General features: G+C 49.9%; 97 protein-coding genes and 1 pseudogene (1 of these 98 running past the window's edge). 20 read left to right on the forward strand and 78 right to left on the reverse strand.

Translation table 11 applies throughout. The annotated features are described in order from the left end of the window. Positions 1-572: 572 nt before the first annotated feature. The 5 genes from J7E85_RS23735 to J7E85_RS23755 all read right to left on the reverse strand — a co-directional run bounded on the left by J7E85_RS23735 (position 573) and on the right by J7E85_RS23755 (position 6,940). A complete protein-coding gene (locus J7E85_RS23735) occupies positions 573-2,183 on the reverse strand; it encodes a response regulator transcription factor (RefSeq protein ID WP_215162144.1) in 1,611 nt (536 codons plus the stop codon). 37 nt (positions 2,184-2,220) lie between these two features. Then, complete coding sequence (locus tag J7E85_RS23740) at positions 2,221-4,011, reverse strand: sensor histidine kinase (protein ID WP_215162146.1); 1,791 nt, start codon at positions 4,009-4,011, stop codon at positions 2,221-2,223. A 29-nt stretch (positions 4,012-4,040) separates the two neighbouring features. After that, complete coding sequence (locus J7E85_RS23745) at positions 4,041-5,600, reverse strand: extracellular solute-binding protein (RefSeq protein ID WP_215162148.1); 1,560 nt, start codon at positions 5,598-5,600, stop codon at positions 4,041-4,043. 233 nt (positions 5,601-5,833) lie between these two features. Further along, entirely contained in the window at positions 5,834-6,265 is a 432-nt protein-coding gene (locus tag J7E85_RS23750) for a zinc ribbon domain-containing protein (RefSeq protein ID WP_215162150.1), read from the reverse strand. 51 nt (positions 6,266-6,316) lie between these two features. Then, positions 6,317-6,940: a stalk domain-containing protein gene (locus J7E85_RS23755; protein WP_215162152.1), complete on the reverse strand. Its 624-nt coding sequence runs from the start codon at positions 6,938-6,940 to the stop codon at positions 6,317-6,319. Between the two features lie 213 nt (positions 6,941-7,153). Between J7E85_RS23755 and J7E85_RS23760 the strand changes: the two genes are divergently transcribed. The 5 genes from J7E85_RS23760 to J7E85_RS23780 all read left to right on the forward strand — a co-directional run bounded on the left by J7E85_RS23760 (position 7,154) and on the right by J7E85_RS23780 (position 10,692). Then, positions 7,154-7,345: a hypothetical protein gene (locus tag J7E85_RS23760; RefSeq protein ID WP_076320507.1), complete on the forward strand. Its 192-nt coding sequence runs from the start codon at positions 7,154-7,156 to the stop codon at positions 7,343-7,345. 141 nt (positions 7,346-7,486) lie between these two features. After that, positions 7,487-7,831, forward strand: a complete 345-nt coding sequence (locus J7E85_RS23765; RefSeq protein WP_215162154.1) for a hypothetical protein — start codon at positions 7,487-7,489, stop codon at positions 7,829-7,831. 234 nt (positions 7,832-8,065) lie between these two features. Then, positions 8,066-8,557: a cation:proton antiporter regulatory subunit gene (locus tag J7E85_RS23770; protein ID WP_076320505.1), complete on the forward strand. Its 492-nt coding sequence runs from the start codon at positions 8,066-8,068 to the stop codon at positions 8,555-8,557. A 3-nt stretch (positions 8,558-8,560) separates the two neighbouring features. After that, complete coding sequence (locus J7E85_RS23775) at positions 8,561-9,805, forward strand: cation:proton antiporter (protein ID WP_215162156.1); 1,245 nt, start codon at positions 8,561-8,563, stop codon at positions 9,803-9,805. A gap of 17 nt (positions 9,806-9,822) precedes the next feature. Continuing rightward, positions 9,823-10,692 (forward strand): YitT family protein, encoded by an 870-nt coding sequence (locus J7E85_RS23780; RefSeq protein ID WP_215162158.1) that lies wholly within the window; start codon positions 9,823-9,825, stop codon positions 10,690-10,692. Between the two features lie 183 nt (positions 10,693-10,875). Here the strand turns inward: J7E85_RS23780 and J7E85_RS23785 are convergent, their stop codons facing one another. The 5 genes from J7E85_RS23785 to arfA form a co-directional block, all read right to left on the reverse strand. Beyond that, complete coding sequence (locus J7E85_RS23785; protein WP_215162160.1) at positions 10,876-11,091, reverse strand: DUF2905 domain-containing protein; 216 nt, start codon at positions 11,089-11,091, stop codon at positions 10,876-10,878. A 111-nt stretch (positions 11,092-11,202) separates the two neighbouring features. Next, on the reverse strand, positions 11,203-12,036 hold the full coding sequence (locus tag J7E85_RS23790; protein ID WP_215162162.1) for a carbohydrate ABC transporter permease: 834 nt from the start codon (positions 12,034-12,036) through the stop codon (positions 11,203-11,205). 2 nt (positions 12,037-12,038) lie between these two features. Continuing rightward, complete coding sequence (locus tag J7E85_RS23795) at positions 12,039-12,932, reverse strand: carbohydrate ABC transporter permease (RefSeq protein ID WP_215162164.1); 894 nt, start codon at positions 12,930-12,932, stop codon at positions 12,039-12,041. A gap of 78 nt (positions 12,933-13,010) precedes the next feature. Beyond that, positions 13,011-14,339 carry an ABC transporter substrate-binding protein gene (locus J7E85_RS23800; protein WP_215162166.1) on the reverse strand — a complete coding sequence of 443 codons (1,329 nt, stop codon included), beginning with the start codon at positions 14,337-14,339 and terminating at the stop codon, positions 13,011-13,013. A gap of 162 nt (positions 14,340-14,501) precedes the next feature. Then, positions 14,502-15,989, reverse strand: a complete 1,488-nt coding sequence (gene arfA, locus J7E85_RS23805) for an arabinosylfuranosidase ArfA (protein WP_215162335.1) — start codon at positions 15,987-15,989, stop codon at positions 14,502-14,504. A 433-nt stretch (positions 15,990-16,422) separates the two neighbouring features. Between arfA and J7E85_RS23810 the strand changes: the two genes are divergently transcribed. Next, a complete protein-coding gene (locus tag J7E85_RS23810) occupies positions 16,423-17,340 on the forward strand; it encodes an ArsR/SmtB family transcription factor (RefSeq protein WP_215162168.1) in 918 nt (305 codons plus the stop codon). A 328-nt stretch (positions 17,341-17,668) separates the two neighbouring features. On the opposite strand, the gene J7E85_RS23815 is transcribed toward J7E85_RS23810, so the two are convergent. From J7E85_RS23815 to J7E85_RS23880, 14 genes are all read right to left on the reverse strand, one after another. Next, the gene (locus J7E85_RS23815) at positions 17,669-18,529 is read right to left on the reverse strand and encodes a MurR/RpiR family transcriptional regulator (protein ID WP_215162170.1); all 861 of its coding nucleotides are present in this window, start codon (positions 18,527-18,529) and stop codon (positions 17,669-17,671) included. A gap of 94 nt (positions 18,530-18,623) precedes the next feature. After that, positions 18,624-19,319 carry a hypothetical protein gene (locus J7E85_RS23820; RefSeq protein WP_215162173.1) on the reverse strand — a complete coding sequence of 232 codons (696 nt, stop codon included), beginning with the start codon at positions 19,317-19,319 and terminating at the stop codon, positions 18,624-18,626. Between the two features lie 12 nt (positions 19,320-19,331). Further along, positions 19,332-21,479: a hydantoinase/oxoprolinase family protein gene (locus J7E85_RS23825; protein ID WP_215162175.1), complete on the reverse strand. Its 2,148-nt coding sequence runs from the start codon at positions 21,477-21,479 to the stop codon at positions 19,332-19,334. A 61-nt stretch (positions 21,480-21,540) separates the two neighbouring features. Continuing rightward, on the reverse strand, positions 21,541-22,833 hold the full coding sequence (locus J7E85_RS23830; protein ID WP_353049552.1) for a citrate transporter: 1,293 nt from the start codon (positions 22,831-22,833) through the stop codon (positions 21,541-21,543). 46 nt (positions 22,834-22,879) lie between these two features. Then, on the reverse strand, positions 22,880-24,238 hold the full coding sequence (locus tag J7E85_RS23835; protein ID WP_215162177.1) for an FAD-dependent oxidoreductase: 1,359 nt from the start codon (positions 24,236-24,238) through the stop codon (positions 22,880-22,882). A 389-nt stretch (positions 24,239-24,627) separates the two neighbouring features. Then, the gene (locus J7E85_RS23840) at positions 24,628-25,818 is read right to left on the reverse strand and encodes a sn-glycerol-1-phosphate dehydrogenase (protein ID WP_215162179.1); all 1,191 of its coding nucleotides are present in this window, start codon (positions 25,816-25,818) and stop codon (positions 24,628-24,630) included. A 128-nt stretch (positions 25,819-25,946) separates the two neighbouring features. Then, positions 25,947-27,617, reverse strand: coding sequence for a ribulokinase (locus J7E85_RS23845; RefSeq protein ID WP_215162181.1), 1,671 nt, complete (start codon positions 27,615-27,617; stop codon positions 25,947-25,949). Positions 27,618-27,662: 45 nt separating this feature from the next. Continuing rightward, positions 27,663-28,352, reverse strand: coding sequence for an L-ribulose-5-phosphate 4-epimerase (araD, locus tag J7E85_RS23850; protein WP_215162183.1), 690 nt, complete (start codon positions 28,350-28,352; stop codon positions 27,663-27,665). Positions 28,353-28,447: 95 nt separating this feature from the next. Further along, positions 28,448-29,536, reverse strand: a complete 1,089-nt coding sequence (locus tag J7E85_RS23855; protein WP_215162339.1) for a GntR family transcriptional regulator — start codon at positions 29,534-29,536, stop codon at positions 28,448-28,450. Positions 29,537-29,637: 101 nt separating this feature from the next. Continuing rightward, complete coding sequence (gene araA / locus J7E85_RS23860) at positions 29,638-31,125, reverse strand: L-arabinose isomerase (RefSeq protein ID WP_215162185.1); 1,488 nt, start codon at positions 31,123-31,125, stop codon at positions 29,638-29,640. Between the two features lie 275 nt (positions 31,126-31,400). After that, a complete protein-coding gene (locus tag J7E85_RS23865) occupies positions 31,401-33,263 on the reverse strand; it encodes a M56 family metallopeptidase (protein WP_215162186.1) in 1,863 nt (620 codons plus the stop codon). After that, positions 33,263-33,673 carry a BlaI/MecI/CopY family transcriptional regulator gene (locus J7E85_RS23870; protein ID WP_215162188.1) on the reverse strand — a complete coding sequence of 137 codons (411 nt, stop codon included), beginning with the start codon at positions 33,671-33,673 and terminating at the stop codon, positions 33,263-33,265. The genes J7E85_RS23865 and J7E85_RS23870 overlap by 1 nt, the downstream gene beginning before the upstream one ends. A gap of 226 nt (positions 33,674-33,899) precedes the next feature. Beyond that, positions 33,900-34,640 carry a hypothetical protein gene (locus J7E85_RS23875; RefSeq protein WP_215162190.1) on the reverse strand — a complete coding sequence of 247 codons (741 nt, stop codon included), beginning with the start codon at positions 34,638-34,640 and terminating at the stop codon, positions 33,900-33,902. A gap of 189 nt (positions 34,641-34,829) precedes the next feature. After that, positions 34,830-35,714, reverse strand: coding sequence for a glycerophosphodiester phosphodiesterase (locus tag J7E85_RS23880; RefSeq protein WP_215162192.1), 885 nt, complete (start codon positions 35,712-35,714; stop codon positions 34,830-34,832). A gap of 276 nt (positions 35,715-35,990) precedes the next feature. Here J7E85_RS23880 and kduI point away from each other — a divergent pair, with 276 nt between their 5' ends. The 4 genes from kduI (at position 35,991) to J7E85_RS23900 (ending at position 39,584) form a co-directional block, all read left to right on the forward strand. Beyond that, entirely contained in the window at positions 35,991-36,824 is an 834-nt protein-coding gene (gene kduI / locus J7E85_RS23885; RefSeq protein ID WP_215162194.1) for a 5-dehydro-4-deoxy-D-glucuronate isomerase, read from the forward strand. 40 nt (positions 36,825-36,864) lie between these two features. Continuing rightward, the gene (locus J7E85_RS23890; protein ID WP_215162196.1) at positions 36,865-37,614 is read left to right on the forward strand and encodes a DeoR/GlpR family DNA-binding transcription regulator; all 750 of its coding nucleotides are present in this window, start codon (positions 36,865-36,867) and stop codon (positions 37,612-37,614) included. 66 nt (positions 37,615-37,680) lie between these two features. Beyond that, the gene (kduD, locus tag J7E85_RS23895; RefSeq protein ID WP_127594720.1) at positions 37,681-38,433 is read left to right on the forward strand and encodes a 2-dehydro-3-deoxy-D-gluconate 5-dehydrogenase KduD; all 753 of its coding nucleotides are present in this window, start codon (positions 37,681-37,683) and stop codon (positions 38,431-38,433) included. Between the two features lie 266 nt (positions 38,434-38,699). After that, positions 38,700-39,584, forward strand: coding sequence for a transporter substrate-binding domain-containing protein (locus tag J7E85_RS23900; protein WP_215162198.1), 885 nt, complete (start codon positions 38,700-38,702; stop codon positions 39,582-39,584). Positions 39,585-39,668: 84 nt separating this feature from the next. On the opposite strand, the gene J7E85_RS23905 is transcribed toward J7E85_RS23900, so the two are convergent. The 12 genes from J7E85_RS23905 to J7E85_RS23960 form a co-directional block, all read right to left on the reverse strand. After that, the gene (locus tag J7E85_RS23905) at positions 39,669-40,298 is read right to left on the reverse strand and encodes a 50S ribosomal protein L25 (RefSeq protein WP_215162200.1); all 630 of its coding nucleotides are present in this window, start codon (positions 40,296-40,298) and stop codon (positions 39,669-39,671) included. A gap of 200 nt (positions 40,299-40,498) precedes the next feature. Beyond that, positions 40,499-42,868 carry a type I pullulanase gene (pulA, locus tag J7E85_RS23910; protein ID WP_251036002.1) on the reverse strand — a complete coding sequence of 790 codons (2,370 nt, stop codon included), beginning with the start codon at positions 42,866-42,868 and terminating at the stop codon, positions 40,499-40,501. 320 nt (positions 42,869-43,188) lie between these two features. Further along, positions 43,189-44,910 (reverse strand): phosphoenolpyruvate--protein phosphotransferase, encoded by a 1,722-nt coding sequence (gene ptsP / locus J7E85_RS23915; protein ID WP_215162202.1) that lies wholly within the window; start codon positions 44,908-44,910, stop codon positions 43,189-43,191. Then, entirely contained in the window at positions 44,903-45,178 is a 276-nt protein-coding gene (locus J7E85_RS23920) for an HPr family phosphocarrier protein (RefSeq protein WP_009591829.1), read from the reverse strand. The genes ptsP and J7E85_RS23920 overlap by 8 nt, the downstream gene beginning before the upstream one ends. Positions 45,179-45,237: 59 nt before the next feature. Further along, positions 45,238-47,319, reverse strand: coding sequence for a glucose-specific PTS transporter subunit IIBC (gene ptsG / locus J7E85_RS23925; RefSeq protein ID WP_215162204.1), 2,082 nt, complete (start codon positions 47,317-47,319; stop codon positions 45,238-45,240). A gap of 281 nt (positions 47,320-47,600) precedes the next feature. Next, positions 47,601-48,458 (reverse strand): glucose PTS transporter transcription antiterminator GlcT, encoded by an 858-nt coding sequence (gene glcT / locus J7E85_RS23930; protein ID WP_215162211.1) that lies wholly within the window; start codon positions 48,456-48,458, stop codon positions 47,601-47,603. 147 nt (positions 48,459-48,605) lie between these two features. Further along, a complete protein-coding gene (locus tag J7E85_RS23935; protein ID WP_215162213.1) occupies positions 48,606-50,138 on the reverse strand; it encodes a flotillin lipid rafts scaffold protein FloT in 1,533 nt (510 codons plus the stop codon). A gap of 4 nt (positions 50,139-50,142) precedes the next feature. Beyond that, on the reverse strand, positions 50,143-50,676 hold the full coding sequence (locus tag J7E85_RS23940) for an NfeD family membrane protein (protein WP_215162215.1): 534 nt from the start codon (positions 50,674-50,676) through the stop codon (positions 50,143-50,145). 202 nt (positions 50,677-50,878) lie between these two features. Beyond that, positions 50,879-52,042, reverse strand: a complete 1,164-nt coding sequence (locus J7E85_RS23945; protein WP_215162217.1) for an iron-containing alcohol dehydrogenase — start codon at positions 52,040-52,042, stop codon at positions 50,879-50,881. Between the two features lie 169 nt (positions 52,043-52,211). After that, positions 52,212-53,801, reverse strand: a complete 1,590-nt coding sequence (locus J7E85_RS23950; RefSeq protein ID WP_215162219.1) for a UDP-glucose--hexose-1-phosphate uridylyltransferase — start codon at positions 53,799-53,801, stop codon at positions 52,212-52,214. 19 nt (positions 53,802-53,820) lie between these two features. After that, on the reverse strand, positions 53,821-54,810 hold the full coding sequence (gene galE, locus J7E85_RS23955; RefSeq protein ID WP_215162221.1) for a UDP-glucose 4-epimerase GalE: 990 nt from the start codon (positions 54,808-54,810) through the stop codon (positions 53,821-53,823). A gap of 1 nt (position 54,811) precedes the next feature. Continuing rightward, positions 54,812-55,990 carry a galactokinase gene (locus J7E85_RS23960; RefSeq protein ID WP_215162350.1) on the reverse strand — a complete coding sequence of 393 codons (1,179 nt, stop codon included), beginning with the start codon at positions 55,988-55,990 and terminating at the stop codon, positions 54,812-54,814. Positions 55,991-56,179: 189 nt separating this feature from the next. Between J7E85_RS23960 and J7E85_RS23965 the strand changes: the two genes are divergently transcribed. Beyond that, a complete protein-coding gene (locus tag J7E85_RS23965; RefSeq protein WP_215162223.1) occupies positions 56,180-57,043 on the forward strand; it encodes an AraC family transcriptional regulator in 864 nt (287 codons plus the stop codon). 130 nt (positions 57,044-57,173) lie between these two features. Here J7E85_RS23965 and mgrA read toward each other — a convergent pair whose 3' ends face one another. The 3 genes from mgrA to J7E85_RS23980 all read right to left on the reverse strand — a co-directional run bounded on the left by mgrA (position 57,174) and on the right by J7E85_RS23980 (position 59,871). Further along, positions 57,174-58,190 carry an L-glyceraldehyde 3-phosphate reductase gene (gene mgrA, locus J7E85_RS23970; RefSeq protein ID WP_215162225.1) on the reverse strand — a complete coding sequence of 339 codons (1,017 nt, stop codon included), beginning with the start codon at positions 58,188-58,190 and terminating at the stop codon, positions 57,174-57,176. Between the two features lie 123 nt (positions 58,191-58,313). Then, a complete protein-coding gene (locus tag J7E85_RS23975) occupies positions 58,314-59,066 on the reverse strand; it encodes an NAD-dependent protein deacylase (RefSeq protein ID WP_076320470.1) in 753 nt (250 codons plus the stop codon). Between the two features lie 37 nt (positions 59,067-59,103). Further along, positions 59,104-59,871 carry an HAD family hydrolase gene (locus J7E85_RS23980; protein ID WP_215162227.1) on the reverse strand — a complete coding sequence of 256 codons (768 nt, stop codon included), beginning with the start codon at positions 59,869-59,871 and terminating at the stop codon, positions 59,104-59,106. A gap of 210 nt (positions 59,872-60,081) precedes the next feature. On the opposite strand from J7E85_RS23980, the pseudogene J7E85_RS23985 reads away from it, so the two are divergent. Then, a pseudogene (locus J7E85_RS23985) lies at positions 60,082-60,321 on the forward strand (KGG domain-containing protein); the annotation flags it as partial. Between the two features lie 238 nt (positions 60,322-60,559). Then, the gene (ilvD, locus tag J7E85_RS23990; protein ID WP_215162230.1) at positions 60,560-62,248 is read left to right on the forward strand and encodes a dihydroxy-acid dehydratase; all 1,689 of its coding nucleotides are present in this window, start codon (positions 60,560-60,562) and stop codon (positions 62,246-62,248) included. Positions 62,249-62,378: 130 nt separating this feature from the next. Here the strand turns inward: ilvD and J7E85_RS23995 are convergent, their stop codons facing one another. After that, positions 62,379-63,761 (reverse strand): polysaccharide deacetylase family protein, encoded by a 1,383-nt coding sequence (locus J7E85_RS23995; RefSeq protein ID WP_215162232.1) that lies wholly within the window; start codon positions 63,759-63,761, stop codon positions 62,379-62,381. A gap of 142 nt (positions 63,762-63,903) precedes the next feature. Between J7E85_RS23995 and J7E85_RS24000 the strand changes: the two genes are divergently transcribed. After that, on the forward strand, positions 63,904-65,019 hold the full coding sequence (locus tag J7E85_RS24000) for an AI-2E family transporter (protein ID WP_215162234.1): 1,116 nt from the start codon (positions 63,904-63,906) through the stop codon (positions 65,017-65,019). On the opposite strand, the gene J7E85_RS24005 is transcribed toward J7E85_RS24000, so the two are convergent. From J7E85_RS24005 to cymR, 15 genes are all read right to left on the reverse strand, one after another. Further along, positions 65,016-66,806, reverse strand: coding sequence for a peptidoglycan D,D-transpeptidase FtsI family protein (locus J7E85_RS24005; RefSeq protein ID WP_215162236.1), 1,791 nt, complete (start codon positions 66,804-66,806; stop codon positions 65,016-65,018). The genes J7E85_RS24000 and J7E85_RS24005 overlap by 4 nt on opposite strands. A gap of 644 nt (positions 66,807-67,450) precedes the next feature. Further along, positions 67,451-69,625 (reverse strand): methyl-accepting chemotaxis protein, encoded by a 2,175-nt coding sequence (locus tag J7E85_RS24010; protein ID WP_215162238.1) that lies wholly within the window; start codon positions 69,623-69,625, stop codon positions 67,451-67,453. Positions 69,626-69,841: 216 nt separating this feature from the next. Then, positions 69,842-71,185 (reverse strand): peptidase U32 family protein, encoded by a 1,344-nt coding sequence (locus J7E85_RS24015; RefSeq protein ID WP_215162240.1) that lies wholly within the window; start codon positions 71,183-71,185, stop codon positions 69,842-69,844. A 12-nt stretch (positions 71,186-71,197) separates the two neighbouring features. After that, positions 71,198-72,130: a peptidase U32 family protein gene (locus tag J7E85_RS24020; protein WP_215162242.1), complete on the reverse strand. Its 933-nt coding sequence runs from the start codon at positions 72,128-72,130 to the stop codon at positions 71,198-71,200. Between the two features lie 112 nt (positions 72,131-72,242). Then, complete coding sequence (gene mltG, locus J7E85_RS24025) at positions 72,243-73,286, reverse strand: endolytic transglycosylase MltG (RefSeq protein WP_215162352.1); 1,044 nt, start codon at positions 73,284-73,286, stop codon at positions 72,243-72,245. Positions 73,287-73,380: 94 nt separating this feature from the next. Next, positions 73,381-73,692, reverse strand: a complete 312-nt coding sequence (locus tag J7E85_RS24030) for a DUF1292 domain-containing protein (protein WP_215162244.1) — start codon at positions 73,690-73,692, stop codon at positions 73,381-73,383. Next, a complete protein-coding gene (locus J7E85_RS24035; RefSeq protein WP_076320459.1) occupies positions 73,692-73,994 on the reverse strand; it encodes a DUF1292 domain-containing protein in 303 nt (100 codons plus the stop codon). The genes J7E85_RS24030 and J7E85_RS24035 overlap by 1 nt, the downstream gene beginning before the upstream one ends. Positions 73,995-74,011: 17 nt before the next feature. Further along, entirely contained in the window at positions 74,012-74,425 is a 414-nt protein-coding gene (gene ruvX, locus J7E85_RS24040) for a Holliday junction resolvase RuvX (protein WP_215162246.1), read from the reverse strand. Between the two features lie 12 nt (positions 74,426-74,437). Further along, on the reverse strand, positions 74,438-74,698 hold the full coding sequence (locus J7E85_RS24045) for an IreB family regulatory phosphoprotein (protein WP_006208869.1): 261 nt from the start codon (positions 74,696-74,698) through the stop codon (positions 74,438-74,440). Between the two features lie 217 nt (positions 74,699-74,915). Next, a complete protein-coding gene (gene alaS, locus J7E85_RS24050) occupies positions 74,916-77,543 on the reverse strand; it encodes an alanine--tRNA ligase (protein ID WP_215162248.1) in 2,628 nt (875 codons plus the stop codon). A 419-nt stretch (positions 77,544-77,962) separates the two neighbouring features. After that, a complete protein-coding gene (locus J7E85_RS24055) occupies positions 77,963-79,030 on the reverse strand; it encodes an AI-2E family transporter (RefSeq protein ID WP_215162250.1) in 1,068 nt (355 codons plus the stop codon). Between the two features lie 156 nt (positions 79,031-79,186). Next, positions 79,187-79,396 carry a hypothetical protein gene (locus J7E85_RS24060; protein WP_071222775.1) on the reverse strand — a complete coding sequence of 70 codons (210 nt, stop codon included), beginning with the start codon at positions 79,394-79,396 and terminating at the stop codon, positions 79,187-79,189. Between the two features lie 11 nt (positions 79,397-79,407). Beyond that, positions 79,408-79,929 (reverse strand): PRC-barrel domain-containing protein, encoded by a 522-nt coding sequence (locus tag J7E85_RS24065; RefSeq protein WP_215162252.1) that lies wholly within the window; start codon positions 79,927-79,929, stop codon positions 79,408-79,410. 141 nt (positions 79,930-80,070) lie between these two features. After that, a complete protein-coding gene (locus J7E85_RS24070) occupies positions 80,071-81,216 on the reverse strand; it encodes a cysteine desulfurase family protein (protein WP_215162254.1) in 1,146 nt (381 codons plus the stop codon). A gap of 13 nt (positions 81,217-81,229) precedes the next feature. Continuing rightward, positions 81,230-81,649, reverse strand: coding sequence for a cysteine metabolism transcriptional regulator CymR (gene cymR / locus J7E85_RS24075; RefSeq protein WP_009592789.1), 420 nt, complete (start codon positions 81,647-81,649; stop codon positions 81,230-81,232). Between the two features lie 299 nt (positions 81,650-81,948). On the opposite strand from cymR, the gene mnmA reads away from it, so the two are divergent. Beyond that, positions 81,949-83,058, forward strand: coding sequence for a tRNA 2-thiouridine(34) synthase MnmA (mnmA, locus tag J7E85_RS24080; protein WP_215162354.1), 1,110 nt, complete (start codon positions 81,949-81,951; stop codon positions 83,056-83,058). 74 nt (positions 83,059-83,132) lie between these two features. Here the strand turns inward: mnmA and nrdG are convergent, their stop codons facing one another. The 4 genes from nrdG to J7E85_RS24100 form a co-directional block, all read right to left on the reverse strand. Further along, entirely contained in the window at positions 83,133-83,636 is a 504-nt protein-coding gene (gene nrdG, locus J7E85_RS24085; RefSeq protein WP_215162256.1) for an anaerobic ribonucleoside-triphosphate reductase activating protein, read from the reverse strand. Then, positions 83,633-85,861 carry an anaerobic ribonucleoside triphosphate reductase gene (locus J7E85_RS24090; protein WP_215162258.1) on the reverse strand — a complete coding sequence of 743 codons (2,229 nt, stop codon included), beginning with the start codon at positions 85,859-85,861 and terminating at the stop codon, positions 83,633-83,635. The genes nrdG and J7E85_RS24090 overlap by 4 nt, the downstream gene beginning before the upstream one ends. A gap of 232 nt (positions 85,862-86,093) precedes the next feature. After that, complete coding sequence (locus J7E85_RS24095) at positions 86,094-86,633, reverse strand: PCYCGC domain-containing protein (protein ID WP_215162260.1); 540 nt, start codon at positions 86,631-86,633, stop codon at positions 86,094-86,096. A gap of 56 nt (positions 86,634-86,689) precedes the next feature. Beyond that, positions 86,690-87,997 carry a replication-associated recombination protein A gene (locus tag J7E85_RS24100; RefSeq protein WP_215162262.1) on the reverse strand — a complete coding sequence of 436 codons (1,308 nt, stop codon included), beginning with the start codon at positions 87,995-87,997 and terminating at the stop codon, positions 86,690-86,692. Between the two features lie 247 nt (positions 87,998-88,244). On the opposite strand from J7E85_RS24100, the gene J7E85_RS24105 reads away from it, so the two are divergent. Together J7E85_RS24105 and J7E85_RS34655 are read left to right on the forward strand one after the other, a co-directional pair. Further along, complete coding sequence (locus J7E85_RS24105) at positions 88,245-88,553, forward strand: hypothetical protein (protein ID WP_215162269.1); 309 nt, start codon at positions 88,245-88,247, stop codon at positions 88,551-88,553. After that, positions 88,550-88,678, forward strand: a complete 129-nt coding sequence (locus J7E85_RS34655) for a hypothetical protein (RefSeq protein WP_285228847.1) — start codon at positions 88,550-88,552, stop codon at positions 88,676-88,678. The genes J7E85_RS24105 and J7E85_RS34655 overlap by 4 nt, the downstream gene beginning before the upstream one ends. Before the next feature lie 108 nt (positions 88,679-88,786). On the opposite strand, the gene J7E85_RS24110 is transcribed toward J7E85_RS34655, so the two are convergent. The 8 genes from J7E85_RS24110 to J7E85_RS24145 form a co-directional block, all read right to left on the reverse strand. Then, entirely contained in the window at positions 88,787-90,964 is a 2,178-nt protein-coding gene (locus J7E85_RS24110) for a HelD family protein (RefSeq protein WP_215162277.1), read from the reverse strand. A gap of 300 nt (positions 90,965-91,264) precedes the next feature. Continuing rightward, on the reverse strand, positions 91,265-92,020 hold the full coding sequence (locus J7E85_RS24115) for a tRNA threonylcarbamoyladenosine dehydratase (RefSeq protein ID WP_098742591.1): 756 nt from the start codon (positions 92,018-92,020) through the stop codon (positions 91,265-91,267). 35 nt (positions 92,021-92,055) lie between these two features. Then, a complete protein-coding gene (gene aspS / locus J7E85_RS24120; RefSeq protein WP_076320448.1) occupies positions 92,056-93,831 on the reverse strand; it encodes an aspartate--tRNA ligase in 1,776 nt (591 codons plus the stop codon). Positions 93,832-93,877: 46 nt separating this feature from the next. Then, positions 93,878-95,131, reverse strand: coding sequence for a histidine--tRNA ligase (gene hisS / locus J7E85_RS24125; protein ID WP_215162283.1), 1,254 nt, complete (start codon positions 95,129-95,131; stop codon positions 93,878-93,880). Between the two features lie 719 nt (positions 95,132-95,850). After that, positions 95,851-96,306, reverse strand: a complete 456-nt coding sequence (locus J7E85_RS24130; protein WP_076320446.1) for a hypothetical protein — start codon at positions 96,304-96,306, stop codon at positions 95,851-95,853. Positions 96,307-96,388: 82 nt separating this feature from the next. Then, positions 96,389-96,895 (reverse strand): type 1 glutamine amidotransferase domain-containing protein, encoded by a 507-nt coding sequence (locus J7E85_RS24135; RefSeq protein WP_215162285.1) that lies wholly within the window; start codon positions 96,893-96,895, stop codon positions 96,389-96,391. Between the two features lie 500 nt (positions 96,896-97,395). After that, the gene (gene dtd, locus J7E85_RS24140; RefSeq protein WP_076320444.1) at positions 97,396-97,839 is read right to left on the reverse strand and encodes a D-aminoacyl-tRNA deacylase; all 444 of its coding nucleotides are present in this window, start codon (positions 97,837-97,839) and stop codon (positions 97,396-97,398) included. Positions 97,840-98,187: 348 nt separating this feature from the next. After that, on the reverse strand, positions 98,188-100,365 hold the full coding sequence (locus J7E85_RS24145; RefSeq protein ID WP_215162287.1) for a RelA/SpoT family protein: 2,178 nt from the start codon (positions 100,363-100,365) through the stop codon (positions 98,188-98,190). A 301-nt stretch (positions 100,366-100,666) separates the two neighbouring features. On the opposite strand from J7E85_RS24145, the gene uraA reads away from it, so the two are divergent. Further along, a complete protein-coding gene (gene uraA, locus J7E85_RS24150) occupies positions 100,667-101,965 on the forward strand; it encodes a uracil permease (protein ID WP_215162289.1) in 1,299 nt (432 codons plus the stop codon). 93 nt (positions 101,966-102,058) lie between these two features. Here the strand turns inward: uraA and J7E85_RS24155 are convergent, their stop codons facing one another. The 6 genes from J7E85_RS24155 to J7E85_RS24180 all read right to left on the reverse strand — a co-directional run bounded on the left by J7E85_RS24155 (position 102,059) and on the right by J7E85_RS24180 (position 108,713). Then, the gene (locus J7E85_RS24155; protein WP_076320441.1) at positions 102,059-102,574 is read right to left on the reverse strand and encodes an adenine phosphoribosyltransferase; all 516 of its coding nucleotides are present in this window, start codon (positions 102,572-102,574) and stop codon (positions 102,059-102,061) included. A gap of 26 nt (positions 102,575-102,600) precedes the next feature. Beyond that, positions 102,601-105,000: a single-stranded-DNA-specific exonuclease RecJ gene (gene recJ / locus J7E85_RS24160; protein ID WP_215162291.1), complete on the reverse strand. Its 2,400-nt coding sequence runs from the start codon at positions 104,998-105,000 to the stop codon at positions 102,601-102,603. Between the two features lie 61 nt (positions 105,001-105,061). After that, a complete protein-coding gene (locus tag J7E85_RS24165) occupies positions 105,062-106,027 on the reverse strand; it encodes a cation diffusion facilitator family transporter (RefSeq protein ID WP_215162297.1) in 966 nt (321 codons plus the stop codon). A gap of 139 nt (positions 106,028-106,166) precedes the next feature. Then, positions 106,167-107,084, reverse strand: coding sequence for a protein translocase subunit SecF (gene secF, locus J7E85_RS24170; protein ID WP_215162299.1), 918 nt, complete (start codon positions 107,082-107,084; stop codon positions 106,167-106,169). Then, a complete protein-coding gene (secD, locus tag J7E85_RS24175; RefSeq protein ID WP_076320437.1) occupies positions 107,074-108,324 on the reverse strand; it encodes a protein translocase subunit SecD in 1,251 nt (416 codons plus the stop codon). Before secD ends, secF begins: the two co-directional genes overlap by 11 nt. A 131-nt stretch (positions 108,325-108,455) precedes the next feature. Beyond that, positions 108,456-108,713 (reverse strand): post-transcriptional regulator, encoded by a 258-nt coding sequence (locus tag J7E85_RS24180; RefSeq protein WP_215162301.1) that lies wholly within the window; start codon positions 108,711-108,713, stop codon positions 108,456-108,458. A 188-nt stretch (positions 108,714-108,901) separates the two neighbouring features. On the opposite strand from J7E85_RS24180, the gene spoVB reads away from it, so the two are divergent. Beyond that, the gene (gene spoVB, locus J7E85_RS24185) at positions 108,902-110,509 is read left to right on the forward strand and encodes a stage V sporulation protein B (RefSeq protein WP_215162304.1); all 1,608 of its coding nucleotides are present in this window, start codon (positions 108,902-108,904) and stop codon (positions 110,507-110,509) included. Here the strand turns inward: spoVB and J7E85_RS24190 are convergent. Beyond that, the gene (locus tag J7E85_RS24190; RefSeq protein ID WP_215162306.1) at positions 110,506-111,279 is read right to left on the reverse strand and encodes a YetF domain-containing protein; all 774 of its coding nucleotides are present in this window, start codon (positions 111,277-111,279) and stop codon (positions 110,506-110,508) included. The two genes, spoVB and J7E85_RS24190, sit on opposite strands and share 4 nt — an antisense overlap. Before the next feature lie 192 nt (positions 111,280-111,471). On the opposite strand from J7E85_RS24190, the gene J7E85_RS24195 reads away from it, so the two are divergent. Further along, the gene (locus tag J7E85_RS24195) at positions 111,472-111,861 is read left to right on the forward strand and encodes a TIGR04086 family membrane protein (RefSeq protein ID WP_215162314.1); all 390 of its coding nucleotides are present in this window, start codon (positions 111,472-111,474) and stop codon (positions 111,859-111,861) included. A gap of 119 nt (positions 111,862-111,980) precedes the next feature. On the opposite strand, the gene yajC is transcribed toward J7E85_RS24195, so the two are convergent. The 4 genes in view from yajC to J7E85_RS24215 are tightly spaced (at most 47 nt apart) and all read right to left on the reverse strand, a layout consistent with a single transcriptional unit that may run on beyond the window. Beyond that, positions 111,981-112,295, reverse strand: a complete 315-nt coding sequence (gene yajC / locus J7E85_RS24200) for a preprotein translocase subunit YajC (protein ID WP_215162322.1) — start codon at positions 112,293-112,295, stop codon at positions 111,981-111,983. Between the two features lie 47 nt (positions 112,296-112,342). After that, a complete protein-coding gene (gene tgt, locus J7E85_RS24205) occupies positions 112,343-113,482 on the reverse strand; it encodes a tRNA guanosine(34) transglycosylase Tgt (protein WP_127594680.1) in 1,140 nt (379 codons plus the stop codon). 20 nt (positions 113,483-113,502) lie between these two features. Beyond that, on the reverse strand, positions 113,503-114,534 hold the full coding sequence (gene queA, locus J7E85_RS24210; protein ID WP_215162324.1) for a tRNA preQ1(34) S-adenosylmethionine ribosyltransferase-isomerase QueA: 1,032 nt from the start codon (positions 114,532-114,534) through the stop codon (positions 113,503-113,505). Between the two features lie 5 nt (positions 114,535-114,539). Next, positions 114,540-115,343, reverse strand: the final stretch of a protein-coding gene (locus J7E85_RS24215) for a SpoIID/LytB domain-containing protein (RefSeq protein WP_215162326.1). 1,287 nt of this gene lie beyond the right edge of the window; only the last 804 of its 2,091 coding nucleotides appear in the window; its start codon lies beyond the right edge, outside the window; it ends in the stop codon at positions 114,540-114,542.

Below are 115,343 nucleotides of genomic sequence, written 5' to 3' on the forward strand. Positions count from 1 at the left end.
TTCTAGTTCAGTTTTTACACCTCTCTTGTATAAAGGGGGATTGGGAAAAACAAGGGAGTTACAAACTGCTATTTGACAGGTCTCGTTCATATCAGCGATTGGAGGAACGATACGACCGTGAAGTGGCTTTCTCCATCTCTCCCTCCCCCACCTCATGGGGGGAGGCTTTTTGGGTGGTTTGGACCCAAGCGGATCAGCGGAGAGGGCGTATCGATTCCGGAAAAACGATAGTGGTCGCCTTTGGAGCCGAAATTCTTCCGCTGTAACCATAATTCCAGGAATTTCGGCGACGACAGCGATTGAAGGAACGATACGACCGCGGAGCAGCTTTCACATCTCTCCCTCCCCCACCCTCATGGGGGGAGGCTTTTGGGTTGGTTTGGACCCACGCGGACCAGCGGAGAGGACGTATCGATTCCGGAAAAACGATAGTGGTCGCGTTTGGAGCCGAAATTCTTCCGCTGTAACCATCATTCCAGGATTTTCGGCGACGACAGCGATTGGAGGAACGATACGACCGCGGAGCGGCTTACAGGAGTGTGCAGCAGTACCTTGCAGCCTCTCCCGCTTCCTCATCCCTTAAACTCCCCCGGATTCACCCCCCAATACTTCCGAAACACCTTGGTAAAATAACTGACATCGCGGTACCCAACCAGTCGGGCGGCATCGTACACCTTAAGTCCCTCCTGCAGCAGCGACTTGGCCCGCTCCATTTTGCGTTCCAGTACATAGGTCGAGAAGACAACCCCCATTTCCTGCTTGAACAACCGGCTGAGGTAGGAAGAATTGACATAGAGCCGGTCCGCTACCGTATGCAGCGTAATTTCCTGATCCATCTCCTCCTCAAGCAGGTTCAGAATATCCTTCACCACCTGATGGCTTGTCGTTTTCCGCTGCTCGCTCATAAAGGAAACGATATGCTTCACCGTGCGCTCCAAGAGCGACCAGGTTTGCATTTTGGTGCTTAGCAGCTTGACGTTTTGGAAGAAATCGATATCCTCGCCAACGACTTTTTTTACCGTCCAGCCCTGCTTCTGGATCATTCGGGTAAAGAAGCTGTTCATGTATAGAACCGCCTCATGGAATTCATCCGAGGATTCGGATCTGGAGAAGGCTTCTTCCCATAATCCCTTCAGCGCCTCCAGGGCTTTCGTCTCGTCCGCGGTTTCAAGCGCGATCTCCAGCGTCTTCTCCAGATTCTGCTGCACGATCACGCCCTGGATATCCCGCCTCAGCTGCTCCCGGTAAGGAATCGCGAGGTCGTGTCCGTACACGACGCGGTCCTGAAGTGCCCGGCAGGCTTGCGTATACAGCAGGCTCATATCTTCAATCGCCCCGATCGAAGCACAGATGCCGGCACTTGCCGATATTTTCAGCACTTCCTTCGTCTGGGAGAGCAGCTTGGATACAGCGGCATTCAGCCGCAGCATGGCCTCCTTGGCGTCTTGGTTTTCTTTCACGATCAACACCATCAGCAGCATACTTCCGGAATCCGACGTGATCCAGAGAGAAGGATGGGACAACAGCTCCTTGGCCAGGCACTGCATCGTGAACTGCAGCAGTTCAACATCCCCCCGCTGAAAACGGGTCTCATGCTCAGGCAGCGGGTCCAGGTCCACCACGGCTACCGCGATGCGGTCTTCCTCCTTCAACGGAATATATAATTCCTTGCTCTTGCCAAGAACATCCTGCTTTGTATATTTGCCACTCACCCATTGGATAAAAAATAGATTTTGCAGGTGCGGGAGATTGTCTTTCCATTTCTGTTCCAACGCAGCCTTGCGCTGCCACTGCTCCAGATCCTCCCGCAGCTGCTGCCTCGCTTCAAGCACCGCTTCGAGAATATCCTCCTCGCCGGCAGGTTTCAGTAAATATTTGGACACCCCGTATTCCAGCGCCAGCTGCGCGAATTCGAAGTTATCATGTCCGCTCAAAATGATCATTTTTGTCAATCGGCTGATGTCCTGCCGGCTTCGCAGCTCGCCGAGGAGCGTCAGTCCATCCATTTCAGGCATCTGCACATCGATCAGCATAATATCCGGTTTCTTCCGACTCACAAGCTCAAGCGCCTCGACGCCATTGGAAGCCATACCGACCACTTCAATTCCATGTATGTCCCACGGGATATTGTAAGCCAGTGCATTACGCAGCCGGGGTTCGTCTTCCACAATCATGAGATTCATTTATGTCTTCCCCTTTCGAGCATCTATATATGAGTACCTACTTCAGGTTAACTTCCTTGCAGCGATCCAGCGGAATGGAAATCGTGACGGTTGTGCCATCCCCTGAGACACTGTAAAGCGTGAGCTGGGCCTCCCTGCCATAATACAGCTTCATTCGGCTCAGCACGTTCCGAAGGCCGAACAGATCCTTCACATGCTCCTCATCCTGGGAAGACGCCGGCACGCTGCGCGAGCCCATCATCTCCAGCTCATGCTGAATATAACGGAGCCGTTCTTCCCTAATCCCCGGCCCGTTATCTTGTACGCTGATGACCACGGTCTGCCCCTTTTCAATTCTACTGGATATGACCAGGCTCCCTCCTGAGGATTTACCCTCCATGCCATGAATGATGGCATTCTCCACCAATGGCTGAAGAAGCAGCTTGAGGAGCGGGACATGCCTGCTCTCTTCCGAAATGTGATAATCCACGGTGAAATTGTCCATGAAACGAAGCTGCTGAATTCGTAGATAGTAGTGCAAATGGGTGATGCTCTCCTCAATCGTGAACACCTGCCTGCCCTTGTCCAGGCTCAACCGGAAAAACTTCGACAGATTCATTACCATCTCGCTGATCTCATCCGCATCGTAGTTTTTGGCCGTCCAGTAGATCGAATCGAGTGTATTGTATAGAAAATGCGGATTGATCTGGGATTGCAGAAACTTCAGCTCCGTCGTCGTTAATCGCAGCTGCTGCTCGTAATGATCCTCGATCAGATGCTTCTGCACGACGGCCATCTTATTAAACGACTGAATGAGAAAGCCGAACTCGTCCTTCCGCTTGGTATCGACATGTATATTCAGCTCCCCGCTGCTGAGCCGCTTCATCCCGCGCGACAACTTCAACACAGGTGATGCAATCCCGCTGTACACCACCCATGAAATAATGATGGCCAGCAGGATGCTTAACCCGATGATCGCAACCGTGAACAGGCGCAGCTGATCAGTCTCTTTGTACAGCTCGCTTTTCGGCTGTACCAACGCGAGGCGCCATGCGGAGTAATCCGAGTCAATGGTTACGGTCATATCCTTGTCAGAAATGTTATCCTCATGCACTCTGCCGGTCTCCACCACCACTTCTCCCTTTTCGTTCAACAGGGCGATACGGCTGTTCTCGGAGGGAAGCAGCGTCTTAATGATGTTTAACAGCTTGCTCTTGTTAAAAGACACCACCAGCAGATTCGACTGCCGTTCGCTGTTGTAGAGGTCCATGGCCCGAATCAAGGAGACGCTGTCCGTATTCATCATCTGTCCAAACGTGATGTCCTTGGCTACAGGGTCTTCCGACATGACGTAGGAAATCCCCGTTCCGTTCCGCCGCGCGGCTTCGACAAGCCATTCTTGCTGCGTCTCGCCCGTCAGCTTTTTGCCGCCGTAATGGGTAGAGATAAACCAATTGGACGCCTGATGATACACCGAAATATGGGATACAAACCGGTTCACCGATACGGAATTCGATAACTGTTCCAAAATATTCCTGAAATCCACGATCGATTGAGAAGAAAAGTTGGTACTGTTTTTGTTCAGCAGCTCATTCATTCCAGGGTCGCTTGCAATCAAGGTGGATATTTCCTCCACATTTTGCAGCGCGAGATCAAAATGGTTCATCGCCGACGAAAGCGCCATCTCTGTCCGCTCGACCGCCTGTTCGTAGAGAATATCCCGAGAACGTTCCACCGCAAACAAGCTGATGATGACCAGCGGGAGCAGGATCAGCAGAAAATAACCGGTCAAGCGGGTTTGAATATTTTGCGAAAACCGATCCCGGACCCAGCGAGTCAACGCCATCATTCGACTCCCCCCTCTCTTGGCAGCCGACATCATTGTTTGGAGTACCATTCATTCACTTCCTTCGTGATTTCATCTCCTCCTTCTTCCTTCCACCTCTTCACATAGTCATCAAAGGCATCCAGCGGTTCCAGCCCCATAATGATCTTCATAAACACATCCTCCAGATTTTTAAGCTTATTGCTGTACTTCGTCATGGCAGGTGTGGGAACGCCATAGAATGCATTTGGAATAATATGCGAGTTAATCATTTGCAAGTTGTTGTATAGATTGAAATCGCCTAGTGAGTCAAGCCGTTCCTTAAACAGCAATTGGTCCGGCACATCAACAAGTGACTGGTAAATGCCACGGTACAAATGCTTGTCGTGAAGCGCAAAATCCGTAACAATCGCCCCATCCTCCCAACGCCAGATTTCGTTCTCGAAGCCGAGCTTCAGCGTCTTATAGTCGCTGGCGATAAAGTCCAGAAACTTAATCACTTCGGCTGCTTTCTCCGATTCGGCGGGAATGACGTTGTAGCCGCGGATAATATCCTTGCCTTCCACGCCTTGAAGTCCGTCCGGTCCCGTGGGATACGGAAGCGGAATCCATTTTGCCTCCGGATCCTTGCTCATGTTAGCCGCAATCGGTCCCCGCGTGTCATACCATGCTGCAGAGAACAGGCCCACCGTGCCATTTTCTATTTTTTCAAACATATTATTTTGCAGGTTAAGAGGAAACTCCCGATCGAGCAGATTCTCCTGATACAGCTTGGCGAAAAACGCGAGGGTCTCCTTTGTTTCAGGCAGAATGCTTCCGTTCACCAGCTGCCCTTCCCGTTCAAACCATGTATTCCGCTGCGTGCCGAAGGCGCCGAAGAACGGGGAAGACCTGCCCAGATTCGATGTCAGGGTAAGGCCGATCGTATCCTGTACGCCGTTGCCGTCTGGGTCATCAAGCGTAAAGGCACGGATGACTTCGTAATATTCCTCCAGTGTTTCGGGCGGCTCCAGGCCAAGCCGATCAAGCCAATCCTCTCGGACATACATCAGCTCTGCCCCAGTCACCTCATTCAAGCTCGGAACCGCATAGATTTTCCCGCCATATCGAACCCGATCCCAAACCTCCGGCGGAATTTTCTCCTTCAGATGGGGACCATACTTGTCGATTAACTCATCCAGCGGCATAAATGCCTTTTGCTTGACATAATTGTCGAACCACACCGGTTCATACGTATGGAGCATATCCGGCAAGTTGCCCGAGGACATAATGACATCCAACTTCTCGTTGTAAACTTCAGGTGGCGGAAGATTAACACCGATCTCAAGCCCCGTGCGCTCTTCAATGTAATTCAAATACGGATTGTCATTCTCGTCCATCCCGGCAGGGAATGTCATCCCGAGACTGGAAATAACGATGCTGATGGATGCGCTCTTCGGTTGACTCTCCGGCGAATGGTCCTCCTCCGAAGGATCCATAATGTTACATCCAGCAGCAAGGAGCATCAGAAATACACAGACGGGAAGCCATAGAACGTTACCTTTTAGCAGCCTTGACACCCTTCGATTCCCATGTTGAAAAAACTCATCATTACAGGCCTTGTTCATCGGCATATGTCCTCACTCCCTCCAGCTAAGTAAGCTAATATTACTATATAACGATTTTATGGTGAGTAAGATCACCTTAATAATCATTCTGTAATGATTTGCGGCTTCCTTCACACCGGACAAAAAGAAAAGAGCCGCCCCCGGTCATTCCCAAACCAGGGTGCGGCTCTATCTTTAGCAAAAACATTCATCCTGACATCAAGGACCATGTCGTCCTTTTCACTGCTCGTGTTATTACACTATTTCGGCTCCTCTTGATCACTGCCGTCTTCCAGAAGCGGAATTTCTTTACGCTGCTCTTCCGATTCCACCTGAATCACTTCGAACGTACGACCACAGTGGGCACAGAACTTAGCGTTCATAGCTGAGCTGTTCCCACAGCCTCTGCATACCTTCTCATCCGTAAGATTGGCGATATGAAGCAGATTTTGTTCGATTTCAAAATTCAATTGATGAATCTTGGCCACGTAGCTCTGAATACTCTCCTGATCAGGCGGCCACTTCTCAGCTTCGGTTGCAGCAAATACAACCTTGCCGATTTCCAGAAGCTGTTCATCGATGTCACTTTTTTTACCGTTGTTCTGCAGCTTTAACCGATTGATCTCCACTAGCGTTTTGGCTTTGTTTCCAGCGTCGGACACACCGGCCTTAAATTTATCAAAAAAACTCAAGTATGCTCTCCCCTCTCTGTTCACTCGTTTGAAGCTGTATTTATTTTATTCCTATAAGGAGATTCTCAGAATTTTATCATGATCGGTATAGTTCACGCCAGCACCCAGGCCCCTTGCAAACACCTGAATCGGAACGTACGTCACGCCGTCGATCACTTTAGGAGCGACCGCAACGGTTTCCGATTTGCCGTTGTAAAAGACGGTTTTGCTGCCAATCGTGAGTGTTATCTTGTGATTGCCTCTTTGTACACCAATACTGGCCGCTTCACGATTCCAGCTAACCTCAGCTCCCATTCCTTCAGCGATTTCCCGCAGTGGCACCAGATTGATGTTGTTATACACCAACGGCTCACTGTCAAACTTCACCACGCTGCCGTTCACGTAAACTTTAAGACCGGACTTGGCATAGGCCGGGGCTGCCGGCTTCGGCGCAGTGGATTTTGTCGTGCTATTCTTCGATGATTTGGCTTTAGGCTTGGATGAGGACGATTTGCTGCTTGAAGAGCTTCCTCCGCCGTTATGATAATGATACTCGCCATAAGACAGACCCCAGCGTTCGCAATTGGTACGGCAGGTATGCCCTCCATTGGCATCCGTTCTTCCTGGATGAGCAGAAACGATCGAGCCTGATACAAGCAATAAAGCGATGGTGCAGCACAGCATTTTTTTCTTCATAACTCAAATTACCCCCTGGTATAATATTCCTCCAATACATTCTAGCATATTTCTTATATAGCAGATGAATATATAGAGATACATTACATAGAAGGATGATTATTGTCATGCTGATGATCGCTTGCATGGTTTCATTTTCACCCCTCGCGTTTATTCGTTACATATAACGGAACCTTTTGTGCCAAAATATTTCCAGAAAGGAATGAGACCCTAATGAGCAAAAAGAAACCTGAATATGACGGACAGTTCCCCGGCGTAGACCCTATTCCCGAGCCCGATCGTCCGGATCAAGCCGCAACCGACAAGCTCGATGATCTGGTTCTTGGCATTTTGGAAGATAAAGATACATCGAAAGTTGATATCGATCCCGATACGGAAAATTACGATAAACTTCGCAAAAAGTAAGACAAGTCTCGCTTCAATATAATGTAAAAAATATAATCAATCTGTAAAAGTGTTCAAAAATAATTTATCGTTCTCATTTTGAGAACGATTATTTTTATGTTATGATTAACATAGAAGCTTGGGACGAAGGGGGGAGTCACCGTGAACCGTTTCTTAAAAACAGCAAAAATTCTTTGGATGCTGGTACTTGTTCTGGTTACGGCATTTGCCCTTTACATTCCCGTCCAGGAGTATTACAGCAGCGAAACCCACGATGAGCGGTATGTTTATAAGCACGACCTTCATCTGAAAGTAGCTGTTCTGAAACACTCTCAGATTCTCTCCAAACTTAAGGCAGCCGGCAATAGCTTGCCTCTGTTCTTATTGATGTCGGCCGTTCTCATGCTGCAGGCTCCTAAAACACGTCTGCCCTATCGGCCGATCATTCCGCTTCGGCTCCGGCTTTTATTATTATTCCCCATTAAATACACATCGAAGTTCGTTTAGATTCCTCCCCTTTTCGCATTCAAACTGACTGCGGTTTCTTAAATTCGCCAATTTTTCATCTCTCAGGCAACCATACAATCAACCTGTGCTAATTGACGTATGCACGTAGGTTTATTAAAGACTGTACAATTTCATCCTGAATGGATTGTTTTATTTGGCTGCGTATATTTTTGAGATCCGTGTGACCGGTCTGCAAAAAAAACTAAAAGTGTATTTTTAGGAGGAGTTTAACCTATGCATGTTCGTGAAACAGATTTGCCCGGAATCGGCAAGAAATTCGTAATTGATACCCGCGGTGGCGATAAACTGGTCATTATCATTCATGACGACGGCCGCCGTGAAATGTACCATTATGAACATGACGATCCGGACGAAAGCATCTCCATGATTTCCTTGGACGATGATGAGGCTCGCCAAATTGCTGCCATCGTTGGCGGTCTCACTTATAAACCTAAAGCGCTGGAAACAATCGACATGGCGCTGGACGAATTGATTATCGAGTGGTATCGCATCGAGTCCCACTATTACGGGGCAGGTAAATCGATTGGTGATTTGGACGTGCGCCAAGCCTCAGGTGCAACCATCATTGCGACAGTTGATAAAAACAGTAAACAAATCAATCCCGGACCTGACGTTATCATTACACCGGACTCGACACTCGTTGTCGTTGGTGAACGTCAACAACAGCGGCTATTTAAACAAATCTTGATGAACGGACGTGGTTGATGAATGGATCATTTGGTTTTAGAAGTTGGACTGGCGATTTTCCTGATCGCCCTGGCGGGGTTGCTATCAGCTAAACTCCGGTTTTCCGTCGTCCCTTTCTACATTCTGATAGGGATGGCGGTAGGGCCTCATGCTTTTCATTTTGGATCATTCGATTTTCGTTTTATAGAAAGTGCTCCGTTCATCGACTTTATGGGTCGCATCGGCGTACTGTTCCTTCTGTTCTATCTTGGCCTCGAATTCTCGGTCGGCCGGTTAATTAAATCAGGGAAGTCCATCGTAGTTGGTGGCAGCATCTATATTGCCATTAACTTTACGCTTGGACTGATGATCGGGATCTTTTCCGGATTCCCGGTCGCGGAAACACTCATTGTTGCGGGAATTACCACTATCTCCTCAAGCGCTATCGTAGCCAAGGTGCTGGTTGACTTGAAAAGAACGGCGAATCCCGAAACTGAAATGATTCTCGGTATTATCATGTTCGAGGATGTGTTCCTGGCTGTATATATCTCTATTCTCTCCGGCCTCGTATTAAGCGGATCATCATCGCTGGGCGGAGTACTGATATCTGCGGTAATCGCCCTTGGATTTATGCTGCTTGTCCTTATTATTGGCCGTAAAGCCGTACCGCTTCTGAATAAGGTATTAAATATACGGTCGAACGAACTGTTTGCCTTGGTTGTTTTTGGCGCATTGTTCCTCCTCGCAGGATTCGCCGAAACGATTCATGTTGCCGAGGCGATCGGCGCTCTGCTCGTCGGGCTTGTCCTGGCTGAGACGGAGCATCGTGAACGCATTGAGCATTTGATATTACCATTCCGTGATTTCTTTGGAGCCATATTCTTCTTTAGCTTCGGTTTAACGATTGTACCTTCCGAGCTTGGCGGAGCTGTGTGGTTATCGCTGATCGCCGTTATCATCACGCTCCTTGGTAACTTTATTGCAGGTATGCTTGCAGGACGCAGTGCAGGGTTGTCCTCCAAAGCATCCTCCAATATCGGTCTGACCATCGTATCCCGCGGGGAATTCTCCATTATTCTCGCTAATATGGGTAAAGCGGGCGGACTTGCAACCTTTATCCAGCCGTTCGCAGCCTTGTATGTGCTGATACTGGCTATACTCGGACCGCTGCTTACCAAGGAGTCCAAGCATGTGTATAACTTCTTGAACAAAATATTTAAATTTAAAGATCATAAGGAGAAGAAACCGGTTAAACCGAAGCTAAAGGATGAAAGTGCTAGCGGATAAAGGAGGGTACATTGCCTATGGTTCAAGCCCCGGTTCGGGTAACGAACGGTCCGCAAGAGACCGTAAGCAAGGCAAGTACACGAAGAAGAATGAGCATGGCTGCCATCGGAGGCCTGATAGCGGCATTCGGTTTGGATTTATTTCTTGTTCCCGGCGGCATCATCGCGGGCGGCGTAACGGGAATTTCCGCGCTCGCCTCGCATCTGACGGGACTTCATACAGGCATGTTTCTGTTTGCATTAAATCTGCCTTTGCTCCTGCTGGTCTACCGTCGGGCCAACCGGGAAAAAGCCGTCATTGCCACCGTCGGGCTGCTTACTTTTTCCGTATGCTCGATCCTGTTCTTTCCGGTTCCCGCTCTCATCGACAGCAAGATCGGGAGCGCAGGCATCGGCGGCATTTTCCTTGGTCTGGGCATCGGCCTCGGCCTTCGTTACGGCGTCGTCCTGGACACACTCCAAATGCCCAAGATTCCGCAGCAGATATCACATCTGTTAACCCGCTTGAAGCTGCCGTACATCCATATTATGGTCAATACATGCGTACTGACATTGGCAGGGCTGCTTCTCGGCTGGGAACGAGCGATGTACTCTGCGATCGCATGTCTCATGGCACTGGAGACCGATCGTATTACAACTTCGAGCCTTCCGCTTAAACGAGAGGTCCGGATTCGCAGCGTTAGCGAAGTGGAAATCCAGCATACCATGAAAGCTATCATGGGGTATGAATCCCAAACTGCTGACGCTAAAGATGACTCTATGTATGAAGGTGACACCATCGGTTCGACGCAGCTGATCTATCGGGTTCACATTCTGGAGATGCCCAGATTCAAATCCATCGTGAGAAGCCTGGATCCGAATGCCGAGATTACTATCATTCAGAAGTAAGCTTCTCTCTTCCATGTAAACAGGCCGGCTAAGGGTTTGCCCTAGCCAGCCTGTTTTTTTAAGATATCAGAAAGTATAAACTCCGAAGCTTAGTCCTTCCTGATGTCGCAAGAAAAACATCCCTAACCGCGGTCTGTCTTCTGAGAAAGTACGTCGATAGACGTTTTTCTTATGATATCTCTGCTATTTACGAAACTGCTGGATCAGAAACAGAATCAACGAGCCCACCACGCTGATGACGAGGCAGGTTACGATCGGAAAATAAACTTTAACATGGGGTTTATCCACCACGATGTCACCTGGCAGCCGGCCGACAAATCGTCCAATGACAGGCCAGAGCAGCCCGATCACGATCAGAGCGCCGCCAATCCATAATAGAGCCCGAGTTACAGGATGCACGATACGGTCACCTCATTCATCAAATAAAACATGAAACACGCAGGTTTCCTTGTATCATAAAGGATTTGAGATGCCTCATGCAAGGTCAGGCCCTTCCTATCGATCGAGCGATCATCCTTTCACTGCCCCCGCCGTCATCCCGTCGATAAAATACTTCTGGAAAGCCATGAACAAAATAAAGATCGGAATGATCGAGAAGAAGGAGCCGACAATCAATAAGTCATAATTGTTCCCGTAAGGGGTCAAGAGCGTCTTTAATCCGATCGGAAGGGTATACTTGCTATCGTCGCTGAGTACCATAAACGGCCACAGAAAGTTGTTCCAGCTGTTCATGCCGTTCAGGATCGCCATGGCAGCGAAGGATGGCTTCATCACAGGCAAGATCAGCCGCACATAGATTCCGTATTCCGTCGCGCCGTCCACCCGCCCTGCCGCAATCATTTCTTTTGGAACCCCTCTTAAATACTGCCTGAAGAAAAAGATCGTAGCAGCGCTTGCGATCCCCGGCAGCACAATCGCCGAGTACGAATTCATAAGGCCAAGGTTGTACGTCAGGGAGTATAACGGAAGAAGAAGAATTTCAAAAGGAACCATCATAATCAGAAGCACGCAGATGAACAGGAAATTTTTGCCGATGAAATCATAGGCTGCAAACCCATAGGAAACCGTTGCGCTGACCAGCAGGGTTAACGTAACCTGCACCACCGTAAGGAGCAAGGAGTTAAAAAACCACATAAAATAAGAATGATCGCCTGTAAACAGGTAGTTGAAATTGTCTAGACTCATCACCGACAGGTCAAATTTCAAATTCAGCCCATACCGGATCAAATCCTCGCCCGGTTTAAAGGAAGCGATGGTGACGGCATAAAAAGGGACCAGGATCAGAAAGCACAGTATGGAGAACAAAATGAAGAGGATTATTTTGATCAGCGTTTCTCTTCTCATCCTCAATCCTCCTTCTTGAACATGCCGGAGAGCTTCAGCTGCGTCAGATTAATGATCATGGTGATCGCCAGCAGCACGATCCCTACAGCGGCCGCATAACCCAGATTGTTCTTCTCAATGCCTTGACGGTACAGATAACCGACAATCGTGAGGCCGATGTTTTTCGGAGAGTTGTTGCCGTTCCAGAGCATCATGCTCTCAATAAACATGGCAAGCCCCGCATAAATGCTGATCGTTAACACATATATCGTGGTTGGCTTTAACAAAGGCATCGTGATTTTGGTAAACTTCTGAAAGGCCGAGGCCCCGTCGATGGATGCCGCCTCATAATATTCACCCGGGATATTTTTGAGCCCGGATAAAAAATAGAGCATATTAACGCCCGTCCACCGCCATGTGGCAAGTGCCACCAGAGCAATAAACCCGGTAACCTGTCCCTTCAGAAACTTCACCGGGTCGATCCCGAACCACCCCAGTATACTGTTAATGAGCGACCCTTCCATCTCGCCGAACATCAGCCGAAAAATGGTGCCTGCGACAACAACCGACGTCAGTGCCGGGAAGAAAAAGGACGATTTAAAAAATTCTCTTCCCCACATGAACTTATTGTTAATCAATACCGCGAACAGCATCGGAAACGGAATCAGGATAAGGAGCGTCAGGATCATGTAAATCGCGCTGTTCGTGACCGCCTTCAGAAAGACGCCGTCCCCCATCAGCTTTCCGTAATTAGCCAAACCGATCCAATCTGCTTCCTGCCCCAGCTGCGTCTTCTGAAAGCTCATGCCGAATGAGCTGCCCAGCGGGAATACCCAGAATACGAGGAATACCAGAATAAACGGCAGGACAAACACGTAAGGAGCAACCTTTTGCGAGTACAGAAATTTTTTAATCATGATTCTACTCCTTTAATGAGAGCCGCCCATTAACGATTCCATGAGCAGCTCTATGTTTTGGTACCCTATGAGCGAGTGTCATTTCAATTCCTGTTCGATTTGTTTCTGGGCGTCGTTCAAAGCTTCAGTAATGTCTTTGCCATCCTCGAAAATCTCATTGAAGGTTGTTGTACACAGGACGTTGTTGATGGTAGGCGATGCGGAGGTCGATTGGATTAACCGGATTTCATCCCGGATCTCATTCAAGACATCAAACGGGTTATTGACAAAATACTTGACGAACTGATTCTCGGCATTGTGCGTAACATCCTTCATATCCCAAACGTCCATATTGACCGGATCGAATCCAAGCGTGTTCCAAATCTCTTTATTGGCATCCAGGGACAGTTTGGCAAATGCCAGAAAGTCTTTTGCCAACTGAACGTCTTTTGCGGTCTTGGTAACAACCGTGCCGGTGCCGCCGCCGCCAACCGATCTTGGCATTCCTTCTTCAATGACCGGAATAGGCGCGATGGCTATTTTACCTGACAAGTCGGACATGTAGTTGGTGTATCTGGACATTTGCCACAGCGGCATAAAGGCCGTAGCGTAATTTCCTGCATTAAACTCTCCATATGCTTCTTCGGTATCAGGCTGGCCGCCAGCAATAGTTGCTATGACATTGTTATCCTGCAGGTCCTTGAGCAGCGTCATGGCTTTCACCATCGCTTCCGAGTTCACGATCGGATTGCCGGAATCGTCCGTCAGATCCGCGCCTTGCTGGGCCAATAGCATGGAGGCTTGCCAAGCTGCGCTTGTATCGGCTGTTCCCATGTATTTGCCTGTTTTTTCATACACCTGGATACCTGCCTGCTTAAAATCCTCCCAAGTCGCGATATCCTGATAGTTAACGCCAGCCTCCTCCAAAATCTCGGTATTATAGAAGGCAACGGATGCACCTACATGGGTCGGGATGCCGTAATTCACATCTTCCTTGCTGTAAAGGTCAATTCGGGATTTAACGATGGTGTCCCGGTATGGATCAATCACATCATTGAGCGGTTCCAGCTGCGGCGTGCCGGACAGAAAATCCGGAAACTTCCCAAGCTCGATATCCGCAATGTCGGGTGCCCCTGTCCCCGATTGAACCGCAATGGATAATTTGTTATGCATGTCGTCATACGGCATGACCGTCACGTTCAGCTTAATCTGGCGTTCGGGATTCTCGACATTCCACTTGCCCAGCATTTTCTCAAAATGCTGTCCGTGCAGCTCAACAAACGTCCAATAAGACAGCTCCGTGGCGCTTTCCCCTGCCCCTCCATCCAGAACCGAGGTTTCACCGCCGGCATTGTTCGATTTACCGCATCCCCACAAGAACAATGTCATACATAATACCGTGAATACAATCATCCATTTTTTCATCATCTTACTGGACCTCCCTTAATTTTCGCTCATACAAACCTACACTTCAAAAATCGGTACTTCTGCTACCCCTCCAGAAATGAAGCGCTTTCATAATGTGTGTAATTTGATATGACTGTTTGGGAGATGGGGCAGCTCCTGGTGAAAACTGCCCGCTGTTTTTCCTTAAGCTTTTTTCAAGCGAATAACGTTCCATGATGCCTTGGTAAGCCTTGCGGTAACCATACCGTTATCGAGTTTAGCTCCGCCCTGATGATGTGGTTTGACTCTTTCCTCGGATGCGGTATTCACCGCTTTCAGATCCTCATGCTCCATCACGATATGCTCCAGCAGCCGGTAGCCTTCAAAGCTGCGCACATCACATTCCAGCTCTAAGGCTTCCTCCAGATGACGGTTCACGGCAAAAATCGTAATTTCTTCATCCTCTTCATTATGAACGACCGCACTATCTAGATACGGAACATCGGTAAAATCCTTGGAATCATACTTCGGTGACTCGACGATAGGCAGCAGCGATACGCCCCGGCCAAATTTCGAAGCGTGAAGATACGGATAAAAGATGGTCTGCTTCCAAGAACGGCCGCCGTTCTCGGTCATAATCGGTGCGATTACGTTGACGAGTTGTGCCAGGCAAGCCATCTTCACCCGGTCTGCGTGGCGCAGAAAGGTGATCAGCATGCTGCCGACAAGAATCGCATCCTCGAAATTATACACATCCTCCAGTTGAGGCGGAGCGATGCTCCATGGATCAATCTGCCTGTCGGCGTCATTAGAATGGTACCAGACATTCCACTCGTCGAAGCTGAGATACATCGTCTTTTTGCTGCGTTTCTTGGCCTTGATGTAATCGCAGGTGGATTTGACCGTATGAATAAAGTGATCCATATCCAGGGAAAGAGCCAGATAGTTGGCGGTATCGTTATCACGGTTACCGTAATATTGATGCAGCGATATGTAATCAACCGCCTCGTACGTATGATCCAGCGTCACGGCTTCCCATTCAGGGAATGTCGGCATCCCCGTGCTCGAGCTTCCGCATGAAACCAGTTCAATGGTCGGGTCGACGAGCCGCATGGCTTTTGCCGTTTCCAGTGCAAGTCGGCCGTATTCTGTCGAGGTCTTGTGTCCAATCTGCCAAGGTCCATCCATCTCATTGCCAAGGCACCAGGTTTTGATCTTATGCGGCTGTTCATAACCATGACTGCGTCTTAGATCGCTCCAGTATGTGCCTCCGGGATGATTGGTGTACTCCAGCAGATTTGTGGCGGCGTCGATCCCCCGAGTACCCAGGTTCACGGCCATCATAACATCTGAGCCCACTTCCTTGGCCCAGGAAATAAACTCATTCGTGCCGACATCGTTTGGCTCCAGCGTCCTCCAGGCCAGCTCCAACCGTTTCGGTCGTTCGGCTACAGGACCTACGCCATCTTCCCAGTTATAACCTGACACAAAATTTCCGCCGGGATATCTTATAATCGGGACATCCAGTTCCTTGATCAAATCCTTCACGTCGTTACGAAAACCACCTGCATCCGCAGTTTCATGGCCGGGTTCGTAAATGCCGCCATATACAGCGCGGCCAAGATGTTCAATGAACGAACCATATATGCGGTTATCAACTTGCGCGATCCGAAACGACTTATCCACGATCATACGTGCTTTCAATTTCTCAGCTGCCAAGTCCTTCACCTTCCGTTGATATAATTATGAAACAATTCAAATAATATTGAATGAATTCGTTTTCGAATATAAAATATCATATGAGAGGTTCGCTGTAAATACACAAACATAAAATGATTTATATATATTAGAAATGAATTAATTAATTATCTAAAAATCAGCTAAATGGCGGCGTGAAACACTGATTCCTTTTGTGTTTTGAATTATTATTTTTATAATAACTTGAAATAAAATGTTTTTCAGTATTGGAACTCTTGGTTTTCTAATGAAATTTTTGAAGAATTAGATCACATCTTTATTTAACGCACATATTGATTTATAATTGTTTAAAATAAACCTCTTTACCCCTCTGTACCTATTACCATCGTTATATAAATCCTTTAATCGGAAGAAGGTTTGAGATAAGATGATCTACATTAAAGATTTAATGAGCGGGCTTGATATCTTTAAAGCGCTCAGCTCGGAAATTCGCATTCAAATTCTGGAGCTTCTAGCCAAGAACCAAAGTCTAAACTTAAACGATCTTGCGAACAGGCTGAACCTCAGCAATGGCGCTATTACCATGCATATCAAGAAATTGGAAGATAGTGGCCTGATCGAAATTAATACCACGGGTGGTAAACACGGCATTCAGAAGATCTGTTACCTGAATAAAGACACCCTGATGGTTGATCTTCGCAGCAAGGATATGGATAACTTATACGAGGTGGAAATTCAGGTTGGCCATTACAGCGATTACCAGGCAACCCCGACCTGCGGGCTTGCCACCAAGGACAGCATCATCGGAGATTTTGACGATCCGCGCTATTTCGCCGATCCGGAGCGGATCAACTCGGAGATCATCTGGCTTACCGAAGGGTTCCTGGAATACCGGATCCCGAATTATTTGAAGTCCAATCAATCGTTCCGCGAGATTCAATTCTCGTTAGAGCTTGGCTCCGAGGCGCCGGGATATTGCGACAATTATCCATCGGACATTTTCTTTTACGTAAACGGGATCGAGATTGGCAGCTGGACAAGTCCGGGGGATTTCGGGGACAAACGCGGTACTTTCAACCCCGAATGGTGGCCGCCTCATTTGAACCAATACGGCATGCTGAAGCTAATCCGAATTAATAAGGAAGGCAGCTTTATCGATGGATGCCGCATCTCGGATGTTGGTCTGGACCAGATTCAGCTTGATTACAAAAGCGAGCTCACCTTCAGGATCGCCGTTAACGAACAATCTGTTAATAAACGCGGCTTAACCATTTACGGCAAGCATTTCGGCAACTATAGCCAGGACCTGTTGGCTCGCGTACTGTATGATGTGAAGGAAGGCTAGAGAGTCGAATGAAGGGTGAATTAGAATCACTATAGTAGGTTAACATCTGCATTGGTTTGATACGTTTATCCACTAAAGTATGGAAAACAGCAGGAGCAGGGACACCCTGCTCCTGCTGTTTGTGCGGACATGCTGAATATTTAACGGACCGCTCGTCTCGGCTTCATGATATAGTGATTGTCGATGACTTCCAGCACCTGAACTTAGACGTAGTTGCTGCCCGCGAATTGACCGAAATTGTTGGAAGCGGAAAACAATCAAGTCATAAGCAGCATTAAAAAACGCCCCCGCCGCGCATTTGCGCGACAAGAGCGTTTTGTTTCTACAATCACAGAAAATAATTCGTTATCGATTGATCGCTTGCCAATATTCCTTCGCTGTCCAGCTTTTTCTTCAAATACTGCTTATCCGATGAAATGAAAACGCTCATAATGAGATCGACGACAAACAGAAACGTGATATGGTTGGACATAAAAGCGCTGTTATTGACTGAGATTTTATCCGGCGCAATAATATCGACCACCGCATTTTCTGTAATCGCTGATGAGTCGTAACAGGTGACCGCCACGGTCTTGGCCTGATTGACCTGCGCGATGTTGACGGCATCGATAATCTCCCGGGTCGAACCTGAACGCGAGAAGGCAATTACGACATCCTCAGGACCGCATTGGGAGGCCGCGATTTTCATCTCCCTGCTGTCATTGATTGCATCAGCATGAACGCCGATAATCGCGAGCCGGTTCTTCAATGCCATGGCCGCGAGGAACGAATCGAACAAGCCGATGAGGAGGATTCGGCGCGCGCTCTTCAGCAGCTTGACCACTTGATGAAGCTGATCTTCCGTAATGAGCGCCGAAGTGTTAACGATCAGTTCGTTATAGTCGAGAGCCAGCGCATCAATGACGTTAATCTCGCGTCTCTCTTTCTTCTTGGCCTGCATATCCCGGTAAAACGCATCCTGGGCGAACGCGATTTTAAAATCGTTGAATCCTTTGAAGCCCACCTTTTTGCAAAAACGGTTGATGCTTGTCTCGGACACACCGATTTCATTCGCGATAGCCGTAATGGTGTTACGGGTGATGAATTCCGGATTGTGTATAACAAAATTGGCGATCTGATTTTCACCGTATGTTAGTTTTTGAGTTTGCGATACAATTTTTGCGATAACCGCCGGAACCTGTGAAGACATGGTACCTCCTCCTGACTGCCAATGGGAAAAATGCGAATCCGGTAACTTCGCCAGTACACCCCATTATATCATATCAAGGAAAGTAATGATAAAATCAGGCCAACATCATCTTCCAATATTCCACCCGCCGGCTAAGCTCACCTGCATCCATCGCCCTCGTCTCTACAAGAAACGCGTAATCGAGCACATTCGGCAAGCAGGGCAGGCCCAGTATCGTTTTGCAGAATGCATGCGCCGCGATTTCACTGCATTTCACAATGCTTGACCTCTTCGTATACCAGCTTCCCAGCTTGAACATATCAATCGGCTCCAGCGTCTCATTCGTGAACTGCCCCGCCCGGTATTCCGTATAATGAAAAAACTCATGTGCTAAATGAAGGTCGATCAGCCGCTCCAGCTCCTGTTCCCGCTCCTCGCATCCATTCACCATCACCATCCGGTACGCCTGCCGCATATCGCGGAGCGACGAGGCATAGATGATAATCGCCGGCGGGCTCTTCGCGAAATCAATCTGCGCGCGGAAGCTGACGTTGTGGAAAGTGCCGGACCGATTCGTCACTTGATACTGTAAGCCTTCCATCTGACACAGCTCCCGGATGGACTTGCCTTTGTTCTTATAGCCAGCCGCCGTCTCTCTGCCCCGTTTAAGTGACATGCTTACATAGTACGCTATTCGATCCTTCGGTATTTTGTGGAAAAGAGGGTCCTGCTCCAGCTCCGCGCACGCCAGCAACTCATCAGCCCCTTCCTCTTCCATCAATCGGCGAATAACCTCGTCCGGCTCCGGCATACCTTCCCCTCCTTACTGATAAACAACGGCGATCAATTCTTCTTCCTGTGTCAGCATCTCCGTCTCGATCTCGAGAATCGACATCAACTGCTCCTTCGTCTGCATTCCGGTCAAATCGAGCATCTTCTCCCGATAAAAGACAAATACCTTCGGGATCGTCGCGTTTGCATCGGAGTAGATCGTATTGTCATCCAAAAAATCTTGTAATCGGTCCCCGAACTGAGCCTTGGTCAGCTTCGCGAAGTGGACGTTCCCCTTCTTGAACCGAACGACGCCTTCCCGATCGAGCACGCTCACATAGGTCGTTTTCTTCTTGATCAGTCCGAAAAATGATTTCTTCGTCTCCTCGCAGGCGAATAGGCTCCATCGGCCGCACTGGGACGCCAGCATCATGCTGGCCGCCGGTTGATCGACTGAGCTAGCGGCTATGGCGGCCATCTCCTCGACAGACAGCGCTTGCTGACCCAGATCTTTGGAGCGAAGCTCTGTCGAGCCGGTAGCGACTGCCCGCAAAATATTTTTCTGGCTATCAATCTCGATCGTTACCTCGACCGTATCCTCACTGGCGCCGGATTTGACGATGCGCTCGACGATCTCGGACCGAATGCGCTTGATATCCTCTTCCGTCGGATTCACGACGGTTCTCTCCAACTGCTCCTTCACCATCGCAAGGGCGACGCCTATGGTCGATACATAAGGCGCATTATTCGCGATCTGGAAGCGGAACTGCTCCCGTTCCGCCATCGCCGGAACGAGCACGGCCCCGCTGCCTCCGCCGCCGACCAACGTCACAAACGAGCGATCCAGCTCATAGTCTTCGATCATCTCATTGACGGTCTTCATCGTCTTATCAATCGCGATATTCATAACCTGTCTGGCGGCCTCCTCGATGCTCAGGCCTACATGGTCAGCAAGGGCTTCCCATGCCCGCACGGCCGCTTCCTTGTTCCCTCGCGCGTAATCGCCCTCCGGAATATAGCCGAGAATGTTGGCCGCGCCGGCCAGTGTGTAGGAGAATTCCTTGCCGGTCTCACTCTCCAAAATAATATATTCGGCCGGATCCCCTTCCCGCGGGCTGACGAACTTGACCTTCGGATTGACGATCTGCTCCGCCCCGGCGAACGCCTCGTATTCCTGGCCCGCAATATGGGCGCTTCGCGGGCCGACATCGATGATGTTCCCGTTCGCCACCTTAATCATGCTTCCGCCGGCAATGCCAAGCGTCCGGACATCCAAGGACTGCAAATAAGTCCGGTGGCCGCCGACTTGGGCATTCTTGATCATGACCTTCCCGTTTTTGATGACGGAAATATCGACGCTTGTGCCGCCGACCTCGAAAAAGATGCCGTCCGACACCTTTTCATACATCAGCACACCGGCAACACCGGCGGCAAGTCCCGACAGCATCGTCAATATCGGACGTTTTCGCACCTCGTCGATACTCATAACGCCGCCGTCGCAGCGCATAATCATGAGCTGGGATTGAATATTCGCATGTTTGACGGATTTCTCCGTCATGTTCGCCGTTTCCATCATTTTCGGAATGAGAGATGCATTCACGACCGCTGTTCTTGTCCGTGTCTTGAGTCCATACAACTGGGAAATTTCATGCCCGCCGGTAGCATACATGCCTTTGCGGCTCGCTATCTCGACGACACGAAGCTCATTGGCCGGATCATCAACGCTGTACGCCTCGGAAGCGACGATCACTTCCGCCCCCTGTCGCGCAAGCTCGTCAATCGCCGCTTCGATAACCTCATCCCGCAAATTTTTGGAATCGAGGTACGTATGGTACGTCTTCAAATATTTGCCCGGCGCCAGCTCAATGTCCCCGGGATTCGACTCCGAGCGCGCGCTCATGCCGTCAAGTCCGGAACCCATGCCGATAATGCCGACACGGGCCACATCCCCCTCCAGCAAGGCGTTCGTCGCTTGCGTTGTCCCGTGGGCGATAAAGGTCACATCATCCGGAGCAATGCCCTCGCTCTCCAAAATCCGCTTCAATATTTGTACAATCCCTTTTGCCACGCCATCCTCGTCATGATGTGTCGTCGGAATTTTCATCTTCCCGATAACCTCGTACGTCTCATTGTCAATGACGGCCGCATCTGTGAAGGTGCCTCCGACATCAATCCCGACCCTTACTTTTCTTCTCTCCATCGTTCTCCTCCTGCGACAACGGGCAGACACTCGTAAGTCTCCGCCCGGATTCTATCTGCTTCTAAAAGACCATGAATGAACCCAACACCATCGAAATCAGCACCGCAACCATCATCCAAGGAAGCGTCTTTTTCAAAATATCGTTAATGTCGCTCTTCGTAAAATCCGCGACCCACACATTATGCGAGTTGGTCGGGTCGGATACGGCCTGCACGTTGCTGACGACGCGCAGCGCCAGCATCGCCGCGACCGGGGTCATACCCGCCGACACGAACAGAGCGGCAATACCGCTGCCAAGGCCCCATACGTTCAGCGGCCCGCGGTAGATGGCGAGCGGAGATAGCAACGTAAAGAACAGAATGTACATCAACGGGTTGGTCGGTAGCACAGCTTCAATCAACGGGCTGATCAGTGCCGACACCTGTGGCGCCATAACGGAATTCAACAAAATGCCGATGCCGATCATGAGCGCCATCGCGCCGGCAACGTCCTGAATCCCTTCCACCAGCGCACTGGACAGGACATGAATCGGCCGCTTCGGCCAGGTCAGCAGTATCGTAACCAACGCGCCGATGACCACCGCCGGGACAATGTCGAGCTTGAATGCAAAGACGAGAATGACCGGCACAAGCGGGCTGATGAGGGCAAAAGCAGGCACTTTTTTGCCTTCTCCTCCGGATGCCGTCGGCATCGCCCATGCTTTGCGGCCTTTGCCGTCCCGCCGGATGTAGAATATAATCATCCCGAGCGACACAACAATGAGCGGCAGAGCGGCGACCAGCGTATAATCCGCAATCGTCTGAACCGGGAGGCCCAGCACATCGACATAAACGGCCCAGTTGGAGACGTTGAACAGCGCGCCGACGCCGACGGCGGAAATAACGACGATGGATGCGACAAACTGGGAGATGCCCGCCGTCAGCATAATTGGAATGACGATCGTACCAACTAGGATGACCATACCCAGTCCGCCGGCCGCCGAGAAGATAATGGATGCGGTTGCGAAAAACAGGACCGCAATCAGCATCGGCTTGTCACCTGCAAGCTCGGCCGCTTTTCGAATAATCGACTTGGTAATGCCGACTTTATTCAAAATTTGTCCGAACCAGGCCCCGAACACCAAGCCCGCGATGGCGCCCGATAACCTCATCGAGCCGGATGAGAGAATCGTCTTGGCAATCGTGGTCGTCTCGGGATCGTTCGACATCCACGGCACGCCGGCAATGACGGCAAACAGAATCGCCATCAAGGGCAGGGCCAGAATGGTCGGAAGCTTCCGGGTCATCATTAACCCGACAAACACAAGAAAAACAAGTAAGATGCCGATGGCTTGAACCCACATGAAAGATGTCACGTTGTATTCTCCTCTCGAATCAAGTTCTCAATAGGCTAATCTTCATCTATATTTCTAAATAAGCGCCCTGTGCTTTCAGCACGGACTGCACTTCCTTGATGTCCACATCCCGGACGCGAATGCCTTTCTTCGCGGCCAACGCGGATGCTACCCCGCCGGCATGGCCGATCGCCCCCGTCGTCGGTGTCGTCCGCATCGCTGCCTGCGCTTCGAAGGTGGCCGAAATGCATCGGCCGATGACGATCAGGTTCTGCACAGAATCCGTGACCATACAGGAGTAAGGAATGCTGTACATACCGCCCCATTCCAGCTTCTGATGCTTCGTACCTTCTCCGTCCGGACTATGGATATCGATCGGGTAGCCAGAATGCGCGATCGTATCTTCGAACAGCCGCTGTTCCAGCAAATCATCGGCCGTCAGCGTGTACACGCCCTTAATCTGGCGGGATCCCCGAATGCCAATATTCGGGCCGGTCGATTCCACGACCGCATGCTCAAAGCCCGGAATATACTTGCGCATGAACAGCTCTAGCTCGCGGCACTGCTTCCGCCCTTCCATCTCCGCCTTGCTCAGACTGAACGCATCCGTCGGATCATGACCGAGGATCCGGGTCGTATTCAGGATGACCTCGCCCGGGTTGTTGGTCTCGAAGAATAGCACATTCTCTCGCGGAATCGAGATCTCGCCCCTCTCCTTCGCCAGCTTGAACAGACTGTCGAACCCGCCTACCGACAAGCGAGGCGCCTTCTCAATGATGGACGTGTCGCCCTGATACAGTGGAAAGTCTTCCGGGTGGGCGTGAATATATTGTTTTACCTTCGGAATATCGACGTTGTACATCTTCATCTTCAATGTCATCGGCTGCATGGCCCCGTCGGACTCCCTGCCCTTAGTGAACTCGGCTCCCGCCCCGACGGACAAATCGCCGTCTCCCGTCCCGTCGATGAACACGGAGGCCTCGATGTCGCTCAAACCTGATTTATTGCATACTGTGATGCTGACAATTCGTCCGCCCTCGGTCTTCACGCCAGCCAGCATCGTATGATACAGAATCTCCCCTCCGCTCTCGGTGACCATCAGCTCCAGCTCATGCTTCATCGCTTCGGCATCGAACGGGGTAACCGAATACGTAAAGCCAACCGTATCGAAAATATGCCCCGGCGACTTGCCCTGCTTCTTCAGCCGTTCAATCAGCTGATCTGTAAACCCTTGAATGGCAAGCTTCTCTCCCGCATGGAATGTCATCATCGGCCCTACCCCATTCGCAGTAAGTGTCCCGCCCAGAAACCCATGGGACTCTACGATCAGCGTTTTCACCCCTAAACTCGATGCCGCAACGGCTGCCATTGCTCCCGATATGCCGCCGCCCATGACCACCACATCATACTTCAGCCTGTTTCCCATATCATCCTCGCTCCTTCTGATTTAGTGATGTATGATTTGCTGCTTTATCCATAGCCTATCAAACAAAAAGTTAAATGTAAATGCTTACAAGAAAATAATTTTCTATATATCCGTAAATTATGTTTATTATTTTCTAAGTGTTCTTATTCTATCTGTTTCGGCATATACAATAAAAAATCACCGAAATTTTCTCCGGCGATCTGCTCCGCGCGTCCAAAATAATATACTGAATTTCAAAACACAAAAAAGGGACTTTCAATGATCAGTGAAAGTCCCTTTCTTCTTTGACAAAACATAATCTCTACTATAAAGACGCGAATAGCAAAACCAGAATCGATCACTGTGCAATCTTTAGTTCGCATCTTGCAATCCGCTATAAATAACTCTCCTTATGACCTTACCTCAACCTTTTCCTCGTTCAGCGCCCTCAAAATGGTATGCCGGTCGCGCAGATTGTGCGCCTCCCGCAGGCTCTCCCGGAACAGCCCGTCATCGATGCCCAGCTCCTGCAGGGTGGAAGGACCTCCGGCTTGCCGCAGCAGATCGGCAATTTTCTCCTTCGAAGGGACCTTGCGCAGCCACTCCCGAACCTGCTCTCCATATGTCTCCCAATGCGTAGGCTTGGCATTAGGATACACTCTCTTATCGGCCGCGTCGTGATATAGGCTCGATATTTCGCTGCAGGCCACCCCCACTTTGGCACCATGCAGCAGGGCCCGGTTGCCGCGGCGCAAGTACTCCATCTCCCAGTAATGCGAGAGATGATGTTCCGCCCCGGAGGCAGGGTGGGACTGACCGAACAGCAGCATCGCGATCCCCGACTCGATCAAAGCCGTCATCAGAATGCGGATGCCTTCGTCCGTGCGCTGGCCGATCGCTTCCACATGCTGAATGCAAGCTTGAAGCGCCCTCTCCGTAATGGCTGCCACTTGATCATCATAGGGCTCACCGGCCGTGGTCGAAGAGAATTTCCAATCCAGCAGCGATGTGTATTTGCCGAGCATATCGCCAAAACCTGCCGCTACCAGCGGCTGCGGTGCCTTCACTAGAATGTCCGGATCGGCGAATATCGCGATCGGAGCCGTGGCCGCAAAGGTTTGCTTGACTCCCCGGACCACGATCGGCGCGCCCGCCGAAGTAAAGCCGTCAACCGAAGGTGCCGTAGGTACCGAGATGAACGGCTTGCCGCTCCGATGACTCACAAAGCGCGTAATGTCATGAATGGTCCCGGATCCCACAGCGACCAGGCATCCTGTCTCTTCAGGCTCCACTTCGATAAACAGCTGCATCAAGGAGCGTTCATCCGCCACAACGTCGCCTTGCTCATCCGGCTCAATCAGACACAGCCGAGTCTTTTGGCCAGCGGCTTCCAAGCTCTCCACCAGCTTTTTCCCCGCTGCTTCATACGTATTCGCATCTGCGACAACGATCGGTGAACCAAGGTCCTGCCGTTTAAGATACGAAGGCACGTCATGCATAGCGCCGGGCTCAAGGGCCATGGTTTCTAGTCCGCGGAACGCGGGCTGCAGCTCCCTAATCCGGTTCATTAAACCTTTTGCATCGTTCAAGTAATCCGTCATGCAGCTCCTCCCTTCGCCCCATCCCATGTTGTTTATTCAAACTCTGGTCTATATTTGTCTCAAAGGACGTCCCGCCCTCCATATGAGGGCGGTTCGGTCCTCATATGGTTTTGCTCTCGCCGGCCAGCCTATTCAGCCGTTTGCTTAATCCGCTTCAGCCGCTTCATCACGTTGTTTTCGCCCCGGCCGAAATAGTCATGCAGCTTGCTGTACTCCTGATACAGCTGTTCATACACTTCCACATGCTCCGGAATCGGTTTGAAGGTCTCTTCCTTCACCCGTGCCATCTTCTCGGCGGCATCGATAATCGAATCATACCCGCCTTGCGCCTGACCCGCTGCGACTGCGGCGAACATCGCGGCGCCAAGCGCCGGCGTCTGTTTGGAATCAGCCACCATGATTTCGCGATTGGTGACATCCGCATAAATCTGCATCAAGAGACGGTTCTTTTGCGGCAGTCCGCCGCATGCATACAGGACATCCACGGCGACACCGTTCTCATGAAAAGCGTCCACGACTTTGCGCGTGCCGAATGCGGTCGCCTCAAGCAAGGTGCGGTAGATTTCCTGCGGCTTTGTCAACAGCGTCATCCCTAACATCAGCCCGGTCAGATCCGTATCCACCAGCACGGAACGATTGCCGTTCCACCAATCCAGTGCGAGCAGACCGGTTTGACCCGGCTTGTATGCAGCCGCTTCCCGCTCAAGCCATTGGTGCACGCCAATCCCTTCCTCGGACGCAGCTTCTTTTACATACGCAGGAAGCGCTTCCTCGACGTACCATTCAAAAATATCGCCTACTGCCGATTGCCCGGCTTCATAACCGTATAATCCGGGAATGATGCCATCCTCGACGACACCGCACATGCCTTCAACCTGCTTCTCTTCGGTACCGAGCAGCATGTGGCAGATCGATGTACCCATCGCCATCACCAGCTTGCCCGGTGTGACAACACCGACCGCAGGCACCGCGGCATGAGCATCAACGTTACCGACGGCCACAGCAATCCCTGGAGTTAAGCCCATCATCACCGCCATCTTCTCAGTCAGACCGCCTGCGCTGCTCCCAAGGGAGCGGACCTCTCCGCGCAGCTTCGTATCGGCCAGATCCTCCAACCGGGGATCCAGTGCCTTAAAATATTCCTTGCTTGGATATCCGTCTTGCTTATGCCATATCGCCTTGTAGCCAGCCGTACAGCTGTTGCGGACAATCTGGCCTGTCATTTGGGAAACGACCCAATCGGTAGCTTCCAAGAATCTATCCGTACGTTCATAGATCGCCGGTGCCTCGTCAAGAATTTGCCAGACCTTTGCAATCATCCATTCGGAAGAAATCTTACCGCCATAACGGGGCAAAAAGGCTTCTCCGCGCTCGGCGGCAATCGCGTTGATCTTGTCCGCTTCCGGCTGGGCGGCATGATGCTTCCACAGCTTAACCCAGCTGTGCGGCTGGTCGGCCAGCTCCGGTTGGAAGCAGAGCGGCTCCCCAAGCTCGTCAACGGGCAGCATGGTGCAAGCCGTAAAATCAATGCCGATGCCAATCACATCCGCCGGATCAATCCCGGATTGCTGGATGACGGCAGGCACGGATACCTTTAGAACCTCCAGATAATCGCCCGGATGCTGAAGCGCCCAGTCGTGCTCCAGCTTCTTCCCTGAAACCGGTAAAAACTCATCGATGACATGATGCCGGTAAGGCGTAACATGATTCGCTACTTCCTGCCCGTCAGCCAGATTAACCAACACCGCACGCCCGGACTGCGTTCCGTAATCGACACCAATGGTGTATTTATTCCCCATCTCATTTCCTCCTACAGATGAAATCATGAATGATGAATACAAGCGTTACTTTTGACCGTAATAGGCATTAACTCCATGCTTCCGTAAAAAATGGCGATCCAGCAGCGTCTGATCCATCGGTTCGGTTTCCGGATTAATCTGCTGCATCCGGGCTGCAATCTTGGCGCACTCCTCCAACACTACCGCATTATGAACCGCGTTATGCGCATCCTTGCCCCACACGAATGGCGCATGTGAATGGACAAGCACGCCAGGCACCATGTTCGGATCCAGGTCTGCGAATAGCTCAACAATGACGTTGCCCGTCTCCAACTCGTAGGCCCCCTCGATTTCTTCGCGGGTCATGGGCCGCGTAACCGGAATTTCCCCATAAAAATAGTCGGCGTGCGTTGTTCCGTAAGCAGGAAGCGCGCGTCCGGCTTGAGCCCAACTCGTTCCCCATGGAGAGTGGGTATGCACAATTCCGCCGATCTCTTTAAAGTTCTGATAGAGGACCAGATGTGTCGGGGTATCGGAGGAGGGCCGCAAATCGCCTTCAACGACATTTCCCTTCAAATCCAGCACGACCATGTCGTCCGCTTTTAAATCCTCGTAAGGCACGCCGCTTGGCTTAATGACAAACAGTCCCTGTTCACGGTCGATACCGCTTACATTTCCCCATGTAAAGGTAACGAGTCCGTGCATCGGAAGCTCCAGATTCGCCTCCAGCACCTGCTGCTTTAAATCCTCCAACATGAACAACCGCTCCTCTCTATATTTCAAAAATGTAGTTGTACGTACAAGTTGGCAAACAAGGGTCCGAAACTTCGGACCTTTCACTCCCTTATCCTCTACCGTTTCTTCACCGATTCTCTCTCCACCAGCTCCGGTTGAAATACCGTATCCTCTATAACGCTATGATACTCAATCATGCTAATTAATTGTCTGGCCGCCATAATCCCCATCTCTGTCTTCGGGTGGGTCATCGTTGTCAGCTTCACGCCGGAAGCTTCGGCTAGCGTTGAATCATCGAACCCGACCAGGGACACATCCTGCGGGATTTGCAGCCTGCATTGTCCGGCAGCCTCTGCTAAAGACACAGCCAGCTCGTCGTTATAACATACAAACCCCGTCGGTCGCAGCTCATCCGGCTGCTTCAGCAACTGGACGGCCTGATCATACGGAAAACTTCCCTTCTGTTCCGTTGTATACGTAACCACCCGCTCCGGCGAAACGGGAATTCCCGCCTCGCGATGCGCACGTAAGAAGCCTTTCAGCCGGTTCACACCCTGAAGATCGTCCCGTTTGAAGAATCCGGCGATCGCCTGGTGTCCGTTCTCGATCAAATGACGTGTAGCCTTGTAACCGCCAAGCTCATCATCAAGCTTCAGACAAGGACATTCCAACTCCCGATACTTCTCATTGATCATCAAAAACGGGATTCCCTTCTCCTGCAGGGATAGGAAATACGTCAAATTCGGGTTGCCCTCCGCACTCTTGGTCGGCTCGATAATCAGCCCGCTAAGCGGCTGACTGGTCATGAGCTGAAGACTCTCCATCTCTTTCTCCTTGTTGTTATCGGTACTGGAGAGCAGCAGGCGGTATCCCTTGCTGCGCAGCTCCGCCTCCGCTCCCCGAACGATATGCGGGAAAATATAATCCGAGATATAGGTTGTTATGATACCAATCGTCTTAACCTGCTTGCTCTCCCGCCGCTCGGGATTTCTAGCGAACGTCCCTTTGCCCTGAATCCGTTCCAGCCAGCCTTCCTTCTCCAGCTCGCCGAAGGTTTGGCGGACCGTCTGGCGGCTTACGCCGAACTGGTCGGCGATTTCATGCTCCGAAGGAACTTGTTTGCCCGCTTGAAGCCGGCCGGATTCAAACCAGGAGAGCAGTTCGTTTTTTAATACAATATATTTGGGTATCCGTCTATTATTCATCATTCACCTCTAGCCTCACGCACTCATTATGTTAGGATCACCTGCAATCCTAAGTTATCTCGCTATTGTAACACAGGCCAGGGGAATGCTGACAGAACCAGTTACCGCAGGCGGTATGCGGCTTCACTCCAGCGGAGCTCGTTCTTGAAGCGCGGTATCGTTGTATCCTTATCAATAATGACCGCTTCAATGCCGACCATCTCCGCCCAATCGCTCAAATGCTCAGCCGTCATGGCATAAGAGAGAACGGTGTGATGCGCTCCACCGGCCAATATCCACGCTTCCGCAGATTCGCGGAGCGATGGCTGCGGTTTCCACAGCACACGGGCTACCGGCAGCTTCGGCATCGGCTGCTCCACCTTGACGCCATCCACGACATTCACCAGCAGTCTGAAGCGGTGACCCAGATCGATCAGGGAAGCATTAACCGCCGGGCCGTCTTGGCCGTTAAACACGAGTCGCGCGGGATCTCCCTTGCCTCCGATCCCGAGCGGATGGACTTCCAGCGTCGGTTTATCCAGTGCAATGGTCGGACATACCTCCAGCATGTGCGATCCAAGAATCATATGATTCCCTTGCTCGAAGTGATAGGTGTAGTCCTCCATGAAAGAAGTGCTTTTATTGCCCGCAAGCACCTTCAATACACGCGTCAGGGCAGCTGTTTTCCAATCCCCTTCCCCGCCGAAGCCGTAACCCGACTCCATCAGACGCTGTACGGCGAGTCCCGGAAGCTGCTTCATTCCATGCAGATCCTCAAAGGTCGTCGTGAATGCGCCAAAGCCGCCCTCTTCCAGGAAACGACGAAGCGCAATCTCGATCCGGGCTTGATACGCAATCGAATCGCGCACGGGATCGTCGCTAAGCCCTTCCTTGGTTATGGAATACAACTCCGCATATTCGTTCAGGAGCGCCTTAACCTCTTCATCGCCGACTTCATTCATGGACTGCACAAGATCGCCGATGCCATAACCGTTCACGGACCAGCCAAGCTTGATTTGGGCTTCTACTTTATCCCCTTCGGTTACCGCCACTTGGCGCATATTATCGCCGAAGCGGGCCACTTTCAGCCTGCGGCTTTCGGCATAGGCCGCAGCGGTCCTCATCCAGCCGGCAATGCTGCCTCGAACCTCCCCGTCTTCCCAATGGCCCACAACCACCTTGCGAGCAATGCCGAGACGGGCACCAATATGACCATACTCGCGATCACCGTGCGCGGATTGGTTCAAATTCATAAAATCCATATCAATCGTTTCCCAAGGGATATCCCGGTTGAATTGGGTATGGAAATGAAGAAGCGGCTTCTGCAATTGGGATAGACCCGCGATCCACATTTTGGCCGGGGAAAAGGTGTGCATCCAGGTCATAATACCTGCGCAGGACTCATCATTGTTGGCCTCAAGAATCAGGTTGTATATTTCATCGGGTGTCGTTACGATCGGCTTGAACACAATGGGATAGGAAAATACAGGATCTTTATCAAACTCCGTTGCCACGATGCGGGAATGCTCAGCTACCTGCTCCAGCGTTTCGGGACCATACAAGTGCTGGCTTCCGGTGACGAACCAAAAAGAATGCGGTTTCAAATTCATAATTATAACGCCTCCTGTATGAATGCTTGCTCGCCAGCTTGTACATACCTATAAACAAATATATAGATCAAATTATAAATGTACGTACAAGTTGAATCACTCACATTCTACCCCCGCATCTCAAAAATAGCAAGATCAAAATAAAAAAAGCCTGGAAAACCAGGCTTTTTTTATTTAATCGTATATTGGGCCTTCGAATCAGGATCTTGGATCAGTTTTTTTTCGCCACCGGATTTCCCGGATTGGTTGTGATGCTTAATGACTTGCTCAAAATATTATTTCTGCACCGCTGCTTTCAGCATTTCGATCTTCTGTTCTTTGGACATATCCCATGTGGCTGAAATGCTGTATTCGAAGCCGCCTTCATGCCAAAACACGTATTTTGGATAGATATGCGCCGGGAAGTCATCCTCAAAGAAGCCTTTCTTCTTACTTCCCTCTGAGTCCAACGTATACTTTGAAATGGCCAGTGTGTCTTTCCCGTTCGTATACTCAAGACGGATGGTTGCCGCCTCTTCCCAATCTATCTTTTTCGCATAGATGGGTTTTCCGCTCTTCTTGCCTTCGGCCCTTACTTCCTCAAGGAACTTGCCTTCAGTTGGACCTTCAATTCTCGCTTTGGAAAACTTATATCCCTCCGGCAAGTTGGCGGGCTGCTTCAGGATGGAACCTTCCAGCGTGGAAGCTCTTTTCAAGTAGTCCTCGTAAGCGGTAAATGTTTCTATCCCTCCCCAATAACTTAGGTCGAGTCCGCTGTTAAGATCCTTATATTTATGATACAGAACGTACATATCGCCTGTCTCATTACTTAGCTTCTTCACTCTATTGGTCTCAGCTTCGATATACTTCTTTTCCTCTGGAGTTAGAGCCTTGGCTGCAACTTCTGCTTTTTTCTGCGCCTTTTCCAGTTCTTTCTTGTAGAGCTCGCGGTCTATATCTCCCTCGGGATAGATCATATCAGTAGCTTTTAAATCCTGTTCCGATTGCACGGAAGCCTTTGGTGTTACGCTCCCTGCATCGCTTTCCTTAGCATTAACCAATGTCACGCTGCCAAGCGCGATAATCATCCCCATCGCCAGAATGGATAGACGGTATGATTTTTTGTGAAAATGTTTAATCATCGTAAGTCTCCTTTTCATTTGTTTATGTGTGGCGGACAGGCCGGCAAGCCCCGGCTGGCGTTGGTTTCCTGAAAAATGCTCCAACACGTGGATGATCGTTTGTCCGTATGCATTGTTTTGCTGCGGGCTCATCCGATTCAAGGCGCATGCATCGCAAGCCATCTCCTGATCCTGTCTTGCTTTACGTACGGCTAGCCATAATAACGGATTAAACCAATGGATGATCAGGATGGTATGCATCAACCAGTTCACGGCGACATCCCGCCGCTGAATATGTGCGAACTCATGCGCCAGAATATATTGAAGTTGATCTTTTTTCAGCGTGATGAGCAGACTGGGCGAAATGGCGATCGCCGGCTTGCTAAAACCGACCACGGCAGGTCCAGGAATTCGCTCGCTGGACAGAAATTGCACTTTTTGCTTCACGCCTAATTGCTGTTTCGTCTCGTGAAACACTGCCGATAGAAAAGGCGTATCTATCTTTCGGCCCGCGCGCAGGGCTTGTTTCAATCGAAGCTGGTCGTATACCGTTTTCGCGGCAAGAAGCAGCACGCCCGCAAACCAAACCGCAATCAGCGTATTGGTGAAGCCTATTTGGTTGAACCCATTCCACCAAAAGCCGCTCTCCTGCACGAGTCCCGATTCAAGGGATGGAGCAGGTACTTCCGAGGTTCCGCTTGCTCCCGGGTTTATAGAGCGCTCAACATGAACCGTCGCCTCGCTTATTCTCCCCGCTTCCTTCCCACCCGATGAAACTTGAGTTTGTTGATGAATACCGGGTGCTATGGCCTCCAAAGACAAAACATTGTACAGGCTAAGCGAGGATTCCGGAGCCCAAGGGAGCAGCAAACGTATGGCTACAGGTAGCCAAAGCCAATATTTCCATCTGGCCTCAATTTTGTTTCTTAATAGAAACTGTAGAATCAGCACAAGTACGATCAGGATGGAGGCCATGAACGATCCGCGAATCACCCAGCCAAAAAAAGACAATAAATGTTCATGCAATGTAGGACTCATCAGGGCTCTCTCTTTTCTGTTTCCCCGTCGCTGCGGTTATCGTCAAACAATGCCTTTAGATCCTCGATTTCTTGCGCATTCAGTTTTTTATCCTGCAGAAAGTTGGCCAGCATCGGCTTTAAAGATCCCCCATAAAGCTTTTTCATGAAGGATTTGGTTTCGGACTGCAGATACTCCTGCTCGCTGATGATCGGATAAAATAGTTGGGTGCGCTTTGAACCCTTTTCCAGTTTCGCACCCGCTGCTTCCTTCTGCACCAGACGACTTAGGAGCGTCCGGGTCGTATTGGGGCTCCACCCCATTCGATCCGTCATTTGTTTTACGACCTCGCTGGAAGGGCAGTCCGGATTTGTCCACAATACGCGCATAATTTCCAGCTCTGCATCCGTAATCGGTGGTATTTGATTCATGCATGAAACCTCCAAAGTCAATTTACTCAGACTACATATGTAGTTATAATACACATGCTACATTTGTAGTTTAGTAATGTCAACTTGTTTGGCAGAGCGTAATTTCTCGTTTTTGTTACACGAAAAAATGATTCGCACCGCCTGTGGGCATGATGATCTGCAAAAGAACCCATGTCATCGTATTTTGGAGCGCCTGTCCGAGAAAAAATATAGCTGGCGCAAAATGTTATTTTTTCACGGCTGCTTTTAGCATTTCGATCTTCTGTTTCCTGGACATATCCAAAGAGGAGGTTGAAATGCTGTATTCGAATTTGCCGCCATCATTCCAAAAAACGTATTTTGGAAAGACTTGCTTCGGCAGCTTATCGTCAAAGAAACCTTTTTTCTTGCTTCCCTTCGAATCTACCGTATCCTTGGAAAAGCCCAGCGTGTCTTTTCCGCTCGCATATTTAAGACGGATGGTTGCCGCCTCTTTCCAATCGATCTTTTTCACATAGATGGGCTTTCCGCTCTTCTTACCTTCGGCCCTTACTTCATCAACGAACTTTCCTTCGATCGGACCTTCAATGACCGCTGATAAAAACTTATATCCCTTTGGCAGGTTGGCAGGCTGCTGCAGAATGGATCCCTTCAGGGTTGAAGCTTTTTTCAAGTAGTCCTCGTATGTTGTGAATTCATGAATCCCTCCCCAATAGCTAATATCAAATCCGCTATTTAATTTCGGGTACTTATGATACAGGACATACATATCACCCGATTCTTGGGCCAACTCCTTCACTCTCTGGATCTCAGATTCGATAAACTTTTTTTCCTCTGCAGATATAGGCTTGGCTGCTTCGTCTGTTTTTTTAACATTGGCTTCTTGGGCTTTCTCGTTGGACTGCACCTTCGCCGCGAGACTTACGGAAGAACCCATTAATAAAATGCTGCTTAGTGTCGCGATTGCTACTTTCGTTGCTGCCTTCATTTGGTAATGCTCCTCTCCTATGATTTTTTATTTTTATAAACTACAACTGTAGTTACAAATCAATACTACAACTGTAGTTCAATAATGTCAACACGGTTTGTGCAGATTTTTTTTTCGTTGAATACAAAAAAAAGAAGAGCTGTCCCTGCAGGTGAAAAAACGAACCCAAGTGACAACCCTTAATTATGATCATTTCGTATAGGATATCGGTACCCGATCCGGGTAATCCGTAATAATCCCATCCACGTTAATTTGAAGCACATAAGGAATTTGCAGCATATCCCGAATGGTCCAGACCATCGTTTTCATCCCGGATTGATGTATCTTTTGGACCAGCCCTTTGGATACCAGCCTCATCGATACATTCACATACTCCGCATAAGCCTTCATATCTTCCAACCGCTGCTTGGATAAGTCACCCGCACTGGTGATAACAACGCCCAGCGGGATATCGGGCATCAGCTTGCGGAACCGAAGCAGCGAGTCCGTATCTGCTGACTGCACGATGATCAGATCCTTGTACCGCTCACCACCGTCAGCGCCGATGATATACCTTTTCAAATCGTCTGCAACCTTTTGTTCGATACCCGGATACCGGGAGGGAGATTTCAATTCGATCAACAGCCCGATACGCCCCGCGAAATGCTCAAGCACCTCTGCCAAAGCGGGAATGACTTCTCCTTTAAACGCCGAATCATACCATGAACCTGCATCCAGCCTACGCAGTTCCTCGAAGGTTAAATCGCCTACTTCTCCTTCCCCATTGGTGGTTCGCTCAACCGTAGAATCATGAATCACGACGACCTGTCCATCCTTGCTCAATTGGACATCCAGTTCCAGCATATCCGCTCCCATATCTAAGGCTTTAACAAAAGAAGCCATCGTATTTTCCGGGGCATAACCCGATGCCCCCCGATGGGCGATATTGACCCAGGACTGATCGCGTTCATTCTCCGACCTCATCCAGACTTCCTGTTCCCTGGTTTGATGAAAAGGATAGTGCGGGACATCAGCCACATGTTGAGAACCGGTCACTGCAAGCATAGCTGTTACGATAACAATCATTCTTTTCATCAGATTATCAATCTCCTAGTCGTACCTTGTTCACTTTATAGCTGCCTCGCTGGAGAATCATTTCAGGGCAGCCTGCGCATTCCTCATCTGATGCTAATTCTTCCCTTTCTGCTCCAAGTTCAGTCAGATATGAATGGACTCAGCTCAATGTTCACCAGGTATAATTTTTGTTCATTTTATATTTAGCTCTTGTAATATGAACGTAAATGGAGTAATTTGTACATATATGAACATTATAAAATTCATTAAAATACAATCTTGAGGAGATGAATGAACATGGAAAGACGTTATGCCTCACACCCGAACGAAGTGAAACAATTTGACACAGAAAGACTCCGCAAGGAATTCCATATCCCAGTTCTGTTTACGCCTGACAAGCTGGAGCTTGTCCTGACGCACGAAGATCGTATGATTATCGGTGGCGCAGCTCCCGTTCGAGAGCAGGTCAAACTGGAAACGGAACTTAAAGAATTGGGTGTTTCCTCTTTCCTGGAACGCCGTGAGCTTGGCATTATCAACATTGGCGGACATGGTACCGTGCTGGTTGACGGTGCAGAGCATGAATTGAACAACAAAGAATGCTTGTACGTTGGCATGGGTACGAAAGAGGTTATTTTTAAAAGCACGGATCCATCCAACCCAGCCAAATTCTATTTGAACTCTGCGCCGGCGCACCAAACATTCCCGACAGCTAAAGCCACTTTGGAGGAAGCTGATTCCAGCGCTTTGGGCGATATCAAAAATTCCAATGATCGTGTGATCTATCGTTTCATCCATCAAAAAGGCATTGAGAGCGCTCAGCTTGTTATGGGTATGACCCTCCTGAAAGAAGGAAACATGTGGAACACGATGCCTGCCCATACCCATCCAAGACGCATGGAGGCTTATCTCTATTTTGATTTACCGGAAGAAGCGGTGGTCATCCATCTGATGGGCGAACCTAATGAAACGCGGCACATCGTTATGCGCAATGAACAGGCCGTGATTTCGCCAAGCTGGTCGATCCACAGCGGCGTAGGCACAAGCAACTACACCTTCATCTGGGGTATGGCCGGAGATAATAAACGTTATGATGATATGGACCCGGTGTCCATAAAAGATTTAAAATAGAGGGGATTATCCATTAACCCACGGAAGAGTTGAGATTCAGATGAACCCGTTACGACGATATGAAAAAATAATGGAGTACCTTCTAACCCATAAAGAAGTGACTGTCGCCGACCTAAGCCAGCAGCTTCAGGTAACCGGAAAAACGATTCGCGAGGATCTGACCAAGCTGGAGGAACAGGGTCTAATCGTTCGTGTGCATGGCGGGGCTGTGCTTGCGCACAGCGATCAATTCGGCATCCTGCCGTCCAAAGAACCACTTGCCAAGCACCCGAATGAAAAAACCGAAATCGCGTTGAAAGCACTGAAGCATATCAATACCGACGACATCATTGCCCTGGACGGAGGCAGCACCACGCTGGAGATCGCCCGCAGGCTGGAGGACGTGCCTTTAACGGTCATTACGAACGATGTCTATATCATCAGCGAACTGGCGACGAAGAATCATATCCGTTTGGTCGTACCGGGGGGCTACCGGGTCCGGAATATGCTGGCCGGCCCGGAAGGCGTATCGTATGTAACCCAGCTGAACATTCAAAAGGCCTTCATATCCGCGACGGGCGTCCATCTTGATCATGGATTGTCCATATATACCGGGGATTTGATCCCGTTCAAACGGGCCTTAATCGAAACCTCGCTGGAGGTTTATGCCGTTGTTGACCATCATAAATTCGGGCAAACGGCATTAAGGACTTTTTCATCCCTGCAGGAGATCAGCGGCATCATTACGGATGCGGAACTGTCTCCCGAGACGATCAAACAATATGATGGTGCCGGCGTTACCATGCTGTAACCGCTGCATGAAACATAACGACCGGCCTAATCTAATAGAGAGCATGTGAGAGGGGATTTACGGAGCATGAACAGGTTTGATTTATCAGGCAAAACTGCAATCGTCACCGGTTCCGCCAGAGGATTGGGACAAGGCATCGCGATAGCTCTAGCCGAAGCCGGCGCGGATATCGTTGCTGTGTCCATGAATACAAGCGCCGAAACGATAAATGCCATCACTTCACTCGGCAGAAAAGCTTCAGAAATTCAGGTCGATCTAAGCGACCAGAGCAAACTCCAGCAGACTTTTGACCAAGCGCTGGAGCTAACGGGGCATGTAGACATTCTCGTGAATAATGCCGGTATTATCCGCCGGACACCGGCCAAGGATCATGCTACACAGGATTGGCTTGACGTGATTGACTTGAATCTGAATACTGTATTCTTACTGTCCCAACTGGCCGGAAGACATATGATTGAACGCGGCAGCGGCAAAATCATTAATATCTGCTCGATGCTGTCCTACCAAGGCGGAATCAACGTGCCCGGATATACGGCAAGCAAGCATGGTGTTGCCGGTCTTACGAAAGCATTGGCTAATGAATGGGCAGCCAGCGGCATCCAGGTGAACGGAATTGCTCCCGGTTATATCGAAACCGATAATACGGCAGCCATCCGCCAGGATGAGGAACGACGTACTTCCATTACGGACCGTATTCCTGCCGGACGCTGGGGTAAACCCGAGGATATTGGCGGACCTGCCGTATTCCTCGCTTCCGCCGCTTCGGATTATATGAACGGACATGTACTTTGCGTTGATGGCGGGTGGATGGCCCGTTAAGGGTCATAAAGCGCTGTATCAAAAGCATTGTCAACCTAAGTTTCATCCCAATCTAGCGATAAGAGGCTGTGCTTTTCCGCTGCTGCTGCAGGCGGAGGAAGCACAGCCTCTTTTTCGTCCATTTTCCTCTTTCATCTGATTAGAGACCCTAAGTTCTTGCCGGGTACCGAGATTTCACGAATATACGAACCATCCTTTGGGACATCCTAACTTTACGAAATGGGCCTCGAAGGACCGTGAATAAAGAAAGGATGGTTTCTGGAGTCATGCGCGGAACAAAATCGATACGTTGGATCAGTCTTGCCTGTTTATTCACATTGATCGGTTCAATAGTCCTTACCGGCTGCACCCCTAACAGCAATGACCGGGTGCCAACCCCCAATATGGGCGTAAACCCTTACCGGGTGAACACCGGCTTCCTGCTTCGGAATGCCGTGGAACGCGGAACCCTGCGAATTGCAACGGAACGGGATTATCCCCCCTTCAGTTACCATGGAACGGGCGGAAGACTTACGGGTTTCGATGTGGAAATCGCTGAAGAGGTTGCCCGTCATATGGAGCTAAGAGCAGAATTCGTTGAAACCGAGTGGGAGAATTTGCTGCCAGGGCTGACAGAAGGCAAATACGACACGGTCTTCAACCAGATTGAAGACCGGCCAGACCGGCGGGCCCTTTATGATTTTTCCGTCGCTTATCTATCCTCTACTCCGGTTCTGCTTGTGCGTTCCTCGGGCGAAGATCAGATCCGTACCTTCTCGGATATCAAGAGTAAGCGTGTCGGCCTGAACCCCACCGGAATCTATAAGGATATGGCCAAGAAGCATGGAGCGGACATCGTCCCGATCAAATATATATCAGACGCAGCCCACAAGCTCGCCAATGGAGAGCTGGATGCCGTCATTTCGGACCAGTTATCCGTGACCAACCTGAAGCAGCAGTTCCCTGATCTGCCGGTTGCTACCGCTGAATCCGCCAATCAGGTGTTCGAGATTTCCGCAGCCTTTGTAAAAGGGAATCCGGATCTCGTGGCTGCCGTTGATAACGCACTGGCCACCATGCAGCAGGACGGAACGTATTTGACCATTTGGAACAAATACTTTGGAGACGCTCCGGTGAGTTATAAAGGCATCCATGATCGAAAGGTTAAATAGAATTTTCAACATTCAAAATTCCTGACAAAAAGGCGCTTGCTTTGCTGAATACCAGCAAAGCAAACGCCTTTTTACATGTGCATATTATGATTCTTCGGCTGTCTCTCCCGCATTCGCTTCCTTAGCGTCCGCTTCATCCTCTGTCTCTGCAGCCTCAACGGCACGAGGCACGATAACGGTTGCGAGAACCTCCTCATCCGAAGCATGTAATGTAATACCCTCCGGTACTTTAATATCTGCAACCGTAAGCTTGTCGCCTATCTCCAGAGCAGATACGTCTGCTTCAAGGGTAGAAGGCAGTTCGCCTGGCAAGCCCTCTACTTCGATTTCGGTCACCTGGGTTTGCAGAATACCGCCAGATTTGGTTCCGACAGCAGTACCATGATAATCCACCGGAATGCTGACACGAACCGGCTTATTCATGGAGATCCGCAGAAAGTCCACATGGGATACAGTGCCGCGTCTCTTTTGAATGTCCTTAATCAAAACCGGAATTTTACCGGAGCCTGGAATATCAAGCTGGAATACCTCCGAACGTCCGGTGTGAAACAGCTTGGCCGTATCCTTGAAATTAACTGCAACCGGGATGCTTTCCTCGCCCCCGCCGTATACGACGCCGGGGATTCCGCCATTCTCGCGAAGCACTCGGCGAGAGGCCCGTGTAAATTCGTTACGAACATCTGCTTGGAGTTGAACTGTGTTTCCTTTTGACATGAGTGACATCCTCCTTTATCGAAAACAAAGTCTATCTCATTATTACCCTATTTCCCTGCTAACTAATCATGAGATGCAGATGTTTTAAATTTCAATCCAGCGGGTAATGAATGGTACCCCTTTTGAAATATAAATAATGGGAGCCCCCCTTTCAGTACAAAAGGAGGGCTCCTTATTTTTTTACGATACAGATACAATCCTTAACTCGCCATATCCTGCTGCTCTTGGCCCCCAGAGCCTTCGTCTTTGTGACTTCGCAGCGAAATCCGTACCTTTGCTTCATCCGGCGGAATATCGATAAACCAGTCGTTCTCGCCTTCCCGATCCTCCCAATCATTCAACCTGACGATACAGCCGACCCGCTCGGTTCCGGAAGCCGCGTAGAAAACCGCTCGGGCTTTGCCGCTGTCCGCCCTCGAGAATGGCACGCTCCCATCCTGCACACCCGTTCCCCATACCCATACATTCCAGCCATCATAAACTTGATCACGTCTCTCATACTCGATCTCAACGGTAGTCAGCCCCTGCTTCTTCTGAGCCTGATCCTCGTGCAACACCATCAGCGACAGCCCTGGGACAGCTATAGCTCCTTGGTCCAACGTCTCGATCGTATCCGTACCTGCCTGGCGATCATTCACCACGATGTTCCAGCGGTAAGGCGTAGGCGGCAGATCAACCGTCATTTCATGCTCATTCCCGTTCACGATCACAACGATCTGCCCCCAGCTATCTTGTGCGGCATGATGCGTTAACCGGTAGGCAATAATCCGATCGCTGCTGCGCAGCACTTCCATATGTTCCTCGATCTCTTCTCTTGCTGCCATCCGAAATGCTGGATGGGCTTTGCGCAGGGCAATAAGGCCTTTGTAAAAGTCAAATACGGGTTTAAATCGTTTCTTGTTCGACCAGCGGATGGCATTAACAGCATCCCCGCTGCGGTAGCTGTTATGATCGCCAAATTTCGTGCGAAGCAGCTCATCGCCGGCATGCAGCAGCGGAATCCCCTGAGAGAGCAGTACAATGCCGTTAGCCAGCAAGCTGCGGCGCACAGGCGCTGCCGACATCACATCTTCATCAGGAATATCAACATAAGGCTTCGATGCAGCGGTTGCCTGCCATACATCGCCGCCGTTAACCAGCTTCCCGTCCATCAGATGGAGCAGCCCTGCCTGCTCTTCCATCCCGTGCGCCACCAAAATTTTGTCCCACAGATTCAAATTATCGTGCACGGTGACGTAATTGACCGTCTCATCAGGATGCAGCGCAAAATCATGGATCGAGCCCATCATCCCTTCAACGACCGCACCCTCGTACCACGGTTCGCCCGTAGCAAACCCAGGGCCGCGCCCGTCATTGTCACCCTTGATGGCATGCCGGAAATGATCATTAAATACAGCAAAGCCTTGACCCTTCTGGCTTCCTTTGACGGTCTGCTCCGTTAACGGGCTTAAGCCTCCTGTCCAGGGCTCACCGTAAAACAGAAGAGAGTGATCCACCTCACGACGCAGCTCGCTTACAATCTCTTTCATCGTTGTTGAATCGATCAGAGCCATCAGATCAAACCGAAATCCGTCGATATGATACTCCTCGGCCCAGAACCTTAGGGAATCCTTGATGTATTTGCGTACCATCGGCTTCTCCGTAGCCAGCTCATTGCCTACGCCTGAACCGTTCGATAAATTTCCATATCCATCCTTGCGATAGAAATACCCCGGCGCTAATCGTTCAAACGGACCGTCATCCACCGTATACGTATGGTTGTAAACCACGTCCATGATGACACGGATTCCCCTCGCATGCAGAGCCAGAATCATCTCCTTCAGCTCCCGGATGCGCACAATTGGATCCATAGGGTCTGTCGCATATGAACCTTCAGGAACGTTGTAATTTTGCGGATCATACCCCCAGTTATACTCGCGGTTCAAGCAGCCGGTTTCATAACCGTCCAGCTCATTGACCGTTCGAAAATCAAATACCGGCAGCAGATGCACATGGGTTACACCCAATTCTTCAAGATGATCCAGGCCAATGGTATTCCCTTCGGAATCCCGCAGGCCACCCTCCGTGAATGCCTTATATTTTCCTCTATATTTCATTCCCGAATCGGTATGAATCGAGAAGTCGCGTACATGAAGCTCATAGAGCACCGCATCCGTAGGCTTCAGCAGCTCGGGTCTAACATCCTGCTCCCACCCCGGCGGATTGCTCTTCGCCAGATCAACAACCGCCCCGCGGCAGCCGTTGGCGGACACCGCTGTTGCATAGGGGTCAACGGCATAACACACGTCACCGTCCACTGACTCGATTTGGTACATATAATACATTCCATGAAGATCCCTGTTTACGACAGCCGACCATACGCCGTCTCCACTATGTTCCATCGAATATAAAGTACCGCCCTCGTGATCTGTTACGAAACCTTGCTCGTTATACTCTCCCGGACCTTCATACAAAGCGAGTTTCACATGAACCGCATCCGGAGCCCACACCTGAAAGGCCGTTCCCTCTCTTCGGTAGGTTGCCCCCAGCTTAATACTTGTGCAGCTCTTGATCATGTCCATAGTCATCATCACCGTCACTTATAAGTAGATTTACTTCCTAGTATGGGCGCTTGAATCATAAGACAGACCTCTAGCACATGAATGTAGAACGCTTTCATATATCATGATATGCCAAAAGCCCTGATTTGGTTTGGGTTTGATGCCAATTAACTATATATTTAGGCTATTATACTAGCAAATATGCCGGGTGTCTTTCTTTTGACAAAAAAACATCTGCCCAAATGGACAGATGTTGTCAATGTATGGATATCGTGGAAAAAGATTAGTAGAGTCCCCAAAACAAACGAAGTGCTTCATCAATTCCTAAGACCGTTCGGGGATTCTTCCCCTTACTCGCCTGCAACTTCTATGGATTCCACCAGAGCCACTACTTCCTCTGCGGTACCCATTTCAATTGCTTTGGCAGCGAGTGCCTGCATATCACTGCGAGACAGCTTCCCGATCTGGCTGCGCGCCGGAAGAATGGATGTAGCGCTCATGCTAAACTCATCCAGCCCCAACCCGAGGAGAATCGGAATCGCCGTGGCGTCACCAGCCATTTCACCGCACATACCAACCCAGCGGCCTTCGCGATGAGCAGCATCGATAACCATTTTAACCAGTCGCAAAATCGCCGGATTATAGGGTTGATACAAATAAGAAACCCGTTCATTCATGCGGTCAGCGGCCATCGTATACTGGATAAGATCATTCGTTCCGATACTGAAGAAATCAACCTCTTTAGCAAACTGATCCGCAAGCACCGCGGTGGATGGAATCTCCACCATGATCCCGAGTTGGATCTCCTCGGATACCGGAATGCCTTCACTTACAAGCTTAGATTTCTCTTCCTCCAAAAGCGCTTTGGCTTCGCGGAATTCACCGAGTGTCGCGATCATGGGGAACATGATTCGCAGATTGCCATGAACGCTTGCGCGGAGCAGTGCCCGAAGCTGTGTTCTAAAAATATCCTGACGGTCCAGGCACAGCCTAATGGCCCGGAATCCCAGGAACGGATTCATTTCCTTAGGAAGATCCAGATAAGGCAGCTCCTTGTCCCCGCCGATATCAAGCGTGCGGACAACAACTGGCTTGCCTTCCATTTTCTCCAGCACCGATTTATAAGCGACATACTGGATCTCTTCGGAAGGAAGTTTATCTCTGCCCATGTACAGGAATTCCGTACGATACAATCCTACCGCTTCCCCGCCATTCTCCAACACGCCGGTTACATCGTTTGGTGTCCCGATATTGGCGGCCAGCTCCACATGGATCCCGTCCTTGGATACCGTCGGTTCGGAGCGGAGTTTCTTCCATTCCTCGACCTGTTTGGCGTAGGCATCCTGCTTCGCACGGTATTGGGCCACAATAGCTTCAGTAGGATTAATGATGACATCCCCTTCCAGTCCGTCAACGATGATCAAATCCCCGTTTTGGACCGAAGAGAGCACGTTTTTCGTTCCGACGACAGCCGGAATTTCAAGCGAACGGGCCATGATGGCAGAATGCGAGGTACGCCCGCCAATATTCGTCGTAAATCCTTTAACGTAGTTGCGGTTCAACTGCGCTGTATCCGACGGGGTCAAATCCTCTGCAACCACGATCACTTCTTCGCTGATTTCGGATGGACTGACATAATTCAGGCCGAGCAGATGCTTAAGAATACGTTTGGTTACGTCACGCATATCCGCTGCCCGCTCCTGCAAGTAGGCACTCTTCATGTTCTCGAACATTTGAATGAATTGGGTTGCCGTTTCATTTAAGGCGTATTCCGCGTTAACCGAATCGGAAGCGATTTTCGCTTTGACCGGTTCAATCAATTCCGGATCATTCAGGATGAGAAGGTGAGATTCGAAAATCTCAGCCTTCTTCTCCCCGAGTTCCTGAAGCGTGCGGGCTTTGATCGCTTCCAGCTCAGCCTGGGACTGAGCCAGCGCCGCATCCAGCTTCGAAAGCTCGGCATCCGTGTCTGCCACTTTCTTTTCCGTAACAGAGTAATCGGGATGATCCAGCGTAAAAGCACGTGCAATCGCGATGCCTGCGGAAGCAGCGATTCCTTTCAAATTATTCATGAAGCTCGCCTAACCCTTCGTTCACCATCACTTCTTGCAGTGCAGTCAGCGCTTCGCTCTCATTGCCGCCTTCCGTGATCAGTGTCAATGTATCACCTTGCTCCAATCCGAGGGACAGAACGCCCAGGATCGATTTCAACGTTACTTTTTTGCCGTTAGCTTCGGCAAATGAATTGGTATCCTGGAATTTGTTCGCCGTATTTACCAAAGCTGTTGCCGGACGTGCGTGAATACCATCTTCGTCAATAATTCTGAATGTTTGTTGCATGTTCATCATCCTACTTTCGTATATTTTAATTTTTTAGAATCCTTGAGATCATCGTGAAGTTAAGGTTTCAATATGGTGATGATCCCTTGTTCACCGCTTTTTACTTCACCGGTCTTGTTCAGCTTCACAGAAGCTCCTTCCGGCAAATTCGAGAAGATCACAGGAGAGATAATCGATTTGGCATTCGCCTTCACATAATCCAGATCCACTTGCATGATCGGTTGGCCCGTAGATACCAGATCCCCCTCCTGAACAAGCACTTCAAACCCTTGCCCCTTCAGCTTAACGGTATTGACGCCGATATGGACAAGCACTTCCTTGCCGCCATCGGACATAATGCCGACCGCATGCTTGCTGGGGAATACGTTAAACACGGTTCCGTTAACAGGAGAAGCGATCGTTCCGTTATGAGGTAATACCGCAAATCCATCCCCCGTCATTCGTTCTGCAAACACAGGATCAGGCACGTGCGAAATATCCATAAGCTCTCCATCGACTGGAGATACAATCTCCTCCATGACAAGCGTTTCTCCGTCCTGACCAGCCTGCAACTCCTCTTTAGCAGTCGGCATCGTCTCCACATCCGCTGCTGTAGGTGCGGTAGTCGGTGTTATACCCGACATAATGTCCTGAATTTGCGATTTAATCGTATCGGAACGTGTTCCGAATATCGCCTGGATATTATTCCCCACCTCCAGCACACCTGAAGCACCCAACTGTTTCAGCCTTGTCTTATCGACATGATCCTTATCTTTCACCTCTACCCGCAGACGGGTAATGCAGGCATCCAGATGCGTAATGTTAGGTTGGCCGCCAAGCGCAGTCAGAATGTTAAGCGGCAGATCATTTTTGCTGTCACTACCTGCTCTCTGGGAGCCTGATTCCGACTCCGATGCTGAAGCTTCCTCCCGGCCCGGCGTCTTCAGATTGAATTTCCGAATGACAAACCGGAAACCGAAATAATAGATTACTGCCATGATAGCACCAACAATGATTACATTCCACCATGGCGTCCGATTTGGAATGACACCGAATATCATGTAATCGATCAGACCGCCCGAGAAGGTCATGCCGATCTTGGTACCCAGAATATGCATGGCCATGAAGGATAGACCTGCGAACAGCGCATGTACGACGAACAAGATCGGTGCGACGAACAGGAAGGAGAACTCAAGCGGTTCCGTGATCCCGGTCAAGAAGGAGGTCAGCGCTGCCGACCCCATAATACCGGCAACGAACTTTTTGTTCTCCGGTTTCGCTTCATGATAGATAGCAAGCGCAGCAGCAGGAAGACCAAACATCATAAACGGATACTTACCCGTCATGAAGGTGCCTGCCGTAAACTCGACGCCATCCCGAAGCTGAGCCATGAATATATTTTGATCACCGCGCACCATTTGACCTGCCTGATTCAAATATTCCCCGAACTCAAACCAGAATGGAGAATAGAAAATGTGGTGCAGACCGAACGGAATCAATCCGCGTTCCACAACGCCGAACACAAAAGCGGACAGCGTCAGGTTTTGCTCCAGCATAAAATGGGATGCAGTGTTAAGCGCAGACTGGATCGGAGGCCATATAAAGACCATTAACAGACCAAGCAAAACGGACGTTGCAGCCGTCATAATCGGAACAAACCGTTTTCCTGCAAAAAAGCCCAGATAGGACGGAAGCTCTATTTTGAAAAATCTTCGGTACATGCTTGCCGCTAATATACCTACAATAATTCCGCCGAATACCCCGGTTGCCAGGGTCGGAATGCCAAGCACGCTGGCATATTCGTAATTCGTGCCAATCATCGATGGCGTCACGCCGATCACGCTGCCCATGGTAACGTTCATGACAAGGTAACCGATGATAGCTGCAAGCCCGGCCACACCTTCGCCTCCGGCCAAGCCGACGGCAACCCCCACTGCAAACAGCAAGGATAAATTCGTAAACACGATTTGTCCCGCATTCATCATGACAGTGGCAGCTGCTTGAACCCAAGCCGCATTGAGCCACGGTACATACTGCAGGAAATCAGGGTTGACCAGCATATTTCCAAGGCCGAGTAATAGTCCGGCTGCCGGCAATATGGCCACGGGCAGCATCAGGGCTTTTCCGACCCTTTGCAGGACGCCAAAAAGCCGCTTAAACATGAAAATTCTCACCCTCTATCTAGTTGTGATCACAAGCTGAATGTAGAACATCATAAAACAACCAAATCAAAAAAAGGCATGAGTAACCACGGGAAAATGGATGGCTAATCTCATGGATTAGATTACCCAAAAATGGGTAATAACAACCAAATTCCTGCAATACTCATGCCTGATCGAATCAGTTACACGTTTGATTTGAAGTTTTATGCTTTATAACTGTTCGTATTGTAACATCGTTCATTTTTCGTTGCAACCACATGGTGAGGGACTTAATAAAATCTTCACATTTGCTCGCCCTGCTCTTTACGCTGGACCAGCCGCTCCAGATGAACGGTCAAATAACCGGCTTCAGCGGGATATACGGGTTTCTTCAGTCGCTGCTCCATCATCTTAGTCAGTTTCCATGCCAAGGAATACGTCTCGGGATATTCACGCTTCAGCAGACCATCCAATGAACTCGTCTCATTTACCGCTTCTCCCCGCCGAATCCGCTCCAACGCAAACCGGAGATGGGTTAGTAAACGGGAATAATCCAATGTATCCCTCGGGATGGCATAATCCAGCTGCTGTTCAACGGTATGTACTAGATCCGCGATCAGCTCCGAATGTTTGCGAACCTCCGAAATGTGCTGGTTTGTGAGCGCGCCGTGAAAATGAAGGGCAATGAATCCGACTTCCTCTTGGCCCAAGTCGACCCCAAGCTTCCCCCGGATAGTACGGACGGCGTATTCCGCCATCTCATACTCTTCTGGATACATCTCTCGGGTTTCGTATAAAAAGGGATTATGAATATAGAGACCTTGGGCATGGCGTTTAATGGCAAATGCAATATGGTCAGTCAACGCAATGTGGATATGCTCGTTCAGAGGAGCGTCGCTGGATTTGGCAGCATTCAGAATAATGTCATTCATCGCCTCAATCAACTTCTCATCGATATGAGGCACCAGCTGCTTATACTGCTCCTGCTCCTCCGGTTTGGTCAAAATGAACATCTTCTCGGCAGCGGAGGCCAGGATACGGTCTTTATTCTTCCGGTTAAAGCCTATTCCCTTACCAATAACAACAACCTCGCCATGTTGAGGATGCTTCGCTATGATTACATTATTGTTCAACACTTTAGCCACTTGTAAGCTGCTCACGTTTGCACCTCTTTTTGATTCATACGCGTATACTCGGATATCTTATCAGAAATATCAAAGCGCGGCAAAATCATATGTGGTTGCCAAAGTCTCCAAAGCGCCGTACCGCTGCCTGTGATCGCTATCCAATCCTACTTGCCGCTCGTTCTATTCTTCCTTCGCAGCACTTGTCTCGACAGGCACCGGTACCGGGACAAGCTCCTGCTCCACAGCTACCGGCTTTTGGGCCGGGGAAGACTTCTTGGTCAATCCTTTAATCAGTTCTTCCACATCAATCCCTGACACACTCTTCAGCATTTCAGGCGCCGTGGACATCAGCTCGGTCACATAATTGCTCACGCGAGCTGCTCCCTCGCCTTTGCCTGTATCAACAACCGTCAGCTTGTCGATGGACGAGATTGGCTCAGCAATCTTGCCGGCAAGCTCAGGCAGCATTTTTACGATGATGTCGAGCACAGCAGCTTCTCCGAACTTCTGGAACGCTTCGGCGAGTTTCTCTTTGGCATCGGCTTCGGCAATACCGCGCAGGCGAATGACTTCGGCTTCAGCCGTACCTTTCGCACGCTCAGCATCCGCAACTGCCAGACCATCCAGGCGCTTCTGTTCCGCAGAGGCTTTAGCTTGGGTTTCGATGGAATACTGCAAGGCATCCGCTTCGCGCATCTTGCGGGCCTTATCCGCTTCGGCCGCCTGCTCAACGGCATAGCGATCCGCTTCGGCCTTTTTCTTCACGTCCGCGTCGTACTGCTTCTCACGAATCATGATTTCTTTTTCCTGCAGATCGATTTCCCGTTCCTTACGAACGAGCTCAACCTTCATCTGCTCCTCAACCGCCGTTTGTTTGGCACGGGCTTCCTGGATATGATAGGCTTGGTCCGCTTCGGCCTTCGCCGTATCCTGCTCCTTCTTAAAGGAAGCGACCTTCAGCTCTCGTTCCTTCTCGGCTTCCGCGATATTGGTATCACGTATAACCTCGGCCTTCTGTCCTTCTTCTTCCGCGCGCGCTTTCTGAATCCGCGCGTCACGCACCGCTTCGGCTTCAGCAATCTCCGCATCCCGCTTTACCGTAGCGATCCGCGGTTTACCGAGCGCTTCCAGATATCCATGCTTATCGCGAACGTCCTTAATGGTAAAGGAAACGATCTGCAGTCCCATCTTCTTGAGGTCTCTTGCAGCGACACCCTGAACCTCCTGCGCAAATTTATCGCGGTTACGGTAAACTTCCTCTACCGTCATGGAACCGAGAATGGCACGAAGATGACCTTCCAGCACTTCTTGGGCTTCGCCCTTCAGCGCTTCAATCGGCTTACCCATAAATTGCTCGGCTGCCGTTGCCACATCTTCGATCGAGCTTCCCACTTTTATGATGGCTACCCCATCGGCCATAACCGGAACACCTTGCTCCGTGTACACTTCAGGTGTCATAACATCCAGTTTATGAGATAAGAGCGATACAAATTCGGAGCGCTGAAATACGGGAAGTATAAATGCGCCTCCGCCGCGCACGATTTTGATTTTGCGACCGGATTCATCCTCCGACAAATTTTTGCTTCCCAAAAAAGAACCGGTTACGATCATCGCTTCATCCGGGCTCACCGTTTTGTAACGGGCCCAGAACGCAAGTCCTAACACGACAATGACGCCTACAACAATCGACGGAATTACTAAGAATTCTGGCATTGAATCAATCCTCTCCTTTTCGTTCTTCCAGTTCGGACACTCTCAGGACACCCTCAACAACGTCGACAACCACCACACGGACACCTGCGGGGAGACTTTGGCGATCAAAGCTAGACGCGATGTGCGTTGTGTTGCCTGCACCAACCTTGACCATCACTTCACCGAATCCTTCTGCAGGAAGCGGTACGGTGATAACGCCGATCATACCCGCCAGCTCCTTTATGGAGAAGCCCGTCGAGTTCTCGCTGTTCGCCATCGGTTTAACGTAGCCGAAGTAGACGAGAATCGAAATGACGATAGCCGCTAAGACAGACAGCGTTACATGGGCACCTGCCGCTAATTCCGTGTATTTCGTCAGCATGATTCCGGTACCGCCAAATACGGTGATTCCTCCAGCGATCACAACCGGATTGAAAAAATCCACTGACAAAAAGTCCAACAATCCGTCAAGCGCCGAGCTAAGTATGTCGCCAAGCACCACGGTTACGAAGGCAAATATCACGCCTCCGATCAGACAGCCCCAATATAACGCTTCCATGTTGATTGCCCCCTCTGGAATTCCTTACTGTGTATAACAAGTAATACGGCAAAATGTTTGTTAAAGTTTCAATTATTTCCCTCAAACGTATGAAAATCTCTTCATATCTATATTCCACGTCCCAATTAAAAAGCCTGCACGGCATGAACCGGCAGGCTTTGAACCCATTTCTATTCCTTGTCATGTAACGACAGGACAACCCTTATAGTGACATTTTATAAATCTCCACGACGTCTTCACGCTGCAGCTTGCGGAAGTTGCCAAAAGGACCAAACCGCATCGCCTTATCGGCCATAGCCTCGATCTGGCTGTCGTCAATATCGTACGCTCCCAGCGTACTTGGCGCACCAATGGAATTCCAGAAGCGGCGAAGCGCTTCGATTCCTTCCAATCCGATGGCTTCATCGCTTTTTCCTGCCGGGTCAACTCCGAATACGTTCACGGCAAGCGACTTGAAGCGCTGAGGATCCGCACTCTGATTATACTTCATCCAATTCGGGAACAGAATCGCCAGACCGCCGCCATGCGGTATATCGTATACAGCAGATACCGCATGCTCAATGTTATGGGTTCCCCAGTCGCCGGCCATCCCCATATTGATCATACCGTTCAGCGCCATCGTTCCGCAGTACATGATCGTCTCGCGGTGCTCATAGTTCTCCAGATCCTCAACCAGCTTTGGTGCCGTGTCAATAACAGTACGAAGTATCGTTTCGCAGAAGCCGTCCTGCACGGGCGTGTTGGTGTCTTGGTGGAAGTAGTGCTCCAGCACGTGAGACATGATATCTACGATACCGTACACCGTCTGATCCCGCGGAAGAGAGAACGTATGTACAGGGTCCAGAATCGAAAATGCAGGGTACGCATGAGGGCTTCCCCAACCCATCTTCTCTTGGGTAACTTCATTGGTGATGACGGAGCCGCCGTTCATCTCCGATCCCGTTGCAGCCATCGTAAGTACCGTTCCAAGTGGAAGACCCGCTTGCGGAACGGCTTTGCGTTCTACAAAATCCCACATATCTCCATCGTATTTGGCACCAACGGCAATGGCCTTGGAGCAGTCAAGGACGCTTCCACCGCCAACGGCCAGAATAAGATCAATGTTATGCTCCCGGCACAATGCCACACCCTTATGAACCGTCGACAGGCGCGGGTTCGGTTCCACACCGGCAAGCTCCGTCACTACCGCATTCGCTTCCTGCAGTAACTCAATAACCTGATCGTACAGCCCGCTGCGCTTAATACTGCCGCCACCAAATACGAGTAATACGTTCCGTCCGTATTTGGCCACTTCACCACTTAAAGCGCTCAGCTTGCCCTTGCCAAAAATCAACTGAGTCGGATTATGAAAGACAAAAGGTCTCATGTACATTACCTCCATGGCATCTTGTTTGCATCTATATTCTATCGTGCATGCTTTTTCATTCTATACCATTCCCATTATGTAAAACAAACAGCCGTCCTTCTCCAGAAAGATCGGCTGTTTGAATTATGATCATGGTTACTTCAATCCATTATATATCCATCAATGAAGTCTATTTGCTTTCTGGGACGTATCCCATATGGCTCAGGAATCGCTGAAATGCCTGTTGTCCTTCTACCGTCTGTTTGTACACTCCGGCATGCTCCAAAATCGTCGTAAATTTGTGGCCGACCTCCCGGCGAATCAGCTCGATCGCCCCGGCTTTATCGGGCGCGTCTGTTCCCCGTCCCAGCAGCTCCTCGATCCAATCCCCATGGATGGCAAGCGGATGGTCGGTGGCCTTGCTGTCCGCGTAAAGCTCCTCGTTCCCCGCCAGGATATCGGCGATTAGATCGAGCTCTTCCTTGAGTCGGCCCGGCAGGATCGCCAGGCCCATCACTTCAATCAAGCCGATGTTTTCCTTCTTGATGTGGAACATCTCCCGGTGAGGATGGAAGATCCCTTCCGGATATTGCTCATTCGTGCGATTGTTCCTCAGAACCAGGTCCATCTCATAGATGCCCTCGTCATTTCGGCGGGCAATCGGAGTAACCGTATTATGGCGGACCCGCTCTCCGTCCACTTGGCTGAACGCTTCAATATCTGCTGAAGGATCACTGTAAATTTTCCATGCCTCGTATAGGCTGTTCGCGCATTCAAGGAGCGATTCCCGTTCCTTTGAGGATAGCCTGATAACCGACATCGGCCACTTCACAATGGCCACGGATACGCCCGGATAATTCCCATGCGTAAATCCGGCCACCTTCGGTGCTTTCTGAATCGGGAAGGTATGGCGTCCCCCTTGAAAATGATCATGCGTTAGAATCGAGCCCCCGACAATCGGGAGATCCGCATTCGATCCGAGAAAATAATGCGGGTAGGCATCGACGAAGCTCAAGAGGCGGGCAAGCGTCGCTTTAGTCAGCTTCATTGGCACATGGTCGTGATGGAATACAATACAGTGCTCGTTATAGTAAACATACGGCGAGTATTGGAAGAACCATGGTTCTCCGTTTAGCTCCAGCGGAATAATGCGCAGGTTTTGCCGCGCCGGGTGATTGACCCTGCCTGCATAACCGACATTCTCGCGACAGAGCTGGCATTTCGGATAGACCGGCGGTGGCAGCAGTTTAGCCATGGCGATTTCCTTCGGGCTCTTCTCCGGCTTGGAGAGATTGATGGTAATCTCAATATCGCCATACGAGCTGGCGTGCCGCCAGTATTCGTTTTTGGCTACGCGATCCATCCGAATGTAGTTCGAGTCGATGCACAGATTATAAAATTGCCGGGTAGCCTCGACGATCCCCTGCTCCTGCTGAACCGCCCGGAACCGAGCAGTCACTTCCGAAGGTCTTGCCATGAGACGGCCCATAATTTTGGCGTCCAGCAAATCCCGGTACGTATCGGTATTCTCTGGAATCATGCCATGCGCTGCGCCGTAATCGATCATCACGTCGAGCATGGCCTGAGGACCATCCGGTATCGGGTCATTCACTTCGTCACCGTACGGCTCGCTGAATCCGAAATCCTCCAGCAGCAGATTGCGGCTGTAATCCGCATCCGCTGCCAGGATAAGACCTTTATTGAGTGCAAAACGCACCAGCATTTCAATCGCATGAAGAACCTGCTTGGATTCGGGAGTTCCTGATGTTGCTGCATTCATGGTCATCGTCCCCCTTGGATTAGTTGTCACCGTAACCGTCCGGACGGCTGCTGTGCCATTTCCATGCGCTCTCGATAATCTCCTCAAGCGATGTTCTAGATGGTGTCCATCCGAGAACCGTTCTCGCTTTGTCCGATGACGCCACCAATACCGCAGGGTCACCAGCACGGCGAGCTTCCATGACAACCGGAATATCGGCACCCGTCACCTGCTTCGAGGTCTCAATCACTTCCTTCACCGAGAACCCGAGTCCGTTGCCGAGGTTAAACACATTGCTGGGCTCTCCGCGGCGGAGGTACTCAACCGCGCGCAGATGCGCGTTCGCAAGATCGCTGACATGAATGTAGTCACGGACACATGTGCCGTCAGGCGTTGCATAATCATCGCCAAACACCGAGATGCTTGCGCGCTGCTTCAAAGCCGTTTGCAGGACAAGCGGAATCAGATGGCTTTCCGGCCGGTGATCCTCACCGATCTTACCGCTGGCATGCGAGCCGGCTGCGTTGAAGTAACGAAGGGACACATACTTCACGCCAAGCACGGTATCAAACCAGGACATCATCCGTTCCATCATCAGCTTGGTTTCCCCGTACACGTTCGTTGGCTGCGTCCGGTCCGTTTCCTCGATCGGCACCTTCTCAGGCTCGCCATAGGTTGCTGCCGTTGACGAGAAGACGATCTTCCGCACACCCGCTTCATTCATGGCTTCCAGCAGGCACAGCGTTCCGTATACGTTGTTATCGTAATATTTCACCGGATCCTTCATGCTCTCGCCAACCAGAGAATTCGCGGCAAAATGGATAACGGCATCAATGTCGTTTTCCGAAAATAGCTGTTTCAGCAGCGCCTTGTCACGCAAGTCGCCGACATACAGCTTTCCGCCGAGCAGCGCTTCGCGATGCCCCGTCTCCAGACTGTCGATTACAACAACCTCTTCCCCCTGCTCCAAGAGCTCCGCTACGGTGTGAGAACCAATGTAACCCGCACCGCCAGTCACTAAAATAGCCATATTATTCGCCCTCCTTCACTTCATGCACGCCTTGACCTACACCGCATACGTAGAAATCCGGCTTCAGTCCAATTCTGGCTTCGTACTGCTGCCCCACTTCCGTGATGAAACGCTCCACCGCATCCTCGTGCACGAGAGATACCGTACAGCCTCCAAAGCCGGCTCCCGTCATTCTGGAACCCAGCGTGCCTGGAATCCGCTGAGCTTCTTCCACCAGCGCATCCAGCTCATCGCCCGTTACTTCGTACAGATAACGCAAAGAGTCGTGGGACTGGTTCATATATTGTCCGAATGCTTCCAGATCACCGTTCTTCAAAGCCTTCACGGAATCATGCACACGCTGGTTTTCCTCAACGACATGCTGGGCACGTCTTCGGACGGTTTCATCTCGGATGCTGTCCTGCAAGGTTGCGAATTGATCCGGATTCAGTTGAGCGAGATACGATAACGCCGGCAGCTCCTTCTGCAATATTTCCAAAGCGCGGTCGCACTCGCTGCGGCGTTCATTGTATTTGGAATCGACGAGTCCGCGCCGTTTGTTGGTATTCGATATCACGATTTTGTATGCTCCGGTCCGGAAAGGTACCAGCTCATACTCCAGCGTATCGCACATTAACAGAATGGCATGATCCTGCTTGCCGTTGGCTACGGCGAATTGATCCATAATGCCGGAGTTGACGCCGACGAACAGGTTCTCCACCCGCTGCGAAAGCTTCGCAATCTCCACCGTATCCGTCTCCTTGCCTTCCATCTTCAAGAAGGCGTAAGCCGTGACCACTTCGATGGACGCCGAGGACGAGAGGCCTGCGCCGTTCGGGATATCTCCATGGTAGAGCAGGTCATAACCGCTGCTAAGGTTGCAGCCGATTTTATTTAGCTCCGTTATGACGCCGACCGGATAATCCGTCCATTGATCGCTTTTGTAGCCATAATCATCATCCAGGCTGATCGTTAGTTCATAGGGGATATTGGTGGATGAAAAGCTCACCTTGTTATCGTCGCGCGGCCTTATAATCAAGGTGGTACCAAACTCCAAGGCGGCCGGAAGCACGTAACCTCCGTTATAATCCAAATGCTCCCCGATCAGGTTCACACGACCGGGTGCGTTAAATATGCGAACCTTATGCTGGTTCTCGCCGTGCTTGTCCATAAATCTTTCCATAAGCTGTTGCGTCGTCACTGCCATCACTCCATCCTGTACATATGGTAGTTTTACTGTCTTCAGTATAATGGAAATCTCGTTAAGCGATAATGAAATCTTGTGCGTTACATATGGATTTATGTGACTTCTGGAGGTACAATGAATTCATAAAATCAGCGATGTCCCCGCAGTTCCTCTTTTTCCCAAACTTATTGTAAAGGAAAATGAATGATGAAACCAACCTATTCTGTTGCTTCCAATCCTGCACAGCAAGGCAGCGATTCGCTCCACGTCCGATTCGCCGGTGAGAGCCAGACCCGGCCGGAGCATGCATTGGGGCCGAAAATATACGATCATTACTTATTGCATATCATCGAGTCGGGACATGGTGTATTTCGAACCGAAACCGACAGGTATCAGCTCGGCCCCGGCGACTGTTTCCTGATCCATCCCGGCCAGATTGTCAGTTATGTATCCGATGCGAGCCAGCCCTGGCGTTACCGGTGGGTTGCCTTTGATGGAGAGCAAGCCGGCGAAGGCGTATCCCGTTCGGGACTCACACCCGAAAAGCCTGTTCTCCATCTCATGGATAACAACCCGATTCCCGGCTATGTGTCCCTTATTCAAAGCCATTTTCAATCCAGGGAAGAAAGCTCCCATATCGCCGCCATCGGTTATCTGCATTTAATCTGGGCTGAGATCATGAATCGGAGTGACCGGCCGTCCCGCTTAACGCTGGCAGAACCGCAGGTTCAGCGCACGGTGAAGCAAATGATCAATTACATGGCTTCTCAGTACGCTCATCCCGTCTCGATTGAACAAATGTGCGCAAGCCTGGGCTACAACCGCGCATACCTGTCGCGCATCTTTAAGCAGGAAACGGGCATGACTCCGATAACGTATCTGCTTAAATTAAGAATCGACCAATCCAAGCGGCTGCTGCGCGAACGTCCCGATTTGTCCATCGAGCAGGTTTCCGCATCCGTTGGACTCACCGATCCACTCTATTTCTCGCGTCAGTTCAAGCGTCTTGTCGGCCGATCCCCGACGCGGTACCGCAAGGATATCCTCTCATCATCCGCATTAACTTAACTTTTATCTTCAGCCCGATGCATCTAAATGAAAAAGGAGCGCCTGTCAGGTCCGTAATCATCCTGACGCGCTCCATTCATGTATGTTGAAATCTATGTTATGTTCAGCATGCAATCATTAGTGGCAATGATCATCCCTCTGCAGTAGAGGCGTTCTCCGTTTTCAGAATCGCTTCAATGCGATCCAGCTCTTCCTTCGAGAACTCCAGGTTGTTCAAGGCAGCTACATTGTCTTCGATCTGGCTCACCTTGCTTGCTCCGATCAGGGCAGATGTCATCCGGCCCCCGCGAAGGACCCAGGCGAGAGCAAATTGGGCGAGACTCTGGTTCCGCGCTTGAGCGATTTGGTTCAAGGCTCTGATCTTGCGCAGCGCTTCAGGCGTGATATTGCTCTCGTTCAAGAATACGGATGCGCTTGCGGCGCGTGAATCGCCAGGCACGCCGTTCAAATATTTGTTGGTCAATAGTCCTTGAGCAAGCGGAGTGAACGCGATGCTTCCGACCCCGTTCTCTTCCAGAACATCGAGCAGTCCATTCTCCACCCAACGGTCCAGCATGGAGTAGCTTGGTTGATGGATGAGCAGCGGAGTTCCCAGGCTTTTCAGAATTGATATTGCTTCCCGCGTCTTCTCCGGCGAATAATTGGAAACTCCAACATAAAGGGCCTTGCCAGAACGAACAAGATGATCCAGCGCTACCATAGTTTCCTCAAGCGGCGTTTTTGGATCCATCCGATGATGATAGAAAATATCGACATAGTCCAGGCCCATTCGTTTCAAGCTCTGATCAAGGCTTGCTACCAGATATTTACGCGATCCGAAGTCACCGTAAGGTCCTGGCCACATATAATAGCCCGCTTTGGACGAAATGACGATTTCATCACGGTAAGCCCTAAGATCTCTTGAGAGAACTTTACCGAATGTCTCTTCGGCAGAGCCTGCAGGCGGTCCGTAATTGTTCGCAAGATCGAAGTGGGTTATGCCCAGATCGAAGGAGCGCGTAATCATATTACGCCCGTTTTCATACGTGTCGACACCACCGAAATTATGCCATAATCCAAGGGAGATCGCCGGAAGTTTCAATCCGGATCTCCCCACGCGGTTATACTTCATTCCTTCATAGCGGTCTTCGCTAGCCACATAGGTCACTTGCAATCCCTGCCTCTCTAAGTGATAGGTCCATTGCTAAATTCCATCTTATCGTGTTTGGTCGTCCTTTGACAAGAAAACGATTACAGTTATAGGTACAACAGCACGCCGCCGCTGTCACCGTTACGTGCTGATCAGCTTATCCACCTGCGTCATGACCTGACCGATCCGATCCGCAATCAAGAGGCCTGCCCGGTGATCGTAAGGGGTTGGATCTGCATTCAGCAAAGCTACCTTGCTCCCATGAAAATAGGATATCAAACTCGCAGCGGGGTGTACCGTCAGGGAAGTCCCGCCAATAATCAATAAATCCGCCGTCGATATTTCCTGGATCGAGCGCATGATGATGTTTTGGTCCAATTCCTCTTCATACAGCACGACATCCGGCCGCACCAGCCCTCCACAATCCTTGCAGCGCGGGACGGTTTCCTTGATGTCCAGAATATCCTGCAGGCTGTAGAACCGGGAGCAATCCATGCAATAATTGCGGTGCACAGAGCCATGAAGCTCCAACACCTCAGAACATCCAGCGGTCTGATGCAAACCGTCGATATTTTGCGTGACCACCGCCTTCAGCTTACCGTCATGTTCCAGTCTCGACAATAGCCGGTGACAGCCGTTCGGCTGCGCATGCGGGTGAAGCATCTTGCTCCGGTAAAAGTCGTAAAACACTTCCGGATGCTTCATAAAAAAAGTGTGGCTGAGCATGACCTCCGGCGGATACGGAGATTGGTGCTCGCTCTGGTATAGTCCGGCTGCCGAACGGAAGTCAGGAATCCCGCTCTCCGTGGAGGTACCGGCTCCCCCGAAAAAAACAATGTAGTCGCTCGCTTCGATCCATGTTGCCAACTGCTCGATCTTTTCCCTGTTCTCCACTCTTTTACACCTCCGTACAGCCCTTAAAATAACACGTCTACCTATGCACGTCTAATTCATTATAATCGGATATGATAACATCGGCATCTGTCAGATGTACAGGTTCCCCCTCATCTGTCAATAAACCCACAGCCAGAGCGGCGCCTGCTTGCTTCGCCATTTGCATATCCGCGTTGCTGTCACCGATTACCACCGCTTCCTCGGGCATAATCCCAAGCAGGCGGCAGGCGGCCTCTGTCATTTCCGGGTGCGGCTTGCCGTTTCGAACCTGATCTCTTCCCAAAATGGCCGTAAAGGAAGAGTGAAGCCCCATCCACTCCAGCTGTTCCTTGGCATTTGAAGTATCATCCGAAGTAACCACGGCCATCTTCACGGAAGCCAAGCTGCACTTCTTCAGAAAATTCTCCAGCCCCGGCATCGGGAATGCCGGCTTCTGCTGACGAATTTCATACATGGCATTTTTCGTAATTTGATGGACCTGCATAATCGCTTCGTTCCAGGGCATTCCTGCAGCGTACAGCTGCCAAGCCAATAGCCCGTTTGTCTCCTCCACGGTGCCCATGGCGAGCGGACCCTGAAGATCGTAACCCGACACGCGCCCGCTTGCATCATGCTTTGTGCCTAGCACCTGCTCTTTTGGCAGCGTGAAGCCGGCTCCCATTAATTCCAGCCGTTCCTCCATGAACTTGAGCACATAATCGGTCCATCCTCCCCACAGCGCCATAAAATGGAGAAGCGTTCCGTCTTTATCAAACAAAATCCCTTTGCAGGGAACGGTTCGTCCCTTCACTTGAACAAACGGCAATGTTAAAAAACCTCCCTATCCTAATCTTGATCATACTCTTATTAAACCATGAAATAAACTCTGATTTAAGCGAAATTAACACTAGGACTCAGAATTTGATCCGAAATGGAAATTTACCAATCTTTAGTCGAATGTTTTGATTCATGACAAATGAGCCGTGGTAAGTAACATATACGCATAGCAAATACGACGGTAAAGGAGTGATTTGTGATGGCAACAAGCAGCAATCGAAAGATGACCCGCGAAGAAGCAGGACGTCTTGGCGGCGAAGCGACTGCGAAAAAGCATACCCGCGAATTCTACCAGGAAATCGGCAAAAAAGGCGGCAAAGCGACGTCCAAGAACCATAGCCGCGAGTTTTACCAGGAAATCGGTCAAAAGGGCGGCGAAGCCACCTCGCGGAATCATAATCGTGAATTCTATCAAGAAATTGGCCGCAAAGGCGGCAAGAAATAGCATCATCACTCAAATAGGAGCCTGTGTCCACCCTATGGGAACAGGCTCTTTGCATGCCATCACAACAGGCTTCTTTCCATCGCTTCCTAATTAATATCATGTAGAAAAACCTACCTTTTTGTGATAGACTCATTTAAAACCTATTCGCTGTTTACAGGTATCCGGCTGCTTTGCCGGAAGACCGCGCTAAAGCGTAACAATTTTATAATAGATCTGGGGGGAAATCGACATCATGACAACCAAAAAAATGCGTTCAGACATGATCAAAAAAGGCTTTGACCGCGCGCCGCACCGCAGCCTTCTGCGTGCAGCAGGCGTTAAGGAAGAAGATTTCGGCAAACCGTTCATCGCCGTATGTAACTCTTACATCGACATCGTTCCGGGTCATGTGCATCTTCAGGAATTCGGCAAAATCGTGAAGGAAGCGATCCGTGAAGCCGGCGGCGTCCCGTTCGAATTCAATACCATCGGCGTGGATGACGGAATTGCCATGGGACATATCGGCATGCGCTACTCGCTGCCAAGCCGCGAGATCATAGCCGACTCCCTGGAAACTGTCGTATCCGCTCACTGGTTCGATGGTATGGTATGTATCCCGAACTGTGACAAGATCACGCCAGGCATGCTGATGGGTGCCCTGCGCGTCAACATCCCAACGATGTTTGTCAGCGGCGGACCGATGAAAGCCGGCGTGGACAGCAAAGGCCGTAAATTGTCACTGACCTCCGTATTTGAAGGCGTCGGCGCTCACCAGGTTGGCAAAATCAATGATGATGAGCTCCTGGAATTGGAACAATTCGGTTGTCCAACCTGCGGATCCTGTTCCGGCATGTTCACCGCCAATTCCATGAATTGTCTTGCCGAAGCGCTGGGTCTGGCTCTGCCGGGCAACGGCACCATTCTTGCCATTGCCGAAGAGCGTAAAGAATTTGTTAAACAATCAGCCAAACAATTGATGGAACTCGTAAAAATGGACCTCAAGCCGCGTGATATCGTGACCGTAGAAGCCATCGACAACGCGTTTGCGCTCGATATGGCCATGGGCGGCTCCACCAACACGGTGCTTCATACATTGGCTCTCGCTCAAGAAGCCGGTCTCGATTACCCGCTGGAGCGAATCAACGAAGTTGCTGACCGCGTTCCTCACATCTCCAAGCTGGCTCCAGCTTCGGATTACTTTATCGAGGATGTGCATTTAGCAGGCGGCGTGAGCGCGGTTCTGCACGAGCTTCTCAAGAAGCCTGGCGCATTGCACGGGGATTGCATCACCGTAACAGGCAAGACGCTAGCCGAGAACGTAGAGGGCTGCGAAATTCAGGATCAGAACGTTATCCATCCGATCGATTCCCCATATTCCGAGCGCGGTGGTCTCGCCGTACTGTATGGTAATCTGGCTCCTGAAGGTTCGATCATCAAAGTCGGTGCCGTTGATCCATCGGTTGGAGGATACCATAAAGGACCTGCCATCTGCTTTAACTCGCAAGATGAAGCGCTTAGCGGCATTGCCAACGGCAAGGTTAAAGAAGGCCATGTGGTTGTCATTCGTTATGAAGGGCCGAAGGGCGGACCGGGTATGCCAGAAATGCTGGCGCCGACTTCACAGATTGCAGGTATGGGGCTTGGGGCCAAAGTCGGTCTGATCACAGACGGACGCTTCTCCGGTGCATCCCGCGGTATCAGTATCGGTCATATCTCGCCGGAAGCGGCAGAAGGCGGACCTATCGCTTTCGTTGAAGACGGAGATATCATCGAGCTTGACCTGAATAACCGGACTATTCAATTGCTGGGCGTTTCCGATGAGGAAATGGCTGTACGCCACAGCAAATGGGTTGACTTCGAACCGAAAGTGAAGACTGGTTATCTCGCTCGTTACTCGAAGCTTGTTACGAACGCCAGCTCAGGCGGCGTATTAAAAATCTAATTCAAACAAAGCAAAGGGGTTATCCCTCGCAGGCATTGGTAAGCCTGCAGGGATAACCCCTTTGTTATATCCAAAATTCCATCTAAGAGATGATCCATACATAATGACAGTAAACAATCGGTTCGATGAACTACATACCCTGCGATGCACTGGCAACGGCCAGGTCACCCACATGTTCTTGTTGTATTTCCTGCTGCTCCTCGGATGGAGGCTGGGCCTGATTCTTCTTCTCAGCATAACGGCCGATCAGAACATCCACCGGCATCATGAGCATTTTCGGCTCCATGATCTGACTGCCCTCTTTAAGACGGGCCTGCCCTTTCGGATGAATGACGCTAAGCAGCAGTTTCAGATATAGTCTGGACGAGCTTGCAAACAGTCCCCGCTGTAAATCCATGACATGAAATCCGAATTGCTCCGGTCCCCGTGAAATCATGGTAACAGCATACAAACCCTTGATATCCTTGTACTCGGGCCGTTCCAGCACCATATTAGCCAGAGAAGGCAGGTCTTTCTGCACGGCACGAATCATTTTGATGGCGAGCTGTACTTCCGAACGGGAGCGGCTGCCGATCTCAAACAATTTTTTGTTATCAAAATGAAGTTCTAGCACCTGGTCTCCCTTTTCAAGCCGGCTGCCATCTTCCATCACGACCGTTTTACCGGTAAAAGCACGCTTCCGAAAATGCAGCATCGGATCTGCCGGAGTAACCGTTTCGAGAGCAAACACCGCATGAAATCCTTTTTCCCAGAGAAGCCACAACGAGACGATCATACGCTTGAGAGGAGACAGCTTCTTCGCTTTCACTTTGCTTTCCTTCGCTATCATGTCGTCGATTCGGACGCTTCTCATTCCCTTCTGCTCTGCGACTTTCAGAACACGTTCCAATGCGATCAGCATTTGCTCCGGTGCATCGGAGTTCGCCCCCACCGTCGTGCCGCAGTCATGAAGGAGCATAACCTCGCCACCGTTAAGCTTGGCAAGCATTCGCTGAGTCAGCTTGTCAGCGCCAATCTTGCTCCGCCAATCATTAAACATCGACGACCATAGGATAATGCGGCAGCCGGTATTCTTGGCAAAATCGAATAAATTCACGATTCCCCACGGCGGTCTGTAATAACTCGAGCGCTCACCGGTGATGGAATAAATAATATCATCCGTGCGCTTGACCTGTTTACGGACGGTGACCGGCCGCATGAACCAATTGCTCTTGTGAACATAGTTGTGAATCCCGATCAGATGACCTTCACTATGAATGCGTTTTACAACTTCTGGATGCTTCTCGGCATGAGAACCCACCAGGAAAAACGTCGCCTTCATATTATGCTGCTTCAAGAGATCCAGCAGTCTTGGTGTATAGACGGGATCAGGACCATCATCAAAGGTTAAGGCGAAGTCGTTCGAGCCTGTTCCCCTGCGAAATACTCGGAAACCAAATATCCGGGTCATGATGCCGGGAATAAATGCATAAAAAGATGAAAGGTAAAACAACCATAGCAGTAATGTTTGCATGCTAACTCCCCGCTTTTTATTTCTTTTTCTAATGAACCCGCTATTATTATTTTAGCATAGCACTTAAAGAAATAGGCTTTTTTTTCACAAATCGTGTACAATGATATCAATTAATATAGTATAAAGGAGCCGATATCCCACTATGCTTCCCTTGTATAAAAAATATTGGAGAACCGCCTTCGATATAGGTTTAATCGTGCTTACGGTTTACCTGATCATGTTTATATTCAGTAAGCTGTACCAAATTGCAGCTCCAGTGTTTTTATCTTTCCTCGTTTTCCTGATTATCGAGCCTTTCTCCAAATTCTTGCACCGCAGGGGGCTGCCAAAACCATTTGCCGCCGCGATATCCGTTCTACTCTTCCTGCTGGTCATCCTGGGCATCCTGTTCGGAGCCGGGGCGCTCATCGTATCACAGTTCATGAACCTGCAGGATAATTTGCCGGGTTACACCAAAACGCTCCAGAGGCATTTTTCAGAGAGCCTGAATTTCCTCCAAACCAAGCTCGACGCGCTGCCACCCGATCTGACAGACCGTCTGAACGGTTATTTCCAGGACATTACCACCTTTGCCCAGGGCGCTGCCGAATCGTTCTTCCATTATGTCATTGGGTTTATGGGGTCGTTCTCCTCGTTCATCGCGAATTTCGGGGTTGCGATCATCCTTGCCTTCTTTCTAAGCATTGAGATCGGCAGCTGGCGGAGAATTGCCAAAGACAAGACGCCGAAGACCCTCAAGACGGCTTTTCTTTTCCTCAAAGAAAATGTATTCAAGGCGATTGGCTCGTATTTAAAAGCTCAGATGAAGCTGGTCAGCATTACCTTTGTCATTGTATACATAGGATTTCTGATCTTAGGTACGGGAAATTCCCTGTCCGTTGCGCTCATCTGCGCTGTGTTCGATGTACTGCCGCTGCTTGGCGTTCCCGTTATTCTTATTCCGTGGATTACCTATTTGTTCATCGTCGGCAACACTGGGCTTGCCATTGGCTTGATCGTACTGCTTGTCGTGGTTGTCATTTCCAGACAGCTGCTTGAGCCAAAAATTACAGGAAACTCAATCGGCGTATCCTCTGCATTTCTGATGCTGTCCTTTATGATGATTTCGCTGTCGATTTTTGGAGTTGCCGGTTTGATTCTGGCTCCTATCCTGCTGATTCTCATCAAGGAACTGCTTACCCAGGGATATCTGAAGCAGTGGATCCGGCTGCCGAGCGAAGAATTCGAGGTTTCCCCTTGGGACATGTCCCGCTCTTAGGCAGAGCCGGAGACCGATTCAACCGAAGCCAAGAAATCGGAAACCTGACCGAATATGTCCGTTGCCTGATTGCTGCTATTCGGGCTCCGGTTCTCAACCAATACAGCCACGGCATAACGTGGCTTCTCCACTGGGCCGTACCCGACAAACCACTGGTTGTTGCGGGCACGGCCTTTTATTGTAACCTGTGCCGTTCCGGATTTACCGGCAAGAGTCCATTTGCGATTTTTTAATGAGCTGCCTGTTCCCTCTTCGACGACATCCTCCATCCACTCGAGCAGGATGGAAGAGGTTTCCCGGGAAATACCCCTTCCAGATATCTGCTCCTTTAGTGGATCCATATCTTGGAGCAGCTGGCCGTTAGCATACCGGATTTGCTGCAAAATACGGGGCTTGGTCTTCACCCCGCCATGAAGAAGTATGACCATCGCATTGGCCGCTTGCAGAGGGGATACGGCAGCGTCCCTTTGGCCTATGCCTGTCTGGACTCTAACACCTGCATCAGAGGTGTCCACAGAGCTGGAAAAAACCGTGCCCTTCTCTTCATTATCCAATGGCGCAAAGGAACGAAGCCCTAAAAACTGCCGGGATTTCCAGCCTACCGTTTGCCCGAAGCCCAGCGCGGAGGCCGCCTCCGCCATTTGCTGAGCTGACAATCTCTCCGCTAGAGTAGCAAATACGACGTTGCATGACTCCGCGAAGCCTTCACGAAGATCAATCTTTCCATGCCCTCCCTTTTTCCAGCAGGACATTCCGAACTTACCGTATTCTCCATCACAATGGAAGTGTTCGCTTTCAGAGCTTAAACCATTCTCAAGTATGGCTGCGGCCGTGACTAGCTTGAAGATGGAACCTGGCGTGGCTGCTTTCAATCCGCGATTCTCCCACTGGCCATCCTTCGGGTGAATCTGCTCCGGATTATAGAATGGCCTGGAGACCATAGCCACGATATCCGCGTTTCGAGCGTCCAGCACAACAACCGCTCCTTCTTTCATGCCCGCTTTCTCCGTTATGGCCTCAATCCCTTGTTGAATATCAATATCAATCGTGGTGGATACCCTTAACGGATAGTACCGATTATCAGGCGCCTTCACCATCGGTTTAATATCCTGAATGACCTCATTGGTGCTGTTAACCGGAAAATAGACGATGGTCGGCCCTTCCCCACGTATCAACGAATCCATTGTTTTCTCCAATCCACTGGTTCCGGTAACCTCCGGATCATCGTCAAAGAACAGGCTTTCCTTACGCTGACCGGACACAAAACCAAGCCACTGCATTCCCGATTGGCGATTGCCGTACCGCTGCTCATAAGGAAGAACCTTGAGTTTGGGAAGATCAAGCTCTTGAATCTGCACAATCTGATCTTTGGTTAAGGATCGAGGAATGAGCGAATTATCTCCATGCCACAATTCAGGCTCCTTTAGCTTGCCCCAGGTCTGTATCAAATGATCCTTATTTGTTCCCAGTATACGGGCCAGCTTCACTAACTGATTATGGGAGCTCTTCAGTTCCTTCTCGCTTGCAGGAAACAACACGGCTGCCCAGATGAGCTTGCCCGTGAGCGGTTTCCCGTTCCGATCCGTAAAATGGCCGCGGCCAGAATCCAGCACAATGCCCCGCTCTCTCTGTATCAGCGATGCCTCTACCATCGTATGTCGGCTGCCGGGAACCCGCTGATGCTTCATCACAAACTGTACCCATGCAAGACGCAGCGTCAAAACGGCGATCAATAGCGTCAGTATCAGCCATCCGTATGCAATTCGCTTATTTCGGATTAGCCTCATGTCTTGCTCCTCCAATATGGTCTATGTCTCATCATTATTTCCATATGGAGCCTGACTCAATCATGTTCACTTCTCTACAAAAATGAGTTCTCCAGAAAAGACACCCACGATTAAGACGTTGACACTTAATCCGGCTTCTTTGGCTGCTTCCAGGGCGGGTCACCATATTTGTGCAAACACTGATTTATTTTGAATAGAGTGAACGGAACGAGGATAAGCAGCAGCGTGCATATCACAACAAGCGGATTTAACAAAAGGTCGTAGCGAAGGTCCATCATGTCTCCCTCTTTTCTTATTCGGTACCGGTAATGGTTCCTATGGTTCTGACTTTTGCGTCAACGTGCACTTGAATCTTGCATTGCGAAAGCCCTTGAACTTGTAATTCTCGTCGTTAAACACAGCAGCGCCACTAGTGGATATTCTGTCATCATCCGTGATGGAAATCTTCGGCGCTGTCCTCAATCCATTGCTCGACCGTCCCGGATTCAGGGGCATTAATCGAGATCCAATGACTTCAGCCTCCGGTTAACTTCTTCGATCGGCTCGGGATTCATCAGCCTGAAAACTTACAAATTATGTAATGTGAAAAAAGGCTGCCCATCAGCTTAAACTGATGGAACAGCCTTTGAATTAAAAATTCAATCTTACAGTCTAAAACGAGACAAAGTCTCTTTCAGCTCATTCGATACATTCTCCAGCTGCGATGATAGATTTACCAGCTGACTGCTGACGCTTTGCTGCTCTGTGGAGAGAGAAGCCACCTCTTCCGAAGTTGCAGAGGATTCTTCGGCTACCGCACTCACGTTACTCATCGCTTCCGAAAGTACATTCTGTGATTCATTCAGTTCATCAATCGAATGCGTCACCGAATCCAAGGACTCGATAAAGTCGACCATCTGCTGCTGAACGGATACGAAGATATCGTTCGTTTCCTTAACAGCATCCATCTGACCTTTGAAGAGTGGGTTCGCATCCAGCAATACCTGCACGGTTTCATTCATCTCGGTCATGATGCGGTCTGTAATCTGGCTGACCATATCGATGGATTGTCTGGATTGGTCTGCCAACTGGCGAATTTCATCGGCCACGACCATAAAGCCTTTACCAGCCGCCCCGGCACGGGCCGCTTCGATGGTTGCATTCAATGATAGGATGTTCGTTTGCTTCGTAATGTTCTGAAGGACGTCAAGCACTTTGACAACCGATGAGGTCGTCTCCTTCAAGCCATCGACCTTGTGCATCATCGAGCGGGTCATATCCTCGGTCTGATGGGTCTTATCCAGCAAGTCACTCAAATGCTTCGTTCCAAGCTCGCTTGCGCTTTCCACGTGACGGGCCGATTTGCCCATCTCTTCGTTGGCTGAAACGACAATTTGCATCTGCTTCGAGATGTTGTTAGTCAGATCGCTGCCGCGTTCGGCTTCAACTGCCAGACTGCTGGCACCGTTGGCGATTTCCTCGGTAGCAACGGCAATTTCTTTAGCGGAAATAGCCGTCTTCTTCGAGGCATCACTTAACTCGGTAGCCGTTCTAAGCACTTCCTGAGCGGTATTGCTCGTTTGCTGAACGAGTCCGGTGATCTGCTCCATCATATCGTTAAAGCTTGCGGAGAGCTGACCGATTTCGTCTTGGCTCTTATGGTCTGTACGAACATTCAAATTGCCTTTGGCGCCTTCCTTCATCAGCAGGTTAAGCTTGCCTAATGGACGGGCAATCATTCTTACCATCCAAATCCCGATCAGAATGGCAAAAATAACGTCGATGGCAGCCACGATAAGTGTGATGACCAGGATGCTTGATGCATCCTTCGTGAGCTCGCTGGTTTGGACAGAACCTACGAGTTTCCAATCGTTAGCACTGAGCGCATTGTACACCGCTAGAACCTGTCTTCCGTTCTCATCCTTGGTTCTTACATTATCCGTTTTGGAGTCTTCCGGAAACTCCTTCGCAAACGTCCAGGCGGTTTCCGAACCCACAAGGGAGGACTCGCTGGAGGAGACAACGATGCCTTCCGGACTGATCAATTGCAGTTGGCCGTTCTCGCCCAGGTTGATCCCCTTCAGGTGCGTATCCAGTACCGAGGCGTTGAGTTCAAACATGACCACATATGTTGAATTCAGATCATTCATAGACCCCAAAGAACGGGCAATCGTGAAATATGGAGCGCCGCTGTTCTGCATCGTTGGCAGCCATATTATCTTCTTGTCGCCTTCCTTCAGTTCGGCATACCAGCTTTGCTCAAGGACAGTTTTGGAGGATTCTGAGGTTTGTCCTGCCGATATGATCTTCTCTCCCTTGGAAGGGATCAAATAAATGGCTCTGATCGACGAATCCGATGTAATCTGATTGGATAGTTTATCGCGAATGCTGCGCTCCACCGTAAATGAATCGTAATCGCTTAACTTTTTATTCGTGTATTCAGACAATAACTTCTGCAATTCAATGTCATAGAAGATTGATCTACCGGCATTCTCATACTTCTCCAGAATGATGTCGATTTTCTCAGAGGTTTGAATGATCGTCTGCTGATTGCCGTTCGCAGCATTCTTCTCAATCGTGCTCTTCGCCTTATCGTACGACAGATACCCCAAGACGATAACAAAAAATACAATAGCTGACAAAAAGATCAGGAACAACCGAATTCCGACGGATTTTGCCGGGTTCATTGGCATCCGGCTTATAGCCGTTCCCACGTTTGAAAAGAACGACTTGGCAGTATGTATCCCTGTTGATGCCGAAGGTTTTTCCTTTTTCTCTTTAATTCCTCCGGGCTTCTTGTCCTTTTTCGGCTTCTTATCATGCTGCTCAACTTCTGACATTAGCTGTTCACCTACCACAATCATATTATTAATACGTCGGTCCAATCCCTTGAAACGTATTCGTTACTCTTTATTTCGACAATTGGAGGTGTTTTCCTTTGGGTTTTCGCAAAAAAATAATTCTTAATCCCTAATTTTTTTACAAATAAAAAGAATCCAAGGTCCATCCACAGACCCGGATTCTCAATTGTGTAGTTCTAAGTAACTATATTTTTATTATCCTTTGCGTTTTCTCATCATATCAAAATGACACACCGGCTGGTCCACCTTCATGCGAATGAGCTGCAAAGGATGGCGAGCTGCATCCAGTTCATTGTCATTCTCATCCCTAATAGGACCAACTGACTGCTTAAAGAAGGTTCCTTCCGGTCCAAAAAACTCAATTTCATCCCCAGGCTTAAAGTGGTTTCGCTGCTGAATGACTGCCGTTCCCGATTCCTCATCATACTCCATCACCAAGCCGGCGAAGTCATAAGGAACCGCCTTCTCTTCCGGTTCATAGATATGATCCTCATGATCCGGTGTATCATAGAAAAATCCGGTATTCAGCGGTCGATTGGCCGCTTTATTAATTTCCTCGATCCATTCCGGCTTCAATACATAACGCTCAGGGTCAGCCATATAGGAATCAATCGCCTGTCTATATACATTGACCACAGTCGCTACGTAATGGATCGATTTCATCCGTCCTTCAATCTTGAAGCTGTCGATTCCCACCTCAATCAGATCCGGAATATGCTCGAGCATACAGAGATCCTTCGACCCCATCGTAAACTGGTTGTCTTCCGGCTGGAACAGCGGGATCTGCGTAACGCCCGGTTTGAATGGGGACGGAGCAGGGGCCGGCTGTTCTATCAACTGCTGCTCTTCCGATACCCACTGGCCTTGATCTTCTCTTCCATCTACAAACAAATCGTATTTCCAACGGCAGGATTGGCAGCATCCGCCCCGATTGGAATCACGATCCGTAAAATGATTGGATAACACGCAGCGACCGGAGAACGAGGAGCACATCGCGCCATGGATAAAGGCCTCGATCTCAATGTCGACATGTTCTTTAATCGCTGCGATCTCCTCCAGGCTCGCCTCGCGTCCCAGTACAACCCGCGGCAATCCTTCGTTCTTCCAGAACTTCACGGCCTGCCAATTCAATGTGGATTGCTGTGTGCTCAGATGAACTTCGAGCTTGGGTGCAGCACGTTTGGCCACCTCAATAATAGCCGGATCTGCAGCGATGATTGCCGCAATGCCGGCTTCCTCCAAACTTCGCAGGTAGGATTCAATTCCCTCAATGTCCTCATTATGCGCATATATGTTGGTTGCTACAAATACTTTAGCGCCGTATTTCTTGGCGAACTCTACGCCTTCTTTCATTTCTTCAAAGCTGAAGTTGTCCGCATTTGAACGAAGGCCGTATTTCTGACCCCCAATATAAACCGCATCGGCGCCATAATGCACCGCAAATTTCAATTTTTCCAAATTACCAGCCGGGGCGAGCAATTCCGGCTTGTCCAGGCGATAGCGTTTGCCCTTATACTTTGGCTGTGCCATTGCTTCCATGCTGTCCACTCCTTAATAAACTTGTTCCTTATAGAAAAATCCAAACGACAATTCACGTTCCGGATCCTGAATAGCCCGGATTCCGTCCATCCACTCTTCCTGAAATGCATAAGTTGAAGCATCTGCAGCATATAGATCAATCGCTTGCCGATAGGTTCGAATCACCAGCTCATTGTAATGACGCGGCTTCAGCAGCGTCTCTACCTTAAAGCTGTCAATGCCTGCTGCCATTAAGAGATGCAGATCCTCCAGAATGCAAATATCCTCCGAACTCATAATATGGGTTCCGTTGATATCCTCATAGATCGGATACTTCTCTTCTTGACGCTCAGCTTCAATGAGAAACAAACCGCGCTCCTTGCCAAGGCTGCCTTCATTCACGGGTCTGCCCTGCTGCTGCATATAGCTGTTTACCAGGCGTCGCTTGGAATGATAGATGTTTGTCATGCCATGAACCTGAACCTGTGCTTCCAGCTGAAGCTGCGGCTTCATGTCCGTTACCTCATCCATATTTAATTCACGCGCAAGAATAACCCGGGATGCGCCTTTGCTTCCCCAATAATTGGCCGTAGAATAGTTGGTGGCGGTCATTTCTGCATTCCAATGAAGTTTTACCTGTGGAGCCAACTCTTTTACGGTAGTGAGCACCGATGGATCGTTAAATTCCACGGCGTCTACTCCGATCTCTCCGAGCGCCTTAACATAGGCAGGAAGCTCAGGCAGCAAATCATTCGTCATCAGGTTGTTCAAGCTGACGTACACTTTACTTCCTCGCTCATGAGCAAGCTGAACGACTTGAGTTATTTCGTCCAATGTCAGACTGCCGGGCAATCTCATGCCGAATCGATCTTCGCCGACGAGCAGTGCATCGGCTCCCGCTTCCAGGTAAGCAGCGGCATCAACCACGGACCCGGCTGCCGCCAATAATTCAGATTTGATACTCATTTAAAAATTCCTCCCTACTTAGAGGGTGTTCAACAAGACTCTTCTGAGTACGAAGCTGGGATCTGTTCCTTGTCAGCAGCGTATCAGGGGAATTGCTAAACACGTAATATTATTATTGTTGTGCCATCTTCTTGCTGGTCTCGATATTCTTCAAATGCTCTTTATACGTTTTGGCAAACAAATGCTCTTGTGTACCGTCTTTCTTTGTCACATAGAACAAATACTCGGATTTCTCCGGATTCAGGGCAGCCTGAATGGATTCCAGGCTCGGGCTTGAGATGGGCCCAGGCGGCAAACCCTTTTGACGATAAGTGTTATACGGGCTCTCAACCTCCAGATCGGCATAAAGCAATCGTTCCTTCGGTTTATCTAATAGATATTGAACGGTTGCATCGATTTCCAGCCTCATATCCTCTTCCAAACGATTATAAATAACACCGGCCACCAGGGCACGCTCCTGATCTGCAACCACTTCCCGCTCAACCAGTGAAGCGATGGTCATGAGTTCATGGAATGTCACGCCGCGAGCCTTTAACTGATTCTCCCAACCCGGAATTTCGGCCAAACGTTTCTCCGTTTCTTTCAGCATGGTTTCTACAATGCCTTTTGCCGTGATATCCTTCTTCGGCAACTCATAGGTCGCAGGGAACAAGTATCCCTCGAGGTGATGCCTGAGGTCTGCCTCTTGGGGAATTTCTCCCGCAATCGGAACATCCCAACCGGTAGTCTGATCCACAACCTTCAGAAATTCCTGCTCATCGATTCCGCTCTCGTGAACGATGGTCTCCGCCATCTGAAGGATCGTATATCCCTCAGGGATCGTAAAACGAACCATCTCCTCGGGCTTCACTTCGCCTTTGTTCATCTTCAACAACAGTTCCTTGAACGGAGTGCCTGGGGTTGCCTCATAGGTTCCTGCCATCAGACGGCTTCCTTCCCCGCTAAGCTTTAAATAACCTTTAAGTATAAGGGCATTCTTGATCAATCCCTTTTCCTCAAGCAAATCGGCGATAGAGGACGTGCTCATGCCGGACTCCACGGTGAATTCGACAGGAGTTTCCGAGCTGTGAACGGGCTGTAAACCATTCCATACGTAGAATACGGCCCCGCCCGCAACTAGGATCAGGACCAATACTGCTATTGCCAGTTTCTTCAATCTACTCATCCCTTCACACCAAAAGGGGCGGACAGCTCCGCCCCTTCCTGAACTTTCATTTGAAAATTAAGCATGTACTCCTGTAGGAGGGAACTTAATCCTCGTCGCCTTCGGGAAAGGTCAGCTCATCATAGAGCTCCGACACATCCTCCCATTCCTCGTCGTCATCAATGGTTGCCAGCTGCAATCCGCCATCCTCGCCCTTGACGATACGGAGCACCTCGTACTCCTCATCGGTTCGATCCGGCTGAACCAGAATAGCATACCCTTGACCATCCACTTCAAATTCGGCGGCAATATCATAAACCTCGATATGGCCTTTTTCGTCCTCAAGCTCTACACTCTCACCGAATGCTTCCTTAAGTACTTGGGTCCATACGATATTCTCAACCGAAAAATCAGACATCATTCGTCTCTCCCGTCCAGCTCTTCCACGAGCGTATTGAAGGTTTCTTCAACAATGGCCCATTCTTCATCATCTTCAATCATAAACAATTTCAAGTCTTCTCCGTCTTCCTCATAACGGAAGGCGTAGACCTCGTCTGTCTCTTCGTCGGCAGACTCCCTTGGTACGACCATCATATATTTAGCATCCGAGCCATCCACTTCGAATTTCATGATGACTTCGAATTCTTCCTCGTTGCCTTCATCGTCGGGAATATAAATAATTTCCGGTTCTTCTTCCATACCAATATGCTCATTAGCCATTGTAATCACCCTCACCTTTACCTTTTAGAATCCAAGTAGTTTTGCAAAATCAAGCTTGCCGCCATTTTATCTACAACCTGTTTTCGCTTCTTTCGGCTGACATCGGCTTCAAGCAATGTCCTTTCAGCGGATACTGTTGATAGCCGTTCATCCCAAAGGTGAACGGGTAAGGATAGGGACTCTCGCAATGTACTTGCGAATTCCATGCAGATTTCGCCCCGCGGACCAATCGTGCCGTTCATATTTTTAGGCAAGCCGACCACAATCTCACCGACCTCGTTGTCTTTGACGAGTGTGGCAATTCTGTCCAGTTCGCCTTCATCACGGCGGCGCTCGATAACTTCAACCCCTTGGGCCGTCCATCCGAACACGTCGCTTATGGCAACACCGATTCTGCGGTCCCCGTAATCTAATCCCATGATCTTCTTCATCCCTGTGTGCTCCTAACGGTGACTGGCTAAATAGAACCGGACCAGTTCTTCAATCAATTCATCTCGCTCTTTTTTCCGGATCAAACTTCTGGCATTATTGTGCCGAGGTATATAAGCTGGATCCCCGGACAAAAGATACCCTACGATTTGGTTAATCGGATTGTACTCCTTCTCTACCAGCGAATCGTATACCGAAAGTAGAATGTCCTGGGCGGAAGCCTCCTTTTCATCACCTTTTACATTGAACTTGACTGTCTTATCCATGGAGTCCATGTGTGACACACCTCGCTTCTTCAAAGAACATGTTTACCATGCTTCGTCGAATAAATATTTACCAGCTTGATCTAGTTATATCATAACATAATCCTAAGTCTCTACGGAAATCGAAAGCGAAATATTTAGAAAGTGTTCCAAAAAATTCGGGATTGTGTACAGCAAAATGCTGGATCCTGCTTACTATTGCTTGCTGTACACAATCTGGACAAATCTGTTACACGCCCCGGGCTATGAGATCCTCAGCGTGCTGCAGCGCCTGGGCGAGTTTGGAAGCATCCTTGCCCCCCGCTTGTGCCATATCCGGACGGCCCCCGCCGCCTCCACCGCAGATCGAAGCCACTTCTTTAACGAGCTTGCCGGCATGATAGCCTTGCTTCACCAGGTCCTGCGGAACGGCTACGACGAAATTCACCTTGTCGCCCGCTTTGGAGCCGAGTACGAGGATCGTCTCCGGCAGCTTGCCCTTCAATTCGTCTGCAATGCCACGGAGTCCATCCATACTGCCAGCCTGTACTTCAGCTGCAAGCAGCGACGTGTTCCCTACCTGCTTCACTTTATCGGTCAACTGGCTGGCCTCAATGGCTCCGAGCTTGCCTTGCAGGGACTCGTTCTCCCGGGCAAGATCCTTCACCTGTTGGTTCAGGCCCTCGATCCGTTTCGGCACGTCCGCAAGATTACTCTTCAACAAGCCGGCGGCTTGCTTAAGCAGGTCCATTTGCCCCTCCAGATGCTCATAAGCGTAGCGGCCCGTTACGGCTTCAATGCGGCGAACGCCGGAGCCGATGCCGCTCTCGCCAAGCAGCTTGAAGATTCCGATCTGGGAGGTGTTGCCTACATGGCATCCGCCGCACAGCTCGATGCTGTAATCTCCGACCTGGACGACACGGACGATATCTCCATATTTCTCTCCGAACAATGCCATGGCACCCATCGCCTTCGCTTCATCAATGGCCTTGCGCTCGATAACGACCGGAATGCTCATCCACACCTGTTCATTCACGCGGCGCTCAATATCGGCCAGCTCCTCCTGCGTAATGCTGCCGAAATGGGAGAAGTCGAAGCGCAGACGCTGCGGTTCAACAAGCGAACCTGCCTGATTGACATGATCGCCCAGAACTTCCTTCAATGCTTTATGCAAAAGGTGGGTGGCTGTATGGTTCTTAACGATATCATTGCGCATAGCGGAATCCACCTGCGCCTTGACCGTATCGCCCACCTTAAGCTCGCCGAGCTCCACGGTTACGAAATGCACGTGCTGTCCATGCGGAGCCTTGAAGAGACCTTCCACTCGGGCACGTACAGATCCGCCTTCCAAAATGCCCTGATCGCTGACCTGGCCACCGCTTTCGGCATAGAACGGGGTAATGTCCAGAATGACCTGGCAGGTCTCGCCTTCACTGACGCTGTCTGCAAAGCTGTCACCGGAAACAATGGCGAGCACTTTAGCCTCGCTGACGGTGTCATTATATCCAACAAATTCACTTTTAACCGTATAATCGGAAAGAACGCCGCCTTGGACCTTCATGCTTTCCGTTTCATGACGGGCCGCACGCGCACGGTCACGCTGTTCCTTCATCGCGGCATCAAAGCCTTCACGGTCCACGGTCAATCCGTGCTCGGACGCATAATCCTCCGTTAAATCAAACGGGAAGCCATACGTATCGTACAATTTGAACGCGTCGCTGCCGCTGATTACCGATTTGCCCTGCTCCTTCGCTTCTGCGCTCACGTCTGCCAAGATGTTCAAGCCGTCAGAGAGCGTTTTGTGGAACTGTTCTTCTTCCGTTGCAATGACCTTCTCGATAAAGGCACGCTTCTCAACGACCTCTGGGTAGTATACTCCCATAATATCGCCTACGGTTCCGGTCAAAGTATACATGAATGGTTTGTCCAGCCCGAGCACCTTTCCGTAACGAACCGCACGGCGGAGCAAACGACGGATGACATAGCCGCGGCCTTCGTTGGACGGCAGCACGCCATCGCCTACTGCGAAAGCAACTGTCCGGATATGGTCGGCAATGACTTTCAGCGCGATATCGTATTCCGTCTTTTCATTGTATTTAACGCCGGCAAGCTCTGCCGTCTTCTGGATAATCGGCTGGAACAGGTCGGTATCGAAGTTGGACGCCACATCTTGCAGAATGGAAGCAAAGCGCTCGAGTCCCGCACCCGTATCAATGTTCTTGTTCGGAAGCGGTGTATAGCTGCCGTCCTTGTTGTGGTTGAACTGGGAGAATACGAGGTTCCATACCTCGAGCCAGCGTTCATTCTCACCGCCTGGGAACATTTCGGATTCCGGAGCATCCGTGTCGTATCCTTCACCGCGATCATAGAAAATCTCGGTACAAGGTCCGCAAGGTCCTTCGCCGATATCCCAAAAGTTTTCCTGCAGCTTAATGATGCGTTCCTTCGGGAGACCGATTTTTTCGTTCCACAGTTTGTAGGCTTCCTCGTCTTCCGGATACACGGTAACGGACAGCTTCTCCGGATCGAAGCCAATCCATTTCTTGTCCGTCAGGAACTCCCAGGCCCAGGTGATAACTTCTTCTTTAAAGTAGTCCCCGATGGAGAAGTTGCCCAACATTTCGAAGAACGTATGGTGACGACGGGTTTTGCCGACATTCTCAATATCATTGGTCCGAATACATTTCTGCGAGTTCGCAATTCTCGGATTTTCCGGCTTCACACGCCCGTCAAAATAAGGCTTAAGCGGAGCCATGCCTGCATTAATCCAAAGCAGGGACGGGTCATTGTGCGGAACAAGCGATGCACTTGGCTCAATATTGTGGCCTTTCTCTGCAAAAAACTCTAGCCATTTGGAACGGATTTCACTAGCTTTCATCTCTACACTTCCTCCAGTCGTAATATAGGTCCGAACCACTTGTATTCGAACACAAAAAACGCCCCTGAATTGAATTCAGGGACGATGTTCTCGCGGTACCACCCTGGTTATCGTCCATACATCCTCCAGCAGGATCCTCCTGGAATAACATATGTAACGATCGCCTCGTAACAGCTGGATAACGGGAGCCACCCGGTGAATTTGAATCACACTCAAAAATTAGCATTCGGCTTAGGTTCGCTTCCAGGTTCTCGCAGCCAGCCGGAAATTGTCCGGGCAGGAACCTGTTCTCTGGGCAAGGTACACAAAGCCTACTGGATTTTCTCATCGATTTGTACGGTTATAGGTTTATTATTTCAAGTATATCTAGGGTGAAACTATCTGTCAATGCATGAGCATTGCAGCTGAGACTGGAGCCTTCAGCCGGATTTCCTTCTGACATAATAGGCGAAAAAATGCTGCAGCAGCACTTTGATGACGGCAAAGACAGGAACAGCCAAAATTAAGCCCACGGTTCCTGCCACCTGTCCACCGACAAGGAGTGCAAATATGATCAGGAGCGGATGCATATGCAGCTTCTTGCCCACCACTTGCGGCGAGATGACATTGCTCTCCAGCGTTTGGCAGACCATATTAACCACCGCCACCAGCAGCACCATTTTCCAGGAAATCGTAGATGCCATCACAAGCGCTGGAGCCGCGCCGAGAAAGGGGCCCAAATAGGGAATGATGTTAAACACCGCCACGATGCTTGCCAGCAGCAGCGCGTACGGCATACCCACGATCATGTACCCCACATAAGCCAGTACGCCGATAATTAAGCATACCAGGAATTGCCCGCGGACGTAATTCCCGAGGGCCATATCGATCTCTTTCAGCAGCGTGACAATCGACTTGCGGCGGCTCCGCGGCAGATAGGATACGGCGGTTCGCTGGAACACCTCAAAATCTTTTAATATGTAGAAGATCAGGAACGGAACAATTAACACATTAAACAGGATGTTGATGGTGTTGCCGATATTGTCCATGAAATCCGAAATCCCCCCGGCCAGCCTCGATTCCATCTGCAAGAACCAGCTGTTGACGCCTGTCCTTACTCCCGGGGGCAGCAGCCTGCTGTCCAGATTGGTCATCAGGCTCTGGGCGTTCATCGATAATTCAGGCAAATGCTCGTTGAGCTCCTCCAGCTGCCGGATCAGCATCGGAATCATATTGATCAGAATGACGGTAAGTGACGTCAGAAAGACAGCGTAGATGAGCAGCACCGCCATGCTACGCGGAACTTTACGGTCGGAGAGCATGCATACTACCGGATTGAGCACATAAGATATGATCATGGCAACCAGAAATGGCGCCAGGACAGCCTTGAGAAATCGATAGACATCCAGAAACAGCGGACGCAGCAGCCAGACAAAGTAAAGAGAGATGAGTCCAAGCATTAACCATACCAACAATCGAAACCATTTGTTCTCGGTCAGCTGTTCCACACAGGCACCCTCCTTTTTCGAAAGCTACCCTGTAGTATATGTACAAGCTTCCAGAAATAAACTAACATTCCGCAGGCCAACATGAAAAAGACTCCCTGCTGCTCAGCCATATAGACCTTCAGCAAGGAGTCGTTATCTAACTATATGTACGCGTTCTTAGGAAGACGCGTGCATAGGAGGGAAATCCGGCTGCATTTCATCACCGAAGAACAAATCATCCAGCGAGCTGAGCGTACCATCCTCTTCTACCTGGTATACGGACATTTTCTCTCCGTTGACTGTCAATTCGATAAAGCAACCCCAGCAATAAAACTGGTGGGAGCCGATTTTCCCGATATCTTTGGAACTACAGTTTGGACATTTCATCCTACCTCACCCTATCCGTTCACAGAATTAATGGCTTTTTCCAGACGCTGTTCGCTCATCGGGGGTACCATAACGGCACTTTCGCCGATAGTCATTTCCGCTGTGCAAGGCAGCCATTTGCGACCTTCGATCAAATCCGAGACAAATCCATCGGATATTTCCAACCCTAGTATTGTATTGCCCTGTTCCTGCTCAAAATAAACATCCGATATACGTCCGAGCAGGATACCATCCTCTGTCAAGACCTGCATCTCTTTCAGTTTGCGCTTGCCCAAAAGGAACGTAAGCGGTATATCATTGGCGCCCACCTTGCGGACAGCCTCTTGGCTCCGGATCATGACGGCATCTTCCCCGTATGCTACGATATCTTCCCATGAGACGCTTTTCACATGCGAGGAAAACAAAGCCTTGCCTTCCAGCTCCAACCCGGTAATCAACCAGTTCTCATCTAGTATAAAATCGTGGATTTTGCCGATTTCCTTACCGTTCTCCACGTCGAATACAGCCAGTCCAATCATTTCTTGAAGTTTCATACTGCAGTGGACACCTCCTCATCCTTCATGGTTTGAAATCAGCCGCCGGTCAACATTTCGTGAGCCAAAACGGGCAATTTCCAAGGATGAAATGGACGAACGCATACCCCCTATTCTCTAGAAGGAGAAATCCCTTAACATCTATTTACGTAACCGATTAAGGATGGTTCCAATTTTTTGGGCAGTGTGCTCCATTTCTTGAGTAGTATTACCCAAACCGAAACTAAAACGAATCGCGGAGCGCAAAACAGGATCGGAAAGTTTCATTGCTTGGAGTACATGGGATATTTCCAGAGATCCCGACGTACAAGCCGAACCGCTTGCCGCCGCAATTCCTTCCATATCGAGGTTCATCAGCATCGTCTCCGTATTGGCACCGGGAAAGCTGATATTTAGGATGTGAGGTAGATAATGTTCCGAATTTCCGTTGATCACAAAAGCATCCTCGCCAATCTCCTGATGAAGCCCTTCAAGCAGCGTCGATCTCAGCTTGCGATAATGCCGGATACGCGTCTCCATATTCTTAACGGTCCATTCCACTGCTGCCGCAAAACCGGCGATGCCGGCCATATTCTCTGTTCCGGCACGGCGTTTCTTCTCCTGCAGCCCTCCAAACAGACGTGGAGATACGCTGAGTCCTCTGCGGACAACCAATGCTCCGACGCCTTGGGGTCCGTTGATTTTGTGGGCGGAAAAACTCCACATATCCACCGGCAGCTCGCGGCAGTTGATCGCCTCCGATCCCAATGCCTGAACAGCATCGGTATGAAACACGATGCCCCGGCTGCGGCAGAGCTCGCCGATTTCGATGATCGGCTGAACGGTGCCTACTTCATTGTTGCCATACATGATGGTGACCAGCACCGTGTTGTCCTGAATCGCCCCCGCAATGTCCTCCACAGAGACACGCCCAGTAGAATCGACGGGGACATAGGTAATTTCACAGCCCCGTCGTTCCAGCTCATGGCATGTATGAAGCACCGCATGGTGTTCAACTGCTGACGTAATCACATGCTTGCCCTTCACACCAAGCGACTCCAGCAATCCCAGTATAGCCAAATTATCGCTTTCGGTGCCGCCTGCGGTGAAAACCAGCTCGTCCGATTGGCATCCCAAAAGGGACGCAATTCGATCACGCGCCCCGTTGACGATCTTCTTCGCTTCCCGTCCAAAAGCATGAACGCTTGAAGCATTGCCGTATTGGCTTGTCATCACATTCATCATCCGCTCAGCAACCTCCGGATGGACCGGGGTTGATGCGGCATGATCCAAATATACTGATTTCATATCCGTCTCACCCTTATATATAGAACATATAGTTGTCTGCAGCAGACTGTTCATGATAGTTGATCAGATAGTCCAGCGTAGTGGAATCGAGCACTTCAGCAATGCTGTCGCGGATACGAAGCCATAGATCCCGCTTCGCCGGATCGTCCTCTTCCGTGAAGTCCACAGGGGATATCGGTCCTTCCAGCACGCGGATTACATCTCCTGCCGTTATAGAGGCCGGATCACGGGAAAGGATATATCCTCCGTAAGCACCACGGATGCTTTTGACCAGTCCAGCATTTCGCAGCGGTGCGATCAGCTGCTCAAGATAATGTTCCGACAGCTGATTCTTCTCGGCAATGCTCTTCAGCGAAGTCGGCCCTTCACCAAACCTGGCCGCCAGCTCCATCATAATCGTTAATCCGTATCTTCCTTTTGTTGATATCTTCAAGGTGACACCTCTTTCGGTAATTTGTATATTATGTCCATCCTGTACATGAATTGTAGGTGGCGGGTTTAGCGACAAATACGGCGTAATCTAAGCGTGGATCAGCTTATCCTGTATTTTTCTCCGTATTCCGATCATTACCCTCAGCTTATGGTAACATATCCTGGACCTCAATGGGTAATATTCCAGCCCGAAACCGGAAAAATGTTCACGCTGAGTGGACAAAATGAAACGTGTGAACCTTGTTCCAATATGTTAAAATACCTCCATGGGCACAATTCAATATGAAAATGGTGATAACGATGTCAAAAGAAAACCATAACACTCGTATCGTTGTCGGCATGTCGGGAGGAGTCGACTCCTCCGTAACAGCACTCCTGCTCAAGCAGCAGGGCTATGAAGTGATCGGCATCTTTATGAAAAACTGGGATGACACCGATGAGCTTGGCTACTGCACAGCTGAAGCGGACGCTGAAGACGTGCGCCGCGTGTGCGAGCAGCTCGAGATTCCCTACTATACCGTCAATTTCGAGAAGGAATACTTTGATAAAGTATTTTCCTATTTCCTCGATGAATATAAAGCCGGGAGAACGCCGAACCCCGATGTCATGTGCAACCGTGAAATCAAATTCGGTGAATTTCTGAATAAGGCCATGGATCTGGGAGCCGACTATGTGGCTACCGGCCATTACGCCCGCGTCATCGAGGAGGACGGACAGTACCGGCTGCTGCGCGGCGTCGACAGCAACAAGGATCAAACCTACTTCCTTAATGCGCTGAGCCAAGAGCAGCTCTCCAAAGCAATGTTCCCGATCGGGCATCTGCCGAAACCGGAAGTTCGCCGACTCGCTGAGGAAGCCGGACTGTATACCGCCAAGAAAAAAGACAGCACCGGCGTTTGCTTCATCGGCGAACGGAATTTCAAAGAATTTCTTGGACAGTACCTCCCCGCCCAATCCGGTGATATGGTGGACATTGTCACCGGTGAAGTGAAAGGCCGCCATGATGGCTTGATGTACTACACGCTGGGACAACGCCAAGGTCTTGGCATTGGCGGCTCAGGCTCCGGAGAGCCTTGGTTTGTTGCCGACAAGGATTTAACTAACAATATTCTGTACGTTGTTCAAGGCGATCATCCGAGTTTGTATTCAACCGGACTCGTTGCCTCCGGAATTAACTGGATTGCAGGACAAGACGCTATGCCCAAAGACGCCTTTACCTGCACCGCGAAATTCCGCTACCGTCAGCCGGATCAAGAGGTAACGATAACTCCGCGCGAAGATGGAACCGTTCATGTCGCCTTTGCCAAGCCGCAAAAAGCAATCACGCCAGGACAAGCCGTCGTCTTCTACCAAGGGGACGAATGCCTTGGCGGGGGAACGATCGAAACAGCGGATAAAGTACCTTATTAATCCGCGGCCTTAATGCGAAGAGCACACACTGAACACGGAAGTTTCCGTAAAGTGTGTGCTCTTTTTTTTACGTGCTAGCGAAGAACATATTCTACCGTTACTCCCCGTTCTAGGCTGGCGGCTACGTCAACTAAGCGCTGATTCGAGCTGCCTCGAAAGGGTAGCGAGACATCCCTTAGCCCCACCTGAAATTTGCCATCCACGATAACATCGCATTGACTCGCCAATTCGCGCAGCTTTGGCTGCCTCATCAGCGCTTCAAAGGTGAAACCCGTGTAGGCCCAAACACTTTTCCCGGGACAAAGGGTCCTGAGCTTGCGTACAAACGCCGCGGACTCCTCCGGCGAGAAGAACGGGTCCCCACCGCATAAGGTCACACCATCCAGCAAAGGGTTGTCGCTGATATCCTGCAGTATGGACGCGGACAGTTCTTCTGTAAACGGCTCCCCCGCTTCAAAGTCCCAGGAATCCGTATTAAAACATCCGGCGCAGGCATGACGGCAGCCGCTCACGAATAGAACTGCCCGAACTCCTGGGCCTTCATTAATGCTCTCGGGGATATATCCGCACACATTCACAGATGCTTCACCCGATCCCTGACCTCAGCCTGCTTAGCTGAATTGAAGCGCTCCGTATAATTGCCCGTTAAGTATCCCGTCACCCTGCGCAGCCGCTGAAAGTTTCCATCCGCCTCAGAGGCTCCGCATCCAGGGCAAGAGCTTCCGATGATTCCTTCGTAATTGCATGCCGGGCAACGATCGACAGGATGGTTTACGGAGAAATATCCAATGTTCTGCTGCAGGGCAAACTGTACGATGTCCCGAAAAGCAGCCGTATTCTGCCGGGCATTGCCGTCCAGCTCCACATACGAAATCGCTCCTGCATTACACAGCTCATGGAAAGGAGCCTCGGAACGGATTTTGCGGTACGCGGCCATCGGATAATACACCGGAATATGAAACGAGTTCGTATAATACTCGCGATCTGTGACACCCTCGATTACACCAAAGGTTTGCCGATCCAGCTTCGTGAATTTCCCCGATAACCCTTCTGCCGGCGTGGCAAATAACGTAATGTTCAGGTTATATCTTTCACTGGCTGCATCGCAAAACTGACGCATATGCCGGATGATCTCGATTCCCAGACCGCGGCTGGTCTCATCTTCTCCGTGATGCAGCCCGGTTAACGCCTTCAAGCATTCTGCCAACCCGATAAATCCAAGCGCAAGGGTTCCGTGCTTGATGAGCTCGCGAACCTTATCCTCCGGTCCCAGTGCCTCGCCGCCTTCCCACACGCCTTCTCGCATCATAAAATCGGACGCTTTGGCCGGTTGGTCGGCCTGCAGCTCGTAACGATGAATCAAACCCTCTACCGCAATCGTCAAATACTGATCCAGCTGCTCGTAGAAAAGGTTCAGGTCCGGCATATCCCGTTTGCCTTCGATAATGCCATGCTCAATGCCGAGACGAACCAGATTGATCGTATTAAAGGATAAATTGCCTTTGCCGCTTAGACGGTTTCGCCCGAACCGGTCTGAAATCGTCCGGGTCCTGCAGCCCATGGTGGCAATAATCGTGTCTGGTTCGTCCGGGTTATAGTAAACCAGATTAAACGATGCATCCACGTTGACAAAATTCGGGTAGAGCCTGCGGCTGGAGCACTCAACAGCTTTCAGGAACAGATCGTAGTTGGGCTCCCCTTCCGCCTGGTTAATCCCCTGCTTGCACTGGAAAATATGCTGCGGAAATATCGGCGTCTCTCCCCCGCCGAGCCCTCTCATCGTGGCATCCAGCAGAGCGTGGGACACCAGCCTCCCTTCGGTTGACATGCACATGCCATAGTTCAGCGATGTAAAGGGGATCTGCCCACCGGCCCGGCTGCTCATCGTGTTTAGATTGTGGATCAGGGATTCCGCGGCCTGCTTTACTTCATTCACCGTTTCGTTATATGCATAGTGATATATTCGCGGATAAATTTCTTTCAACTGCTCATTGTCTATGTATAATTCGTTATCCAGAAGAACTCGTGCACCGGGTCTATTGTCCTCCACCTCTCCGAAGTAGGCCAGCCCTTTGCGAAAATGCCGACGAAACGATTTGCCGACATACGGGGCCAGATCCCAATCGATTTTATTTCCGGACACGCCGCCAAATTGACTGTTCTGCTGGGATTGAAAAATGATGGCCACCAGCGCCATCGCGGTCATGATGCTCTGCGGCGGCCTGACCGATCCGTTACCGGTATTGAATCCCTTGGCCAATAGTCGGTCAAACGGAATGAAAATGCAGTTCGTTGTTCCGAGTGCATACTGGTCCAGGTCGTGCACATACACATAACCATCCCTCACCGCTCTCATGAGATCTCCAGGGAGGATGAATTTGCTTGCCATCCATTTGGCGTACTCGGAGCCGATCCGACTCATTTTTCCGCTGAAGGATTCCCCGTTCAGATTCGCATTCTCCCGCAGCAGATCCAGATTCGTTACCCCAATCACATCCGTGCTGATCTTGTAAAGCTCTCCCCGCCGCATCCGCTCCAGGTCACGGGTTTCCCTGTAATGTTGATAAGCTGCCGCAGCCTCTGCATAACCTGTATTTTGCAAATGCTCGACAACAATATCCTGAATTTCCTCCACACTCACCTGCTCCATCTCCGCGGTGGCACGAACAACCGCATCGCCAATCTGCAGGGAAGCCTCCATGCGGGACACACCCTCAACGGCTATAAACGCTTTATCCACTGCATTCACAATCCGGTTTATCTCAAAATTCACCAGGCACCCGTCTCTCTTCATGACTTTCATGAAATCGATCAACTCCTTCTCCTTAGATCATCAACACACTATATATAGTTTCGTTTTATAAATTTACATCCATATATAGTTTAATGCTGTGAGATAGATCACGGCGGTCAGTCTGAGAAACGGATCAGGCGATTCCTAAAAACAGCCTTCAGGGCCTTATACCCAACAGAAAAAAGGCACTCGAGTGATCCATCGATCACATCGGGTACCTTCTTGCTTATCTACAGTAGAATTAACTTTCGGCGGGCGGCATTGGAGTTGGTGTCGGCTTCGCATAGCCTGTGCTGTATTTCTCATCGATTGCGGTCCGAATATCCGTCAGGCTCTTGCCCTCGCTGCTCATTTTGGCAGATTCCACGGCAATGTCCAAACACACCCCGCAGCGAGTGCCATGATCGTCCCACACGACGGTGCCGTCCTCCTGGATCTCATCAATAAAACAATTCAGGTTGCTCTCATGACCGGCACTGTCCCCGCAGCCGCAATAACAAGGGATGTATTTCAGGACATCACTGACCTGCGCGGACAAGGCATAGATCGTTTGCAGCTCGCTGGTCTGGCTCTTCAAGAAGGTAGGCAGCTCATCAATCGAAGCCGTCGCCTCCTGAATATCCCCGTTGGCCAGCTGCGTCTGATGTCCGTGCTCATGCGCTGCCTCGGTTGCCTGTCCACTTTCGACCTGTTCCTGGGCGTTTTTCCCCGAACAACCGCTCAGCATAAGACCAGCGGACAGCAGCAGGATGACAAACCGTTGTTTCCCTGTTTTCATCATTCGTTTCCTCCATTTAACTAAACTAGCGGCCGTAAATCAGTTATCGCTGTACGACCCTATTCTTCGCGTCGTAATCGCTGATTGTGTGCGATCTTGGCTTCGTTCCCCTGCTCCGTCGCCTGATAGAACACCCGGCGGGAGAGCTCCTTCGGCAAATATTCCTGCTTCACGTAATGGCCTGGATAATCGTGCGGGTACTTGTAGCCGACATGTCCCAGCTTCACCGCCCCCGAGTAATGCGCATCACGGAGATGAAGCGGAACCTCTGCCGATTTCACTTCATCCATGGCGGACATCGCCCGGGATATGGCGGTCACAACGCCATCCGATTTGGGGCTCTCCACCGCAAACAGAATCGCCTGGGCAATGTTCAGCTTGGCTTCCGGCCAGCCGTTATTCCGGTAGGCATCCAGTGCGCTCACCGCCTGCACCATCGCTTGCGGATTAGCCAGCCCGATATCCTCGCTGCTGGCAGCAATCAAGCGGCGGATGAACACCATCGGGTCCATCCCTAGCTTTTCGACCGCATACAGGAACCAGTACAAGGCCGCATCACTGGAACCTCGAATGCTTTTATGGAAGGCAGACAGCACGTCATACTGCGTGGACTCGTCCGCCTTGACGAGCGGCTTGCGTATCGATTCCTCGGCCACTTCGAGCGTAATATGAACCCTGCCGCTTTCATCCGGGGGCGTGGTCATAGCTGCTAATTCGAGGGCGTTCAGAGCACGGCGGATATCGCCGTTCGCCATGGTTGCAATATGCTCCAATGCTTCCTCGTCTGCCTGGAGATCCATGAATCCAAGTCCTTTATCTGGATCGGATAACGCGCGCTGCATAGCGATCATGGAATGATTCTTAGTCAGCGGCTCAAGCTGGAACAAGGTTGAACGGCTCATCAAGGCCCCATTTACGTAATGAAAGGGATTCTCTGTCGTCGCGCCGATAAATATAATCGTGCCGTTCTCCACGGCAGGCAGCAGCGCGTCCTGTCTTGAACTGTTAAAGCGATGAACCTCATCCAGAAACAGGATCGTTTTGGTGCTGTACAGGCTGCGGTTGCTCTGGGCTTGCTCAATGACTTCCCTGACGTCCTTAACCGAGGCTTCCACCGCATTTAGCCGAACGAAGTACCCCTTCGTTTGCTGGGAGATAATATGCGCCAGCGTTGTTTTGCCGCACCCCGGCGGGCCGTACAATAAAATGGAAGAGACCTGGTCTGCTTCTATGGCACGTCTGAGCAGTTTGCCCGGTCCGATAATCTGTTCTTGTCCTATATATTCATCCAGCGACGAAGGGCGCATCCGATCGGCCAGCAGCCTGGAATCCCGGTCCCCTTCACGCCCGATACTGAATAAATCCATAACTACACTTCCTTGTCTGATATCAATGCAAAGATAAGCCGGTTTCAATCAAATCCGTCACACTCTATCATACCATATTCAATTTTGTCATGCCTGTAGCAAGCCTTTGCCTTTGAACAGCCACGCTAGTGGTTCGGATATTCATCGATATTCGCTGCTCGTTTAACATGATAACCAACTTTTATCTTTCCGGAGCGTTACTTAATTATAGGAAATTATAGAGAAGCCTTATCTAAGGAGAGTGGCTATGACGACTCGCAAGAAGTCCAAACGCAATTTATCTAGAGGGGCTATGAATATGGGGATCAGTTTACTTGGACTCTATACCCATGTTAATCATAACAATCGATTAAAAGAAATATTTGGGCCGGAATACCTCGACGATGAGAGGCTGGCGATAAACCTGCTGCATACCATCCTTATTTTGCAGTTCCTTATCGGCCTGTATGCCTTCATCCGTTCCTCCATTATTCTCTATGAGTATAAACAGGGCATCCGCAGTGAGGAAGACGAAATCTCGTTAGACCATGAGAGCTCGAAGGGAGGTTTGAATTGAAACGAAAACCTATGCGAAAAATGACCCTCTACATCATCTTGGCAGCTGCACTCTCCATTCTCGCCGTTTGGACTTTGATCCGGTATATCGATAACCTTGGTTCTTCCTACCAAATGCTTGGTTAAGCACGGGCACAGCAAAAAGCCCCGCAGAGACAAGCACATGCAGACATGTACCATCCCACGGGACATTTTCCGTTCTTTCCTCTTCGCGCTTAGTAACACAATCCTATCTTACTCCGCGGGCCAGCCGATGGCTGTAATATCTGAAGCGTCTGCCGTCACATAAGAAGGGCGCGCTTCACCATGCAGCAGCCACAGCTCATGCAGTGCCCGGGTGCAGCCGACGTACATCAGCTTGGCATCCCAAGCTTTTTCCGCGTAATGACTCCGATCTGCATCCGCCACCACAACCGCATCGAACTCAAGCCCTTTAGACAAATAAACAGGAAGCACGGAGTAACCACCCTGATACGTCCCTTTGCTGCCATCGATCAGATTCAGCATCGGCCATGCAGCAATTAATTGTTCATGCAGCTCTTGCGCTTCCCGCAAGGTTCGGGTGAGAATGGCTACCGTCCGATATTCCTTAGCGATGAGTGCCTCCATCGCCCGTTCCAAATCTCTCGTTCTGGATTTCTCCGAATTATAAGGAATGAGGCGAACGGCATCGCCGCTTCGGAATACGGGTACGGCGAGCAGATCGCTGCTGACACCCTTCTCCAAAATGCCGTTCGCAAATTCGATGATCTCCATCGTCGAGCGGTAGCTGCGTGTCAACGCAAAATAAGCTGTTTCCTCTTCCTTAAACAAGGAGCTCATTTCCTCCCACGCATGAACGCCCCGATAGGCATGAATGCCCTGCGACAAATCACCTAATATGGTGAAAGAATGTCCTCTTACGAACAGGTCCAGCACAGCTACCTGAAATGGCGAGAAATCCTGAGCCTCATCAATGACGATGTGGTCAAAGCGCTGCTCACCGGTAATTTCATTCAGCAAACAGTGGAAATACAGCAGGGCAGGCAAATCCTCTTCGCGGACCACGTTTTTCTTCAGATCTTTACGCGTTGCCGCGAGCACCTCGGACGGAATCAGAGCGGTTAGCTCTTCAAACATCGTTCCGGTCGCCTTTGCCGCACCAAACAATTGTTTATATAATGAGACCGGCTCAAATTTCGGCCATCGGTTCGCATAAGCCTTTTCTCGTTGAGCCGCTTTTTTCTTCCGTTCTTTCATCACGGCCGCTGATGGCGATTTCTTCAGTTCCATCTCGACCCAGCGGTGCAATCTGGCAAGCAGCCGTTCCTTCCGTTTGGCCAGTGGATACGGTTTATACTCCTGGTAGAACCATTCCGCGATCGTCTCCTGTTCCAGTACGGCCCCGTCCCATGGAGAGAAGTCTCCGTCCGGTAGAGCCTCGGTTTCGATAGCCTCCACGCAGCGCCTAATGATCTCCATCAGTCTCAATGAGCCTTTATAGCGCCCGCTGACATTATCGTCAATATCCGGGGTTCCCTGACCCGGCTCTGTCTCGAACCATTGATGAAGCGTTTGTGCATGATCATCCGAAGCGAGCTGAATATCGAGCAGCTCTGCTGCCCAATCGCCAAAGGTACGCTGCTGTATATCGCCAACTCCAAGCTCAGGCAGCACGTCGGATATGTAATCCAGAAACATCAGGTTGGGTGCGAATATGATCATTTTCTCCGCGGTGACCTGCTCCTTGTACTGATAGAGCAAATAAGCCAGCCGATGCAGCGCCACCGTCGTTTTTCCACTTCCCGCCACCCCTTGGATGATGAGTGCGGTATTTTTGGCAGCCCGGATGATTTTGTCCTGCTCGGCTTGGATCGTAGATACGATATCGCGCAGCCGGTTATCCTTGTTCTCTCCGAGACGGTAGACCAGAAACTCATCGGATACGGCAGGTCCGCCGCTTTCCCGATTGTACGTATCCGATACCCGTTCCAAAATTTGCTTTCGGATCACAACGTTGCGTTTTAAATATACCAGCCCCTCGATAATTCCTTCGGGTGCTTCGAACGATGCCGGATCGGTACCGCCCGTAAACGAATAAAAAAGACTCGCGACCGGAGCTCGCCAATCGATCACCATCGGATGATCCCCGGCATCTTCCTTATCGAAGCCGATCTTCCCAATGTAGAGCGGTTTCTTCGCTCCGGTTCCGCTCTCTTGAAAATCCAGCCTTCCGAAGTAAGGCTCCGGCAAACTTTTGGTGAGGGCCTGCCGTTTCTCTTCCCGTCCTGCTTCGAGCACCTGCTCCGTAAAATCATGGCCCGTGTATACCGGAATGCCGCGCAAACGTTCAAGCTGACGGTCAATTTCAACGATTACCTCGTTTAGCCTTGACTCTTCTTCTTGATAGGCACTTTGAAAAGATTCTGACACTTTCAGTTACCTCCTAAGAAACATATTTTTCCGCATCGAAAGTCTGGCTTTAAGGGCCGTGACACAAAAAGGAGTTTTATTGTAGCACAACTGGACCGGATATACTAGCAAAGCACTGTCACAGGAAATCCATGGTGCTGGTTTGCCATTTATAACCGCTTCGTCGATGACCATAAAAAACGCAGCGTCCATTGCTTTGGACACTGCGTTTTATTAACCACTCTATGTTTTGATCGAAGGCGCGTTTCGTCCTGCCTTCCGTTTGTCTATGGTTTTCTCAATCCGAGTTTTACTGGATCGTTACAACGAGACGCCGCCTTTTTCGAGCAGTTCTCTCACCGTTACGCTGACCATAATCAGTCCGGCCACTGGCGGAACGAATGCATTGCTTGCCGGCGGCTGCTTCGCCTTCCGGATTTCAGGGGCATTCTCGGGTACGATCTTCTCCGTAACATCCTGGCGGGGTTTCATCGGCTCCTCTAGAGAGAATACGACCTTGACCCCTTTCTTGATGCCGTCTTTGCGCAGCTTGGTGCGTACAATACGGGCAATCGGATCCATGGACGTTTTGGAGATGTCGGCTACCTGGAACTTCGTGGGGTCCATTTTGTTGGCTGCCCCCATGCTGGAGATGATCGGAATCCCGCGCCGCAGGCATTCCTTGATCAGATGTACTTTATAAATAATCGTATCCGACGCATCAATCACATAATCCAGATCGAATTTAAACAACTCTTCATACGTCTCTTCGGTGTAGAACATGTTCAGGGCGATCGCTTCACATTCCGGATTGATCAGTTTGACACGTTCAACCATCAGGTCTGCTTTCTTCTGACCTACCGTGGTCGTTAAGGCATGGATCTGCCGATTGATGTTGGTGATATCCACAACGTCTTTGTCGATCAGAATGATACGGCCTACCCCGGAACGGGCGAGGGCTTCCACCGCAATGCCTCCCACGCCGCCGATACCCAGCACGGCTACCGTGCTGTTCTTCATCACTTCAAGGCCCTCAGGACCAATGGCTAATTCCGTACGGGAAAATTGGTGCAGCATAATTCAAGCAACCTCCTTTATCAAGAACAACGGACTTATTTCTCGTCGCCCGGCTTCTTGGCGAGTTTGATATGCAGCTGCTCCAACTGTCCCCCGTCCACCTGGGAAGGAGCGTCCATCAACAGATCTGTTGCGCTTGCCGTTTTCGGGAACGCAATCGTTTCACGCAGGTTCGTGCGTCCGGCAAGCAGCATCACCAAACGGTCCAACCCAAAGGCGATTCCGCCATGTGGAGGAGTGCCGTACTCAAATGCGTCCATAAGATAACCGAATTTGTCGTGCGCCACTTCCGGCGACATACCAAGAGCCGCAAACATTTTCTCTTGGATCTCGCGTTTGAAAATCCGCATGGAACCGCCGCCTACTTCGTATCCATTCAGAACGATGTCATAAGCTTCCGCACGCACGGCAAGCGGATCCGTATCCATCAATTCCAGATCTTCGTCTTTTGGACGGGTGAACGGATGATGCTCGGCCACATAGCGCTTCGCCTCTTCATCATAGCTGAACAGCGGGAAGTCCAGCACCCAAGCAAACTTGTACTCGTTGTCGTTGATCAGGCCAAGCTGGCGTCCGATTTTCAAGCGGAGTGCGCCCAGGACATCGGCAACCACTTTTTTATTGTCTGCGGAGAACAGCAGCAAGTCGCCATCTTCGGCTCCCGTACGTTCTCTTACCGCTTCAATTTCCTGCTCGCTGAAGAATTTCACGATAGGTCCTTTGAACTCGCCTTCTTTCACTTGAATCCAAGCAAGCCCCTTCGCTCCGTAACGGGCTGCATATGGCCCCAGATCGTCAATTTCCTTACGTGTCCAAGTCCCGCAACCTTTAGCGTTCAAACACTTCACTTCGCCGCCTTTTTCAATAACGGAAGAGAATACTTTGACCCCGCTGTTAGCAACGATATCGTTCATTTCGATCAATTCCAAACCGAAGCGAAGATCCGGTTTATCGGAGCCGTATTTGCCCATCGCATCGGCATAACTGATACGCTGGAATGGCGTTGCAAGTTCAACGCCGATGGTTTCCTTGAATAACTTCACCATTAGCTGCTCCATCATGTTCAGCAGGTCGTCGCGTTCCATGAAGGACGTCTCGATGTCGACCTGGGTAAACTCAGGCTGACGGTCAGCCCGCAAGTCTTCGTCACGGAAACAGCGTGCAATTTGGTAGTAACGTTCAAGCCCGCTCACCATGAGGAGCTGCTTGTAAATTTGCGGAGATTGTGGAAGTGCAAAGAATTCACCTGCGTGCACACGGCTCGGTACGAGATAGTCGCGGGCGCCTTCCGGCGAGCTCTTGGTCAGAATCGGCGTTTCCACATCCACAAAGCCCTCGTCGTCGAGGAAGTCGCGGAATACTTTAGACGCTTTGGAGCGCAGCATCAGCGTTTTTTGCATCTCTGGACGACGCAGGTCCAGATATCGATATTTCAAGCGAAGCTGCTCATCCACTTCCACGCCGTCTTCGATAAAGAACGGAGGTGTTTTGGCTGCATTCAGCACTTCAATGCTTGTCACTTGGACTTCGATTTCGCCAGTAGGCAGGTTCGCGTTGAACGTTTCAGGATCACGCTTTACAACTTTACCGGATACGGCCACGACGAATTCGCTGCGGACCTTATCGGCAACAGCCAAAGCTTCGCCGGAGAAATCCGGGTTAAATACGATTTGCATGATGCCGCTGCGATCGCGAAGATCGATGAACAGCACGCCGCCCAAGTCGCGGCGGGTCTGCACCCAGCCGTTCAGTGTTACAGTTTCTCCAATGTTCGCGGTTGTCAGGTGACCGCATTGATGCGTCCTTTTCATCGTTTATCATTCCCCTTTAATATTATTAAGTCGCTTCATGCGACGATTAAACCAATTCTTGTACCAGACGATCCAATTTAACTGTACGCTGTTCGCCGGTTTCCATCGACTTCAGGGCAATTTCTCCGCGCGCCAGTTCGTCATCACCCAAAATGGCGGTATAACGAGCTTGCAGACGGTCGGCGGATTTCATCTGGGCTTTCATTTTCCGGCCGAGGTAATCACGTTCGGCTGCTACGCCATTGCTCCGCAGTTCGTAGATCAATTTTGCCACTTCCTGCTCGGCGGCTTCACCCAGCGCCACCAGATAGACATCCAGCGGCTTGGCGGCTGACAGATTAACAGCTTGATGCTCCAGGATCAATAGGATTCGCTCAAGACCAATCCCGAACCCGATGCCCGGCTGATCCGGTCCGCCGATCTGATCGACCAGTCCGTTGAACCGTCCGCCGCCGCCTACGGTATCAATTGCGCCGATGCCCTGGGCCTTGAATTCAAATGCGGTATGCGTATAATAGTCCAATCCCCGCACAAGTCTTGGATTGATCTCATACTCGATGCCCATGGCGTCCAGGTACCCTTTTACTTTCTCAAAATGCGTGCTGCATTCCTCATCCAGGCTGTCCAGAATCGAAGGCGCATCACCGAACTTCCCTTGGTCCTTCTTGCAATCCAGCACGCGCAGCGGGTTGCGTTCCATGCGTGACTGGCAATCCGAGCATAGGCTCTCTTTCATCGGTTCCAGGAAAGCAAGTAATCTACTTCGGTAAGCCGCCCGTACCTCTGGCGTCCCTACGGAGTTAATCTCCGCTTTTACGCCGTTCAGCCCAAGCTCCTTGTAGAAGCTGTAACCCAGCGCAATCACCTCAGCATCAATAGCCGGATCTGCAGTCCCGAACACCTCTACGCCGAACTGGTGGAACTGGCGGTAGCGTCCCGCCTGTGGACGCTCGTAGCGGAACATGGGGCCCATGTAGTACAGCTTCGTGACGTCAGGCTCTCCATACAGCTTGTTTTGCACGTAAGCCCGGACGACGCCTGCCGTTCCTTCTGGACGGAGGGTCATGCTGCGATCGCCTTTATCCCTGAACGTATACATTTCCTTTTCTACGATGTCGGTGGTTTCGCCCACCCCGCGTTTGAACAACTCGGTCTGTTCAAAGATCGGTGTGCGAATTTCGCGGTAGTTGTATCTCCGGCACAAATCCCGTGCCTTCTCCTCGATAAACTGCCATTTCTCGACGGCACCTGGCAGGATGTCCTGCGTGCCTGTCGGTTTCTCGAATTTCTCGTTTGCCATCTTCATCCCTCTTCCTAAGGAGTCATTTCGCAAAAAGTCGTGAAAACTAAAAAATCTCCCGCCCCGCTGTCTTAAGACAACAGGGACGAGAGATATTCATATAATCACCCGTGGTACCACCCACATTCCGGCGTCGACACACCATAAATCAGTGCGTTCAATCATCCGCTTCATCCGTTTAACGCCCGGTCGCGCAGTTCGGCTACTGTCTATCCCACCGGTCAACCGGTGCTTGCTTCGCCGTCTGTTCTCGGGGAGGTCATTCGTCCACTCATCAAGCGAATCCTTACAGCCAAGGGATTCTTCTCTGGTCTTGTGGGGATGGAGTACTTGTTCCCGTCATGAAATCCATTATTCATAAATATAGTATACCCAAAACATTATATTTTTAGATTCTAATGAACTACCACACTAAAGTCAAGAAACTTTGTAGAAATTGCCCAAAAAAAGAAAAAAACCTACAAACCACGTTGTAGGTCCAAAACATATATTATATAAAAAAGGGGGTCATGCTGTTATTATAAACAGGGAATATTAAAGGAACATTGAACAAACATTACAGTTATGTTACAAGCGAGAAAGCGCTTTTAATAAATGAACCGCAAAAGGCTGCTCCATCTGCGGAACAGCCCTTTTGTGTACTAATGAATATGCCCTATACCAATGATAATCTCCAACTTCTTAGGGAATCCAAACGCCTGTCAGGCATTTTCCGTCAATTAATCAAATCGCTCCACATAAGCGTTATTCGCCCGCAAATCATGTACGATCTGATCGTAATCCTCGTCCCTTACCTTAACGGACAGCGTATATCTCAGATCATCATAGTCCCGGTCCGTCACATCCGCTTCGCGCCATGCGTCGCCCAGCGTGTCATCGCCGTGCGGCCGATCTTGCGCTATATCGCGGCTGTCATCGGCATCCCGTGAGCCCACGATGACCCCCGGAGCCCCGACGACTCCGCCTGGAGCTCCCATCGTTGTAGCCCCTGCAGTTGCTCCACCCGTGCCGGAATTACCCCATGGCACCAGCGGCACGAGGATATTGCCTCCACCTCGAACCGGATCCTGAAGCTGTCCCACCTCCAACTGCTCTGTGTTATACGTTAACAGCCTCGTCCTTGCGCCTTCAGCGTCGTCTTCCGTTCTGAAATAAGCTTGAATTTGTCTAGACATGTCCATTCCTCCTTTTTTCAACCCACTTGTTTGAAAAACCGGTATAACATGGACAACCATACAGCATACAGCTACTCTCTTCTTACAATGCCTTTAACAGCTCACGCACGAAGGCCGGCTCGTCTTTCGGCGTCCGGGAAGTAATGAAGTTGCGATCCACGACGACTTCCTCATCCTTAAAGTTTGCGCCGGCGTTTACCATGTCATCCTGAAGCGGAGGATAGGAAGTAATCGTACGTCCCTTCAGCAGGTCGGCACTTGCCAGAATTTGCGGCCCATGGCATATTGAGGCTATCGGTTTGCCTGCCTTGTCCGCTGATGCAACAAACTGCAATATATGGGAATCCAGACGCAAATTTTCCGGAGAAGAGCCGCCTGGAATAACCACCGCATCATAATCGTTTATATCGACGTCGGCAATGGCTTTATCCGTTGTATACGATGCCTTGCCCTGTTTACCCTTTACCTCTTGTCCTTGTTTCAATCCAATAATATCAGCTTGATGCCCCGCTTCCTTCACGGCATCATAAGGAGTTTTCATCTCGGAATCTTCGAATTGGTCAGCTAGTAGAAATGCAACTTTACTCATCTGGCATATCTCCTTTCATGATTGTCCTCGATTTGTTATTACCCTGGAATGCCCTTTTTATAACAGCGGAATGAACGGAAGCCCCATGATCTACACCATTTAGTTACAAGTCATAACAGGGATTGTTAGGACTTCCGACTTATGAGTGAATTAAAAAGGAGCCTGAAATGTTCTCAGGCTCTGCTATGTAGTACCGGAAGTGACTCAACACGCTATCCTATTTAGTTCTACGATCTCGGCAGCTGCTTCCGCACATTCCCCTTTATGCTGATGAGTTGTACAGGATCTTCCGAAGCCGTAACCATGCGTTCTGTGCTCGCTGCTTCCCTTATGTCTCCGGACCCGACCATTGTAGGCAAACTGCTCCATATGGAAAATTTGGGAGGTTGACGCATAACGAACACAGCTCCTTTTGTTGTGTGAATACCTAACAAGTGATTATCCACTCAGGATGCCCCATCTCTCCAATATGATGCATGCTGCCCGTCTTTTTTCACCATTTAGGATCTGCTGTCAATGATCAGGGTTACCGGTCCCCAATTGGTTAGCGACACGTCCATCATTGCTCCGAATACCCCGGTCTCAACCTGCAACCCCTTCGCTAAGAGCTCGCGGTTAAACGATTCGTAGAGTGCATTCGCTTCATCCGGTTTGGCGGCGGCCATGAAGTTCGGACGTTTTCCCTTGCGGGTGTCGCCATAGAGCGTAAACTGGGATACCGACAGAATGGCTCCGCCTACGTCCTGGACGCTAAAATTCATTTTTCCATCCTCATCCTCAAAAATTCGCAGCCCCGCAACCTTCTCGGCAAGGTATTTGGCATCCTTCTCTTCATCCTCATGCGTCACACCTACCAGCACCATCAATCCCGCTTCAATCTTGCCTACGATTTCATTGTCAACCGTAACTTGCGCATGCTTACATCTTTGAATAACCACTCTCATAGGTTTAGCTCCTTCTTTTCCATAAGAAAAATGTCTATCGATGTACTCTCTAAGAAGACAGACCGCATTTATCGGAGTTTTTCTTGCGATATCAGGCAGCATATCCTCCGAAGTCTATACTCTGATATCTTAAGAAAAATGTCTATCGATGTACTCTCTAAGAAGACAGACCGCGTTTATCGGTAGTTTTCTTGCGATATCAGGCAGCATATCCTCCGAAGTCTATACTCTGATATCTTAAAATAAAACGGCCTGTCTCCCGCAGGATAACAGACCGCATTCGTATAATCATCCGAGACTGTCCATGTCCATGAAACCCCAGAGTCCGTTAACCACGCAACCGTGCCATCACTGCATGATTCGATGAACGGTATATACATCCTTCACCCGCTTGATTCGTTCCACAACGGAATGGAGGTGATCCGTATTGCGGATCAAAATCGTCATGTGAATCATCGCCATTTTGTTCTTGTCAGATCGGCCGGTCACAGCGGAAATATTCGTTTTGCTCTCTGATACGGCCTGAAGAACTTCGTTTAACAGTCCGTTACGATCATGGCCTGTCACTTCGATATCGACGCTGTAATTAGCCTCAACGGCCGTTTCCCATTCCACCTCGATTACGCGCGCGGCCTCCTCGCCTTCATCCATAGTCGGCAGATTGGCACAATCCGAACGGTGGACCGATACGCCGCGACCGCGGGTAACGTAACCGACAATATCGTCGCCGGGCACGGGATTACAGCATCTCGCGAAACGCACAAGCAGGTTATCAATCCCCTTGACGCGTACGCCGTTCGTTGGACGGCTTCGCTTCTCCGCCGGCTTGATTTCCTTCATCTCGGAGGTCAATTCAAGCTGATTCGCTTCCTCCTGCTCCTTACGGAGCTTCTCGGTCACTTTGGTACAGATTTGGGCGGCAGTGATCCCGCCGAAGCCAACCGCGGATAACATATCCTCAATATCATTAAAGGCGAATTTCTTGGCCGCCTCCATTAATTTATCATCGGTCGTCCACTCGGACACATCAAGACCGAGGCGCTTGATCTCGCGCTCCAGCATCTCGCGCCCCTTCTCCACGTTCTCTTCCCGCTTCTCTTTCTTAAACCACTGCTTGATTTTACTGCGGGCGTGCGAGGATTGGGCAATCTTCAACCAGTCCTGGCTAGGACCGTACGAATGTTTCGATGTTAAAATTTCCACAATATCGCCGGTCTTGAGCTGATGATCCAGCGGAACAATTCTGCCGTTAACCTTGGCACCAATGGTGCGGTTTCCTACTTCCGTATGAATTCGGTAGGCAAAATCGAGAGGGACGGAGCCGGAAGGCAGCTCGATCACTTCGCCTTTTGGCGTAAACACAAAAACCAAATCGGAGAAAAAGTCCATCTTCAGAGATTCTACAAACTCCGAGGCATCCTTCGTCTCATGCTGCAGCTCCAATATTTCACGAAAGAACGTCATTTTATTATCGAAGCTGCCTCCGTTGCCTCCGGAACCTTCTTTATAGGACCAGTGTGCCGCAATACCGTACTCCGCCGTACGATGCATTTCCCAGGTCCGAATCTGAACCTCCGTCGGCTCCCCGTTGGGTCCAACCACCGTCGTGTGAAGGGATTGATACATATTCGTTTTTGGCATGGCGATATAATCTTTGAAACGGCCAGGCATCGGCTTCCACAGGGTGTGGATGATGCCAAGCGTAGCATAACAATCCTTAATATTGTCGACAATAATGCGGATTGCAAGCAGATCATAAATTTCGTTGAATTGCTTGTTCTTCACCGTCATTTTCTTAAAAACGCTGTAGATATGCTTGGGTCTGCCAGATAAGTCGGCTTGTATCCCCATCTCGTCGAGCTTCTCACGGATACAGACTATGACATTGTCAATATACTGCTCACGTTCAGCCCGCTTCTTGTGCATCAAATTCGCAATGCGGTAATACTGCTGCGGATTCAAGTAACGAAGCGCAATATCCTCCATCTCCCACTTGATTGCGGAAATACCTAGACGATGGGCGATCGGGCAAAAGATCTCTAGCGTTTCATAGGAAATACGGCGCTGGCTTTCCTCGGACTGATACTTAAGAGTGCGCATATTATGAAGCCGGTCTGCCAGCTTAATCACGATCACCCGAATGTCCCGGGCCATCGCGATAAACATTTTACGATAATTTTCGTTCTGTTGCTCTTCTTTGGATCGGAATTGGATACGTTCTAGTTTCGTCAAACCATCCACCAGCAGTGCGCAGGTATCCCCGAAGCGCTCACGTATCTGCTCAAGCGATACAGTTGTATCCTCAACGACATCATGAAGCAACGCAGCAATAATAGACAACGTGTCCATCTGCATATTCACCACGATGTCTGCAACCGCAAGCGGATGAAGAATATAAGGTTCTCCCGATTTCCGCACTTGTCCGTGGTGGGCTTGCTCCGCAAATTCATAAGCTTCCTGGATGCGGAGAAGATCGGGTTCTTTTATATAGGCGCTGGCCTTTTCGAGTAATCGCTCTATGCCCATTTTGGAGTCCTTCTCTTCCCTTTCTATATAAAATGGAACCCGCCCTTGTCAAAACGTGCAGGTTCCCTCGTGATTGTTTTCCTATCATTATGACGCTTGTGACGTTATACGTCAACATGTCGAGCGTTCAGACACTTATAGTATGCCCGTTTCCGGCGCGGAGACATCAAAACTTGACATCAATTGGATATTTTGACGAACTGTAAAAATTATTGTTGAAAAAACGAACGATTGTATTTAATCTATTAAAGATCGTACGCGAACGGTCCTATATTTAAAGTCCTAAGAGGAGTGAAATGGTTTGCAACGAGAAATTCAAGTTGATGAGAAACTTCCGTTTGGTCCAGGTTTCCTTCTGAGCCTGCAGCATTTGTTCGCCATGTTCGGAAGCACGGTGCTTGTACCGAACCTATTCGGTGTGGATCCCGGCATGATCCTGCTGATGAACGGTATTGGTACACTGCTATACATTTTCTTTTGTAAAGGAAAGATCCCGGCTTACCTAGGTTCCAGCTTTGCGTTTATCTCTCCGGTTCTGATCGTGCTCGCCAAAGATCCGGATGCCAACTATGGCAAAGCCTTAGGAGCTTTTATCGTTACAGGAGTTATCTTCTGCGTGGTAGCTCTCATTGTTAAATATGCGGGTACCAAATGGATCGACTTTGTATTCCCTCCAGCGGTCATGGGTGCCATCATTGCCATGATCGGGCTTGAGCTTGTACCGGTTGCAGCAGGTATGGCTGGTTTTTTACCAGAAGAGGGACAGTCCATTGATCCGAAAATCATTACGATTTCGCTCGTGACTCTTGGTGTCACCGTATTCGGGGCCATCCTGTTCCGCGGCTTCTCCAAAATCATTCACATTCTGATCGGGATTGTTGTCGGTTATGCTCTGTCCTTCGCTCTAGGCGTGGTAGACACCGAGAAAATCGCGAACGCGAAGTTCCTGTCGGCTCCGGAGCTGACAACCCCGGTATTCGATAATGGGGCGATCTGGACCATCATTCCGGTTGCGCTCGTTGTTATCGTGGAGCACATCGGGCATTTGCTGGTAACAAGCAATATCGTGGGCAGAGACCTTTCCAAAGACCCTGGCCTGCATCGCTCTCTTCTGGCTAACGGTATATCCACCATTCTGTCAGGTTTTGTTGGCTCCACACCAAATACCACCTACGGTGAAAATATCGGGGTCATGGCACTCACAAAGGTATACTCGATATTCGTAATTGCCGGAGCAGCCGTTATTGCGATTGTGCTCTCCTTCTCCGGCACGTTCTCCGCTGTTGTAGCCAACATTCCTACCCCTGTAATGGGCGGCGTATCACTGTTGCTGTTCGGGGTTATCGCAGCTTCCGGACTTCGGATCTTTGTTGAGCAAAAGGTCGATTTCTCCAAGGCAAGCAACATGATCCTGGCTACGTTGGTCCTGGTAACAGGGATTAGCGGTGTAACCTTGAAGTTTGGTACCGTCGAGTTGAAGGGTATGGCCCTGGCTACCGTTGTAGGTGTCCTCATGGCTCTCCTCTTCAAGGTCTTCGAGATTACCGGCCTCTCCAATGAAAAAAATGATGAGCCGCTCGTAGAGAAGACGCCGGATTGAAACTAACAACCCTAGCCCCAATCGAAAAACGCCCTGAGCTGGTTGCTCAGGGCGTCTATTATTTCCCGGGAAAATCAGGAAGATTGTTATCGATTACTCGTATTGCATCAATGTAAATACTTCGATTCCATCCAGCTTCGAACGGCCATTGAGATCCGCCAGCTCGATCATGAATGCAGCTCCAACGACGTTTCCGCCCAATTGACGGATGAGGTTAACCGAAGTCGCAATCGTACCGCCTGTTGCAAGAAGATCATCCGCAATCAATACATTTTGACCCTTCTCGATCGCATCGGTATGCATCGCCAAGCGATCTTTTCCATATTCGAGGTCGTATCCCACTTCAATCGTTTCATAGGGAAGCTTTCCGCTTTTGCGAATGGGCGCGAATCCTACTCCAAGAGCATACGCTAGCGGAGCACCCACGACAAATCCACGAGCTTCGGGACCAGCTATCACATCAATTTTAAGATCGGATACCAAGATCTTCAATTCTTCGATGGCTTTGCGATACACCTCACCATTCTTCAGCAGTGTAGTAATATCTTTGAAGCTGATCCCCGCCTGCGGAAAATCGGGAACGACACGAATATAATCTTTAAAATCCAAAATAATCTCCTCCTGTATAGTTGCGGTTAAGATACGCCTTTTGTGCGGGACATCATCCATTGGGTTAATTGTTCGGTACCGGCATGCAGCAAATGCTGCTCCATATCCGCCAAATCGCTTAGCTCACGGAAGTGACGGGAAGCGTCCAGCGGTTTTTTCTCCGGCTTCGGTATAAAGGTAATCTGTCCCTGGACACGCTGGATGAACGCCAGTTCCTCAAACACATCCAGTACTTTGAGCAGCATGCGTGTAGATAAGGAAGTCTGCTTCTGCAGACGTACTACAACCTCATTCTCCGACATGGGAGCGGACGTCATCCCGGCAAGTGAAACGTACAGCTTCTTAAACTGTTCGCGGTCCGGAATTTGCAGCCGTTCGCGCAGGTTCCGGGTCGGATGCAGCATGAATATATTGGGAACGGAATGGAAGGCTGACATAAATGCATCCAGTTGTTCAGCCGTCTCCGGTACATCCAGTACGAACAAAACGGAAATATCTTCTTGACTGTTCTCAGCAATATCATTATCTGGCATGATGCCAGCATTCCTATCATATACCCAAAGGCACATATCATACAATTGACTTTTTATTTCCGGATGTGAATCTTTTGCGTACACCACTGCCGAACGGACTGCCGGGCAACGCAGATGCGGCTCCAGCTCCGCTCTCCACCTCTGAATTTCCTGTAACGGCTCTTTGTTCCCGCGGTAGTCAAACACCTGTTGATAAGGAGCGCAGATATCCTGAATCATGAGCTGTACCTTACGACTCCCGTTCCATTCATTCACGGAAAGCTCACCAAGCACATCCACAGCCGTGCCTACCGGCAATATATCGGCAAGATGCCCCCATCCGAATGAGATCGCATCCATAACCTCACGCTTCTGCTGCAAGCGAAGCTTCAGATGTTTTCCTTCTTTGCCGATTTTACGAACTTCCTTTATGACAACATCCCGGAAAACGATCTTCGGCACGGCATTCGCCATGCCAAACGGACTTAACTGTTCAATCTGTTCAATAACGGGCACCGATACCTCCGACAAGCTGGCCTCCAGGTCCGCTTCACAAATTGCGATCAGTTGCTCTTCTTCGAGTGCTTCCTCAGCATATCGATGTAGACCCTGTTCAAATTCCTCCAATCGATCCCGATGGAGGCTCATGCCCGCTGCAGAAGGATGGCCGCCAAAATGGTCCATGACGTCCTTGCAGGAGTGTAGAGCCGCATAAATATCAAATCCCGGAATTGAACGGGCGGAGCCTTTACAGTTTCCCGTCTCGGGATCAATCCCGAGGATAACGACAGGCCTGTAGAATCGCTCCAATATTTTGGATGCCACGATACCAACCACACCAACATTCCAGCCTTCACCCGCCAATACGATTACAGGAGGAACCTCCTGTCCTCTCCAGCGGTTTTGAACCATGCCAAGCGCTTCCTGGACGATATTTTCTACCACTTGCTGCCGATCCTTGTTCAGCCCATCCAGTTCCCAGGCAAGCCGCTCCGCTTCTTCACGGTGTTCTGTTGTAAGAAGCGTAACGGCACGGCCTGCATGATCCAGACGGCCACTGGCGTTAATCCGTGGTGCCATGGAGAATGCCACATTTACGGCAGTCACCTGCTCCACATGGATCCCCGATACCTCCAGCAAGCATCGAATACCTTCATACCTCGTATTCCGCATTGATTCGATTCCGTGCTTCACAAGCACCCGATTCTCCCCGGTAAGCGGCATCAAGTCCGCAATGGTCCCGATGGAAACAATTTGAAGCCACTCCTCCGGTGGTTCTCCAACGAGAGCCTGTGCCAGCTTGTAAGCCACGCCTACGCCTGCCAACCCCTTGAAGGGATACGGGCATGTAGGGATTTTCGGGTTGATCAGTGCATAAGCTTCTGGCAGCACTTCAGGCGGCTCATGATGGTCCGTGACAATCACGTCGATGCCAAGGCTGTTGGCATACGCAATTTGCTCGACTGCACTAATTCCAGTATCTACGGTAATGACTAGACTGACCCCTTGCTGATGGGCCCAATCCAGTGCGTGATTATGTAAGCCATAACCTTCATTGGATCGGTGAGGTATATAAATATCATAAGATGCACCCAAGTAGCGCATCAGATGAATCATCAATGATGTGCTGGAAACACCGTCTGCATCATAATCGCCATAGATCAGAATATGTTCCCGATCCTCCAGCGCTTTACGAATACGCCGGACAGCCTCCTGCATCCCCTGCATGAGATAAGGGTCATGCGTCAGCTCAAACGTTCCATATAGAAATCTCCGTCCATCCTCGGCTGATTGTATCCCCCGTGACGCCATGAGTGAAGCCACCATGGGTGGCAGCGACAAATCCTGGGCCAGCCTATCGGTGATCGATGACTCTGCCGAGCGTATTCTCCATTCATATTTGGAATACAGCACAGGGACTCACCTTCCTTTTCCTGCCTTTTTCCTGTTGACTTACACCTGTTAGCTCCAGACGCTACTGCGGCAGTGTCGGCATATCGTTGTCCATTAAGTCATAGTTCGATTTATATGGATAACCCGGTTCATAGGGTACCACGTGAACCTTGGCATCCGTAACCTGAATAAAGCGATGGGTTAACAGCTTCCGGATTCGCTCAGCAATCTCTTGAGCCTCCAATATGGATGTCCGCGGATTCACGGTGATTTTCACTTCAATGTTCACATGACGGATCTGCCCGTATTCCTGAACCTTCAGTTCCTCGATCGTGATCACGCCATGCACTCGCTGAATCGTATCCATGAAATCGGCTTCGTGCTCATGCCGCTTCTCTTCTACGAGCGTTCCATAAACGGAATGAACGATTAGTATATACCCTTTGCGGACCACGAGACAAGCCACAATCAGAGCCGCAACCGAATCCATATAGAGCAGGGGTGTCCATTCAAAATAAGAGCCCCCCATAGCTAGTGACACGCCGATTAATACCGTTAGCGAAGAGTACAGGGCAAACCGATGATCAGCGGACAGCACCTCATACCGGGGATCCTTGTTTCTTTTTATCTGCCGACATTGGTACTGAAACACCGCTTCATTCACAGCGAGTGATATGAAAACGGCAAGCAGTGCCGATTTGGTTGGCGGCTCCAGGTCGCCTGATGCCATGGTTTGAATCGCGGATACCGCAATTTGAATACCGCCCATGATCAATAAAACGGCAAATAGAATCGAGATCACGGGCTCTGTCGTATCCGAAACTTTCCGTTTGTCCCGAATGGAGCTTTTATTGCCGAATATACCCAGGCTTGGTAAACGATCCACCAATAAAGTTACGGCATTTGCCGCAGAATGCAGAGCATCTCCGATTAGAGCCTTACTGCCGGATAAATATCCGGCGATCCCTTTACACAAGGCTAATGCAAAATCCGTTACAATGCCTGTCCAAAGGACAGTCTCCGTATGATTCAAACGTTCATTGCTCACTTGAGGCCCCCCTCAATGTCACTATCAATCCTATATTTATTATCGCTGTTAACTTTAGAAAGCCGCGTCGCCTGCGACGCGGCTTTCCACTTGTATAGGACCCTCTGCTATCTAGACTGCTACGCCAACAGCGACTGAATTAGATTTCAATCTTATCTTTGCTTGGCTTAGGTGAATTTGGTTTATCGCTGACATTACGCCCCTTAAGGACGAGCCACAACGGACTTGCGATAAAGATCGAAGAGTACGCGCCGAATGCCAAACCGATACAAATTGCCAGAGAGAACATCTGAATCGACTCACCGCCAAGCAGGAGCATGAAGAGTGCAGCGATGAAAACAGACAATGCTGTATAGATCGAACGTCCGATCGTCTGGGTCAAACTTTTGTTAACCAGATCTTTAAGATCCGAGAATCTTTTAATCTTGGCAAACCTCAGGTTCTCCCTGATCCGGTCGAAGATGACAATCGTATCGTTAATCGAATAACCGATAATCGTCAGAACGGCGATAATGAATGTCAGATCCACCTCGAGACCGAGGATGGAGAAAATACTAATGACAACAAATGCATCATGCAGAAGGGCTACGATCGCTGCAATCGCAAACCGCCATTCAAAACGGATGCTGACATAGATGATAATCCCGATACAGGAAATCAATACCGCATAAATTGCGTTTCGGCCCAGCTCTTTTGCCATCTCTGGGTCCACCGTGTTGATCTCGAAGGTGGCCGTTTTATCCAGCTTCTCAATGCCGGAACGCATCTTCAGATCCTGGTCCTCGGTCAGCACCTCGCTGAATCGAATATTCACGCGGTCAATACCAGGAGTAATGCTCGCATCTTCACCGATTCCAGCCTCTTTTAATACGGTATTAATCTGCTCCGTAGTCAGCGGCTTGGAGAGAGAGATGTCTACGTTCGAGCCGGATTGGAAATCAACTCCATAGTTAAGACCACGAGTCAAGAGAAATACCAAGCCCAGAATCGTAATTGCAATGGATAGAATATAGAAAAATCTGCTTTTGCCTACGAAATCAAAGTTCTTAAAGCTCACGAATGTCACGCTCCTTTACGCCATAATGGCTCGGTTTGCGGGCCCAACCAATATTCACAAGTAGATTGAGCAAGAAACGGGAGAAATAAACGTTCGTGGCAATACTCAAGATGATCTCCAGAATCAATACAAGCGCAAAACCTTTAACCGCGCCGGTACCAAATCCGAACATGACAGCGGCAACGAGTATCGTCGTCAAGTTGGAGTCCATGATGGCTCGCAGGGATGACTTACCGCCTGCTTTCACCGCTGATGGAACACTCTTGCCCGTTCTGATCTCTTCCCGAATGCGTTCATAGGTGATGATATTGGCATCAACCGCCATACCTATACCTAATATAAATGCTGCAATACCTGGAAGCGTCAGCGTAAAGTCAGCCCATACAAAAATAAGAATCAGAAGCCATGTATGCAAAATAAGTGCAAAGCTTGCCAGCAAACCCGGTACGCGATACCTGATAATCATGAACAGAAGAATCGCAACGGATGCGATAAGACCTGCTTCTACCGTTTTCGTAAGAGATTGCATACCGAGCGTAGCTCCTACGCTCTGAGAGTACTTCTCAACCAGCTTCAGCGGCAGGGCACCGAGATTAATCGTATCCCGGATCTGCTTCGCTTCATCCAGCGAATAGCTCCCCGTAATTTGTGCGGTACCATCCGTTAATGCGGCACGTACCGTCGGAGCTGACAGCAATTGGTCGTCCATGAAGATAGCCAGTTCTTGACCGAGAAGACGTCCTGTAATTTCAGCAAACTTCCCTTTGTCCTTCACTTTAATATCTATCATAGGCTGATTAAGCTGGTCATAGGCAACCGATGCGCCGTTCTCGACGAAATCGTCGCCGCGGAGCTCAATCTTACAGAACTCCTCGCCTTCTTTACAGCCGTCATTGCTTCGGAATGTGAGGTTCGCAGGTTCTTTCATCGTTTTTCGAACTTCAGCCTCATCCGTTACGCCTGCCACCTTCAAGCGAATCCGGTTCGCCCCTTCCGGCGTAACCTCAGGCTCAGATGTTCCCATTGCATCCGCACGCTTTTGCAAGCTCTTTGCGGTTTCCTGCAGTGCTTCTTTTGTGACTTGCTGCCCTTCCATCAAAGGCTCTGCTTCATAAAGGATTTCGAATCCACCCTTAAGATCCAGACCTAGACGGACGTCTTTCAGCAAGCCTGGAGTTGTAACGGCCATTAAAACAGTGATCACGAGTACGGTTCCGACGAAACTGATTATTCTCTTCATGCCGTCCTTTGTTCCCCCTTTTTACTCAATATTCCTATTATAGCGATGTCATAAAACCCAGTCAATTTATCAAAATTTGTCGGGTTTATGAATGAACCCTTATATCCGCAAGGCAAAAGGGACCTCTTCGATTAATCGAAAGAAGATCCCTTATATGCTGATATTGTCATAAAGTTCATTAAAGCTGTCGCCTTCAAGGACAGAATGTCATTGACCAGTTTGTGGAGGGAGGGGATGCCTTCCTTTTCATATTTGCTGCTGACACAGTTCCAAATATCGTCGCTAGTCACATATTCGTACCCAATCAAATGCATTTCCTCAACCTTGCTCAAGCATACCATCTCAATGGTGCTCATCAAATCTTCCTCGCTCATTTGCTCGAGTTCCATGCATATGGCCTCCTCACTGACTCCCTGTTGTCCCTAAGTTACATTCGACAGGATACATTGCTTTCCTTCTATTCCTACCATGTCCTGAAAAAAAAGTAAAGTCATCAGATGGGACAGGTAGGGCATATCCATAAGAATAGCCATGTCGTGTCACCGTATTCAGTCTTAACCAGGGAGTGGGATGGACAGTGAACAAGCAATCATTTATTAAAGGAACGCTGATTTTACTTGCAGCCGGCATATTAAACCGCCTACTCGGTTTTATCCCCCGGATCGCCCTCCCCCGGATCATTGGACCCGAGGGTGTCGGAATTTACCAACTGGGTTATCCCTTCTTTATCGTGCTCGTGACAATCATTACCGGCGGAATTCCGCTGGCCATTGCCAAAATGGTTGCCGAAGCGGAAGGTGCCGGCAAGCGTGATGCTTCCAAGCAAATCCTGCATGTCAGCCTGATGCTGACACTTACAGCTGGCGCCCTCTTTACGGGACTAAGTCTGCTCCTTGCCCCTTGGGTAACCGGCGTGCTTTTGCCGGACGAGCGTGTATACCAAACCTTTATCAGCATGACACCCATGTTGATCATCATTGCCGTTTCGTCGGTCTACCGTGGATATTTCCAGGGCAAACAGAACATGATTCCCTCCGCAAGCTCCTCCGTGATCGAGACGATTGTCCGAATTATTTGCATGCTCTGGTTTGCGCATCTCTTGATGCCCAAAGGCATCGCTTATGGGGCTGCGGGTGCTATGCTCGGAACAGCCGTGGGGGAACTGATTGGCATGATAGCCCTGCTGCTGCAATATCCCGGGGAGGGACGACCTAGAAATAAACTTTTACCTAAACCGCAACGGCAAAAAGTAATATCCGAAAAAACTGCAAAAGAAGACTCTTCCTCGAATAAAGGCATTCTGAAACGTTTATTCGGTATTGCATTGCCTGTGACAGGGGGCAAGATGGTAGGTTCATTCTCCTACCTCCTGGAGACAATCCTGACCAATCGCAGCCTGGCCATGGCAGGTATAGCGACATCCGTAGCAACCGCCCAGTATGGAGCACTGCAAGGGATGATCATCCCGCTCCTGTTATTGCCCGGTGCTCTGACGGTTTCTCTGGCCATCTCTCTGGTGCCTTCACTCTCGGAAGCTGCCGCCCGCAATGACCGGACGACCATCCACAAACGAATGAACCAATCCCTTCGGCTAGCCCTTGTCTCCGGAGCTCCGTTTGCCATCATTATGTTTGTCCTGGCTGAGCCATTATGCCTGCTCCTATACGACAACGCGGAGGTTAGCGATATGCTCAAAATCATGGCGCCCTTTGCCTTGTTCCTGTATGTGCAATCCCCGCTTCAAGCTGCCTTGCAAGCTCTGGACCGTCCGGGCCGGGCATTACTCAACACGTTATTTGGGGCAATCATCAAAATGAGCCTCATCGTGTTTTTGGCATCCAATCCCGCCTTCGGCATAATAGGGGCCGTCATTGCCATTATCGTAAACAGCATTGCAGTTACATTACTCCACGGTTTCAGCCTATCGAGACTGATCGGCTTTCGATTCCGTCTGCTGGATTATGTCAAAATCGGGGCGGTTATGATCATTATGGGTGCCTGTGTCCTCTATGGGTACAAACATCTTCCGTTTTCGACCGCGCCATGGCTGCAATTTTGGGCTTCCATCGCAGTTGGTATGCTGGTCTATTTCATCATGATTTTTATGACCAAGCTGGTAACACCGCGAGATTTGGATCGTGTGCCTGTCGTCGGCACCTGGTTCAATAAATTCAGCCGTCGTTAGATCCTGTCTTTACGGTCAATGTAAATCCGGCCTTTATGGTCAATAGAGCATAGAAAAATATCCTTAAAATCCTTAGCACCGTAATTCTGTATCTCGTTCTTAAGCCAGAACCGCGTTTTATCGATTAATTCAAGGTTCTCGTCCTGCACCTTTCCATCCAATATAAGCGGGATGGGCAGGCCTTCATACGTGATTTTATCGTAAGGAATATCAACGACTGTAGGGTTCTCTTTTTCGGATTGGGATGAAGTGGATGTGACCCCTGAGGTGTTGGATGAACTTGAAGAGTTATTCGAATTGCTGTTGGAGCTGTCCCCCGTATCCTTTGGAATCACGGTGAGCTGACCGGATGTTTCAAGTATCGCAAATTCAACATCCGCCAGACTGTCAATATCTTTGCCTCTTAGCTGCTGCATCAGATCATCCAGATTATAGCGAAGCTTTGCCATCTCCTTACGGTGCAGCCTGCCCCGGGACACCAATACGCTTGGCTTTCCGTCGGCAAACAGCCGTATATTTCGATTTTTCAGTCCGATGTAAGCAAGACCTACCTGAATGGCAACCAAAACAGCGATAGGCGCAAGTCCCTCCCAAATCGGCTTTTGGACATCTTCCAGAACAAAAACGGCAATCTCTGCAATCATTACGGATATGACCAAATCGAAGATGGACAGCTTTCCGATTTCCCTTTTGCCCATGATTCTCATGGTGACAAAGATGACCACATACATCAGAATGGTCCGCAGAATCAGAATAGTCATATGAGACATAAACAATCCCTCCTAGCTTGTCGAACATTCTCATGTACAGCTATTCTGGCCTGCTATAGCTTTTCCCATTCGATTACAACGGATTAATTAATGGAAATCATGCAAAACCGGATGCAAAACGCTCAGTTTGTACTATATGTACAGGCTTGGCCATACAATTTAATGATCAAGATTAGTTAAGGGGGATGATTCATGGAACCGATCCGGCGAGTTTTCACTTTCAGGATCTCCAATCCGATTCTTTCAGGACTTTTGTATTCTTTTTTCTGGATGTTTCTTGGCGCGTTTGCGTTATCCCTGCTTCTATGGGGCAGCGGACTAGCCGAAGATGATTTATCGTTCTACACGTTTCTCGTACATGCCATCGCAGCCTTTATCGGAGGTTGTGTGAGCGGCAAGCGCGCAGGAAACAAAGGTTGGTATTACGGCTGCCTGACAGGGCTGATATATGGCATAACGCTGCTCGTCATTGGCTTTCTTGCTTTGGATAGTTCCTTATCTCTCGGAGATTTGACGCTGATTGTCACGGTATTTGCTGCAGGCGCCATCGGGGGAATGTTCGGGGTCAACTTAAAAAAATGAAGTTTCACGCTAATGCTTCTGGCGAGCATCTCACTACCATGCTAAAAAACAAAGGCCGACTCCTAAAAGGAATCGGCCTTTGTTATAACGATTACATTCCATATGTAGGTGAAACGTAATTATGCATCCGCATTCACACTATGGCTGATAGAGTTACGATCGAACGTCAACTTCGTTACATCGTTCACTTTCAAGACCACAATATCGTCGGTAATCTCCACAATTGTACCGTGAAGGCCTCCAATGGTTACCACTTTATCGCCCTTTGACAAGGCGCTAAGCATTGCGTTTCTGGTCTTCTGCTTCTTCTGCTGTGGACGAATAAGCAGAAAATAAAAGATGACAAACATCAGAACGAAAGGCAAAACCAACCCTAAAATACCGCCTCCGCCTGAACCTGTACCAGCTGCTAAATCAAATGAAGCTCCAAACATTCCTTTCCCCCCTTTCACAAACTTATCATGATGGCCATGAACTTGCTTTAGAACCCTTTTTCATTATCATGTAGGCCGTACTTATCAAAAAACTCATCGCGGAAATCAAGCAGACGGTCTTCCATAATACTCTGACGCACGTTACGCATCAAATTGAGCAGGAAATGCAGGTTATGATACGTCGTCAATCTTAATCCAAATGTTTCATCACTCTTGATCAGATGACGCAGATAAGCACGCGAGTAGTTACGGCAAGTGTAGCAGTCACATTCCGGATCCAGCGGTCCGTAATCCCTGGCATATTGAGCATTTCGAACGACAAGACGGCCTTGACTTGTCATCGTTGTCCCGTTGCGAGCGATCCGCGTCGGAAGCACGCAATCGAACATATCCACACCACGAATCGAGCCCTCAATCAACGCATCGGGTGATCCGACTCCCATCAAATAGCGAGGCTTATTGTTCGGCAGCAGGGGCACCGTGTAATCCAGCACTTCATACATAAGCTGCTTCGATTCTCCCACACTAAGTCCACCAATAGCATAACCCGGGAAATCCATGGAAGTCAAATCACGGGCGCTCTGACGGCGCAGATCCTCATGCATGCCTCCCTGAACGATGGCGAATAGGGCTTGGTCTTCCGGTCTAGCATGGCTCTTAAGGCAGCGTTCAGCCCAGCGAGAGGTTCGCTCGGTGGATTGTTTAACGTATTCATACTCCGCAGGATAAGGCGGACATTCATCAAAAGCCATCATTATATCAGATCCGAGCGCGTTCTGAATCTCCATCGCGACTTCCGGGGAGATAAACAGTTTATCTCCGTTCAAGTGGGAACGGAAATGTACGCCTTCTTCCGATATTTTTCTCATTTCTGCCAAGCTGAATACCTGGAAGCCTCCGCTATCAGTCAGGATCGGACGGTCCCAGTTCATGAATTTGTGCAGTCCGCCCGCTTCCTTCACAATATCATGTCCAGGACGCAAAAAGAGGTGATAGGTGTTGCTTAAAATAATATGGGCATCCATAGCCTTTAGTTCTTCCGGACTCATGGTTTTTACGGTTGCCAATGTTCCCACAGGCATGAATGTCGGCGTATCGATCACGCCGTGCGGGGTGTGCACTCTGCCGAGCCTCGCGCCCGATTGTTTACACGTTTTAATATGTTCATAAGTAACAGCTGCTACCATTGTATTAACCAACCTCCGAATTAATAGATAAACATCGCGTCGCCAAAGCTGAAGAATCGATATTCCTTCTCAACAGCTTCCTTGTACGCCTTCATAATGTGTTCGCGTCCGGCCAACGCACTGACCAGCATCACCAGCGTGGATTTCGGCAGATGGAAATTCGTAATCAGCGCGTCCACAACGGTAAAAGTATATCCGGGATATATGAAAATGCTTGTCCAGCCGCTGCTCTCACGCAGCGGCTCGCCTTTCAGCGCCGATCCAACCGTCTCCAGCGTTCTGCAAGAGGTAGTCCCTACAGCGATAACCCTGCCGCCGCGCCGCTTCGTTTCATTCAGCAGCTCAGCGGTTTCCTGGGAAAGGGAATAGTACTCTTCATGCATGACATGATCCTCAACCTGTTCCACGGACATCGGACGAAATGTCCCCAGTCCCACGTGCAGGGTAATGAAGGCGATGTCTACTCCCTTGGCCTGAATCTGTTCCAGGAGAGCTTCCGTGAAGTGCAGGCCCGCCGTGGGAGCGGCTGCAGATCCTTCATGCTTTGCATATACGGTCTGATACCGATCGCGGTCATCCAGCTTCTCCTTAATATATGGCGGAAGCGGCATTTGCCCCAGTTCATCCAGGATTTCTTGGAAAATCCCTTTATACGAAAAGGATAGGATGCGAGCACCCATCTCGCCTTCTTCCTCAATGATCGCTTTTAATTTACCGTCCCCGAAGGAAATTACGTTCCCTTTTTTCAGCTTCTTGCCGGGTTTTACAAGTGCTTCCCACCGGTCTTGCCCCATATTCTTAAGCAGAAGTACCTCTGCTTTCGCACCGGTGTCTTCCTTTGCACCAAACAATCGGGCCGGTATGACCTTGGTATCGTTTAATACGAGCGTATCCCCCGGATTCAGGCTGTCTATGATGTCCGCAAACGTTTGATGGCTTATATGTCCGCTCTCTTTGTCCAGCGTGAGAAGCCTGGAAGAGCTTCGATCAAGCAGCGGCGTCTGCGCAATTAAGTGTTCGGGTAATTCAAAATCATACAAATCCACATTCATGTCGGTCAGTCCTTCGTAATAGTCGTGTTGCGGTAATAGTGTTGGAGTATCTGCTTATAATCATACCCTTCATCTGCCATTCCTTTGGCACCCCATTGGGACATGCCCAGTCCGTGACCTAAGCCTTTACCGGTAAATTTAAAGCCGGAAGAGCTTTCAATCACACGTGCTTTTCCCGTTCCATTCATCACAACGGTACCGGAACCTTTGACATTTCCGTTACCGCTCCCTGAGATGACGGACACCATTTGGCCGCTTGAAACCGTTGATACCGCACCATTCGCGCTCAATACAGTATAACTTCCGGTCGATTCAATATCAAACAATGTGCTTGGCAGACCGTTAAAAGCCGAGCGGAACATATCCGGATATTTTACGTCCAGCACTTGATCGTTGGCTTTCACCGTAAGGGCACGTCCAGACGGGCCTCGCTCCGTTACATCCAGCGAAGTAATAGAAGCAGGCAGGCTGTTAGAGGTTTTTCCTTTTAGAGCGGACAGTAGTTGATCCGAAGTATACGGACCGCGAACCCAGTCATAGCTGTTGGATTCCGCCACTTTTTCAAGAACGACTGCCGTTTCTCCCGGATTCATCTTGCCTACAGGCTCAACGTTCGATTGGATCAATGGCAGTGGGCGTACATTCGTATCCTTGGCGGTAACGGTCATATACAGGAGTCCTGCCGATGTTTTGTTGCCGGTTTCCTTCACATTGTCCTCACGTACATAACCTGTAGCGCCACTCGGAAGAAGTACATGATACCAGGATTTAAGCGCTGCCTGGGATGAAGAATCTCCAGGGCTTTCCAC

It is taken from the genome of Paenibacillus sp. ISL-20, assembly GCF_018613005.1.
Taxonomy (GTDB): Bacteria; Bacillota; Bacilli; order Paenibacillales; family Paenibacillaceae; genus Paenibacillus_AQ.

What these genes read in the sequence shown, in the direction of transcription:
- ptsG (WP_215162204.1), bottom strand. Translation starts at nt 47,319, where the DNA reads ATGTTTAAGCGGCTTTTTGGCGTCCTGCAAAGGGTCGGAAAAGCCCTG.
- J7E85_RS24060 (WP_071222775.1), bottom strand. Translation starts at nt 79,396, where the DNA reads ATGAAATGTCCAAACTGTAGTTCCAAAGATATCGGGAAAATCGGCTCC.
- J7E85_RS23735 (WP_215162144.1), bottom strand. Translation starts at nt 2,183, where the DNA reads ATGAATCTCATGATTGTGGAAGACGAACCCCGGCTGCGTAATGCACTG.
- J7E85_RS24190 (WP_215162306.1), bottom strand. Translation starts at nt 111,279, where the DNA reads ATGTCTCATATGACTATTCTGATTCTGCGGACCATTCTGATGTATGTG.
- galE (WP_215162221.1), bottom strand. Translation starts at nt 54,810, where the DNA reads ATGGCTATTTTAGTGACTGGCGGTGCGGGTTACATTGGTTCTCACACC.
- J7E85_RS24065 (WP_215162252.1), bottom strand. Translation starts at nt 79,929, where the DNA reads ATGAAACTTCAAGAAATGATTGGACTGGCTGTATTCGACGTGGAGAAC.
- hisS (WP_215162283.1), bottom strand. Translation starts at nt 95,131, where the DNA reads ATGGCAAACGAGAAATTCGAGAAACCGACAGGCACGCAGGACATCCTG.
- J7E85_RS23825 (WP_215162175.1), bottom strand. Translation starts at nt 21,479, where the DNA reads ATGGAGAGAAGAAAAGTAAGGGTCGGGATTGATGTCGGAGGCACCTTC.
- tgt (WP_127594680.1), bottom strand. Translation starts at nt 113,482, where the DNA reads ATGGTAGCAGCTGTTACTTATGAACATATTAAAACGTGTAAACAATCG.
- J7E85_RS24005 (WP_215162236.1), bottom strand. Translation starts at nt 66,806, where the DNA reads ATGAGGCTAATCCGAAATAAGCGAATTGCATACGGATGGCTGATACTG.
- arfA (WP_215162335.1), bottom strand. Translation starts at nt 15,989, where the DNA reads ATGATCGTGGATAAGTCGTTTCGGATCGCGCAAGTTGATAACCGCATA.
- J7E85_RS24030 (WP_215162244.1), bottom strand. Translation starts at nt 73,692, where the DNA reads ATGTCTGATTTTTCGGTTGAGAATATCGTATGGACCCAAGTACTTAAG.
- J7E85_RS23755 (WP_215162152.1), bottom strand. Translation starts at nt 6,940, where the DNA reads ATGAAGAAAAAAATGCTGTGCTGCACCATCGCTTTATTGCTTGTATCA.
- J7E85_RS23845 (WP_215162181.1), bottom strand. Translation starts at nt 27,617, where the DNA reads ATGGGGAATAAATACACCATTGGTGTCGATTACGGAACGCAGTCCGGG.
- araD (WP_215162183.1), bottom strand. Translation starts at nt 28,352, where the DNA reads ATGTTGGAGGATTTAAAGCAGCAGGTGCTGGAGGCGAATCTGGAGCTT.
- ptsP (WP_215162202.1), bottom strand. Translation starts at nt 44,910, where the DNA reads ATGAATAATTTGAAAGGAATCGCTGCTTCCGCAGGCATCGCGATTGCA.
- dtd (WP_076320444.1), bottom strand. Translation starts at nt 97,839, where the DNA reads ATGAGAGTGGTTATTCAAAGATGTAAGCATGCGCAAGTTACGGTTGAC.
- J7E85_RS24180 (WP_215162301.1), bottom strand. Translation starts at nt 108,713, where the DNA reads ATGGAACTCGAGCAAATGAGCGAGGAAGATTTGATGAGCACCATTGAG.
- J7E85_RS24090 (WP_215162258.1), bottom strand. Translation starts at nt 85,861, where the DNA reads ATGAAAGTCATGAAGAGAGACGGGTGCCTGGTGAATTTTGAGATAAAC.
- J7E85_RS23800 (WP_215162166.1), bottom strand. Translation starts at nt 14,339, where the DNA reads ATGATGAAAAAATGGATGATTGTATTCACGGTATTATGTATGACATTG.
- J7E85_RS24010 (WP_215162238.1), bottom strand. Translation starts at nt 69,625, where the DNA reads ATGTCAGAAGTTGAGCAGCATGATAAGAAGCCGAAAAAGGACAAGAAG.
- J7E85_RS24020 (WP_215162242.1), bottom strand. Translation starts at nt 72,130, where the DNA reads ATGAGTATCAAATCTGAATTATTGGCGGCAGCCGGGTCCGTGGTTGAT.
- J7E85_RS23900 (WP_215162198.1), top strand. Translation starts at nt 38,700, where the DNA reads ATGCGCGGAACAAAATCGATACGTTGGATCAGTCTTGCCTGTTTATTC.
- J7E85_RS24045 (WP_006208869.1), bottom strand. Translation starts at nt 74,698, where the DNA reads ATGGACTCCATGGATAAGACAGTCAAGTTCAATGTAAAAGGTGATGAA.
- mnmA (WP_215162354.1), top strand. Translation starts at nt 81,949, where the DNA reads ATGTCAAAAGAAAACCATAACACTCGTATCGTTGTCGGCATGTCGGGA.
- J7E85_RS23905 (WP_215162200.1), bottom strand. Translation starts at nt 40,298, where the DNA reads ATGTCAAAAGGAAACACAGTTCAACTCCAAGCAGATGTTCGTAACGAA.
- J7E85_RS24135 (WP_215162285.1), bottom strand. Translation starts at nt 96,895, where the DNA reads ATGAGTAAAGTTGCATTTCTACTAGCTGACCAATTCGAAGATTCCGAG.
- J7E85_RS23835 (WP_215162177.1), bottom strand. Translation starts at nt 24,238, where the DNA reads ATGGGAAACAGGCTGAAGTATGATGTGGTGGTCATGGGCGGCGGCATA.
- J7E85_RS24000 (WP_215162234.1), top strand. Translation starts at nt 63,904, where the DNA reads ATGCTTCCCTTGTATAAAAAATATTGGAGAACCGCCTTCGATATAGGT.
- J7E85_RS23745 (WP_215162148.1), bottom strand. Translation starts at nt 5,600, where the DNA reads ATGCCGATGAACAAGGCCTGTAATGATGAGTTTTTTCAACATGGGAAT.
- alaS (WP_215162248.1), bottom strand. Translation starts at nt 77,543, where the DNA reads ATGAAAGCTAGTGAAATCCGTTCCAAATGGCTAGAGTTTTTTGCAGAG.
- J7E85_RS23950 (WP_215162219.1), bottom strand. Translation starts at nt 53,801, where the DNA reads ATGAATGCAGCAACATCAGGAACTCCCGAATCCAAGCAGGTTCTTCAT.
- aspS (WP_076320448.1), bottom strand. Translation starts at nt 93,831, where the DNA reads ATGAAAAGGACGCATCAATGCGGTCACCTGACAACCGCGAACATTGGA.
- J7E85_RS23790 (WP_215162162.1), bottom strand. Translation starts at nt 12,036, where the DNA reads ATGAGAAGAGAAACGCTGATCAAAATAATCCTCTTCATTTTGTTCTCC.
- secD (WP_076320437.1), bottom strand. Translation starts at nt 108,324, where the DNA reads ATGAAGAGAATAATCAGTTTCGTCGGAACCGTACTCGTGATCACTGTT.
- J7E85_RS23780 (WP_215162158.1), top strand. Translation starts at nt 9,823, where the DNA reads ATGGTTCAAGCCCCGGTTCGGGTAACGAACGGTCCGCAAGAGACCGTA.
- J7E85_RS23770 (WP_076320505.1), top strand. Translation starts at nt 8,066, where the DNA reads ATGCATGTTCGTGAAACAGATTTGCCCGGAATCGGCAAGAAATTCGTA.
- araA (WP_215162185.1), bottom strand. Translation starts at nt 31,125, where the DNA reads ATGAATTTGAAACCGCATTCTTTTTGGTTCGTCACCGGAAGCCAGCAC.
- kduI (WP_215162194.1), top strand. Translation starts at nt 35,991, where the DNA reads ATGGAAAGACGTTATGCCTCACACCCGAACGAAGTGAAACAATTTGAC.
- J7E85_RS23810 (WP_215162168.1), top strand. Translation starts at nt 16,423, where the DNA reads ATGATCTACATTAAAGATTTAATGAGCGGGCTTGATATCTTTAAAGCG.
- J7E85_RS23920 (WP_009591829.1), bottom strand. Translation starts at nt 45,178, where the DNA reads ATGCAACAAACATTCAGAATTATTGACGAAGATGGTATTCACGCACGT.
- J7E85_RS24195 (WP_215162314.1), top strand. Translation starts at nt 111,472, where the DNA reads ATGGAACCGATCCGGCGAGTTTTCACTTTCAGGATCTCCAATCCGATT.
- J7E85_RS23875 (WP_215162190.1), bottom strand. Translation starts at nt 34,640, where the DNA reads ATGAAGGCAGCAACGAAAGTAGCAATCGCGACACTAAGCAGCATTTTA.
- kduD (WP_127594720.1), top strand. Translation starts at nt 37,681, where the DNA reads ATGAACAGGTTTGATTTATCAGGCAAAACTGCAATCGTCACCGGTTCC.
- J7E85_RS23840 (WP_215162179.1), bottom strand. Translation starts at nt 25,818, where the DNA reads ATGACGGATTACTTGAACGATGCAAAAGGTTTAATGAACCGGATTAGG.
- J7E85_RS23865 (WP_215162186.1), bottom strand. Translation starts at nt 33,263, where the DNA reads ATGAGTCCTACATTGCATGAACATTTATTGTCTTTTTTTGGCTGGGTG.
- J7E85_RS23760 (WP_076320507.1), top strand. Translation starts at nt 7,154, where the DNA reads ATGAGCAAAAAGAAACCTGAATATGACGGACAGTTCCCCGGCGTAGAC.
- J7E85_RS23940 (WP_215162215.1), bottom strand. Translation starts at nt 50,676, where the DNA reads ATGGAAGCGTTATATTGGGGCTGTCTGATCGGAGGCGTGATATTTGCC.
- J7E85_RS24035 (WP_076320459.1), bottom strand. Translation starts at nt 73,994, where the DNA reads ATGGCTAATGAGCATATTGGTATGGAAGAAGAACCGGAAATTATTTAT.
- ilvD (WP_215162230.1), top strand. Translation starts at nt 60,560, where the DNA reads ATGACAACCAAAAAAATGCGTTCAGACATGATCAAAAAAGGCTTTGAC.
- J7E85_RS24070 (WP_215162254.1), bottom strand. Translation starts at nt 81,216, where the DNA reads ATGAAATCAGTATATTTGGATCATGCCGCATCAACCCCGGTCCATCCG.
- J7E85_RS24015 (WP_215162240.1), bottom strand. Translation starts at nt 71,185, where the DNA reads ATGGAAGCAATGGCACAGCCAAAGTATAAGGGCAAACGCTATCGCCTG.
- J7E85_RS24095 (WP_215162260.1), bottom strand. Translation starts at nt 86,633, where the DNA reads ATGATGAAAACAGGGAAACAACGGTTTGTCATCCTGCTGCTGTCCGCT.
- J7E85_RS23935 (WP_215162213.1), bottom strand. Translation starts at nt 50,138, where the DNA reads ATGCCAGAATTCTTAGTAATTCCGTCGATTGTTGTAGGCGTCATTGTC.
- J7E85_RS23795 (WP_215162164.1), bottom strand. Translation starts at nt 12,932, where the DNA reads ATGATTAAAAAATTTCTGTACTCGCAAAAGGTTGCTCCTTACGTGTTT.
- ruvX (WP_215162246.1), bottom strand. Translation starts at nt 74,425, where the DNA reads ATGAAGAAGATCATGGGATTAGATTACGGGGACCGCAGAATCGGTGTT.
- J7E85_RS23945 (WP_215162217.1), bottom strand. Translation starts at nt 52,042, where the DNA reads ATGAGACCTTTTGTCTTTCATAATCCGACTCAGTTGATTTTTGGCAAG.
- J7E85_RS24105 (WP_215162269.1), top strand. Translation starts at nt 88,245, where the DNA reads ATGACGACTCGCAAGAAGTCCAAACGCAATTTATCTAGAGGGGCTATG.
- J7E85_RS23815 (WP_215162170.1), bottom strand. Translation starts at nt 18,529, where the DNA reads ATGTCTTCACAGGTTCCGGCGGTTATCGCAAAAATTGTATCGCAAACT.
- J7E85_RS23870 (WP_215162188.1), bottom strand. Translation starts at nt 33,673, where the DNA reads ATGAATCAAATACCACCGATTACGGATGCAGAGCTGGAAATTATGCGC.
- J7E85_RS23890 (WP_215162196.1), top strand. Translation starts at nt 36,865, where the DNA reads ATGAACCCGTTACGACGATATGAAAAAATAATGGAGTACCTTCTAACC.
- J7E85_RS23855 (WP_215162339.1), bottom strand. Translation starts at nt 29,536, where the DNA reads ATGAATAATAGACGGATACCCAAATATATTGTATTAAAAAACGAACTG.
- J7E85_RS24115 (WP_098742591.1), bottom strand. Translation starts at nt 92,020, where the DNA reads ATGCTGCACCAATTTTCCCGTACGGAATTAGCCATTGGTCCTGAGGGC.
- pulA (WP_251036002.1), bottom strand. Translation starts at nt 42,868, where the DNA reads ATGATGACTATGGACATGATCAAGAGCTGCACAAGTATTAAGCTGGGG.
- J7E85_RS23775 (WP_215162156.1), top strand. Translation starts at nt 8,561, where the DNA reads ATGGATCATTTGGTTTTAGAAGTTGGACTGGCGATTTTCCTGATCGCC.
- J7E85_RS24130 (WP_076320446.1), bottom strand. Translation starts at nt 96,306, where the DNA reads ATGTCTAGACAAATTCAAGCTTATTTCAGAACGGAAGACGACGCTGAA.
- queA (WP_215162324.1), bottom strand. Translation starts at nt 114,534, where the DNA reads ATGAATGTGGATTTGTATGATTTTGAATTACCCGAACACTTAATTGCG.
- J7E85_RS24100 (WP_215162262.1), bottom strand. Translation starts at nt 87,997, where the DNA reads ATGGATTTATTCAGTATCGGGCGTGAAGGGGACCGGGATTCCAGGCTG.
- J7E85_RS23965 (WP_215162223.1), top strand. Translation starts at nt 56,180, where the DNA reads ATGATGAAACCAACCTATTCTGTTGCTTCCAATCCTGCACAGCAAGGC.
- J7E85_RS23740 (WP_215162146.1), bottom strand. Translation starts at nt 4,011, where the DNA reads ATGATGGCGTTGACTCGCTGGGTCCGGGATCGGTTTTCGCAAAATATT.
- J7E85_RS23880 (WP_215162192.1), bottom strand. Translation starts at nt 35,714, where the DNA reads ATGAAAAGAATGATTGTTATCGTAACAGCTATGCTTGCAGTGACCGGT.
- J7E85_RS23820 (WP_215162173.1), bottom strand. Translation starts at nt 19,319, where the DNA reads ATGCCGGAGCCGGACGAGGTTATTCGCCGATTGATGGAAGAGGAAGGG.
- yajC (WP_215162322.1), bottom strand. Translation starts at nt 112,295, where the DNA reads ATGTTTGGAGCTTCATTTGATTTAGCAGCTGGTACAGGTTCAGGCGGA.
- J7E85_RS23995 (WP_215162232.1), bottom strand. Translation starts at nt 63,761, where the DNA reads ATGCAAACATTACTGCTATGGTTGTTTTACCTTTCATCTTTTTATGCA.
- J7E85_RS24145 (WP_215162287.1), bottom strand. Translation starts at nt 100,365, where the DNA reads ATGGGCATAGAGCGATTACTCGAAAAGGCCAGCGCCTATATAAAAGAA.